This is a genomic window from Nitrospirillum viridazoti CBAmc, from assembly GCF_000730165.1.
Taxonomy (GTDB): domain Bacteria; phylum Pseudomonadota; class Alphaproteobacteria; order Azospirillales; family Azospirillaceae; genus Nitrospirillum; species Nitrospirillum viridazoti.
In genome coordinates this window covers 502517-610000 of the sequence record NZ_CP022110.1, presented here as the reverse complement: position 1 = coordinate 610000, position 107484 = coordinate 502517, and the positions used below count along the sequence as shown (strand labels likewise).

At 68.3% G+C, this 107484-nt stretch carries 78 protein-coding genes, 1 tRNA gene and 3 rRNA genes (2 of these 82 only partly in view); 42 read left to right on the top strand and 40 right to left on the bottom strand.

Annotated features, from left to right (window positions below; translation table 11 throughout):
• From Y958_RS02865 to msrP, 6 genes are all read right to left on the bottom strand, one after another.
• Positions 1–683, bottom strand: a 23S ribosomal RNA gene (locus Y958_RS02865); it reaches 2072 nt to the left of the window's first position.
• Positions 684–905: 222 nt separating this feature from the next.
• Positions 906–1021 (bottom strand): 5S ribosomal RNA (gene rrf, locus Y958_RS02860).
• Between the two features lie 122 nt (positions 1022–1143).
• A 16S ribosomal RNA gene (locus tag Y958_RS02855) occupies positions 1144–2641 on the bottom strand.
• Together the 16S, 23S and 5S rRNA genes form the textbook arrangement of a ribosomal RNA operon.
• 793 nt (positions 2642–3434) lie before the next feature.
• A complete protein-coding gene (locus tag Y958_RS02850; RefSeq protein ID WP_040849748.1) occupies positions 3435–3989 on the bottom strand; it encodes a hypothetical protein in 555 nt (184 codons plus the stop codon).
• Positions 3986–4513, bottom strand: a complete 528-nt coding sequence (locus Y958_RS02845; protein ID WP_145621909.1) for a hypothetical protein — start codon at positions 4511–4513, stop codon at positions 3986–3988. Before Y958_RS02845 ends, Y958_RS02850 begins: the two co-directional genes overlap by 4 nt.
• Positions 4514–4691: 178 nt before the next feature.
• Positions 4692–5663 (bottom strand): protein-methionine-sulfoxide reductase catalytic subunit MsrP, encoded by a 972-nt coding sequence (gene msrP, locus Y958_RS02840; RefSeq protein WP_088870832.1) that lies wholly within the window; start codon positions 5661–5663, stop codon positions 4692–4694.
• A 375-nt stretch (positions 5664–6038) separates the two neighbouring features.
• Here msrP and Y958_RS02835 point away from each other — a divergent pair, with 375 nt between their 5' ends.
• Both Y958_RS02835 and Y958_RS02830 read left to right on the top strand, forming a co-directional pair.
• Positions 6039–8075 (top strand): elongation factor G, encoded by a 2037-nt coding sequence (locus Y958_RS02835; RefSeq protein ID WP_088870831.1) that lies wholly within the window; start codon positions 6039–6041, stop codon positions 8073–8075.
• A gap of 55 nt (positions 8076–8130) precedes the next feature.
• On the top strand, positions 8131–8646 hold the full coding sequence (locus tag Y958_RS02830; protein ID WP_186291234.1) for an Mpo1 family 2-hydroxy fatty acid dioxygenase: 516 nt from the start codon (positions 8131–8133) through the stop codon (positions 8644–8646).
• 99 nt (positions 8647–8745) lie between these two features.
• Here the strand turns inward: Y958_RS02830 and Y958_RS02825 are convergent, their stop codons facing one another.
• Positions 8746–9216 carry a Dps family protein gene (locus tag Y958_RS02825; protein ID WP_088870829.1) on the bottom strand — a complete coding sequence of 157 codons (471 nt, stop codon included), beginning with the start codon at positions 9214–9216 and terminating at the stop codon, positions 8746–8748.
• A gap of 265 nt (positions 9217–9481) precedes the next feature.
• On the opposite strand from Y958_RS02825, the gene Y958_RS02820 reads away from it, so the two are divergent.
• The 4 genes from Y958_RS02820 (at position 9482) to Y958_RS02805 (ending at position 14929) form a co-directional block, all read left to right on the top strand.
• The gene (locus Y958_RS02820) at positions 9482–10189 is read left to right on the top strand and encodes a cupredoxin domain-containing protein (RefSeq protein WP_088870828.1); all 708 of its coding nucleotides are present in this window, start codon (positions 9482–9484) and stop codon (positions 10187–10189) included.
• 48 nt (positions 10190–10237) lie between these two features.
• Complete coding sequence (locus Y958_RS02815) at positions 10238–12637, top strand: putative bifunctional diguanylate cyclase/phosphodiesterase (RefSeq protein ID WP_145727931.1); 2400 nt, start codon at positions 10238–10240, stop codon at positions 12635–12637.
• Positions 12634–13908, top strand: a complete 1275-nt coding sequence (locus tag Y958_RS02810) for a hypothetical protein (RefSeq protein WP_088870826.1) — start codon at positions 12634–12636, stop codon at positions 13906–13908. Before Y958_RS02815 ends, Y958_RS02810 begins: the two co-directional genes overlap by 4 nt.
• Positions 13909–13999: 91 nt before the next feature.
• Positions 14000–14929, top strand: a complete 930-nt coding sequence (locus tag Y958_RS02805) for a bifunctional helix-turn-helix transcriptional regulator/GNAT family N-acetyltransferase (protein WP_088870825.1) — start codon at positions 14000–14002, stop codon at positions 14927–14929.
• On the opposite strand, the gene Y958_RS02800 is transcribed toward Y958_RS02805, so the two are convergent.
• The 3 genes from Y958_RS02800 to Y958_RS02790 all read right to left on the bottom strand — a co-directional run bounded on the left by Y958_RS02800 (position 14926) and on the right by Y958_RS02790 (position 18619).
• Positions 14926–15513, bottom strand: a complete 588-nt coding sequence (locus Y958_RS02800; RefSeq protein WP_088872436.1) for a DUF2239 family protein — start codon at positions 15511–15513, stop codon at positions 14926–14928. The genes Y958_RS02805 and Y958_RS02800 overlap by 4 nt on opposite strands.
• Positions 15514–15591: 78 nt before the next feature.
• Positions 15592–17826, bottom strand: coding sequence for an excinuclease ABC subunit UvrB (uvrB, locus tag Y958_RS02795; RefSeq protein ID WP_425600671.1), 2235 nt, complete (start codon positions 17824–17826; stop codon positions 15592–15594).
• A gap of 49 nt (positions 17827–17875) precedes the next feature.
• Positions 17876–18619 carry an NERD domain-containing protein gene (locus Y958_RS02790; protein WP_088870823.1) on the bottom strand — a complete coding sequence of 248 codons (744 nt, stop codon included), beginning with the start codon at positions 18617–18619 and terminating at the stop codon, positions 17876–17878.
• 180 nt (positions 18620–18799) lie between these two features.
• Between Y958_RS02790 and Y958_RS02785 the strand changes: the two genes are divergently transcribed.
• Both Y958_RS02785 and Y958_RS02780 read left to right on the top strand, forming a co-directional pair.
• A complete protein-coding gene (locus Y958_RS02785) occupies positions 18800–20002 on the top strand; it encodes a pyridoxal phosphate-dependent aminotransferase (RefSeq protein ID WP_040847017.1) in 1203 nt (400 codons plus the stop codon).
• Between the two features lie 131 nt (positions 20003–20133).
• Entirely contained in the window at positions 20134–20700 is a 567-nt protein-coding gene (locus Y958_RS02780; RefSeq protein WP_088870822.1) for an STM3941 family protein, read from the top strand.
• Positions 20701–20707: 7 nt separating this feature from the next.
• Here Y958_RS02780 and Y958_RS02775 read toward each other — a convergent pair whose 3' ends face one another.
• Positions 20708–21262: a hypothetical protein gene (locus Y958_RS02775; protein WP_088870821.1), complete on the bottom strand. Its 555-nt coding sequence runs from the start codon at positions 21260–21262 to the stop codon at positions 20708–20710.
• Between the two features lie 623 nt (positions 21263–21885).
• On the opposite strand from Y958_RS02775, the gene uvrC reads away from it, so the two are divergent.
• From uvrC to Y958_RS02750, 5 genes are all read left to right on the top strand, one after another.
• Complete coding sequence (gene uvrC, locus Y958_RS02770; RefSeq protein ID WP_211098563.1) at positions 21886–23835, top strand: excinuclease ABC subunit UvrC; 1950 nt, start codon at positions 21886–21888, stop codon at positions 23833–23835.
• Between the two features lie 73 nt (positions 23836–23908).
• Entirely contained in the window at positions 23909–24538 is a 630-nt protein-coding gene (gene pgsA, locus Y958_RS02765; protein ID WP_088870819.1) for a CDP-diacylglycerol--glycerol-3-phosphate 3-phosphatidyltransferase, read from the top strand.
• Between the two features lie 5 nt (positions 24539–24543).
• Positions 24544–24795 carry a molybdopterin converting factor subunit 1 gene (gene moaD / locus Y958_RS02760; protein WP_088870818.1) on the top strand — a complete coding sequence of 84 codons (252 nt, stop codon included), beginning with the start codon at positions 24544–24546 and terminating at the stop codon, positions 24793–24795.
• A gap of 1 nt (position 24796) precedes the next feature.
• Positions 24797–25270 carry a molybdenum cofactor biosynthesis protein MoaE gene (locus Y958_RS02755; protein ID WP_088870817.1) on the top strand — a complete coding sequence of 158 codons (474 nt, stop codon included), beginning with the start codon at positions 24797–24799 and terminating at the stop codon, positions 25268–25270.
• A 241-nt stretch (positions 25271–25511) separates the two neighbouring features.
• Positions 25512–26816, top strand: coding sequence for an ATP-binding protein (locus tag Y958_RS02750; RefSeq protein WP_088870816.1), 1305 nt, complete (start codon positions 25512–25514; stop codon positions 26814–26816).
• 2 nt (positions 26817–26818) lie between these two features.
• Here the strand turns inward: Y958_RS02750 and Y958_RS02745 are convergent, their stop codons facing one another.
• The 9 genes from Y958_RS02745 to Y958_RS02705 form a co-directional block, all read right to left on the bottom strand.
• Positions 26819–27520 carry a LuxR C-terminal-related transcriptional regulator gene (locus Y958_RS02745; RefSeq protein WP_088870815.1) on the bottom strand — a complete coding sequence of 234 codons (702 nt, stop codon included), beginning with the start codon at positions 27518–27520 and terminating at the stop codon, positions 26819–26821.
• A gap of 286 nt (positions 27521–27806) precedes the next feature.
• Positions 27807–29150, bottom strand: coding sequence for a DUF1329 domain-containing protein (locus Y958_RS02740; RefSeq protein WP_088870814.1), 1344 nt, complete (start codon positions 29148–29150; stop codon positions 27807–27809).
• Positions 29151–29383: 233 nt separating this feature from the next.
• Positions 29384–31177, bottom strand: a complete 1794-nt coding sequence (locus Y958_RS02735; protein WP_088870813.1) for an acyl-CoA dehydrogenase C-terminal domain-containing protein — start codon at positions 31175–31177, stop codon at positions 29384–29386.
• 67 nt (positions 31178–31244) lie between these two features.
• A complete protein-coding gene (locus Y958_RS02730; RefSeq protein WP_088870812.1) occupies positions 31245–33587 on the bottom strand; it encodes a 3-hydroxyacyl-CoA dehydrogenase/enoyl-CoA hydratase family protein in 2343 nt (780 codons plus the stop codon).
• Positions 33588–33613: 26 nt separating this feature from the next.
• Positions 33614–34750, bottom strand: a complete 1137-nt coding sequence (locus Y958_RS02725; RefSeq protein ID WP_004273127.1) for a thiolase family protein — start codon at positions 34748–34750, stop codon at positions 33614–33616.
• Between the two features lie 131 nt (positions 34751–34881).
• Positions 34882–35298: a MerR family transcriptional regulator gene (locus tag Y958_RS02720; RefSeq protein WP_244909343.1), complete on the bottom strand. Its 417-nt coding sequence runs from the start codon at positions 35296–35298 to the stop codon at positions 34882–34884.
• Positions 35299–35694: 396 nt separating this feature from the next.
• A complete protein-coding gene (locus Y958_RS02715) occupies positions 35695–37317 on the bottom strand; it encodes a tetratricopeptide repeat protein (RefSeq protein WP_088870811.1) in 1623 nt (540 codons plus the stop codon).
• A 165-nt stretch (positions 37318–37482) separates the two neighbouring features.
• Positions 37483–38397: a ribokinase gene (locus tag Y958_RS02710; RefSeq protein ID WP_088870810.1), complete on the bottom strand. Its 915-nt coding sequence runs from the start codon at positions 38395–38397 to the stop codon at positions 37483–37485.
• 94 nt (positions 38398–38491) lie between these two features.
• Complete coding sequence (locus Y958_RS02705; protein ID WP_088870809.1) at positions 38492–40204, bottom strand: long-chain-fatty-acid--CoA ligase; 1713 nt, start codon at positions 40202–40204, stop codon at positions 38492–38494.
• Positions 40205–40750: 546 nt separating this feature from the next.
• Here Y958_RS02705 and Y958_RS32705 point away from each other — a divergent pair.
• Complete coding sequence (locus Y958_RS32705; protein ID WP_050898646.1) at positions 40751–41284, top strand: cold-shock protein; 534 nt, start codon at positions 40751–40753, stop codon at positions 41282–41284.
• 105 nt (positions 41285–41389) lie between these two features.
• Here Y958_RS32705 and Y958_RS02695 read toward each other — a convergent pair whose 3' ends face one another.
• A complete protein-coding gene (locus tag Y958_RS02695; RefSeq protein ID WP_186291233.1) occupies positions 41390–46369 on the bottom strand; it encodes an alpha-2-macroglobulin family protein in 4980 nt (1659 codons plus the stop codon).
• Positions 46370–46724: 355 nt separating this feature from the next.
• Here Y958_RS02695 and Y958_RS02690 point away from each other — a divergent pair, with 355 nt between their 5' ends.
• Positions 46725–47369 carry a DUF1345 domain-containing protein gene (locus tag Y958_RS02690; RefSeq protein WP_088870807.1) on the top strand — a complete coding sequence of 215 codons (645 nt, stop codon included), beginning with the start codon at positions 46725–46727 and terminating at the stop codon, positions 47367–47369.
• Between the two features lie 64 nt (positions 47370–47433).
• Here Y958_RS02690 and Y958_RS02685 read toward each other — a convergent pair whose 3' ends face one another.
• Both Y958_RS02685 and Y958_RS02680 read right to left on the bottom strand, forming a co-directional pair.
• Positions 47434–50559, bottom strand: a complete 3126-nt coding sequence (locus Y958_RS02685; RefSeq protein ID WP_244909342.1) for an efflux RND transporter permease subunit — start codon at positions 50557–50559, stop codon at positions 47434–47436.
• 23 nt (positions 50560–50582) lie between these two features.
• Entirely contained in the window at positions 50583–51830 is a 1248-nt protein-coding gene (locus Y958_RS02680; RefSeq protein ID WP_088870806.1) for an efflux RND transporter periplasmic adaptor subunit, read from the bottom strand.
• A 626-nt stretch (positions 51831–52456) separates the two neighbouring features.
• Between Y958_RS02680 and Y958_RS02675 the strand changes: the two genes are divergently transcribed.
• Positions 52457–56389, top strand: a complete 3933-nt coding sequence (locus Y958_RS02675) for a Pls/PosA family non-ribosomal peptide synthetase (protein ID WP_088870805.1) — start codon at positions 52457–52459, stop codon at positions 56387–56389.
• 69 nt (positions 56390–56458) lie between these two features.
• Here the strand turns inward: Y958_RS02675 and Y958_RS02670 are convergent, their stop codons facing one another.
• Positions 56459–57073: a carbonic anhydrase gene (locus Y958_RS02670; RefSeq protein WP_088870804.1), complete on the bottom strand. Its 615-nt coding sequence runs from the start codon at positions 57071–57073 to the stop codon at positions 56459–56461.
• A gap of 287 nt (positions 57074–57360) precedes the next feature.
• Between Y958_RS02670 and Y958_RS02665 the strand changes: the two genes are divergently transcribed.
• From Y958_RS02665 to Y958_RS02640, 6 genes are all read left to right on the top strand, one after another.
• Positions 57361–57819 carry a hypothetical protein gene (locus tag Y958_RS02665; RefSeq protein WP_088870803.1) on the top strand — a complete coding sequence of 153 codons (459 nt, stop codon included), beginning with the start codon at positions 57361–57363 and terminating at the stop codon, positions 57817–57819.
• 179 nt (positions 57820–57998) lie between these two features.
• Positions 57999–59294 carry a DUF445 domain-containing protein gene (locus Y958_RS02660; RefSeq protein ID WP_186291232.1) on the top strand — a complete coding sequence of 432 codons (1296 nt, stop codon included), beginning with the start codon at positions 57999–58001 and terminating at the stop codon, positions 59292–59294.
• 226 nt (positions 59295–59520) lie between these two features.
• Positions 59521–60783, top strand: a complete 1263-nt coding sequence (locus tag Y958_RS02655) for a tetratricopeptide repeat protein (protein WP_088870801.1) — start codon at positions 59521–59523, stop codon at positions 60781–60783.
• 381 nt (positions 60784–61164) lie between these two features.
• Positions 61165–63192 (top strand): OPT family oligopeptide transporter, encoded by a 2028-nt coding sequence (locus Y958_RS02650; RefSeq protein ID WP_004271971.1) that lies wholly within the window; start codon positions 61165–61167, stop codon positions 63190–63192.
• 174 nt (positions 63193–63366) lie between these two features.
• Entirely contained in the window at positions 63367–64968 is a 1602-nt protein-coding gene (locus Y958_RS02645) for a DUF1800 domain-containing protein (protein ID WP_088870800.1), read from the top strand.
• Positions 64969–64986: 18 nt separating this feature from the next.
• The gene (locus Y958_RS02640) at positions 64987–66279 is read left to right on the top strand and encodes a DUF1501 domain-containing protein (protein WP_088870799.1); all 1293 of its coding nucleotides are present in this window, start codon (positions 64987–64989) and stop codon (positions 66277–66279) included.
• A gap of 57 nt (positions 66280–66336) precedes the next feature.
• Here Y958_RS02640 and Y958_RS02635 read toward each other — a convergent pair whose 3' ends face one another.
• From Y958_RS02635 to Y958_RS02625, 4 genes are all read right to left on the bottom strand, one after another.
• Complete coding sequence (locus Y958_RS02635; RefSeq protein ID WP_244909341.1) at positions 66337–67785, bottom strand: methyl-accepting chemotaxis protein; 1449 nt, start codon at positions 67783–67785, stop codon at positions 66337–66339.
• Positions 67786–68019: 234 nt separating this feature from the next.
• Complete coding sequence (locus tag Y958_RS02630; RefSeq protein WP_186291231.1) at positions 68020–68661, bottom strand: DUF1826 domain-containing protein; 642 nt, start codon at positions 68659–68661, stop codon at positions 68020–68022.
• Positions 68658–68933 carry a hypothetical protein gene (locus Y958_RS31820; protein ID WP_186291230.1) on the bottom strand — a complete coding sequence of 92 codons (276 nt, stop codon included), beginning with the start codon at positions 68931–68933 and terminating at the stop codon, positions 68658–68660. The genes Y958_RS02630 and Y958_RS31820 overlap by 4 nt, the downstream gene beginning before the upstream one ends.
• A gap of 54 nt (positions 68934–68987) precedes the next feature.
• On the bottom strand, positions 68988–70400 hold the full coding sequence (locus tag Y958_RS02625) for an MFS transporter (RefSeq protein WP_244909340.1): 1413 nt from the start codon (positions 70398–70400) through the stop codon (positions 68988–68990).
• Between the two features lie 170 nt (positions 70401–70570).
• Here Y958_RS02625 and Y958_RS02620 point away from each other — a divergent pair, with 170 nt between their 5' ends.
• Positions 70571–71479, top strand: coding sequence for a LysR family transcriptional regulator (locus tag Y958_RS02620; protein WP_088872432.1), 909 nt, complete (start codon positions 70571–70573; stop codon positions 71477–71479).
• Here Y958_RS02620 and Y958_RS02615 read toward each other — a convergent pair.
• A complete protein-coding gene (locus Y958_RS02615) occupies positions 71476–73428 on the bottom strand; it encodes a potassium transporter Kup (protein ID WP_198924862.1) in 1953 nt (650 codons plus the stop codon). The two genes, Y958_RS02620 and Y958_RS02615, sit on opposite strands and share 4 nt — an antisense overlap.
• Before the next feature lie 145 nt (positions 73429–73573).
• The gene (locus tag Y958_RS02610) at positions 73574–74824 is read right to left on the bottom strand and encodes an ABC transporter substrate-binding protein (protein ID WP_211098514.1); all 1251 of its coding nucleotides are present in this window, start codon (positions 74822–74824) and stop codon (positions 73574–73576) included.
• A gap of 195 nt (positions 74825–75019) precedes the next feature.
• Here Y958_RS02610 and Y958_RS02605 point away from each other — a divergent pair, with 195 nt between their 5' ends.
• Genes Y958_RS02605 through Y958_RS02590 form a run of 4 tightly spaced genes read left to right on the top strand, consistent with a single transcriptional unit; the run spans position 75020 to position 78320 of the window.
• A complete protein-coding gene (locus Y958_RS02605; RefSeq protein WP_244909339.1) occupies positions 75020–75826 on the top strand; it encodes an ABC transporter ATP-binding protein in 807 nt (268 codons plus the stop codon).
• Entirely contained in the window at positions 75819–76523 is a 705-nt protein-coding gene (locus tag Y958_RS02600) for an ABC transporter ATP-binding protein (protein WP_088870794.1), read from the top strand. The genes Y958_RS02605 and Y958_RS02600 overlap by 8 nt, the downstream gene beginning before the upstream one ends.
• Position 76524: 1 nt before the next feature.
• Entirely contained in the window at positions 76525–77394 is an 870-nt protein-coding gene (locus Y958_RS02595) for a branched-chain amino acid ABC transporter permease (RefSeq protein ID WP_088870793.1), read from the top strand.
• Positions 77394–78320 carry a branched-chain amino acid ABC transporter permease gene (locus Y958_RS02590; protein ID WP_088870792.1) on the top strand — a complete coding sequence of 309 codons (927 nt, stop codon included), beginning with the start codon at positions 77394–77396 and terminating at the stop codon, positions 78318–78320. Before Y958_RS02595 ends, Y958_RS02590 begins: the two co-directional genes overlap by 1 nt.
• Here Y958_RS02590 and Y958_RS02585 read toward each other — a convergent pair.
• Positions 78310–79101: an NAD(P)H-dependent oxidoreductase gene (locus Y958_RS02585; RefSeq protein WP_088870791.1), complete on the bottom strand. Its 792-nt coding sequence runs from the start codon at positions 79099–79101 to the stop codon at positions 78310–78312. The genes Y958_RS02590 and Y958_RS02585 overlap by 11 nt on opposite strands.
• Before the next feature lie 95 nt (positions 79102–79196).
• On the opposite strand from Y958_RS02585, the gene Y958_RS02580 reads away from it, so the two are divergent.
• Positions 79197–80114 carry a LysR family transcriptional regulator gene (locus tag Y958_RS02580; RefSeq protein ID WP_088870790.1) on the top strand — a complete coding sequence of 306 codons (918 nt, stop codon included), beginning with the start codon at positions 79197–79199 and terminating at the stop codon, positions 80112–80114.
• Here Y958_RS02580 and Y958_RS02575 read toward each other — a convergent pair.
• From Y958_RS02575 to Y958_RS02555, 5 genes are all read right to left on the bottom strand, one after another.
• Positions 80111–82129, bottom strand: a complete 2019-nt coding sequence (locus Y958_RS02575) for a beta-N-acetylhexosaminidase (RefSeq protein WP_088870789.1) — start codon at positions 82127–82129, stop codon at positions 80111–80113. The genes Y958_RS02580 and Y958_RS02575 overlap by 4 nt on opposite strands.
• A gap of 47 nt (positions 82130–82176) precedes the next feature.
• Positions 82177–83934, bottom strand: a complete 1758-nt coding sequence (nagE, locus tag Y958_RS02570; protein WP_088870788.1) for an N-acetylglucosamine-specific PTS transporter subunit IIBC — start codon at positions 83932–83934, stop codon at positions 82177–82179.
• The gene (gene ptsP, locus Y958_RS02565) at positions 83934–86525 is read right to left on the bottom strand and encodes a phosphoenolpyruvate--protein phosphotransferase (protein WP_186291229.1); all 2592 of its coding nucleotides are present in this window, start codon (positions 86523–86525) and stop codon (positions 83934–83936) included. The genes nagE and ptsP overlap by 1 nt, the downstream gene beginning before the upstream one ends.
• A 364-nt stretch (positions 86526–86889) precedes the next feature.
• Entirely contained in the window at positions 86890–89568 is a 2679-nt protein-coding gene (locus tag Y958_RS02560) for a TonB-dependent receptor (protein ID WP_088870786.1), read from the bottom strand.
• Positions 89569–89873: 305 nt separating this feature from the next.
• Positions 89874–91376: a hypothetical protein gene (locus Y958_RS02555; RefSeq protein WP_145727928.1), complete on the bottom strand. Its 1503-nt coding sequence runs from the start codon at positions 91374–91376 to the stop codon at positions 89874–89876.
• A 303-nt stretch (positions 91377–91679) separates the two neighbouring features.
• On the opposite strand from Y958_RS02555, the gene Y958_RS02550 reads away from it, so the two are divergent.
• The 11 genes from Y958_RS02550 (at position 91680) to eat (ending at position 103499) form a co-directional block, all read left to right on the top strand.
• Positions 91680–92732, top strand: coding sequence for a glycoside hydrolase family 3 N-terminal domain-containing protein (locus Y958_RS02550; RefSeq protein ID WP_088870784.1), 1053 nt, complete (start codon positions 91680–91682; stop codon positions 92730–92732).
• Between the two features lie 145 nt (positions 92733–92877).
• Complete coding sequence (locus tag Y958_RS02545; protein ID WP_244909338.1) at positions 92878–94635, top strand: ABC transporter substrate-binding protein; 1758 nt, start codon at positions 92878–92880, stop codon at positions 94633–94635.
• 76 nt (positions 94636–94711) lie between these two features.
• Positions 94712–95689 carry an ABC transporter permease gene (locus Y958_RS02540; RefSeq protein WP_088870783.1) on the top strand — a complete coding sequence of 326 codons (978 nt, stop codon included), beginning with the start codon at positions 94712–94714 and terminating at the stop codon, positions 95687–95689.
• A 5-nt stretch (positions 95690–95694) separates the two neighbouring features.
• Positions 95695–96558, top strand: a complete 864-nt coding sequence (locus Y958_RS02535) for an ABC transporter permease (RefSeq protein WP_088870782.1) — start codon at positions 95695–95697, stop codon at positions 96556–96558.
• Positions 96555–97397: an ABC transporter ATP-binding protein gene (locus tag Y958_RS02530; protein ID WP_088870781.1), complete on the top strand. Its 843-nt coding sequence runs from the start codon at positions 96555–96557 to the stop codon at positions 97395–97397. The genes Y958_RS02535 and Y958_RS02530 overlap by 4 nt, the downstream gene beginning before the upstream one ends.
• Entirely contained in the window at positions 97394–98296 is a 903-nt protein-coding gene (locus Y958_RS02525) for an ABC transporter ATP-binding protein (protein ID WP_088870780.1), read from the top strand. The genes Y958_RS02530 and Y958_RS02525 overlap by 4 nt, the downstream gene beginning before the upstream one ends.
• Before the next feature lie 296 nt (positions 98297–98592).
• Positions 98593–99486 (top strand): glucosamine kinase nucleotide-binding domain-containing protein, encoded by an 894-nt coding sequence (locus Y958_RS02520; protein ID WP_088870779.1) that lies wholly within the window; start codon positions 98593–98595, stop codon positions 99484–99486.
• Between the two features lie 79 nt (positions 99487–99565).
• Positions 99566–100576, top strand: a complete 1011-nt coding sequence (locus tag Y958_RS02515; RefSeq protein WP_244909337.1) for an SIS domain-containing protein — start codon at positions 99566–99568, stop codon at positions 100574–100576.
• Positions 100576–101718 (top strand): N-acetylglucosamine-6-phosphate deacetylase, encoded by a 1143-nt coding sequence (nagA, locus tag Y958_RS02510; RefSeq protein WP_244909336.1) that lies wholly within the window; start codon positions 100576–100578, stop codon positions 101716–101718. Before Y958_RS02515 ends, nagA begins: the two co-directional genes overlap by 1 nt.
• A 41-nt stretch (positions 101719–101759) precedes the next feature.
• Entirely contained in the window at positions 101760–102044 is a 285-nt protein-coding gene (locus Y958_RS02505) for a transposase (protein WP_088870777.1), read from the top strand.
• A gap of 78 nt (positions 102045–102122) precedes the next feature.
• Positions 102123–103499: an ethanolamine permease gene (gene eat, locus Y958_RS02500; RefSeq protein ID WP_088870776.1), complete on the top strand. Its 1377-nt coding sequence runs from the start codon at positions 102123–102125 to the stop codon at positions 103497–103499.
• Between the two features lie 67 nt (positions 103500–103566).
• Here the strand turns inward: eat and Y958_RS02495 are convergent, their stop codons facing one another.
• Positions 103567–103806, bottom strand: coding sequence for a hypothetical protein (locus Y958_RS02495; protein WP_040846647.1), 240 nt, complete (start codon positions 103804–103806; stop codon positions 103567–103569).
• Positions 103807–104102: 296 nt separating this feature from the next.
• Here Y958_RS02495 and Y958_RS02490 point away from each other — a divergent pair, with 296 nt between their 5' ends.
• Positions 104103–104732, top strand: a complete 630-nt coding sequence (locus Y958_RS02490; protein ID WP_004273000.1) for a YitT family protein — start codon at positions 104103–104105, stop codon at positions 104730–104732.
• Positions 104733–104841: 109 nt separating this feature from the next.
• On the opposite strand, the gene Y958_RS02485 is transcribed toward Y958_RS02490, so the two are convergent.
• The 3 genes from Y958_RS02485 to Y958_RS02475 all read right to left on the bottom strand — a co-directional run bounded on the left by Y958_RS02485 (position 104842) and on the right by Y958_RS02475 (position 106471).
• Complete coding sequence (locus Y958_RS02485) at positions 104842–105078, bottom strand: hypothetical protein (protein WP_004273001.1); 237 nt, start codon at positions 105076–105078, stop codon at positions 104842–104844.
• Between the two features lie 222 nt (positions 105079–105300).
• On the bottom strand, positions 105301–106239 hold the full coding sequence (locus Y958_RS02480) for a S1/P1 nuclease (protein WP_088870775.1): 939 nt from the start codon (positions 106237–106239) through the stop codon (positions 105301–105303).
• A gap of 146 nt (positions 106240–106385) precedes the next feature.
• Positions 106386–106471: transfer RNA gene (locus tag Y958_RS02475), tRNA-Leu, on the bottom strand.
• A 235-nt stretch (positions 106472–106706) separates the two neighbouring features.
• Between Y958_RS02475 and Y958_RS02470 the strand changes: the two genes are divergently transcribed.
• Complete coding sequence (locus tag Y958_RS02470; protein WP_088870774.1) at positions 106707–107315, top strand: YqaA family protein; 609 nt, start codon at positions 106707–106709, stop codon at positions 107313–107315.
• A gap of 33 nt (positions 107316–107348) precedes the next feature.
• Positions 107349–107484 carry the 5' end (the start) of a disulfide bond formation protein B gene (locus tag Y958_RS02465; protein ID WP_088870773.1) on the top strand. Its footprint extends 386 nt past the window's final position, so only the first 136 of its 522 coding nucleotides appear in the window; the start codon lies at positions 107349–107351; its stop codon lies beyond the right edge, outside the window.

Below are 107484 nucleotides of genomic sequence, written 5' to 3'. Positions count from 1 at the left end.
GGCCATGGATAGATCATCAGGTTTCGGGTCTACAGCATGCAACTAAAGCGCCCTATTCAGACTCGCTTTCGCTACGCCTCCAGCTATCGCCTTAAGCTCGCTGCATACTGTAAGTCGCTGACCCATTATACAAAAGGTACGCCGTCACGCCTCAAGGACGCTCCGACTGCTTGTAGGCATCCGGTTTCAGGAACTGTTTCACTCCCCTCGTCGGGGTGCTTTTCACCTTTCCCTCACGGTACTGGTTCACTATCGGTCACTGAGGAGTACTTAGGCTTGGAGGGTGGTCCCCCCACGTTCAGACAGGATTTCACGTGTCCCGCCCTACTCGAGGATCAACTCCGGTTTACCCGTACGGGGCTTTCACCCACTCTGGCACGCCTTTCCAGACGCTTCCGGTTATGTAAAGTTGACCACTGGCCTGGTCCGCGTTCGCTCGCCACTACTAGCGGAGTCTCGGTTGATGTCCTTTCCTCCGGGTACTTAGATGTTTCAGTTCCCCGGGTTCGCTTCTCCAACCTATGAATTCAGTTGAAGATACCCATCGCTGGGTGGGTTTCCCCATTCGGAAATTCACGGATCAATGCCTGCTCGCGGCTCCCCATGACTTATCGCAGCGTGCTACGTCCTTCATCGCCTCTCAGTGCCAAGGCATCCACCAGATGCCCTTATTTCACTTGATCGACCTCCCGGCGCCACGCGCAAGGGCAAGCCCGTGCGGTGTCGTCAGTTGGCCTGGTGCGTTCTACGATAGATCGACCGCCTGAATACTTCAGACAACCGACCCCTCGGTTTAAACTCAAGACCTCATTCACAATGTCCAAGAACCGGCCAGCTTCCCGTGAAGCTGGCTGATCTCCTGCCGGAGCTATTCTGTTCGCTTGAAAAGCGCGTGTGGTCGGTAGACCTGGCGGCGACCTACTCTCCCACGTCTTAAGACGCAGTACCATTGGCGCTGGGGGTTTTCACGGCCGAGTTCGGGATGGGATCGGGTGTATTGACCCCCGCTATGACCACCAGATCAACCGGCCACACGCACCAAACGCCAGCGTGAAGCCGGCGTTTGACCATGCGATCAGAATATTTCGAGAGGAGATACGCAGACGGCGGCGCACGCCATCCGATGCCCGGATCATTCCTTAGAAAGGAGGTGATCCAGCCGCAGGTTCCCCTACGGCTACCTTGTTACGACTTCACCCCAGTCGCTGACCGTACCGTGGTCGGCTGCCTCCTTGCGGTTAGCGCACCGGCTTCGGGTAAAGCCAACTCCCATGGTGTGACGGGCGGTGTGTACAAGGCCCGGGAACGTATTCACCGCGGCGTGCTGATCCGCGATTACTAGCGATTCCAACTTCATGCACTCGAGTTGCAGAGTACAATCCGAACTGAGATGGCTTTTGGAGATTAGCTCCCCCTCACGAGGTCGCTGCCCACTGTCACCACCATTGTAGCACGTGTGTAGCCCAGCCCATAAGGGCCATGAGGACTTGACGTCATCCCCGCCTTCCTCCGGCTTGTCACCGGCAGTTTCTCCAGAGTGCCCAACCTAATGATGGCAACTGAAGATGGGGGTTGCGCTCGTTGCGGGACTTAACCCAACATCTCACGACACGAGCTGACGACAGCCATGCAGCACCTGTCTTACCGCCACCGAAGTGGAAAGTGCGTCTCCGCACCGGTCAGTAGATGTCAAGAGCTGGTAAGGTTCTGCGCGTTGCTTCGAATTAAACCACATGCTCCACCGCTTGTGCGGGCCCCCGTCAATTCCTTTGAGTTTCAACCTTGCGGCCGTACTCCCCAGGCGGAGTGCTTAATGCGTTAGCTGCGACACCGAAGTCCTAAGGACCCCAACGTCTAGCACTCATCGTTTACGGCGTGGACTACCAGGGTATCTAATCCTGTTTGCTCCCCACGCTTTCGCGCCTCAGCGTCAGTATCGGTCCAGTGAGCCGCCTTCGCCACCGGTGTTCTTCCCAATATCTACGAATTTCACCTCTACACTGGGAATTCCACTCACCTCTCCCGAACTCAAGCCGCTCAGTCTCAAACGCAATTCCCAGGTTAAGCCCGGGGATTTCACGCCTGACTTGAACAGCCGCCTACGCGCCCTTTACGCCCAGTAATTCCGAACAACGCTAGCCCCCTTCGTATTACCGCGGCTGCTGGCACGAAGTTAGCCGGGGCTTCTTCTCACGTTACCGTCATCATCGTCACGTGCGAAAGAGCTTTACAACCCTAAGGCCTTCATCACTCACGCGGCATTGCTGGATCAGGGTTGCCCCCATTGTCCAATATTCCCCACTGCTGCCTCCCGTAGGAGTCTGGGCCGTGTCTCAGTCCCAGTGTGGCTGATCATCCTCTCAGACCAGCTACCGATCGTCGGCTTGGTGAGCCGTTACCTCACCAACTACCTAATCGGACGCGGGCCCCTCCTTCGGCGATAAATCTTTCCCGGTCAGCCTCCACGGCCAACCGGCTCATCCGGTATTAGCTCCAGTTTCCCGGAGTTATTCCGAACCAAAGGGCAGGTTCCCACGCGTTACTCACCCGTGCGCCACTAAGGCCGAAGCCTTCGTTCGACTTGCATGTGTTAGGCATGCCGCCAGCGTTCGTTCTGAGCCAGGATCAAACTCTCAGGTTCTGTGCGGTATCCCAAGCACCGTTGCCGGCGCCCAAGAACCTCGACGGAAACCAACCTCAGTCGACACCTCAAACCCAAGTCCGTTCCTGTTCCCCTCATCGCTGAAGGGACATATTCAGAGCATGTTCTTAAGATACGTGGACGAGGCTGATTGCCTTTGCTGCGATCCAGATCGCAATGTCGGCACCGCCGCCCGCGTATCCCTTCTCGAATTCCGTTCACTTGTCCAAGAGCCTGGCGCCGCTCGCGGCGCCGGACGACCAACCCGGCATCGGCCGGCGTTTCGTCGTCGTTTCATCGTGCGGCGTTCACCGCGTCGATGGCCAAACATCTAATCGCTTATCGCATCGCCGTCAAGTATCTTTTTTGTCGTCGTTCATTTTTTCAAATCAACGTCGGCATCACGGATACCAACTGAACCATCATATGGCCATTTGCGGCGAATTGGCGAACTAAAGGCGATCTATCTAGACCGTCTTCAGATCATCGTATTCGCAACAAAGCCCACGTTACTGGCTGATGCAGCGTTAGATGTTTTCACTTTTCAGAGAACCATGTCGCCTTTACTTGCGACGCCCGACCCGCTGTTCGATTGCTGGGCAACCATCCCTGGGGTCAGGGCGGCGGGTTATAGGGGAAGGTCCGGGGGCTGTAAAGCGCTTTCTTCACCCTTTTCGCTCCGCCGCCGCTGAAGGCTGCCTTGAGCGAATTCGGCATGTCGCCGGCTTGAATTAGCTGGGCGACCGCCAGGGGCGGATGCTGATCCCGCGTCGGCGCGCGATCATGGCCCGCCTCACGCGCTCTGCTTCTTGGCGCCGAAGGTCGGATTTTCCGACAGGTCGCCTTCATGCGGCACCACGTCCAGGATTTCATAGCCCTGGGCGGCGGGGAAACGGAGCTGCGCCTTGCGCCGGGCCCGCGTGAGGTCGCTGGCGAAGAAGAAGAAGTAGCGCCCCTCCTCCCACAGCTTCACCACCCGGGTGGGCTCCATGGGCAGGCCCTCGGTGCGGCGGATCAGGACGATCCAGCCGGTTTCCTGCAGGCCGCGCCGCTCATCCGTCACCAGGATGCGGCGGTCCACCGATTCCAGGCTGTTGACCTGGTCGGTCAGCCCTTTCACATGGCTGGTCAGTTCGGCCGATTCCACACCGTCAGCGGCGCTGGTCAGGCGCTGGGACAGGCTTTCCCGTGCCAGGGTACGCACCTGCTGGCTCAGCACGAAACGCCGGCGCTGCAGATCCTTGATGTTGCGGCGGGTGCGCTTGATCTGGCGCTGCGCCTTTTGAAAGGCGGGCTTCACGCCGATCAGGACGATCATCACACCCAGGACGATGCCGAACCAGTTCACGGCGCCGCCTCCAGCGTCATGGTGGCCGGGTCGGTCAGCGCCACGTCGGTGGGCAAGGATTGGGCATGGGTGATCTTGAAGCCCAAGGTCCGGGGAAAGGCGCGCTCAAACTCCGCCCGCGCCTCTTCCATGTTGGTGGCCCAGACATGGACCGGCACCGGCCGCGCCCAGCTGCTGTCGAAAAAAGCGTGCCGCTCCCCCCGTTTGACCTGATGGGAGACGGAGCTGTTCATGACCAGGAATTCGAAGGGGCGGTTGGGCAGCAGCTCATGCCCCAGGATGCGCACGAAACGGTGGGGCGACGCCTCCAGCTCCCGCACCTTTTTCTTGAGCTGGGCTTCCTGGCGCTGGGTAGAAAACAGGACGGTGGCGGCCCCGGCCGCCGTGGACTTGCGCGCCTCCACCCGCTCCGACAGCCCGCTGGCGATCCGGGCGTAGCGGGCAAGACGCTGGCGCAGGCCGCTGACGTCGGCGGTATGCTCCAGCACCATGCTATAGACATGGGCGACCAGGGACACGACCACGCTTATTCCGGCGGTGGCCAGAAAAACGAAAAGCCCGAACTCCAATATGGCGATAACGCCCTCGCCCACCCCAACGCCCCCTGGCGATGTTCTCAATCCCCAATACTGTAAATTATCCGGTGGCGGCGGCAAGCGATTATTTGAACCGGCCAATATAGTTAATGGCCGGTTCACGCAACTACATGAACAACGCTTCCTTTTCCAATCCCTTGTATAGTCCGGCCACCTGGGCACCATAGCCGTTGAATATCTGCGTAGGCACCGACTCGTTGCTGCCCAGCAAACGCTCATGCGCCTGGGACCAGCGGGGGTGGGGCACGGCCGGATTGACGTTGGCCCAGAAGCCGTATTCGTCGGCGTTCAGCAGGGCCCAGAAGGTCTTGGGCTTCTTGTCGGTGAAGCTGATTCGCACGATGGACTTCACCGACTTGAAGCCATACTTCCACGGCAGGGTGAGGCGCAGCGGCGCGCCGTTCTGACCCTGCAAGGGCTTGCCGTAAAGGCCGGTGGAGATGAAGGCCAAGTCGTTCGTCGCCTCGGCCATCGTCAGTCCCTCGACATAGGGCCAGGGATAGAAGGGCTGGCGCAGGCCGGGTGCCGCGTAGGTGTCGCGGCCGAAGGTCTGCAGTTCCACATAGGTCGCCGAGGACAGCGGCTTGGCGAAAGCCACCAGCTTGGCCAGCGGGAAGCCCATCCACGGCACGGCCATGGCCCAGGCCTCGACGCAACGGTGCCGGTAAAGGCGCTCTTCCACCGGCATGGCCTTCAGCAGGTCGTCGACGCCCAGGGTCAGGGGCTTTTCCACCATGCCGTCGATGCGCAGGGTCCAGGGACGCAGCGGCATCTTCTGCGCCGCCGTCACCACGTCCTTCGACGTGCCGAACTCATAGAAGTTGTTGTAGCTGGTGGCGGCGGCCTCCGGCGTCACCGGCCGGTCCAGCGTGTAGGCGGGATTGCGCGCCGGGGCGGCCACGGGGGCGCCCGCTGGGGCGCCCACTGGGGCATCCGCCGCCCGGGCGGCGCCCCCCAGGGCCAGGCCGCCGGCGATGGCGCCGGCACCGGCCATGAGCGCGCGACGGTTGATGTAGACCGATTCCGGCGTCGCCGCCGACTCCGGCAATTCCCAGTCACGCTTGGTCCTGATCAGCATGATGCCGTTCCCTTGTTTCCGTCGCACTGGCCGATGTCAGCCCATTCCCGGCGCCCCTTATAAAGAGGGAACGGCCGCGTCCATATCAAGGACCCAGCCGGCTATGGAATCGATAGACGGGTCCGCCGTGCCGCCGAATAGGCCCCGGACGCGCTTTTCACTCGACAGCCGGGCGGGGCGGGTGTGTCATCATGCCTCGGGAGGAAGCGGGTGCCCGGACTGGTTCCGGCCGCCGTTCCCCGGGCGCCAACAACGTTCCTGTCAGCAGCGTTTCCACCGCCAGCATCTCGTCAGCGTCCCTGCGTACCAAGGCGCCCCCGGCCCGGCACGACCGCCCAGCACCAGGCCCCGGACAACCAGATCCGGAGGCTAAGGATGAGCAACGGCACAAGAACGGCGCCGCGGTGCGCGGCCCTGGTGGGGCCCTACCTCAGCGGCAAGACCACCTTGTTGGAAAGCCTGTTGATGGCCACGGGCCAAATCGCCCGCAAGGGCAGCGTGCAGGACGGCACCAGCGCCGGCGACGCCAGCGCCGAGGCCCGGGCGCGCCATATGAGCACGGAAGTGAGCGTCCACACCTGCGCGTATCTGGGCGACCCCTGGCACATCCTGGACTGTCCGGGTTCCATTGAGCTGGCGGGCGACGCCGCCCGCGCCTTGATGGTGGCCGACGTGGCCGTGGTGGTGTGCGAGCCGGTGCCGGACAAGGCCGCCATGCTGGCCCCCCTGCTGCGCTTCCTCGATGAGAACGCCGTCCCCCACCTGCTGTTCGTGAACAAGGTGGACCAGCTGGGCGGCGGCGACGTGCGCGTGGCCGATTTGATGACGGCGCTGGAGGGCGTGTCGCAGCGGCCCCTGGTGCTGCGCCAGGTGCCCATCCGCCAGGGACGGACCGTGACCGGCTATGTCGACCTGGTGAGCGAGCGCGCCTACCGCTATTGCGCCGGCGCCAAGTCCGAGGCGGTGCCCATGCCCGACGCCGTGCTGTCGCGGGAGCGGGCCGCCCGCCAGGATTTGCTGGAGGCCCTGGCCGATTTCGACGACGCCCTGCTGGAGCAATTGCTGGACGACGTGTCGCCGCCCCCGGCCGATGTCTACCGCCAGCTGAGCCGCGACCTGGCCGACGACCTGATCGTCCCTGTCTTCCTGGGTTCCGCCCAGAACGACCACGGCGTGCGCCGCCTGTTGAAGGCCCTGCGGCATGAGGCGCCGCCGGTGGGCATGACCGCGCGGCGGCTGGGGCTGGAGGGCAACGGGGTGCTGGTGCAGCCTTTCCGCATCCATCATGCCCCGCACAGCGGCCGCCTGGCCTATTGCCGCGTCTGGCAGGGAGAGGTGACGGACGGCCAAGCCCTGGGCCCCGACCGGGTGGGCGGCATCTTCGCCCTGGGCGGCGCCACCCCCACCAAGATCACCAGCGCCGGACCGGGGGCGGTGGTGGCGCTGGCCAAGCTGGAGCATGCCCAGCCCGGTGCCCTGCTGTCCGCCAGGGGTGAGGCGGGGACGCCCCTCTCCTGGCCGGCGGCGGCGGAACCGGTGCACGCCCTGGCCGTGCGCGCGGAGCAGCGGGCCGATGAGGTGAAGCTGACCGGTGCCCTGGCCAAGCTGCTGGATGAGGATCCGGATTTGCGCCTGGCGATGGAGGACGGGGAGATGGTGCTGTCCGGCCAGGGCACGGTGCATCTGGGCATTGCGCTGGACCGGCTGCGCGGCCGTTTCGGCTTGGGCGTCGCCGGCCGGCCGCCAGCCGTGCCCTATCGCGAGAGCATCCGGCGCATGGTGGCGGAGCATGCCCGCTTCAAACGCCAGTCCGGCGGCCACGGCCAGTTCGCCGACGTGCACCTGACCGTGGCGCCCTTGGCTCGCGGCGAAGGCTTCCGCTTCGAGGACGAGGTGGTGGGCGGCGCCATCCCGCGCTCCTTCATCCCGGCGGTGGAGGATGGGGCGCGGGAGGCCCTGAGCAGTGGCCCGCTGGGCTTCCCCGTCGTGGACGTGTCCGTCACCCTGACCGGCGGCCAGTTCCACGCCGTGGACAGCAGCGAGCAGGCCTTCCGCACCGCCGGCCGCATGGCGGTGCAGGAGGCCCTGGCCAAGGCGGAACCCGTGCTGCTCGAACCCGTGCTGCTGGTCACGGTCCACACGCCCACCGAGTTCACGGCCAAGGCGCAGCGGCTGCTGAGCGGCCGGCGGGGGCAGATCCTGGGCTTCGACGTGCGGCCGGGCTGGTCCGGGTGGGATCAGGTGACCGCCTACATCCCCCAGGCGGACATGGGTGACTTTATCGTCGACCTGCGGTCCCTCACCCTAGGCCTGGGCGGTTATACCGCCCGTTTCGACCACCTGGCGGAACTGATGGGACGCCTGGCGGACCGCGTGGTGGAAGGGCACCAGGCCGGATATGCCGCGCAATGAGGAAAGAAAGGCGCTATGGTTAGCGATCGATAACATGAACAACAGGGAGGGGCCGGTGGCGGACACGTTGTTCGAGCGCCAGATGGCCATGTACACGACCTATCATCGCGACAGCCGCAACAAGGCCACCCACGCCGTGGGCATCCCGGTGATCGTCTTCTCCGTGGTGCTGGCCTGCAGCCTGGTGCGCCTGGGTGAGGTGGCGGGCCTGGGAACGGTGACCTTGGGCCTCGCCCTGTCGGCTATGGTCTGGACGCTGTGGATCGCCTTGAACCGCCCCGTGGGCCTGGCGCTGGGCCTGCTGGTGGTGCCGTCGGTGCTGCTGTCGGCCTGGCTGGTGGAACGGCTGTCCGTCGGCGCCGTGCAAGGTCTGGCCGGCGGCCTGTTCGTCGGCGGCTGGGCGCTGCAGCTGCTGGGCCATGTCTATGAGGGTCGAAAGCCGGCCCTGGTGGACAATCTGTTCCAAGCCCTCATCGGCCCCATGTTCGTGGCGACGGAGGCCCTGGTCGCCCTGGGCCTGGCCCCCGCCGGCCTGCACGAGCGCATCGAGCGCCAGGCGGCGCTTCGTTGAAGGTGCCCGCAAGCGCCGGGCGTGGTCGCGTCCCATGAAAAAGAACGAAAGGCGGCCCCGCGAGGACCGCCTTTCTCATAAGTACCGTTGATCGGCCGGTCAGCCTTCCAGCATGGCGCGCAGCATCCACGCGGTCTTCTCATGCACCTGCAGGCGCTGGGTCAGCAGGTCGCAGGTCGGCTCGTCACTGGCGCCCTCCGCCACCGGGAAGATGGAACGGGCGGTGCGGGCCACTGCCTCCTGGCCCTCGACCAGTTGCTGGATCATCTCTTCCGCCTTGGGCACGCCCCGCTCTTCCCGGATGACGGTCAGCTCGGCGAACTGGGCATAGGAACCCGGGGCCGGAAAGCCCAGGGCGCGGATGCGTTCCGCGATGTCATCCACCGCCACCGACAGCTCGGTGTACTGGGTCATGAACATGGTGTGCAGGGTGTTGAACATCGGCCCGGTAACGTTCCAATGGAAGTTATGGGTCTTCAGGTACAGCGTGTAGGTATCGGCCAGCAGGCGGCTGAGCCCCTCGGCGATGGCCTTGCGGTCCTGTTCGGAGATGCCGATGTCGATAGCCATTCTTGTTTCCTTCCATTCTCTGGTCTGCCGGTCAAGGTAACCCCTTAGGCAATGGCCGGCAAGAGAATCTAGAATTATTCTAAATTCCACCGTCGCACCGTTCCCCTTCCCGCTTCGTCTCCCGGGGGGCCGGAATGCCGAGGCGGTTTGTCACCCCCGATGGACTTTTCCGGCACCTGTGCTTAGGGAAAATGTCCACGGATCGGCGCGCGGATTGTGGCACACTTGCGCGTCGAAAAAACAACCTGCCTTCGAGGGGCGTTTTATGGGGTTCGCCGGCGGCACCGATCACGGTCGCGCGATGATGAAGACCGGCCGGCGGGTCGGCACCGCCCTGGGTTCCTGTCTGGCGGCCTGCCTGGCGCTGGCCCCCGTGGTCCGCGCGGCCGCCGCCGACCTGACGGTCACGGTGGTCGACGGCGCCGGCCATCCCGTCGCCGACGCGGTGGTCACCGCCACGCCGGACGGCCCCGCCCTGCCGCCCGCCACGCCGCCGTCGCCGCTGATCGTGGACCAGATCGACGAGACCTTCGTGCCCTATGTCATGGTGGTGCCCAAGGGCGGCACCGTCACCTTCCGCAACAGCGACCTGACCCGCCACCACGTCTATTCCTATTCCGAAGCCGCGAAGTTCGAGTTCGTGCTGTCGCCCGGGCAGATCGGCCAGCGCAAGTTCGACCAGGCCGGCATCGTGGCGCTGGGCTGCAACATCCATGACCATATGATCGCCCACCTGTACGTGACGGCCGCCCCCTTCGCCGCCGTCACGGGCAAGGACGGCAAGGCCGTGCTGGGCGGTCTGCCCGCCGCGGGTGTCACCGTGGCCGCCTGGCAGCCGCGCCTGAAGCCCGGCGGCACGCCACCGCAGCAGACCGTTGCCGCTGCGGCGCTGGGCACCCCGGTCACCCTGACCCTGCCCGCCCTGCTGCCCGACACCCGGCAGGGCGTCGACCCTGAACGCGGCGGTTACTAAGAAACGACAGGACGTGCCCCCGTGGCTCTCGGCTTTAGAAATCGACTGGTGTTGTTCCTGGTCGCCAGCCTGGCCGTCGTGCAGCTGGGCACCATGGTCATTCTGTACGGCGTGGCGCGCTCGGCCCTGATCGACACGGGCAAGCAGCAGCTGGTGACCAGCGCCCAGTCCTTCTCGCGCCATCTGGACACCCTGGCCGGCCATCTGGCGGAAGACGCCAAGATCATGTCGCTGGACTACGCCTTGCGCCAATCCATCGCCGCGCATGACAGCGGCACGGCCATCAGCGCGTTGCGCAACTTCGGCCGGCGCGTGGGCGCCAGCCGCATGCTGCTGATCGACCTGGACGGCACCATCGCCGCCGACACCGCCCGCCCGCGCGAACTGACCGGCCTGGGCCGCTTCGCCTTCCCCGACCTGCTGCCGCTGGCGGGCGAGTCCGGCCGGGCAGCGGCGTCCGGCGTGGTGGACGGCGTGCCCTACCGCCTGGTGGTGGTGCCGGTGCTGCTGCCCGATCCCATCGCCTGGATCTGCATCTTGGTGCGGGTGGACGACCGCTTCGCGGAGGAGCTGCGCGCCCTGTCCCCCCTGCGCAAGGACATCGCCCTGGCCGGCCAGACGGCGCCGGACGCGCCCTGGTCGGTGGTGGCGGCCGCCGGTGATCCCATGGAACCGCTGGCGGGGATCGCCGCGCCCGGCCAGATGGCCGCCGCCGAGCCGCAACTGCTGACCAAGCATGGCGCCGAATACCTGGTGCTGACCACACCCATCCCCACCGCGCCGGGCAGCCTGCCCATGATGGCCGTGCTGCAATACCCGCTGGACGAGGCGCTGGCCCCCTATCGCAAGATCATGCTGTATATGGGCGCGCTGATGGCCGGCGGCTTGGTGGCGGCGCTGATCGGCATCGGCCTGATCGCGCGCGGCGTCACCCGCCCGGTGACGGCCCTGGCCGCCGTGGCCCGGCGCATCGCCGATGGCGACTACACCCCCCTGCCGCCCGTGCGCACCAGCGATGAGATCGGGCAGCTGACCACGGCCCTGGACGACATGGCCCAGGCCATCGCCGACCGTGAGGAGCACATCCGCCACCAGTCGCTGCATGACGCCGTCACCGGCCTGCCCAACCGCCTGAATTTGGAGGAGCAGGTGGACCAGGCCATCGACCAAGGCCACGGCGTGGCCCTGCTGCTGGTGGGATTGGACCGCCTGCGCGAGGTGACCAACACCCTGGGCCACGACCTGGCGGACCGCGTCGCCCGTGACGCCGGCGACCGCTTGGCCCGCGCCCTGGCCGCCAACGGCGCCGGCGACGCGGTGATCGCCCGGGTGTCGGAACACGGCTTCGCCATCCTGCTGGTGGATCGCGACGCCGCCGCGGCCCAGGCGCTGGCCCCCGCCCTGGTGGCCGCCTTCGACGCGCCCTATGCCGAGGCGCCCTATGGCGAGGCGGAGGTGACCGTGGACCTGGCGGCCGGCGTGGGCATCGCCGTCTACCCCGACCCCACCCCGGGCGCGCCGCCATCCGACACGGCCAGCATCCTGCTGCGCCACGCCGACGTGGCGGTGCTGAACGCCCGCGCGGCCGAGCCTTACGTCCGCCTCTACGACCATGCCGCTGATCCGCATCGGCCGGAACGGCTGTCGCTGATGGGCGATTTGAAGATCGCCATCGAGCAGGACGCCCTGGAGCTGGCCTATCAGCCCAAGCTGGAGCCGCAGACCGGCCGCGTGGTGGGGGCGGAGGCGCTGGTGCGCTGGACCCATCCCCGCCGCGGTTTCGTCCCGCCCGACAGCTTCATCCCCCTGGCGGAAGAGACGGGCGCCATCCGCCACCTGACCCGCTGGGGCCTGCGCCGCGCCCTGCGCCAGTCCGCCGCCTGGGCGGCGGCGGGCCATGATTTGCGCATGTCGGTCAACCTGTCGGTTCGCGACCTGGGCGACGCCGCCCTGCCGGACCGCATCGACGCCCTGCTGGCGGAGACCGGCCTGACGGCGGACCGCCTGATGCTGGAGATCACGGAAAGCGCCATCATGGGCGAGCCGGAGGCGGCCATCGCGATGCTGCGCCGCCTGGCCGACCGGGGGGTGGAACTGTCCATCGATGATTTCGGCGTGGGGCAATCCTCCTTCGCCTATCTGCGCCGCCTGCCGGTGCGGGAGATCAAGATCGATCGCTCCTTCGTCAAGGCGCTGGATGAGACGGCGCAGGACCAGGCCATCGTCCGCTCCATCATCGAGCTGGGCCACAACCTGGGCTACAAGGTGACGGCCGAGGGCGTGGAGAACGCCGGCAGCCTGAACCTGCTGGCGGAGATGGGCTGCGACCTGGCCCAGGGCTATTACATCGCCCGCCCTCTGATGCCCGGCGCCTTCGCCGACTTCCTGGCCAGCCACGCCGCCGGCGAGATCCCCTGGCAGGCCACCCTGCGGGAGGCGCGCGCATGAGCCACCGCGTCAGCGTGCGGCCTTTCCTTTCGGCCGCCGGCGCGATGCTGCTGGCTGGCGGTGCCGCCTTGGCGCCCCCCGCCCAAGCGGCGGACGGCTTTCCGGATATCGAGTTCCACGGCCTGCTGGACGCGCGGGTGGTGCGGACCCCCGACGACCGCAGCACCTTCGACGGCGGCCTGGGCAAGCTGCGCACCGGCGGCGATCCGGGATCGCGCACCACCACGTTGGAAGAGGCGTCGCTGACGGCGACCGCCCACCTGATCCCTGGCCTGGACGTCTACACCCATGTGCGGGCGGAGGGGGAGCAGCGCACGGCGGTGGACATAATCGAGGCCTATGTCCGCTGGCACCCGGCCCCCACCGGGCCCCTGTCCTGGCAGGTGAAGGCCGGCGCCTTCTTCCCGCCCATCTCCCTGGAAAACGACGGCATCGCCTGGACCAGCCGCTACACCCTGACGCCCAGCGCCATCAACAGCTGGGTGGGGGAGGAGCTGCGCACCGAAGGGTCGGAGGTCACGCTCACCTGGCGGCCGGACGGACCGGGCGGCAGCCGTTTCGACCTGATCGGTGCCGTCTTCGCCGGCAACGACGGCACGGGCGAGATGTTGGACTATCGCGGCTGGGCCTTGATCGAGCGGCCGGCTGGCCTGCTGGACAAGTTGCGCCTGCCGGACGAGGTGCCCATGCACCAGCACCGCAGCCCACCCGCCAGCTTCCAGCCCTTCGCGGAGATCGACCATCAGCCGGGCTTTTACGCCGGCGGGCGCTGGACGGACCCGCTGGGGGGCGAGCTGTCCTATCTGCACTGGGACAACCGCGGCGACCCCAGCGTCACCAACGGCCGGGCCTACGCCTGGGACACCGACTTCGACAGCGTCGGCTACAGGATCACACCGGCGGCGGGCCTGACCCTGCTGGCCCAGGCCATGCGCGGGGGCACCAGCATCTACCCCAGCCCCGCCAGCGAGAGCGATGGCCACTTCCAGGCGCTGTACCTGCTGGCCAGCCAGGAATGGGGTCGGTTCCGCCTCAGCGGGCGCTTCGACGCCTTCGGCACGCACGAGGATACGCCCGTCACCACCCGCCCCCATTTCGATGAGCACGGCAAGGCCTATACCGCCGCCGTCTCCTACCGCCCGTTGGCCTGGATGCGCTGGACCCTTGAAGGCGTGCACGTCGATAGCCGGCGGCAGCAGCGCCTGAACGTCGGCCTGCCCATTGAGGCGCACGAGAACCAGGCGCAGCTGGGCGTTCGCCTGTTCTTCTGAGGCTTGCCAGTCCATCCATGGCGTCCGCCCATTTAGTTGACTTAGTCAATTATCTGGATGACGATAGCAATGATCCTTGACGGAGAAAGCCATGGACCTGGATGATGGCGTGGCCGCGAAGGTGGCGGCGGTGCGACGGTTCAGCCGTATCTACACCCGGCGTATCGGCGTGCTGCAGGATGGGCTGCTGGGGACGGACCTGTCGTTGGCGGAAGGGCGGCTTCTGTTCGAGCTGGCGCAACGGCCGGATACGGCGGCCAAGTCGCTCGCGGCGGACTTGGGGTTGGATGCCGGCTACCTCAGCCGCCTGCTGCGCGGCTTCGAACGGCGCGGCTTGATCGAACGGCGACCCGACCCGGCCGATGGCCGCCAGTCCCTGCTGATCCTGACCGCAGCCGGCCGCGACCTCTACACCGTGATCGACGACCGCTCGCGGGCGGAAGTGGCGGCCCTGCTGCACCAGTTGCCGCCCGACGGCCAGAACCGTCTGGTCCAAGCGCTGGACCAGGCCGGCGCCTTGCTGGGCGACCACCGGCCCGGCCCCGCCTACGTCCTGCGGTCCCATCGGCCGGGCGACATGGGCTGGATCATCCACCGCCAAGCCCTGCTGTATGCCGGGGAATATGGCTGGGATGAGCGGTTCGAGGGCCTGGTCGCCGGCATCTGCGCCCAGTTCATCGAAAATTTCGACCACCGGCGGGAGCGCTGCTGGGTGGCGGAGCGCAATGGCGCCATCGTCGGCTCCATCTTTCTGGTGCGCGACAGCGATGAGGTGGCGAAGCTGCGCCTGCTGTATGTCGAACCGGCGGCGCGTGGCCTGGGCCTGGGGCGCCACCTGGTGGCGGAGTGCCTGGCCTTCGCCACGGCGGCCGGCTATCGCCGCATCAGCCTGTGGACCAACAGCGTCCTGCACAGCGCCCGCCGCATTTATGAACAGGCGGGCTTCCGGCTGGTGCGGGAGGAACCCCACCAGTCCTTCGGGAAGGCGCTGGTGGGCCAGTATTGGGAGCGCGCGCTTTAGGAGGCGCCGAAAGCCGGCTCGGCCAAGCGCAGGGCGTGGACACGCACGTCGGTCGGCCAGTCCTGGCTGTGCGCCTCCAACCCCGGGCGATCGCCAGCGAACAGGGCGCGCGCCGCCTCCTCGAAGCCGGTTCGATCACCGGCCATGGTGGACATGAAGCGGTAGGCGGCCTCCTGCGCCTGGCGCACACGGTCGGCGCCTTCGTTGGCATGGCGGGCCGCGTCCACCAGTTTGCGCAGGGCGACGGAGGCCCCGCCCGGCTGGCTGTTCAGCCATTCCCAATGGCGGGGCAGCAGGGTGACCTCACGCGCCACCACGCCCAGCTTGGGCCGGCCCGGTCTAGCGGGTGCCGGCGTCAGGTCGGCGGGGAACACCGGCGCCAGGCGGCCGCGCACCGCCTCCACGGGCCCGCGCAGATCCACGTCCACCGCCCGGCCCGTCGCCTCGTTGAAGATGAAGATCAGGCCGTCGTCGCCCGCGTCCTGCGCCGCCCTGGCCGCCAGCGCCGCCTCCACCAGCGTGCCGGTGGCAAGAAAGCGGGTGCCCGCGAAAGCGGTGCAGCGCATGTCCGGATCCAGGCCCATCACGTCCTCCATTCCCATGAACGAGGTGATACCTAAGTCCGAAGGATATGAAAGTCAATAATACCCGGGTAAAATCAGTTACGGACCTTTACGCCGCCGTCCGCCGGGCTTGCTGCCGGCCGGACGACCGGCGGGGATGGGCGCCTTGATGTTGGACCTCTCGCCCACAGTGCCGGCGCGCCCTTTTTCTCCCATTGCGCTGGCGCGCCCTTTTTCTCCCATTGCGCTGGCGCGCCCTTTTTCTCCCATTGCGCTGGCGCGCAGGGGCGTCGCCCCCGGGTCCAGGCCCAGGTCGATGGCCTCCAGCCGGCGGATCTCGTCGCGGATGCGGGCGGCCTCCTCGAACTCCAGGTCGGCAGCGGCGGTGCGCATCTTCTTTTCCAGGTCGGCGATGGCGGCCTTGAGATTGTGGCCCACCAGGCTGCCCTCTTCGGCGAAGCCGGTGTTCACGTTCACCCGGTCGCCACGTTCGTAGACCGAGTTCAGTACGTCGGCGATCTGCTTCTTCACCGATTCCGGGGTGATGCCGTGGGCCTCGTTATAGGCCCGCTGCTTTTCCCGGCGGCGGCTGGTTTCCTCCAGCGCCGCGGCCATGCTGGCCGTGGTCTTGTCGGCGTACAGGATGGCGCGGCCGTCGACGTTGCGCGCCGCGCGGCCGATGGTCTGGATCAGCGAGGTGCGGGAGCGGAGATAGCCTTCCTTGTCCGCGTCCAGGATGGCGACCAGGCCGCACTCCGGGATGTCCAGGCCTTCGCGCAGCAGGTTGATGCCGATCAGCACGTCGAAGGCGCCCAGGCGCAGGTCGCGGATGATCTCGATACGCTCCAGCGTCTCGACGTCGGAATGAATGTAGCGGACCTTGATGCCGGCCTCGTGCATATAGTCGGTCAGCGCCTCCGCCATCTTCTTGGTCAGGGTGGTGACCAGGACGCGCTGGCCCTTGGCGATGCACTCGCGGCATTCCGCCATCACGTCGTCCACCTGTGTCTCGGTGGGACGGATCAGCACCGGGGGGTCGATCAGGCCGGTGGGGCGCACCACCTGTTCCACGAAGACGCCGCCCGTCCGTTCCATCTCCCACGGGCCGGGGGTGGCGGAAACGAAGACGGACTGGGGCCGCATGGCGTCCCATTCCTCGAACTTCAGGGGGCGGTTGTCGATGCAGGCCGGCAGGCGGAAGCCGTAGTCCGACAGGGTCGACTTGCGCATGTAGTCGCCCTTATACATGCCACCCACCTGGGGCACCATGACGTGGCTTTCGTCCACGATCAGCAGGGCGTCCTCCGGCAGGTACTCGAACAGGGTCGGCGGCGGCTCGCCCGGCGCGCGGCCCGACAGATAGCGCGAATAGTTCTCGATGCCGGCGCAGGAGCCGGTGGCCACCATCATCTCGATGTCGAAGGTCGTGCGCTGTTCCAGCCGCTGGGCCTCCAGCAGCTTGCCCTGGGCGTTGAACTCCTCCAGCCGCAGCTTCAGGTCGCGCTTCATCTGCTCCACCGCCTGCAGCAGGGTGGGCTTGGGCGTGACATAGTGGCTGTTGGCGTAGATGCGCACCTCCTTCAGGGTGGCGATCTTCTCGCCCGTCAGGGGGTCGATCTCCTGAATGGCCTCCAGCTCATCCCCGAACAGGGAGAAGCGCCAGGCGCGATCTTCCATATGCGCCGGGAACAGCTCGATGGTGTCGCCGCGCACGCGGAAGGAGCCGCGGCCGAAGCCGACGTCGTTGCGGCGGTACTGCAGTTCCACCAGCCGCTGCAGGAAGTGGGTGCGGTTCAGCACATGCCCCACCTTCACCGGCAGGGTCATTTCCGAATAGGTCTCGACCGAGCCGATACCGTAGATGCACGACACCGAGGCCACGATGATGCAGTCGCGCCGCTCCAGCAGCGACCGCGTGGCGGCGTGGCGCATGCGGTCGATCTGCTCGTTGATCGAGCTTTCCTTCTCGATATAGGTGTCGGTGCGCGGGACGTAGGCCTCGGGCTGGTAATAATCGTAGTAGCTGACGAAGTACTCCACCGCGTTGTCGGGGAAGAAGCTCTTCATCTCGCCATACAGCTGGGCCGCCAGTGTCTTGTTGGGCGCCAGGATCAGGGTGGGGCGCTGCAGCCGTTCGATGACGTGCGCCATGGTGAAGGTCTTGCCGGAGCCGGTCACGCCCAGCAGCACCTGATCGCGCTCCCCCGCGTGGATCCCCTCCAGCAATTCCTTGATGGCCTGCGGCTGGTCGCCGGCCGGCTGGAATTCAGACTGGATGCGCAAGGGGACGCCGTCCATGGCCGGCGGCAGGGCGCTTCCCCGCGGCATGGTCATGGGCAACGGCAGGTTGGGTTCGATCGTATGGGCATCGTGCGGCATGGCCTCAAGGTAGGCTGCGCCGCGCCACTTTTCCAGGCCGCTTGGCGGCTTTTGCGGGGGGCCGCCCTTTCGCGCCACCTTCCTCGTCGCGCCCGGCGTTGCTGGCGCTGGCCCCACTGCGCGCCAGCGCCTTGGACAGGGGCTCCCACGCCGACGCCATGGCCTCGCTCTCCGTCCCGTCCTCACGCGCCATGGACTTCAGCGTGGCCAGGAAGTCACCGGCCAGGCAGGCGGTGCTGGGCACGCCGCTAGTGAACTCCGTCCCGTCGGGGAACACCACCAGCACGCGCAGGCGCACCATGGGGAAGCGCGCCTTCATGATGTGGATCAGCGGCTGGACCTGGACCACGGGGTTCACAAAGAAGCCGACCCGGCCGCTGGCCGCCAGGTAGCGCCACTGCCCCGCCTTGGTCTGGGCGCTGATGCGGCCGCCCATGTCGGCTGGCGCGCTCATCACCATCAGCACGCTGGCCGGCAGGCGGATCAGGTGGTCGACGCGCAGCGCCTTGCCCTGCTTGTCGCGGATGTAGATGCCGTGCACCACGGAATAGCCGGCGTCGTCCAGCGCCAGCTTGCGGCGGTAGGCCTCGGCGTTGTAGCGCCGGCGCGACAGGGCCCGGGTCTTGGGCCGCAGGGCCCACATCACCACCAGCATGAGCACGATGATGACGAGCGCCACCGTGCCGATGGTGACCATCTGGCTGACGCCCATGAGCTGGGGGGCCTGATCGCTGATATCTTGCGCCATGCCGGTTGATTACCCCATCCACGTCCAGCCTGTCATCCCGGGCGCTCAGCAACGTGCGCATCTTAATGTCGCGGGTCCCACGGCGGGGCAGGCGCGGCATGCGCGGGCTGCGGTTGTGCCCATTTTTTGCCGGGCGTAAGGTCCGCCGCGGATTTTCCTTTCCCAACAAGGGTAGCCGTCATGTCGATCGTTGCCGAGCGTCTCGCCCGGATTAAACCGTCCCAGACCATCGCCGTCACCGCCAAGGCCCGCGCGCTGAAGGCCGCCGGCCGCGATATCATCGGCCTGGGCGCCGGCGAACCGGATTTCGACACGCCCGACAACATCAAGCAGGCCGCCATCCGCGCCATTCAGCAGGGGCAGACCAAGTACACCGACGTCGACGGCACGCCGGAACTGAAGCGCGCCGTCTGCCTGAAGTTCAAGCGCGAGAACGGCCTTGACTACAAGCCGGAGCAGGTGAGCGTCGGCACCGGCGGCAAGCAGGTGATCTTCAACGCCATGATGGCCACCCTGTCGCCCGGCGACGAGGTCATCATCCCCGCCCCCTACTGGGTCAGCTATCCCGACATCGTGCTGATGGCCGAGGGCACCCCGGTGTTCGTGGAGTGCGGGGCCGAGAGCGGCTTCAAGATGCGCGCCGACCAGCTGGAGCGCGCCATCACCCCGCGCACCAAGTGGGTCATGCTGAACAGCCCGTCCAACCCGTCGGGTGCCGCCTACACTTATGACGAGATGAAGGCCCTGACCGACGTGCTGGTGCGCCATCCGCACGTCTGGGTGTTCACCGACGACATGTACGAGCACCTGGTCTACGACGGCTTCACGTTCGTGACCCCGGCCCAGGTGGAGCCGGCCCTGTATGATCGCACCCTGACCGTCAACGGCGTGTCCAAGGCCTATGCCATGACCGGCTGGCGCATCGGCTACGGCGCCGGGCCCACGCAGCTGATCAAGGCCATGGCCAACGTGCAGAGCCAGTCCACCAGCAACCCCTCCTCCATCAGCCAGGCGGCGGCGGTGGAGGCCCTGGTGGGCCCGCAGGACTTCATCAAGGAGCGCGCTGAGGTCTTCCGCCAGCGCCGCGACCTGGTGGTGTCCATGCTGAACCAGGCTACCGGCATCCATTGCCCGCGGCCCGAAGGCGCCTTCTACGTCTATCCGTCCTGCGCCGGCACCCTGGGCAAGACCACGCCCGCCGGCGCCGTGCTGAAGACGGACGAGGACTTCGTGACCTACCTGCTGGAATCGGAAGGGGTGGCGGTGGTCCAGGGCAGCGCCTTCGGCCTGGCCCCGCACTTCCGCATCAGCTACGCGACCTCGACCGAAGCGCTGGAGGAAGCCTGCCGCCGCATCCAGCGCGCGACCGCCGCCCTGCGCTGAGCATCGGCTCCATAGCGAACGGCAACGGCCGCTCCAGCGATGGGGCGGCCGTTTTCGTTTGCGGGTTGAGGATCCTGTTCAGCGTTCGCAAAAATGGTATAGTCCTCACTTCACTAAAGGAAGCATTAAAAATGAATCTGCCTGAGTGCCCTGATCTGCCCGTCGAGTTCCGGGCGACCCGAGGCAGGGTGCTCTTGCTCCTTTTACTGGGCATAGGATTCGTCGCCATCGGGCTATTAATGACCCTATATCCGGGCACATTCGTGTCATCCGGCTACAGAAGCCCGACCTTCATCCAATTCATCGGCGCTATATGCGCCCTCTTTTTCGGATTTTGCGTCATCAAGGCCGTGCGTCTCCTGATCGACAATCAACCCAGTTTCACCTTTACCGCAGAAGGGATTGCCCTTCCTAACGGCGGATTGGCGCGATGGACCAATATTCGCGACGTCCAGGTGATCACGATGCACAGGCAGACGTTCGTCCGCATCCTGCTGAAGGACCTCGAAAGTTTCTACGCGTCCCTGAAGCCAGCGGCGGCCCACATGAGCCGCATCAACGCCAATCTTGCCGGCGGCGCACCCTTCGCCCTGCAGCCAAACCACGTGGGCGTCGCACCGGAGGTGCTGGTGGCCTGGGTCAAACAGAACATTCCCCAACCGGGCATGTCGGAATCCCCAGTGCCCACCAGGATGTGATGAGCCTTCAGCGCGGCGACCAACGCGGACTGTCCGGCGATTCCGCCGGGGTGCGCAGGGGCTGGGCCAGCACGACCACCCAGATGTAGGCGTCGTTGGGCCCGTTGGGCGCGGGGTTGGCCACGCGGGCCACACCCACGTCGGTCATGCCCGGGGTGGCCAGGGCGCCAACGGTAGAGCCGGTATCCTGCCAAATGGCCAGCGGCTGGCCAGGGTCGCCCGACGCCCGCGCCTCCAGCGCGATATCCTGCATGGGAACGTAGAGCGAATGGATCAGGCCCTGGCGCAGGTCCGGCGTCTGCGTCCCGCTGGCCAGCGCCATGGCCCGGGCGGCGGCGGCGTCATCCAGCACCGGCTGGCGGCTGAGCGCCGGCAGCCCGGCCTGGATGCGCGTCTTCTGCAGGAAGTCGACCAGCGTCTCCGCCGCCTGGCGGTCAGCGGCGTCCATCGTCACGGGCGTGCCGGCGGGCAAGGCCGCCACCGCCCGGTTGAACAGGCCATCCACCGCACCACCCGACGCCAGCAGGGCGGTCGTGAGCATCAGGGTCTTCAGGACGCGCATGGGGTACTCCATTCTTATTTGTCGTGTGGACGGCGCGGCCGTCGGTGGGAATACCAGCCATCGCCGATCGCGATCTAAGCCCAGCTTAGGATGTGAGTGTGGCGGAAAATCGACCATGGGTGGCAAGGCATACTTGCGTATGAGCTTGGTCCGCTTTGGTGATTCTTTCCCGGCGTTCAAGCCCACCCCAGGAAATCCAGGGGAAACGGCGTGCGCGCCGAGTTTTACACAATGGCTGGACGCGGTTCGAGCCCAACCCTGTCAATCCCTTTTTTGCCTATAATGAACTATTTGTTAGATATTGACAGAACCTGTTTCAAATAAAATCAACGCGTTAGCGTTTTATGCCTGTTTTATAGGCAAAATCCTGAAAGCCTTGCGGCGCCTGCGTCGGCACACGCTATCAAAGGCTTTTCCGCAAACTTATCCACAGCTTCCGTGGACTACCGTGGCGTTTTCCCCACCCCCTCGAACAGGGGATGATTCGTTCCCCTTTACCCCGGAAGCGATAGGGGGGACCGGACGTTTTCCAGTCAGGCCGCCGCACAACCGGAGGAGCGCGAACGCGACGCGATGGCCATTGACCCGGGGCCGCCAATGGGCAGAGTGTCCGCCCCATGGCCATGACCGACACCACCCCCGACACACCCATTGAAACGCCCGAAGCCGTCCCCGTGGAGACCGCGCCGGCCGAGGCGGTACCCAAGGTGCGCCGCCGCACCGTGGCGGACCTGAACCGGGGCGTGGAGACCATCAAGGCCTACCTGCGCACCCTGCCGGTGACGCCTGGCGTCTACCGCATGATGAACGAGGGCGGCGACGTCCTGTATGTGGGCAAGGCGCGCAACCTGAAGCGCCGGGTGGCCAACTACACCGTGCCGGCCAAACTGCCGGTGCGGCTGCAGCGCATGGTGGCCGAGACGGTGACCATGGAGTTCGTCACGACCCATACCGAGGTCGAGGCGCTGCTGCTGGAATCCAACCTGATCAAGCGTCTGATGCCGCGGTACAACGTGCTGCTGCGCGACGACAAGACCTTCCCCCACATCATGATCACCCGGGATCATGACTACCCGGCCCTGATCAAGCACCGGGGCGCGCGGGACCGGGCCGGCGACTATTTCGGGCCCTTCGCCTCGGCCGGGGCGGTCAACCGCACCATCACCGCCCTGCAGCGCGCCTTCCTGCTGCGCAACTGCACCGACAGCGTCTTTTCCACCCGCACCCGCCCCTGCCTGCAGTTCCAGATCAAGCGCTGCACCGCGCCCTGCGTCGGCCGTGTCAATCGTGCCCAGTATGGTGAGCAGGTGGACGAGGCGGCGGCCTTCCTGGCGGGCAAGAGCCGCGACATCCAGACCCGCATGGCAAGCGCCATGATGGCGGCGTCCGAGGCGCTGGACTTCGAGACCGCCGCCAAGATGCGCGACCGCATCCGGGCGCTGACCGCCATCCAGGCCCACCAGGACATCAATGTCGAGGGTATGGAGGACGCGGACATCATCGCCGCCTACCAGGACGGGGGCAGCACCTGCATCCAGGTGTTCTTCTTCCGGGGCGGGCGCAACAACGGCAACCGCGCCTATTTCCCCAGCCATGACAAGAATCAGGGCACGGCGGAGGTGCTGTCCGCCTTCATCGCCCAGTTCTACGACAACCGCGCCGCCCCCGGCCTGGTGCTGATCAGCGAGGACGCGGAGGAGCAGGAGCTGCTGGCCGAGGCCCTGACCCTGCGGGCAGGCCGCAAGGTGGAGCTGGCCGTGCCCAAGCGCGGCGACAAGAAGCGCCTGATGGACCATGCCCTGACCAACGCGCGCGAGGCCCACGGCCGCCGCCTGTCGGAAACGGGCAGCCAGGCCAAACTGTTGGCCGGCGTGGCCGAGCTGTTCGGGCTGGAGGCGCCGCCCACCCGCATCGAGATTTACGACAACAGCCACATCCAGGGCGCCCACCCCATCGGCGGCATGGTGGTGGCGGGGCCCGACGGCTTCATCAAGAATGCCTACCGCAAGTTCAACATCCGCGACCCCAAGGCCGCGGGTGACGACTTCGCCATGATGCGCGAGGTGCTGACCCGCCGCTTCGAGCGCGCGCTGAAGGAGGATCCGGAGCGCACGGGCGACACTTGGCCCGACCTGCTGCTGATCGACGGCGGCGAGGGCCAACTGGGCGTGGTGGTGGAGGTGCTGGCCGAACTGGGCCTGTCCGACATCGCCCTGGTGGGTATCGCCAAGGGTCCCGACCGCGACGCGGGGCGCGAGCGTTTCTTCATGCCGGGCCGGGCGCCCTTTGGCATGGACCCGCGCGACCCCGTGCTCTATTTCCTGCAGCGCCTGCGCGACGAGGCCCACCGCTGGGCCATCGGCAGCCACCGCCAGCGTCGGGAAAAGGCCATCAGCGCCAGCCCGCTGGACGAAGTGGCGGGCATCGGACCCAAGCGCAAGAAGGCCCTGCTGCTGCATTTCGGCTCCGCCCAAGCCGTTTCGCGCGCAGGACTGGCCGACTTGCGCGCGGTGGACGGGATATCGGACGCCGTCGCCAAAATCATCTATGACCACTTCCATCCGGACGGCTAAACTCCACCTTCAGGAGACCGCGCCAAACCGTGCCGCCTGTTATCGCCCCCGCCTGAAATCGCCGGACCGCTTCATGCTGACCAGCCTGCCCAACCTGTTGACCCTGTCGCGGATCGCGCTGATTCCCGTCATCCTGGCCCTGCTGTGGTTCCCGGCGACGTGGACGGCCTGGACCGCCGCCGGGTTGTTCGCCCTGGCCGGCATCACCGATTATTTCGACGGCTATCTGGCGCGGGCGTGGCACGAGGAATCCATCATCGGCCGCTTTCTGGACCCCATCGCCGACAAGCTGCTGGTGGCGGCGGTGCTGTTCCTGCTGGTGGCCGACCACAAGATCGTGGGCCACGCCGTTCTGCCCGCCGTCATCATCCTGCTGCGCGAGGTGGCGGTGTCGGGCCTGCGGGAATTCCTGGCCGGCCTGCGCGTGGGTGTCCCCGTGTCGCGCCTGGCGAAGTGGAAGACGGCCATTCAACTGATGGCGATCGGCTGGCTGATCGTGGGCGACCACGGGCCCGACTGGCTGTATGTCCGCCCCATCGGCGAGATCGGCCTGTGGGCCGCCGCCGTGCTGACCCTGATCACCGGCTGGGATTATCTGCGCGCCGGCCTGCGCCACATGCTGGCCCCGGCGGGAGCCCCCACCCAGGTGGAGCCGGCAGCGCCCAAGGCGCCGGCCGCCGCCCCTGTGCGCACGGGGGCCTGACCGCCATGCGCATCCTCTATTTCGCCTGGCTGCGCGCCAAGATCGGCACCGCGGAGGAAGAGGTGGCGCCTCCCGCCGGCGTGGCCACCACCGGCGATCTGATCACCTGGCTGCAGTCACGCGGCCCCAACTATGCCGACGCCTTGGCCAACCGCGCGGTGGTCAAGGTGGCGGTGAACCAGGACTATGTCAGCATGGACCATCCCGTGGCGCCGGGGGATGAGGTCGCCCTGTTCCCGCCCGTGACCGGGGGCTGACATGGCCATACGCGTCCAGGCGGAGGACTTCGACGTGGGCGCCGAACTGGCGGCCCTGAGCGACGGCAATCCGTCCATCGGCGGCGTGGCCAGCTTCGTCGGCCTGGTCCGCGATATGTCCAAAGGGGACGGAAGCGGCGACAGCGTCAGCGCCATGACCCTGGAACACTATCCCGGCATGACGGAGCGGCAGCTGGCAGCCATCGAGGCGGAGGCGCGGACCCGCTGGCCGCTGGACGGCGTGCTGATCATCCACCGCTACGGCCGCCTGCTGCCCGGCGACCGCATCGTGCTGGCCGCCTGCGCTAGCGCCCACCGCGCCGCCGCGTTCGAGGCCTGCTGGTTCCTGATGGACTGGCTGAAGACCAAGGCGCCCTTCTGGAAACAGGAGGAGACGCCGGCCGGCGCCCGCTGGGTGGCCGCCAAGGAGGAGGACGACCAGGCGGCGGAGCGTTGGTACAAACGCGCGCCGTGATACCGGTCTCACCGTCCTAAGCGCTTACAAAACCCTGAAAAAATACCGGGAAATTTTTAGGCAACGAGCCAACCGAATCGTTTATGCCCGGTTCATATGCCGAATCTAATACCTCTTGGCTAGTCTCTGACTCGTTAACTAAACCTTTGGCCAAGACTTTGCTTTTAGTACCAGCGATGCTCACGGTCCGGGACAAAGGTGCGGGAATCCTGTAAAGTGGGGGATCAGCTCTAGAGACCCCATGCCCGAACTATTCAAGACCCCGGCCAACCTCCTGGCCCAAGACCAACGTAACGCCACCGTCCTGCTGGTCGACGGCAACCAGGGATTGCTGATCTCCCTGGTCGATTTGTTGCGTCAGGGTGGATTCCGTTTCGTGCATTGCCGGCAGGATCTCCGGGATCTGTCACAGTACTGCCGTGACCTGTCCCCCGACGTGCTGGTGCTGAACCAGCCGGGCGACAGCCCCGCTGCCGTGAACGCCCTGATGGCCGCCCTGGGCCCGCTGGCCCAGATGCCGGCGGGGGAGCGTCCCATCCTGCTGCTGCGCACCGGCGTGCTGGACGCTGGCGCGCGCGAGGAAGCACGCCGGCGGGGCGTCAGCGATTTCATTGCCCACAATTGCGACCCGATGGAGGTGGTGACCCGCGTGGCCGGCGCCGCCCACCTGCAGTTCCTGAGCCGACAGGTGGCACAGCAGCAGCGGCAGGTGGACATCCAGGTCAAGGACCGAACCGCCCGCCTGCTGGAGTCGCTGGAAACGATGCAGGAGCGGGAGCGGACCCTGCTGGCGGCACTTGAGCAGACCCGTACGGAGATCCGTCAGAAGGCGGAGTTCCTGGCCCATGCCACGCACGAACTGCGCACGCCCCTGAACGCCATCCTGGGCTTCGCCGACCTGCTGCGGCGAGAGTTCCATGGACCGTTGGGCGATGCCCGTTACCTGGAATACGCCGAGGATGTGCACGCCGCCGCCAGCCACATGGCCGCCGTCGTTGATGACACGCTGGACCTCAGCCGCGCCGAATCGGGCCAGGTGACCCTGGACATCCGTGACATCGACATCGGCCGCGCTGTGCATGACAGCGCCCGCATGCTGCGCACCCTGGCGGCCGACTGCGGCGTGGACCTGACGGTGAAGGTGCCGGAGCAGCCGCTGCGCCTGCGCACCGACCCGGAAAAGGTGCGCCAGATCATCCTGAACCTGGGCTCCAACGCCCTGAAGTTCACGCCGCGCGGCGGCCGGGTGACGGTGGAGGTGCAGGCCGACGACAAGGGCGGCGCGCTGATCCTGATCGTGCGCGACACCGGCGTGGGCATGGCCCCGCACGAGCTGCCCATCGCGCTGAAGCCGTTCGGCCAGGTAAGGGGCGCGCAGCAACCGGGCGTGCGCGGCACCGGCCTGGGCCTGCCCCTGACCAAACGCTTCGTGGAGATGCTGGGCGGCAGCTTGGACATCGCCAGCGTTCCCGGCCGGGGCACCGTCGTCACCGTGCGGCTGCCTGCGCCAGAGAACGACACCGGCAGCGCCCGCGCCACCGCCTGACGTCACGCGGTCGCGGGGGGCACCTGGGTCATGAGGGCCAGGGGTCGGCCCTCGTTGTCCTTGAAAAAGGCCATCCATTCCTCCGTCCCGTCCGCATGTCGGTGGATAAGGTGCGGGGCGTTGATGAATTCCACGCCCCGCACCGTCAGGGTGGCGTGCATGGCCTGGATATCGCCGACCCGGAAATAGAGGATGGACTCGGCCGGCCCCTCCCCTTCGGACAGGAACAGGCGCAGGCCGCCGCAATCGAAGAAGGCCAGTCCGCCGAAGGAATAGAGGTGCGGCAGCCCCAGCACCTCACCATACCAGCGGCGGGCCGCGGCGATGTCCGTCACATGGCGGGCGATCTGACCCACCGGTCCCAGGCTGGCTTGCGGCTCCATGGATGACGACTCCTTGCGGGCGAGGTTGCTGTCGCGGCGAACACCCTGCCAGCGCCGCAGTTCGGCGCGGCTGGCGAAGCCCAGTTTCTGCAGGACATTGGCGACGTGGTATTTCACCGCGTCGATGCTGACACCCTGACGTCGGGCGATCTGGGGATTGGTCAGGCCGTGGCGGACGGCCTCGACCACCCGCCATTCCGCCGGCGTCAGCACGTCGGCATGGGGCGGACGACCGCGTTCCCGGTGGCCGCGCCGACGGGGCGGGACGGCCCGCGCCGGGAAAAGGTCGGTTCTGACGCCGTGGCGGGGAGGATGTGTCATGGGCGCAGCTTATCGCGTCACGGAGCCATTTTCCCTACCCGACGGCCGATCAAGATCAAGCCCCACCTACCCCTTTACGTTTAGGGAAACTTGACCGGCACCATTTCCACCGGTGAAAAAGGAAAAGCCCGCGGGAGGTGCGTCCTTCCTCCCGCGGGCTTTACGCCTCCGGCGGACCTGAACCCGGCCGGATGCGATCTCAGTGGTAGCCAGCCCGTCAGGGCCGGGTATCGGCGGCGGGGGCGCGTCCCCCGCCGCCTGTTCCTTCCAAGCTCAGCGTCAAGCCTCAGCGCACGCCGGACCGGCGCAGGCTGTCCGGCGAGAAGTCGGCCGCCGTCAGGTTGACGTTGAAGTTGTAGGGCTTCTCCTGGTTGGTGAAGCCGCTGGCGGTGTAACGGCCCGACTGCAGGTCGTACACGGCGAACAGGCCCGCCCAGAAGGTCTGGACATCGTAGAAGTTGATGCCGTGGGCCTCGGTCACGCGCCACAGCTGGTCGCGGCTGTCGTACTGGTCGGCGACCAGGATGCCCCAGCTGTCCTCGTCCACATAGAAGGTGCGGCGGGGATAGATGTGGCTGGTGCCGGACTTCAGCTTGCCCTCAACCACCCACACCCGGTGCAGCTCATAGCGGGCGTAGTCCTGGTTGATGTGCTTGGCCTTGATCAGCTGGTCGTAGGTCAGCTTGTCGCTCTGCAGCTGATAGGCGTTGTAGGGGACGTACATCTCCTTCTTGCCCACCAGCTTCCACTCGTACCGGTCGGGGGAGCCGTTGAAGACGTCCAGCTGGTCGGAGGTGCGCAGGCCGTCCGAGGCCGTGCCCGGGTTGTCGTAGGCGACGTTGGGCGCGCGGCGCACGCGGCGCTGGCCGGGGTTGTAGGTCCAGGCGTTACGCGGCTCCTTCACCTGGTCCATGGTCTCATGCACCAGCAGGATTTCGCCCGCCAGGCGGGCCGGCGCCGTCACTTCCTGCTGGAAGTACAGCGAGGTCTGCCCCTCAGGACCGGTGTCGGAGTACAGGAACTTCGACTTCTCGTTGATGTTGATCATCGTGTACGAGCCGTCGGCCTGCGGGTTGGCGGCGCCGTAGCTGCGCTCCAGCTGCTTGCCCTTCCAGCGCAGGATGTGGTTCCACACCACCTCCACGCCTGACTTGGGAACCGGGAAGGGCACGCCCACCTTGGCGCCCTCGACCCCGTTGCCGTCGTCCACCAGCTTGGCGCGGGTGGCGTTGGCCAGCGTCTCGTCATAAACGCTTTTGGGCAGGGACGCGCTGCGGTGCGTCGGATAGACGTTCATCTTGTAGTCGGGATACTGCTTCAGAAGGGCCTTCAGGCCTTCCGGCAGCTTGTCCGCATACTGGGCCATGTTCTGGCCGGTGATGGTGAACAACGGCTTGTCGCTGGCGTAGGGATCGACGTAGACGCCGCCAGCCTTGTACCCCGCCGGCGGGGCGGTGATGCCGCCCGTCCATTCCGGGATGGTGCCGTCCTTGTTGCCCGCCTTTTCGGCGCCGTTCGGCGTCAGGGTCTTGCCCAGATCAGCCGCGGACTGCGCCATGGCGACGCCCGCCATGCCACCCAGAAAGACGGCGAAGGCGCCGCCAACCAACGCGGTGTTGCTCCACTTCATCCTTTTTCCTCCCTTATGCGGCCGGCTGTCCGCCGACGCGCGCGTCTCATTAGCCGAGTGGGTCTTGGTTCAAACGCACATTCCCAAACGCCCAATTCAAGGATCCCCCCACCTCTTGGACAACTGTCCCGGGATTGGCGTTTGATCCTCTCATTTCAATAGTTTGGTCGATGCCGGGACAACGCGCAATGGCTGTCGAACCGGCATCGACGGAGAAAAAGCGGGTGTGGGCCTCAGAACAGGTCGGCCTCCAGGTCCATGACGGTCTTGGCCCCCGACATCAGGGCCTTGAAGCGGAAATCCACCTCCGGCAGCAGACGCTGGACGAAGAAGCGGGCGGTCTTGATCTTTGCCTCATAGAAGCCGGACTTGCCGTTGCCGCCCTCGGCCAGCTTGGCGTTCGCCACCTTGACCATGCGCAGCCACATCCAGCCCAGGGCCACCAGGCCGAAGATGCGCAGGTAGTCGGTGGAGGCCGCACCCGCCTCATCCGGGTTCTTCATCCCCCTCTGGGCGACGATGGCCGTGGCCTGCTGCAGCTTGCCGAAGGCCTTGGCCAGCGGGCCGGCGAATTCCAGCAGGTCGGTGTCTTCCATCGCCGACTCCAGCTCGCCCGCCAGCGGGTGGAAGAAGCGGCGCAGCAGGCGGCCCATATCCTGGCCCAGCTTGCGGCCCACCAGGTCCAGGGCCTGGATGCCGTTGGCACCCTCATAGATCATGGCGATGCGGGCATCGCGCACGAACTGCTCCATGCCCCATTCGCGGATGTAGCCGTGGCCGCCGTACATCTGCTGGGCCATGGTGGCGCACTCATAGCCCATGTCGGTGAAGTAGGCCTTCACCACCGGCGTCAGCAGGGCCACGAACTCATCCGCCTCAGCCCGGGCCTTGAGGTCCGGGTTGTGGTCGGCTTGGTCCAGCTGGATGCCCACCCAGTAGCCCAGCGCGCGGGCGCCCTCGGTGAAGGCCTTGATGGTCATCAGGTTCTTGCGCACGTCCGGATGGACGATCAGCGGGTCGGCGGCCTTCTCCGGCTCCTTGGCGCCGGTCAGCGACCGGCCTTGCAGGCGTTCCTTGGTGTAGGTCAGCGCGTTCTGGTAGGCGACCGTGGCGATGCCCAGGCCCTGCATGCCCACGCCCAGGCGGGCGGCGTTCATCATGGTGAACATGGCGCGCATGCCCTTGTGCGGCTCACCCACCAGCCAGCCCTTGGCGTCGTCGAAGTTCATGACGCAGGTGGCGTTGGCCATGATGCCCATCTTGTGCTCGATGGAGCCGCACATGACGCCGTTGCGTTGGCCGGGCTGGTTGTCTTCAGTCGGCAGGAACTTGGGCACCAGGAACAGGCTGATGCCCTTCACGCCCGAGGGCGCGTCCGGCAACTTGGCCAGCACCAAGTGGATGATGTTGCTGGTCAGGTCATGCTCACCGGCGGAGATGAAGATCTTGGTGCCGGTGATGCTGTAGCTGCCGTCGTCGTTGGGGACAGCCTTGGTCTTGATCAGGCCCAGATCGGTGCCGCAGTGCGGCTCCGTCAGGCACATGGTGCCGGACCACTCGCCCGTGGTCATCTTGGGCAGGTAGGTGTCCTTCAGCTGATCGTTGGCGTGGGTGTGGATGGCGTTCCACGCCCCCTGGGTCAGGCCCGGGTACATGGCGAAGGCCATGTTGGCGGAGATCAGCAGTTCTTCCAGCACGAAGGTGATGGCGTGGGGCAGGCCCTGGCCACCGTACTTCGGGTCCATGGACAGGCCCTGCCAGCCGCCGTCGACGTAGGCCTGGTAGGCTTCCTTGAAGCCCTTGGGCGTCCGTACCACGCCGTTCTCGTAGTGGCAGCCCTCCTCATGGCCGGGGCGGTTCAGGGGCTGCAGCTCGTTCTCGCAGAGCTTGGCCGCCTCTTCCAGGATACTGGAGACGAGGTCGCGGGTGGCGTCCTCGAAGCCCGGCAGCTTGGTCAGGTTGTCGGCCTGCAGCAGGTCGTTCAGGACGAAATCGATGTCTTCGAGCGGCGCCTTGTAGGTCGGCATCGGAGAATTCCTTAAGCGTTGGAAGACGCCGGGGCGGTTCCCCGCCCCGGCCTCCAAAGACAGGGCGTCAGTTGCGCAGCGGCTTGCCGGTGGACAGCATGTGGTCGATGCGGTCGATGGTGCCGGGCGTGCGCACCAGGCGCATGAAGGCCTCGCGCTCCAGGTCCAGCAGGTCGTCCTCGGTCAGCACCGTGGTGATGTCGGTGTCGCCACCGCTCAGCACCCAGGCCAGTTCCCCGGACACCACCACGTCGTGGTCGGTCGCCTTGCCCTGGCCGTGGAAGCCTTCCACCGCCATTTCCAGCGCCGTGCGGGCGCCGGGACCGGGCAGGCGGATCTCCAGCGGTTCCGGCGCCTTGTAGTCCTTGGCCAGTTCCAGGGCCTTGGCCTTGGCGTCGGCCAGCAGCCGGTCGCGGTTCATGGTGATGCCGTCGGTCGGACGCAGGATCAGCATCTCCTTCGCCTCGAACGCCGACTTCGCCACCTTGGCCGTGCTGATGTACTCGAAGGCCTTGGCGATGGGGGGCATGGGGCCGCCCGGGCGCTTCTTGTTGTAGGTGTGGCGGTAGAGCATTTCCTTGCAGCCGCCCCAGCCGGGGACCAGGCCCACGCCCACCTCGACTAGGCCGATATAGCTTTCGGCATGCGCCTGCACCGCGTCGCAGTGCAGCAGGATCTCGCAGCCGCCACCCAGCGCCATGCCCGAGGGCGCGCCCACCACCGGGAAGGGCGCGTACTTCAGCGCCTTGTAGGTCTGCTGGCCCTCGGCGGTCGCCTGCTCGATCTGGGGCCACAGGGCAATGTTCAGCGCGAACAGGGCCAGGCCCAGGTTGGCGCCGACGGAGAAGTTGTCACCCTCGTTATGGATGACCAGCGCCTTGTAGGGACCGGAGGTGCCATCGCCGATGATCTCGATGGCCTTGCGGTAGAGCGCCATCACCTGGTCGTCCAGGGCGTTCATCTTGCCGGTGAATTCCAGGCACAGCACACCGTCGCCGATATCCCACAGTGCGGCGGACGCCGTCTTGGCCACAGGCTTCGACGCCCGCTTGATGTCGGACAGCAGCAGCACGCCCTCGCCCCGCTCCACCACGGCGTACTCGCCCTGGGTGGTCAGGTAGTGCAGGCGGCCGTCCTCGACCTTGTAGAAGGGGCGGCCGGCGGCCAGCGTCACCAGGGCCGGCACCGGCAGGCCGGCCTCGGTCAGCTTCTCGGCGAACCAGGCCGTGCCCAGGGCGTCGATCATCTCGAACGGGCCCTGCTTCCAGTTGTAGCCCAGGCGCATCGCGGCATCGACGTCCAGGATGGTGTCGGCGATCTCCGGCACCAGGCTGGCGGCGTAGGCCAGCGCCTGGCTCAGCACCTTCCAGGCGTACTGGCCTCCCTTGTCGCTGTGGGTCACCAGGCCCTTCAGGCTGCGCTCCTTGGCCGACGCCAGCTCGGCCTTCACGGTCGGGCGGTAGGCGCCGGTCTTGAGATCAATGGTCTCGCGGATGCGCTTGCCGTCCGGCGTCTTGGTCTGGCGGTAGAAGCCGCCCTTGCCCTTACGGCCGGTGTAGCCATCGGCGATCATCTTCGCCTGCAGCGGATTCTCGCGATAGACGCGGCGGTAGTCGTCCTGCTCCGGCAGGGTAGAGAGGAGGCTCTTGGCGATGTGCGGCCCCAGGTCGATGCCGACCAAGTCCAGCAGCCCGAAGGTGCCGGTCTTGGGCAGGCCCATGGGCTTGCCGGTGACCAGGTCGGTCTCCTCCACCGTCAGGCCCAGATCCTCGGCGGCGTTCACCGCCGCCTGGAACCAGTAGGTGCCGATGCGGTTGGCGATGAAGCCGGGGGTGTCCTTGCAGTGCACGACGCCCTTGCCCAGGCGCACGTCGCACACCTTGCGGATGGTGTCGACGGCATCCTTGCGGGTCTTCGGCCCGGCCACGATCTCCAGCAGCCGCATGTAGCGCGGCGGGTTGAAGAAGTGGGTGATCATGAAGTCGGCGGCGAACTGCTCGCTGGCGCCTTCCAGCAGGATCTCCAGCGGGATGGTGGAGGTGTTGGAGCTGACGACCGAGCCCGGCTTGCGCACCGCGTCCAGGCGACGATACAGGGCGTGCTTGATGTCCTTGTTCTCGATCACCGCCTCGATGATCCAGTCGACGTCCTTCAGCTTCTCCAGGTCGTCTTCGGTGTTGCCCGGGGTCACCAGGCGGGCGGCGTCCCTGTGCATGAAGGCGGCGGGTTCGCCCTTCAGCAGCTTTTCGACCGCCCCCTTGGCGACGACGCTGCGGTCACCGCCGCTGTCCTTCACGGCCTGGGGAACGATGTCCAGCAGGAAGACGGGAATGCCCGCGTTGGCGATGTGGGCGGCGATGCCGCTGCCCATCACCCCGGCGCCGATGACGGCGGCGCTTTTGATTTCCATGGGGTCTCTCCTCAACCGGGGGCCGATCAGACCGCTTCCAGAACGGTGGCGATGCCCTGGCCGCCGCCGATGCACTGCGTGGCCAGCGCAAACTGCTTGCCTTCGCGCTTCAGCAGGCTGGCGGCCTTGCCGGTGATGCGGGCGCCGGTGGCACCCAGCGGGTGGCCCAAGGCGATGGCGCCGCCGTCCAGGTTCACCTTGGCGGGGTCGAAGCCCAGTTCGCGCGCCACGGTCATGGACTGCACGGCGAAGGCCTCGTTGCTTTCGACGATGTCGATGTCCTTGATCGTCAGGCCGGCGCGCTCCAGCGCCTTGCGCGAGGCCGGCACCGGACCGTAGCCCATGATGGTGGCGTCGCAGCCGGACACGGCGATGGAGCGGATGCGGGCCAGGATGGGCAGGCCGTGGGCCTTGGCATATTCCTCGCTGGTCACCAGCGTGGCGGAAGCGCCGTCGGTCAGCGGGCTGGAGGTGCCGGCGGTGACGGTGCCCTCCTGGTCGAAGGCCAGCTTCAGGCCAGCCAGGCCCTCAGCGGTGGTCTCCGGACGGATGCAGCCGTCCTTGTCCACCAGCTTGCCCTTCACGTCGATGCCGACGATCTCATCGGCCAGGCGGCCGGCGGCCTGCGCGGCGGCGGCCTTCTGATGCGAGGTGACGGCGTAGGCCTCCTGGTCGGCGCGGCTGAAGCCGAACTTCTTGGCCAGGTTCTCGGCCGTGATGCCCATGGCCATGTAGGCGCCCGGGTTGGCGGCGTGCAGGGCCGCGTTGGGCATGGGGTTGAAGCCGCCCATGGGGATGCGGGTCATGCTCTCGACACCGGCGGCGATGAAGGCCTTGCCGGCGCCCAGCGCGATGGCGCCCGCCGCCATGTGGATGGCCTGCATGGAGGAACCGCAGAAGCGGTTGACCGTGGTGCCCGCCACACCCTGGGGCAGGCCGGCGATCATGCCGATCAGCTTGGCGACGTTGAAGCCCTGCTCCCCTTCCGGGAAGGCGCAGCCGACGATCAGGTCTTCCAGATCGGCGGTGTTCACGCCCGTGCGCTCGACCAGCGCCTTGACCACCGTCGCGGCCAGATCGTCGGGACGGACCTTCACCAGGTCGCCCTTGTTGGCCAGCGTGAACGGGGACCGGGCGTAACCGGCGATAACGGCTTTAGTCATTGGTGTATTCCTCGCCTTGGCAAACGGGGCGGCGCCTCATTTGGCGGGCGCCGGATGGGGGATGACGCGGGAAAGGCCGGACCGGGATGCGTCCCCAGCACAGCGGAAAAGGGGGTGCAGGCCGGGCGCCGTCAGGCGTCCAGCGCGCCCTTGCGGGCCAGGTGATCGACCACCAGACCCTCGATCTCCTTCAGGTCGACCAGGGTCTGCTGCACGTCGCGCAGCTGCTGTTCCAGGGTGGCGATACGGTCGCGGGCGCTGTTCAGCAGGAAGCGCATCTGCGGCACCTGGGCGTCGCCCACCTCATAGAGATCAAGGAAGTCCTTGATGCCGGCGATGGTGAAGCCCAGGCGCTTGCCGCGCATGATCAGCTTCAGGCGCGCCCAGTCGCGGTGGGTATAGACCCGCTGCTGCCCCTCGCGGCGCGGGGTCAGCAGGCCTTCGTCCTCGTAATAGCGGATGGTGCGGGGCGTCAGCTCGAACGCCTCGGCCAGTTGACTGATGGTGTAGGTCTCTTCCACCGCCGTCACGGGCGCTCCGTCGGGCATGGGTCCTCTCCCTGGGCTGGCCGAACCCCTCTCTTTCAGCGGAGGGTCGGCGCCTTACGTTTACGTAAACGTAAAGTGAGAGGCGGCCAATGTCAATCGCCTGAATCAACTTTCAACTTCACCCGTTCGGGTTAACCATTGATTTGAAAAATCGTGCCCTCAAGCGCCGGGCGCCGGCATCCGCCGGCTTGGCTTGTCCTCGCTTTCCAGTCCGCTGCCGCTCCCCAGAAAGCTCCGGCGTCCGCAGTCGCGGGCTACAGCGGCATGAGCTTCATGCCGCTGCCATCCCCCCTCAATCAAAGGGCCGCTAGGCCGCGACTGCGGCCGCCGGAGCGAGTACCGAAGGGCGCAGCGAGGACAGCCAAAGGCCCGGATGGGCCTGCCGGCGCCTGAGGCTCAGATAAAGAAATGTATCTGCGTGCGGTCGTAGCCGGTGCCCAGCAGCATGGGCTGGCCCTGGGCCACGGGGAAATCGTGACCGAAGAAGTAGACGGCCTGCTTCCAGTGGTTGGTGCGGGCGGCGGAGCGGGAGCTGTAGACCACCTCCTCATCCATGTGCAGGTCGAACCAGAAGGCCACGCCCTGGACCAGGCCCGGCTTGGTCGCCTGGATGGTCAGGCTTTTCAGGTCACTGTCCGGCATGCTGACACGGAAGTCGAAGAACCAGGCCGGGAACGGATCGGACAGCATCTGGTGGGTGTCGGTGGCCAGGTCGATCTGCTGATAGCCGGGCGCCCGGAACTGGTCGAACCGGCTCATGTCAAATCCGCTGACACTGCGAATCGGGCTGACGTTGCGCAGGTCGTCGGCCTGGATCAGCTGGGCCCAGACGGTGGCGGCGGCGGGGATGACGCGGGCGCCGGGGCGGGCCAGGTTGCGGCGGGCGTGGTCCAGGATGGCCAGCATGTCGGGCGCCAGCATGCCGACGTTGACGATGTCGGACACCAGCACGTCGGCCGGACGCGGCAGATCCACGCCCAGCTTCAGATCCTGGGGCTTCTTCGACACGATGGTGATGCGGTCGGCGTAGCCGTTCAGGGCCACGGTCTCGCGCGCCACGGTGGCCAGGGCCGCCAGGGGTTCGGAGGCAATGACTCGGGCGGCACCGGCCCGGGCGGCCATCATGCTGACCAGGGCTGAACCTGCGCCCAGTTCCAACACCAGATCGCCCGGTCGGATGGCGCGCAGCAGTGCCGCCTCGTAGGCGTCGTTGCGCTCGTGATCGTTCAGCCGGGGGATGTGCCAGGCCGGCACCTGGGTGCTGCGCAGCAGCTGCAGGGCGTACTGCACCGCCTGGTTTTCCGGCAGGCGGGTCTGCACACCGGTCAGCAGGGCGACGGCGTCCTCCGTGCGGTCCTGGCCCTGGAACACCTGGGCCAGGCAGATCGCGGCCTCGTACCGGCTGCTGTCGGCGGCCAGCACCTGGGCGAACAGGCCACCGGCTTCCTCCAGCCGACCGGTGTAGAGCAGCAGGGTGCCGAGGTTGTACAGGGCGTCGAGATTGTCGGGCAGCAGGCCCAAGGAGTGGCGCAGGCAGAACTCCGCCTCCTCCAGGTTGCCAAGCTCCCGCAGGGTGTTGCCCAGGTTGTTGTGCGCCTCGGCATAGCGGGGGTTGATCTCCACCGCCTCGCGGAAGCGGGCCTCCGCCTCGGCCAGGCGGCCCAGGGCGCGCAAGGCGTTGCCCAGGTTGTTCTGGCTGATGGCGTCATCGGGGTTGAGGGTGACGGCCGTGCGGAAGCAGGCCTCCGCCATCTCGAACTGGCGGCAGCCGTAGAGCAGGACGCCGCGGCTGTTGTGATACTGGAAGTTCTCGCCATCTAGCGCGATGGCCCGTTCGAACAGGTCGTTGGCCTCGATCGGCCGGTTGGCCTTCAGCGCGATGACGCCCAGGAGGTGGGTGGCCTCGGCATGGACGGGCTCCGTCGCCAGCGCGGTGCGGCAGCTCATTTCCGCTTCCGCCAGAAAGCCGGCCATCAGGTGCTGGCGGGACAGGTCCACACAATCCTGGACGAAGGACATCCACTCCTCCTCGGGGGCTAGGTCGCGTCTTTGCGCGAAGAGGAGAGCAAGGGGTATGCCACTTGGGGCTGCCCCTGAAAGGCTTGGATTCCCTACACGATTGCAAGAAATTGGCGGCCCGGCGGTGGCACGGAACCGCCGCCGGGCAAAGCTTGCCGGGTAGGTTTAGACCGACAGCGCCAGCACTTCGTCGGCGGTGGGCATGGCATCGCCCGCCCCCACCCGCGTCACGGCGATGCTGGCCGCGACGTTGGCGTGGCGCATGGCCTGGGGCAGCGTATCGCCCAGGGCCAGCCGGGCGGCCGGAGAGCCCACGAAGCAATCGCCAGCGCCGGTGGTGTCCACCGCCTTGACCTTGCGGCCGGGGACGATGACCTGGTCATCCGCCGTGACCGCCAGGGCGCCGCGCACGCCCAGGGTGGCCACCACCGTCTGGCCCGGGCGCCGCATCAGGCGGCGGGCGGCCGCGGCGACGGCGTCTTCCGCAGCGTCGCCCGGCACGTCGACACCGGCGAAGTGGCCAAGCTCCGTCTCGTTCACCACCAGGATGTCGACGTCGGCCCACAGGCTGTCGGGCGCGTCATCCAGGGCCGGGGCGGCGTTCAGCACGGTGAGGCCGCCGGCGGCGCGGCCCCGGCGGAAAAAAGCGGCGATGGTGGCGCGGGGGATTTCGAACTGGCTGACCAGGATGTCGCCCGCCGCGATGGTGACAGCCTCCAGGTCGGCCGGCGACACCTCGCCGTTGGCGGCGGGGATGACAACGATGCTGTTCTCGGCACTGGCGTCGACCATGACGATGGCGGTGCCGGTGGCGATGGCGGTGCGGGCGATGCCCCTGGTGCCCACGCCGTTGGCCTGGAAGAAGGCCAGCGCCTGGTCGCCGAAGGCGTCGCGCCCCACACGGCCGATGAATTCCACCGCCACGCCCTGGCGGGCGGCGGCGATGGCCTGGTTCAGGCCCTTGCCGCCCCGGCCGAAGGCCACGGTCTCACCGCTGACCGTCTCCCCTGGGCGCGGTGCGCGCCGCATGGTGGTGAGGACATCGGTGTTGATGCTGCCGGCGACGACGACTTTGGGCATGGGAACCTTCGAGCGATACGGATGGGGGCAAAAGAAAACGGCGGCGATGCCAGGCACCGCCGCCGTGGATATTAGGCGTAAGCTGGTGCCGGCGTCAGGAGGCCTTCTTCTGCGCCTCCAGCTCATCCAGCAGGGCCTTGCGCGACAGTTTGCCGATCATGGTCTTCGGCAGCTCGGTGCGGAATTCCACCTGCTTGGGCAGTTCGATGGCCGACAGCTTGTCACGCAGGAAGTCGCACAACTCGGCCTGGGTCAGGGTGTGGCCCTCGGTCAGCTTGATGTAGGCCTTCACCGTCTGGCCGCGATAGGGATCGGGCACGCCCAGCACGATGCACTCGTTCACGGCCGGGTGCAGGTAGATCGCCTCTTCCACGTTGCGGGGATAGACGTTGTAGCCACCGGCCAGGATCATGTCCTTGATGCGGTCGACAATGTAGATGTAGCCGTCTTCATCCATGTAGCCGACGTCGCCGGTGTGCAGGCGGCCGTTGCGCAGGGTCAGCGCCGTCTCATCCGGGCGCTTCCAGTAGCCCTTCATGACCTGCGGGCCGCTGATGCAGACCTCGCCCCGCTGGCCCTGGGCCACGGGGGTCTTGCCGTCCTCCACATCGATGATCTCGATGACGGTGCCGGGCACGGGCAGGCCGATGGAGCCCACCTTGACCTTGCCGCCCACCGGGCCGTCGATGGGATTGACGGTGGCCACAGGCGACGACTCGGACAGGCCGTAGCCTTCCACCAGCTTGCAGCCGGTGTGGCCCTCGAAGGTCTGGCAGACATCCAGCGGCAGCGGCGCGCCGCCGGAGATGCTGAAGGCCAGCGAGGACAGGTCGTACTTGGCCCGGTCCTTGTAGTTGTTGATGGCGGTGTAGATGGTGGGCACCGCCGGGAACTGGGTCGGTTTCTTCTTGTCGATGGTGTCCAGCACCTGCTCGATCTCGAACCGGGGCAGCAGGATCATCTCCGCACCCAGGTAGATCGACAGGTTCATGACGCCCGTCATGGCGAAGACATGGAACAGGGGCAGCACGCCCAGCATGCGCTCCTGCCCCGGCCGCCCCTGGTAGAACCACAGCGCCGACTGCACCGTGTTGGCGGTGAGGTTGGCGTGGGTCAGCATGGCGCCCTTGGGCACGCCCGTGGTGCCGCCCGTGTACTGCAGCACGGCCACGTCCTCGACCGGGTTGATGGTCACGGGGGCATAGCGCCCGTCGTTGGCCGTCAGGGTGCGGAAGCCGAGGTTATGGCCGTCGGCCGGCGGGCGGGCGATGTCCTTCCGCTTCACCAGCGGGTACAGCAGGCTTTTCGGGAACGGCAGGATGTCGGCCATGCGGCCGGTGACGATGGTCTTCAGACAGGTCTGGCCCAGCATCAGGACCAGCTTGTCGTAGCACTGCGGCACGTCGACCGTGATCATGATCTCCACCTCGGAGTCATTGATCTGCTTGACGAGCTCGCGCTCCGCGTACAGCGGGTTGAAGTTCACCACCGTGGCGCCGGTCTTCAGGATGCCGTAGTAGCAGAAGACGGAATAGGGGGTGTTGGGCAGGAAAAGGCCCACGTTGCTGCCCCGGCCCACACCCAGCGCCTGCAGCCCCTTCGCCACCCGGTCCACCATGTCGGTGCCCTGGCGATAGGTGTAGCGTTTTCCCAGGAAATCGATGAAGGGCCGGTCGGCAAAGCGCGCGGCGGAGCTGTCGAACAGGTCCGTCAGGGGCTTCACCGGTATGGGCGCGTTCCAGTCCACGCCCGTCGGATAGCTATGTTCCCAAATGTGCGCCGCACTCACGGCCGGGTCGGCCATCATACGTTTTCTCCCCAGGGGCGGCCCTCCACTCAGGTATGGGGGTGCCACCGCTCCAATTCGTGATTTGAAGCTCAGGGTGCCGACCTGGCGACGAGGGACGCATACCCGGCGATCGTATCGGCAACCGATATGCCGGGGCATCCATCCCCGGTCTAGGGCGGTAACGTGCCTGCATCGCGGACGCTACTCAAGCGTTTCGTGCAGCGGATGGGTACCGGGCCCCGGCCGTAGGTCCCGGCAGCCGGCAACCCCAAGTTGCCGCCGGCATTTGGGCGCCGCCGTGAAACCGGCCCCGGCCGGGTGCCCAAGCCCTGTGGATGAAAGGCACGAAGCCCCTGCCGCAGCGCAACATTTCCCCACACATTACAGTAGCGGTCCCCGGGAGTTTATGTTTACCATTAAGACGGGTTAAGCTGCCGCGTTGAAGAAAACCAGGGACAGTTCCGGACGCACCGGACGCACCCGGAACGGCGGTTGTTGGGAGGTGAGATCATCGGGCCGGCGCCCGTTTGGGCGAACCCGGCGCAATCGGGAAGGTACTGCCTCGTGCCACGCTTCGGATCGTATGACGCCTTCAGCCAGGAGGAGGGTCTCCCGGCCAAGGCCCAGGTTAAATGGTTCAATACCTCGAAGGGATTCGGCTTCGTCGCCCTGGAGGATGGAACGCCTGACGCCTTCCTGCACATCTCGGTGATCAGCCGCGCCGGCCTGGCCGACATCACCGAGGGGACGGAACTGCTGTGCACCATCGGCGCGGGCCCCAAGGGCCCGCAGGTCCTGCGCATCGTGGAGGTGACGGGCACCGCGGCACCGCCGGAGCGCAGCGGCGGCCCCGCCCCCCGCACCCGCGACCGGGTTCCCACCGGGTCGGAGATCGAGATCGACGGCACCGTCAAATGGTTCAAGGCCGACAAGGGCTTCGGCTTCGTCCTGGCCGACGACGGCGGCAAGGACGTGTTCGTGCACAAGAGCGTCCTGCGCCGCTGCGGCATGGACCACCTGGACGAAGGCCAGCGGGTGCAGATGCGCATCGCCGACGCGCCCAAGGGCCGTGAAGCAGTCTGGGTGGCCCTGGCCTGAGGCCGCCCCTCCCCCGCCCCGAAACGATCACAGCCCCGGAAGCCATCACCTCCGGGGCTGTTTCTTTACACGCAATCGCGACACCGACCCTTTGGGAGATCCGGTCTAGGGCAAGATACTAATGCTACCGGCGGTGCCGATGGCCTGGTGGTTGGGGGAGGTCCATTCCTCCACCTGCGACGGCGCCAGGGAGTAGGTGCCGGGCAGGACGGCCCGCACCAGGTAGACCAGGCGGAATTCGCGACGGTCGCCGGCCAGGTCCACGGCGGCCACGTATCGGTCCTCCCGCGCCTCTACATGGGTGGCGTCGCTGAGGTCGCCCACGGCGCCGGCCAGCTCGGGCGGCAGGCCGCCCCGGGCGATGCGCACCGTCTCGATGGCGAGACCAGCGGCCACCGGGTCGCTGACCAGCACCTGGGTGGGCGCCGTGCCCTCCACCTTGCCGGACAGCACCACGGCCAGCAGGTCGTTCTGGTGGATGCGCGCCAGGTCCACCGGCCGTCCCTTCAGGTCCAGCAGGCGTCGTTCAATGGTATAGCCCTGGCCGTTCCCGGCGGGGGCCGCCGTGGCCGGGACTTCCGCCAGGGGAATGCCGGCGACGGCAACCGTTCGTTGTATCGGCGCCTGGCCTCCGTTGTGGACGACCAGGGGACGGCCGCCGATCTCCAGCCGGCGGACCAGCGGTCGGGTCTCGGCCGCCGCCTGGCCGGCCAGGCCCAGCGTCATGGAACCGGAGCGCTGCATCAGCCCACGGCTGGCCACCAGCAGCCAGGCGCGTTCCTGGCTGCTGATCAGCGCCGGCTCCCGCAGCAGGCCCTGCACTTCCTTGGCCTGGGCGGTCACGCGGTCCAGCGGGGCGTTACCCTCCGCCAGCAGCGCCAGGCTGGCCGCCCGATCCCGCAGGTCGGAACCGAAGTCGCGCATGCCCGGCAGGGTGATGCGCAGGCCATCGACGCGATTGTACGCGTCCTGGGCCTGGGGCAGGCCCACGGCGGCCAAGGCGGCCGCGACATGGGCGCGGGCCAGGCGGGTGGGCAGCTTATCCCAGAACGTTTCATAGAAATAACGGACCGGCGTGGCGTCCACCGCCTTGGCCTTGGCAACCACGGCCAGGCCATAGGCGCGGGCCGGCAGGTCCGCCGGCTCCACCCAGCTGTTGCCGATGCTGCGCACCAGCCAGTCCAGGCCCTTGCGGTAGGGCGCATCCGGCACGGCATGGCCGGCGTCGCGCGCCCGGGTCAGGAAGTCCATGACATAGGCGGACAGCCAGGGCTCCGCCGGGCCGTCGGCCGACCACAGGGCGAAGCCGCCGTCGGCCCGTTCCAGGGTCAGCAGCTTGTCGATCGCGCGGTCGATGCGTTCCCGCAAGGTGGCGTCGGTGTAGAGGCCCAAGGCCTTGCCGGCATCGCCCAGGTAGAGCAACGGCAGGGCACGGCTGGCGATCTGTTCCGACGAGCCGTAGGGGTTGCGGTCCAGGGTCATCAGCAGGCCCGGCACGTCCAGCTCCGGCAGGGGGCTGAGCGCCAAGCCCGACACCGCGGTTTCCGGGCGCAGGCCTTGAGCCGACTCGGCCGGAACCTGCACGGTCGTGGCGGGGCGGATGTCCACCGTCTGGTGCCGGGTGACCACGGGCAGGTTGCCCCGCACCGGCACGGCGAACTCGCGGGTCAGCACCACGCCCTCCGGCCCCTTGACCGTCATCAGCAGGCGCCCGGAGCCCACGGCCACCCCCTTCACCACGCGGTTCAGGGTGACCTTGCCGCCCTTGGCCAGGCCGTGGAAGACGACGACGATCTCGCGGGGTTCCGGCCGCACCACGTCCTTGCCCTTGCGCTTCTTGGCGCCCACGCCGCGGTTGGCGGTGTCGACGGGGAAGGACAGCGGGCCCTCGGCCTGCAGGGTGACGGTGTAGCTGCCGCGCGTGCCGCTGACATTGTTCAAGGTCAAGGCCAGACGGGCCGTGTCGTCCGGCGCCAGGAAGCGCGGCAGCGCCATATCGGCCTGCACCGGGTCGCGCACCGACAGCACCCGGTCGGCATGGCCCACCGCGCCGGCGGACCAGACGGTGGCCATCAGGCGCAGACGGCCCTGAAAGTCCGGCAGGGCCAGCGGCACCTGCACCTTGCCGTCATTGCCCACGGGCAGAATGCCGGAATAGAGCGCCACCACGGGGGCGCCGCGCGGCGGCACGGCATCGGAGGTGGGGGCTGGCGACGGGGGCGCGGCCACGGCGGCACCATGGGGCGCCGTCAGGCGGCCGTAGACGTCATGGATGTCCACGCCCAGCTGGCGCTGGCCGAAGAACCAAGCCTCCGGATCGGGCGTCTTGTAGCCCGTGAGGTCCAGTACGCCCTGGTCGACGGCAGCCAGCACCAGGTGCACGCCCTGGCCCGTCGCTACGCCCGGCACCTGGATGGGAATGTGCACGGTCTGGCGTGGCTTGGCCTCCACGGGGCCATCCACCTTGGGCGTCAGCGTATGGCCGGCCATGGCCACGGGCAGATAGTCCACACCCACCGCGCGGCGCGGCAGCGAGCGGCGGCCGGCCTCCACCGGGGCGAAGGCGTTGGCGATGACGTAGGCGCCGCCACCGATGTCGGCATCGACCGGGATTTCCACCAGGGCGCCCTCGGCCCCGATCTCACGGGTGAGAGTCTGGCGCACGGCGCGGTCGGCCAGGGTGATCAGCACGGTGCTGCGGTAGGGCGGGCGCACGAAGACGGCGGCCTTGCCTCCCGGCGCCAGCGGCCCGCCGCCCACGGCACCCTTCACCGTCACCTCCACCGCGTCCGGCGTCTCACCCAACCGGGCGCTGACCCAGGAACCGGCGGCGAAGCGCACGCTGCCCGCCACGCCGGTGGCCGGATCATACACCTCCAGCCGGTAGCGGCCGGAGGACACGGGCACCTCGACACCCGCCGGCGCCTTGGCGCTGGCCGCCAGCGTGCCGCCCGTCACCTTCTGGTCGTGCACCTGGGGCTTGTAGTCCCAGCTGCCGTTGGCCTCGAACCAGACGTAATCCAGGCGTTCCTCGTAGAGGTCGTAGGACAGCTGGCCCTTGTCCAAGGGCTTGCCGTCCGGCGACACGGCGATGACGTCGAAGGCGGCGGTCGCCCCCTCCGGCACGGCGTCGTCGTTGAAACGGGGACGGATGCCGATGGTGTAGGGATGGCGTTCCACCGGCACCACCAGGTCGTGGCCCGTGGTGCCGCCGCCCACGTCGAACAGGGCGGCGTGCACCACAGCCTCCAGCGGGCGGGAGCCGTCCAGCTTGCCCTTCAGCGACACGGCCACGCTGGCCACGCCATTGGCGTCGGTGGCGAAGCCGGGCAGCGTCTCCTGCCGCGGGACCGCATCTTCCTGCGCCAGGCCGTAGCGATAGCCCTGGAATTGCGGGCCCTTGAGCTCGGGGAAGGGATCCGCCGCCGGGCGCAGGGTCACCGACAGGGTGCCGGCCAGGTTGGCCGCCGGGGCGCCGCTGGGCGTGCGGCCGGTGATGTCCAGCGTCAGCGCGCCGTCCGGTCCCACACGGGACTGGTCGGCGGTCAGGTCCAGGTTCACACGCGGAGGCACGAAGTCGGCCACCTGGAAGCGCAAGGTGCCCACGGCGGGGCCGTCGGGGTCGGCGTGGGCGGTCACGGTCCAGGTGCCGGTGGCGGCATTGCCCGGCAGGTCGACGGTGGCGGCGTACCCCCCCATGCCGCGGTCGGCCAAGGTGAAGCGCTCGATCTCCAGCCCGTCGGGCCGCTGCACCTTCAGGGTCAGCGGACGGCCCGCCACCGCCAAGCCGGCGGCATCGCGCAACAGGGTGGTGACGTGCACCACCTCGCCCGGGCGATAGATGCCGCGCTCGGCAAAGACGTAGGCGTCCAGCGCCCCGGGGGAGGGCCGACCGGCGGCGCCGCGTGCGGCCAGGTCCAGGCCGGGGGCCGACAGGTCCAGGAAGCTGAAGTCGCCGTCCTTGGTGCTGGCGAACAGGGCCTGGCCCCTGGCCGCACCGGAGGCCGGGTCGAAGCGGGCGGCGCCGTCGGCGCCGGTCAGCACCTTGCCCAGTTCCTTGTTGTCGCGGGCGGCCACGCGCACCTCCACCCCCGCCAGTGGTGTCGCCGTGCGCAGGGAATGGACGTAGACCAGCAGGCCGTTACTGCCCGACAGGGTGGTCAGGCCCAGGTCGGAGACGATGAACCACTGGGTGGCGCGGCCTTCCCAGCCGGCTGTCTTGGCGCCGGCATCCTCCGCCACCGCCACGTAGACGCCCGGCTTCAGCTGGCCCAGGACGGCATCGATAGGGAAAGGCGTCACCTGCGCCTGGTTGCGCTTGGCGCCCACGGCCATCTCACCGCGCCACACCAGCTCCCCGTTCTTTTCCACCAGGGAGCCGACGTCGATGTCGTTCAGCGTCTGGTTCAAGCGGCCGTAATAAATCTGCTCCACCAAGGAGCGATCCTTGATGTGCAGCACCTGCAGGCGGGCGCGGTCCACGTTGATGGTGCGCAGCGGCAGGCCGTCGCGGCCGATGCGCGGCAGGATGTAGCCGCCGCTGCGGAAGGACAGCACCGGCCGGCGGTTCAGCACCTCGATCTCGCGCGATTGCGGGGCGGACAGGGTCTCGGTCCCGCCGGCGGCGGGCAGGCCGGCCTTCAGGGTCACGGTGTAGTGGTGGCCGTGCTCCAGCTTCTGGATGCACAGGGTGCGGTCGCGCACCACCACCGGCTTCTGCGTGGGCGTGCCAGGGTCGGCCCCGGCGGCGGGGCCGGCGTTCTTGGCCAGCACCTCGACCTTGCCGGCATAGGGATCCTGCAGGCCGGCGCGCGCCTTGGCCAGGGGGCGGTTGAAGGTGAAGCAGGCCTCGGGATCGTCCCGCTCGGCGTTCACCTCCAGCCCGGTCAGGCCGAAGGGGCCGGTATCGGCCGGCGCCTGAGTCGCCCCGGCGGGGGGCGTAACAGGAGGCGTGCCAAGGCCGGGCTTCGCCGGCTGGGCCGGGGCGGTCGGCGGCGGCACCGGCGCGCGCTCTTGGGGGGAAGCTGTGGCGGCGGCGGGCAGGAAGACAGCCAGAGCGAGGGCCGCGGCGAAGCTACGCACCATGGGCAGCGGGGCCTCCACCCCGATAGATAATAACGGCAAGAAACCAGGAGGACCGGGGCCCGTATAGATGGGCATCCGGCCAGTCAGGGCGCCAGAGGACGATGTTTTGGACGGTATTGCAACAGGCGCGTTGTCGGTACGGCCCGCCATTCGACCTTGCCCCGGTAGGCCAAAGGCCATAGCGGGCGGTGAAACGGGGTGAAACGGCGATGGGGCCTCCCCATACCGCCTTTCACCCCCGGCTTATTCCCTCGGTCGAAACGCCGGGCCGGCCTTTCCTCTTGTCCTCTTGCCCCGCACGGGCCGGCGGCTTAACGCTGGACTTCCCCTCCCCAGATCACCGGCGCCGCCGTCCATGGCCATCATCAACCCGCTGCAGTCCTTCCGCCACCACCCCAGCCTGTACATCGGCCTGGCCTTCAGCGTCGCCGTCGGCCTGGCCGCGTCGCGTGCGGTGCCGCCCGTCAGCGCCGTGCTGATCGGCTGGGGCGCCGGCATCATCCTCTATATCGCCCTGGTACTGATCCATTTCGGCCGCGCCAACCTGGACAGCATCCGCGCCCGCGCGCGGGAGCTGGAATCAGGCAAGTGGGTGATCCTGCTGGTCACCAGCACGGCGGCACTGGCGTCCTTGGTCGCCATCGTCATGGAGGTGGCGGACGCCAAGGGCACGGCACATGCGGCCGGCAGCGCCGCCCTGGGCGCCACCACCGTCTTCTGCTCGTGGAGCTTCGTCCACGTCATCTTCGCCCAGCACTACGCCCATTCCTATTGGCTGGAGGGCAAGGGCATCGACTTCCCCGGCTGCAAGCAGCCCGATTATTGGGAATTCCTGTACTTCGCCTTCACCATAGGCATGACGGCCCAGGTGTCGGACGTAACAACGCAAGGGCCCGCCATCCGCCGCGCCGTGCTGGTCCACAGCCTGCTGTCCTTCATCTTCAACACCGCCATCCTGGCCCTGGGCGTCAACCTGGGGGCGGGCCTGCTGGGCAACTGACCAAAAACAAACGGGCGGGGCCTTTCCAGGTCCCGCCCGCTTGTACTCTTGCACTCGCGCCAGCTTACTCGGCGCTTTTGATTACCGGGTGCAGAGGGACGGCCTGGGCCGGGCCGTCCTTCGGGGTGATGAAGCGGCCGAACTTGGGCGACAGCCACTTGTTGATGTCATCGACGATGGTGAACACCGCCGGCACGAACACCAGGGACAGCAAGGTCGAGGTGATCAGGCCGCCGATCACGGCCGTCGCCATCGGCTGCTGGAAGGAACTGTCGTTGCCCACGCCGATGGCGATGGGAACCATGCCCGCCACCATGGCGATGGTGGTCATGATGATGGGGCGGGCACGCTTGGCGCCAGCGTCCAGCAGGGCCTCGCGCCGGCCCATGCCCCGGTCGCGCATCGAGACGATGGCGTATTCCACCAGCAGGATGGAGTTCTTCGTCACGATGCCCATCAGCATCAGGATGCCGATGAGGGCCGGCAGGGAGAGCGACATGTGGCCGATCAGCAAGGCCGCGAAGGCGCCGCCGAAGCTGAGCGGCAGGGCGGTCATGATGGTCACCGGCTGGAAGAAGTTGCGGAACAGCAGGACCAGCACCGCCAGGATCAGCAGGAAGGCGGTGGCCAGCGCGATGGCGAAGCCGATCATCATGTTCTGCATCTCCTGCGTCTGCCCATAGGCAGGCTTGGAGATGCCGGGCGGCATGTGGGCCATGGAGGGAAGCTCATTGATCTTCTTCATGGCCTCGCCCACCTCGATGCCGCGCAGGTCGGCCTCGACCGCGATCTTGCGGGCCCGGTCGAAGCGTTCGATCTCCACGGCACCGGCGCCCATGCCGATGCTGGCGACGGCGCGCAGCGGCAGCAGGTCACCGGCGGAGGTGCGGACGCGCAGGTTCTCCACCACGTCCATGTCGGCGCGGTACTTGGGATCGATCTGCACCCGGATGGGAACCTGACGATCCCCCAGGTTGAACTTGGCCACGCTGGTGTCCAGGTCGCCCAGGGTGGCGATCTTGGCCACCTGGCCGATGGCGGCCACCGACACCCCCTGCTCCGCCGCGCGGTCGAAGAAGGGACGGATCTGGATTTCAGGACGCAGCAGGGCCGCGGTGGAGGTGACGTTGGCCAGGAAGGGTTGCTGCCGCATCTCGTCCAGCACCTGGTTGGAGAAGCGTTCCAACGCCGGGCCGTCGTTGCTGGTCAGCAGGACGCTGATGTCCTTGGCGCCCCAGCCGATGGACGAGTTGAAGCCGATGTGGGCGCCCGGCACGCGGTTCAGTTCCGGCGTCACGGCCGCCTCGAAGTCCTGCTTGCTCATGCGCTCGGACTTGGGCTTCAGGATGGCGGTGACGGCACCGTTGCGCAGCTGGTTGTTGCGGCCGGCACGGGTCCAGACGTGCAGCACCTCGGGCCGCTTGGCCAGGATGTTGCCCACCATTTGGGTGGTGGCGTCCGTCTCGGCCAGGGTGGCGCCCGGGGGCAGGATGACCTGCACCGTGGACAGGCCGTTGTCGCTGGGCGGCACGAAGCCGGAGGGCAGCATGGCGGCCATGAACAGCGACACGGCGAAGATGCCGATGCCGGCCAGCACGGTCAGCCAGCGGTGGTTCATGCTCCACCCCAGCAGCCGGCTATACTGCCGCATCCACCGGCCGCCCTCGTTATGATGGTCGGGCTGCGCCGGCTTCAGCATGTAGGCGGCCATCAAGGGTGTGATCAGACGGGCCACCAGCAGCGAGAACAGCACAGCCACGGCCACCGTCACGCCGAAGGACTTGAAGTACTGCCCGACGATGCCGGACATGAAGGACACGGGCAGGAAGACGACGACGATGGTCATGGTGGTGGCCACCACCGCCAGGCCGATCTCATCCGCCGCCTCCAGCGCCGCCTGGAACGGGCGCTTACCCATGCGGATGTGGCGGACGATGTTCTCGATTTCCACGATCGCATCGTCGACCAGGATGCCCACCACCAGCGACAGGGCCAGCAGGGTGATGAAGTTCAACGAGAAGCCCATCCACTGGATGACCAGAAAGGTGGGGATGGTGGACAGCGGCATGGCCAGCGCCGAGATGAAGGTGGCTCGGCCGTCGCGCAGGAACCACCACACCACAATCACCGCCAGGATGGAGCCCAGCAGCAATGCCTCCACCGAGCCGGCGAAGCTCTGCTTGGTGTGTTTGACTTCGTCGAAGATCAGGTTGAAGTGGACGTCGGGGTACTGCTTGCTCAGCTTCTCGATTTCCTCGTCCACGCCCTTGGCGATGGTCACTTCCGAGGAGTGGGGGGCGCGGCGGATGCTGAATCCCACCGTCGGCTGGCCGTCGTAGCGGGAGATGTAGCGCATCTCCGACGTGCCGTCGGTCACGGTGCCCAGGTCGCTGAGCCGGACCTTGGCGGCGGAGCCGGCGAAGGTGCCGAAGTAGACCGGGATCGTGATCTCGGTGTTCGCCAGTTCCTCCACCGTGCGGGCGGAGCCCAGGGTGCGGATGGACTGTTCCTTGGTCCCCACGGCGCCGCGCCCACCCGGCAGATCCACGTTCAGGGCGCGCAGCTGGGAATTGACCTCGTCGGCGGTGATGCCCCGTGCCATCAGACGGTTGGGATCGAGGTTGATGCGGATTTCACGGTCCAGGCCACCGAAGCGGTCCGTGGCGCCCACGCCGGGCACATGGGTGATGGCGCGGCTGATCTCATTGTCGATCAGCCACGACAGTTCCTCCACCGACCGGGTGTCGGAGGAAACGGCGTAGGTCAGGATTTCGTCGCCGGTGACGTCCTGCCGCTCCACCTGCGGCTCATAGATGTCGCCTGGCAGGTTGGAGCGGATGCGGGAAATGGCGTTGCGCACGTCGTTCACGGCGCGGTCGGTGTCGTAGCCGATCTTGAATTCCAGCACCGTGTTGGACAGGCCGTCGGTGATGTCGGACGACACGTGATCCAGGCCCACGATGTTGGACACCGCGTCCTCGACCAGCTTGGTCACCTGGACTTCCATCTCCGACGGCGCGGCACCCGGACGGCTGACCGTCACGGTGACCACGGGAAAATCGAGGTCCGGGCTGCCGGCGACGTCCAGCTTGAAATAAGCGATGATGCCCGCGATGATCAGGACGATGAACAGGACGATAGGCGGGATGGGATGGCGGATGGCGACCGCGGAGATGTTGCCGCTGCTCATGATTAGGGCCCCCTTTTCCCGATTTACTGCTGCACCGGCAGCGGCTTGACCGTGCCTTCCACGGCCTTGTCGACCACGGTGACCACATCGCCGTCCTTCAGGTAGCCGGCGCCGGACAGCACAACCCTCTCGCCCGCCTTCACGCCGGACACGATGGCGATGTTGCCGTCCTGCCGGGCGCCGGTGGTGACGCTGCGGCCGGCGACCTTGTTTTCCTGGTCCACCACGAACACGACCGGCCGCACCTCGCGATAGACAATGGCGGCTTCCGGCACCACCAGGCCGTCGGCTTGGCCCACGGCCACGCGGCCGGTGACGAACATGCCGGGCCGCAGGTCGGGGTTCCGTTCCAGGTCGATGCGCAGGCGGCCCAGGCGGGTCTTGTTGTCCACCGTCGGCTCCACCACGCGGATGGTGCCGACGTAATGGTGGGCCATGTTGTCGCCATCGATGGTGACGTTCACCGTCTGGCCGGCCTTGGCCACCATCATGTCGTTCTCGGGCACCTCGGCCACCAGCTCCACGCGGTTCTCGCGGATCATGCGGAACAGCTCGGTCCCGCCGGCGGACAGCACGGCGCCGATGCGGGCGGTGCGGGCGGTGATGGTGCCGTCGGCGGGTGCGCGCACCTCTGACTGCTTCAGCCGGGCGATCGACAGGTCGCGGTTGGCTTCGGCCACGCCGACGCGGGCGCGCATGCTGACGGCCAGGGCCCGGCGGTTGTCCAGGTCACGCGCGCTCATGGCGCCGGTGCGCACCAGGTCCTGGGCGCGAGCGTAGTTAGCGTCGGCCTCGACCACGTTGCCCTTGGCCTCAGTCAGCAACGCCTCCTTCTCGGCCAGGTCGGCGCGCAGCACGCTGTCGTTGAAGCGGGCCAGCAGCTGGCCCTTCTTCACGGTGTCGCCGATGTCGACCAGCACCTCGGCCAGGGCCAGGCCCGACGTTTCCGTGCCGATGGGCAGGTCATCGAAGGCGGCCAGCGAACCGGTGACCAACAAGGTGCGGGTGACGGGGGCCACGACGACCGGCGCCACCGTCACCGGCAGGGCGGACACCTTGGCTGGCGCGGCGGCCGGGGCCGCCGGCTTGGCGCCTGAACGCATGAGGACGGCGGCGGCGATGGCGCCCAGGACGACGACACCCCCGGCCAGCAACCACCAGCGATAGCGCTTGAGCCCCGACCGGCCCCGCAGGCGGCCAGGGGCCCCCGCCGGTGCATAAGCGCCCAGGTCGGTCCGGTCGGCCGGAAGTTCAGCGGAATGGATGGTCATCGTCTTGTAGCCTTTTGTCCAGCCGGCACCCAAACTGCTGCCGCGTTGGGATGTCGGGATTGGCGGTGGCACGGACGATGGAAGCAAGGGCTCGTGCGGGCACAGTCCAGCGCTTTTGGGGAAACCCAAAAGGGGCGTGCCTGCCAGCGAACCCACGGCCCCCGCGACCGTGGTGGCGGACAACGCCTGATTTACAGCGGAAGATCTGACCAAAAGCCTAATCTCCGCAGGTCCGCCTGTTTCGAGGCTGAACCTACAGAGGGTTGTGTTACGGGAAAAGCCGCTCTTTGTATCGTTTTGTAACGGAGCTTTACGTGGCGTTCCGGAAGGCCCCGGCCGCTACCTCCAGGGAAGTAGGCTTTCCCCCTCGCCCCCCTTTATTTTGTATGCGACCCTGGGTCTATAGGCCAACCGCTTGACATGGGGGGTCGATCGGCCATCTACAACGGGTGTGTGTCGGATAGGTTCGGACCGGTACCGAGGCCCCCCGCGTTCGCGCGAATTCGGGGTGCCCATCCCTACGTAGGGGATGAAAACGGTCATGGGAATGTGGACCTTTACCGGCGTATACCGGGTTCCCCCAGGCGGGCGGCTTTTCGCCCCCGGGGCTCAGGGGTGGGACGTTGATGCTCAGCGGTTCGTTGATCGCCGAACGGATGGAGGCGGAGGGGCCCGGCCAGCAGCCGGGCGGCCCGCATCACGGCCTGGCCGGCGCCCAGACGCTGGCGGCGCTGTTCCTGGCGCGCGTGGCCGCCACGCCAGCCCTGCCGGCGGTGGAAACCGGCGACGGCTTCATGCTGACCTGGGGCGACATGGGCGAACGGGCCCGCCGTGTCGCCGCCACCCTGGCCGCCCGGGGTGTGGGCCCCGGCGCGCGAATCATGCTGCGCGGTCGTGGCACCGCAGAATTATACGCCTGCCTGTTCGGCATCCTGTTGCGCCGCGCCGCCTATATTCCCATCGACGCCAGCTGGCCCGCCGCCCGCGTGGCCAGCATCGCGGAGCAGTCCGACAGCCTGCTGATGGTCGATGCCGCCGGCGACTTCGCCGTGCCCGGCGTCGCCTCGGTGGCGCCGGAGGACCTGATCGGCACCGCCCTGCTGGACGACCCCATCGTCTCGGCCCATGGCTTGCCGGACGCGGTGTTGCCGGCCACGCCCGCCGACACCTGCTACCTCATCTTCACGTCCGGCACGACCGGCCTGCCCAAGGGTGTGGTGCTGTCGCACGGCGCCGTCATGACCTATGTGCGCGGCGCCTCGCAGGTCTATCAGCTGGCCGAGACGGACCGGGTATGGCAGGGCTTCTCGCTGGCCTTCGACGCCTCGGTGGAGGAGGTGTGGCTGGCCGTGGCCGCGGGCGCCTGCCTGCTGCCGGCCTCCGGCCTGGTGATGCGCGACCCGCAGCTGCTGGCCAGCGAGTTGCGCTGCCGCCGCGCCACCTTCTTCTCCACCGTCCCCACCCTGCTGGGCCTGATCGACGAGGATCTGCCCGACGTCCGCCTGCTGGTGGTGGGGGGTGAGACCTGTTCCGCCGCCCTGGTCGACCGCTGGGCCCCGGGCCGGCGCATGCTGAACACCTACGGGCCCACCGAGGCCTCGGTGGTGGCGACGGCGGACGAGGCCCGGGCCGGCCAGCCGGTGACCATCGGCCGGGGGCTGCCGGGCTACCGCGTGCTGGTGCTGGGCCCGGACGGCCTGCCGGTGCCGGTGGGCGAGACAGGGGAGATCCATATCGGCGGCCCCGCCCTGGCCGACGGCTACCTGAACCGGCCGGAGGAAACGGCCAAGCGCTTCAAGGTGGACGCCGCCGGGCAGCGGCTCTACGCCACCGGCGACCTGGGCCGCCCTCTGATCGACGGCCGCGTCGACTTCCTGGGGCGTGTGGACAACCAGGTGAAGCTGCGCGGCTTCCGCATTGAGCTGGGCGAGATCGAGGCCATCGCCGCCGGCTGCCCCGGCGTGCAGCTGGCCGCCGCCGCCGTGCGCCCGGTGGCCGGCGTCGACAGCATCGTCATCTGGTATGTCGGTACGGCCGACCGCAACACCATCGCCGCCCATGTCGCCGCCTCCGTCCCCGCCTACATGCGCCCCAGCTTCCTGGTGAAGGTGCCGGCCATGACCCGCACCGTGGGTGGCAAGATCGACCGGCGCGAACTGCCGGAGCCCACGCCCCGCGACGTCCCGGAGGACATCGGCGATCCGCCCCAGGGCGAGGCGGAGGAAGAGGTGGCCGACGCCTTCGCCCAGGCGCTGGGCCGGCCCATCCGCGCCCGCGACGCCGACTTCTTCATGGATTTGGGCGGCCATTCGCTGGCCGCGGCCTCGGCCATCTCCCGCCTGCGCCAGCGCCACCCCGGCGCCACCGTGCGTGCCTTATACCTGAACCCCACCGTCCGGGGCCTGGCCCAGGTCCTGGCGGCGCCGCCGACGCCCAAGGTCACCAGCGAGACACGGCGCGCCAGCACCCGCCGCCACCTGGCCTTCGGCCTGGCCCAGGCGATGACCCTGCCGCTGGTGACGGCGCTGGGCGGCCTGCCCATGCTGGTCATGCTGGGCGTGCTGGTCCATCACGGCATGACCGGGCGGCTGAGCCCGTTGTCCTTCGTCATCATGGCCGGGCTGTCCATCGCCGCCCTGCCGGTGTCCTTCGCCCTGGCCATCGCCGCCAAATGGCTGTTGCTGGGCCGCGTGCGCCCGGGACGCCATCGCCTGTGGGGCCTGTGGCACTGGCGTTGGTGGATGGTCAGCCATATCGAGGCCGCCCTGCCCATGTCCTGGATCGCCGGCACGCCGCTGATGCGGCTGTACGCCCGCGCCATGGGCGGGCGTATCGGCCATGGCAGCTTCCTGGGATGCCACGGCGGCATGTTGTGGGACCTGATCACCATCGGCGACCACGCCACGGTAGGCGAGGACACGCTGCTGCTGACCCACCATGTGCGCGCCGGCCATATCGAGATCGGCACCGTGGCCATCGGCTCGAACGCCACGGTGGGCGCCGCGTCCATCGTCGGCCTGGGCAGCGCGCTGGAGGCCGGGGCCGGCCTGGACGCGCGCAGCTGCCTGATCGACGGGGCCGTGGTGCCGGCGGACGCGGTGTGGGCGGGCTCCCCCGCCGGACCGTCGTCGCGGCCGGACTGGATGGTGGGCCGGGCGGACGGGCCCTTGCGCCCCCGCGCCGGCCGCTACCTGCTGGGCCTGGCCGGGCTCAGCCTGGTGCGCTTCCTGACCCTGCTGCCCCTGGCCGTCGCCTTCGCCCTGGTGCTGGGTACCGAACTGCCCATCGCCCGTATGGGCCCGCTGCTGATCCTGGCTGGCGTGGTGGGCGGGGCGGTGTGCATGCCCTGGACCGCCCTGGTGCTGCTGGGTGCCCGCCGCCTGGTGCCGCCGGTGGTGGGGCGCGCCAGCGTACGCCTGGACAGCATGGTGGAATGCCACCGCTGGTTCGCCGACCGCGTGCACCGCATGGCGGTGGAGCAGCTGTACACCGTCTACGGCAGCCTGTTCTCCGCCACCTGGCTGCGCCTGCTGGGGGCCAAGATCGGTCATGCCTGCGAGGTGTCGACCGTGGCCCACGTGGTGCCGGAACAGCTGGAGGTGGGCGACCGTGCCTTCCTGGCCGACGCCTCGCTGGTGGGCAGCCCCGCCATCCACGGCGGCCTGGTGCGCTTCGCGCCCACCCGGGTGGGCCACGACACCTTCGTCGGCAACTCCGCCTTCCTGCCGGCCGGCGCCGATCTGCCGGACAATTGCCTGGTAGGCGTGCTGTCCACCGCCCCCTTGGACGCCAACCGCCAGACAGACTGGCTGGGCCTGCCGCCGGTGCGCCTGCCCCGGCGCCAGAAGGTGGAGGGCATCTCCGAGGCCTACACCGTCGCCCCCACGTCGCGCCTGATCGCCACCCGCGCCGTCATCGAGGCGCTGCGCATCCTGGTGCAGGGCGGCATCACCGGCACCGCCACCGTGGGCGCCCTGTGGCTGGCGGCCCATGCCCTGGCCGTCTCCAGCCTGTGGCTGGCCCTGCTGTGGCTGGGCCTGGGTCCGCTGGTCATCTGCGTCAGCGCGGCCCTGCTGCTGGCCTGTGTGAAGTGGGGGGTGATCGGCCGCTTCCGCCCCGGCATCCATCCGCTGTGGAGCACGGCCGTCTGGCGCATCGAGTTCGTGACCTCGCTGTACGACGCCCTCGCGGGCTGGGTCCTGGGGCCCTTCCTGGGCACGCCCTTCCTGCCGCTGTACATGCGCCTGCTGGGCGCGAAGGTGGGCCACCGCGTCTACCTGGAAACGGCCTACCTGTGCGAGTTGGACATGATCCACATCGGCGACGATGCCGCCATGGGCCCGGGCGTCACCCTGCAGACCCACCTGTTCGAGGACCGGGTCATGAAGCTGGGGCCCGTTACCATCGAGGCTGGCGCCCATGTCGGTGCCGGGTCCGTGGTGCTGTACGATTCCGTGCTGGGGCGGGGTTCCGAACTGGGACCCCTGTCCCTGGCCATGAAGGGTGAGCACCTGCCGGCGGGCAGCCGCTTCATAGGCTGCCCGGCGCAGCCTGTTTGAATACCCCGGACGACACAAAAAAGGGCGCCCAACATGGGGCGCCCTTTATCATTTCGACGTCAGAACAAATTAGAGGGGAATACCCTCGACGCCTTCCTGCACCGACTTGAACTGGCCCGTGGCCTGGTTCAGCAGCAGCAGGTCGGCGTCGGCCACGTCGAACAGGCAGCCGTGCAGGCGCAGGCCGCCGGCCTCCACCGCCGCCTTGATCCAGGGGAAGGTCAGCAGGTTGGTGATGGTCAGGCGGATGACCTCGCGCTCGGCCTCGGACACGTCCTGGGCCTTGCCGCGCACGCTCTTGGCGATGGACATCCAGTGGCCGATGAAGTCGCCGTCATCCTCCCCCGCCGCCATCAGGGCCTTAACACCGCCGCAATGGGTGTGGCCCATGACGATGATGTCGCCCACGCGCAGCTGGCGCACGGCGAATTCCAGGGCGGCGCTGGTGCCGTGGTAGTCGCTGTTGGGCTGATAGGGCGGGATCAGGTTGGCAACGTTGCGGACGATGAACAGGTCGCCAGGCCCCGCCGAGAAGATCATCTGCGGGTCCACCCGGCTATCACAGCAGGCGACCACGGCCGCGCGCGGATTCTGCCCGACCTCGGCCAGCCATTGGAAGCGGCGGGCATATTCGGGAAGGGCGCTGGCGCGGAAATTCAGAAATCCCTCGATGAGCTTCCGCATAAAAGATGTCTCCCGAAGTCATTGCTGGTCCGAAGCCATAGCTGGCCCGAAACCATTGCTGGAACGTCAGAGCCGTCCCGGTTGGTGACCGTCGGCCATTGGTCTACTGGCTGATGGCGGCAAAATCCAGTCCCGTCGGCGGGACGGGCCCTCGCGCTGGCGGCGTCCGGCCTGCTCCACGGCCTGGTTAACCCGGTCGGCGGGGCCCACATAAAGAGATGGCCTGGCCGAACGAAAGCCCGCAAGCTGGTCGGCCAGTAAAAGTTGCAGCCCCTGAACCCGACCGCATGAACCATCGCCAAATCCTGGACGCGGCCCTGCGCAGCCAGCCCGCCCCCCGCAGCCGCTATCTGAACCTGGTCGCCGACCGGGTGGAGCGCGATGGCCGCTTCGCCGACCGCACCCACCTGCTATACCCCGTGCTGGCGCGCGCCGCCGGGACGGTGGAACCCATGCTGGAGCCCGTGGAATTCGTCGACCTGCTGGCGGAGTTCCTGGCACACCACGGGGCGGCCATCGGCGCCGCGCTTTACGATCGCGCCTATCTCAAGGATCCGGACCGGGCGCTGGCCGGCCCCGCCAGCCTGCTGTCGGGCTGGATATCCGCCCGCATCCTGGACGGCCTGCAGTCCGGCCGCTATCGCCCGCCGGACGACCGCACCTATCGCTTCCATTCCGACAACGGCGACATGGACGGCGCGCTGCGCGGCTTCCCCTTCCATGAAGACGATGCCGCCGCCGACTGAGGGGTTGGCGGCCGATCGCCGCAACCTGCGGCTTGCAGGGAACCGGCTGGCCGGCGCCGCGGTTTCGACGTCACGGGTGGTTCCGTCCCGGTGGTTCCGCCCCGTCAGGGCCATATGGTCCGGGACAGCGCCGCCAGGCGCCGTCATCATGAGGCCCGCCACACCCCCTCGGGATGCCCATGCCTGACCATTCCCTGCCCCTGCCTTTCGACCCCGCCACCGCCGGCGACCGCGCCGCCGCCCTGCGCCGCTGGCGGCGCATCGCCGGCCTTTACCTCGCCACCGTCGCCTGCCTGTGGCTGGCGGCCCGGCTGGTGCCGCGCCTGCTGCCCGACTATATCGGCTGGCCCTGGCCCGGGTTCTGGAGCCTGCTGCGCGCCGTGGGGGAGGCGGGACTGGTGGGCGGACTGGCCGACTGGTTCGCCGTCACGGCCTTGTTCCGCCATCCGCTGGGCGTCCCGGTGCCGCACACCGCCCTGGTGCCGCAGAACCGCGACCGCATCGCCGATGGCATCGCGACCTATATCGACAGCGAATTCCTGGGTCCCGACCGGCTGCGCGGCCAGGTTCAGCGCCTGAACGCCGCCGACCAGCTGGCCCGCGCCCTGGCCGATCCGGCCAACCGCGCCCAGCTGGCGGACTTGGCGCTGGCCTCCCTTCCGCGGCTGCTGTCGCGTGGACGGGAGGCGGCCTTGCGCGAGGCGCTGGCGCGGGCGGCGATGGAGGGCCTGCGCGCCATGGACATGCGGCCCATGGTCGCCCGTCTGCTGCGCGATGCCATCAACAGCCCCCTGTTCGAAGCCCTCATCCAAGAGGTGTCGGATTACGGCGTGGTGCTGATCCACGGCAGCCGGCCGCACATCCGCGACGCGGTCGCCACCCGGTCGAAATGGTGGATGCCGCGTACCCTGGACCGCAGCCTGGCCGACCAGGTGACGGATGCCCTGGCCGGCCACCTGTTCGACCTGCGCAGCCCCTACAGCGAGGCTGGCCACGCCCTGCGGCAATGGTTGGCGGAAATCCCCGACCGCATCCTGGACGGCGATCCGCTGGGCGACCGGCTGGCGTCGGTGCTGCGCAACGCGGTGGACATCAAGACCCTGCGCTTGGCTCTGCACCACCTCATCGGCCGGTTGAAGTCGGCGGCGCTGGAGGACGCGGCCAAGCCGGACGGCGTGCTGCGCGACGCGCTGGACGCCATGTTGTTGTCGCTGGCGCAGGAGTTGGACCAACCGGCCACCCGCGCCCGGCTGGACGCGGCGGTCGAGGGCGCCTTCCTGGCCGCCATCCCGGGCTGGCGCATGTCCATCCGCAGCTTCATCACCGACACGCTGAAGGCGCAGGACGCCGCCGATTTCGCCCGCCGGCTGGAAGAGGGCGTGGGCAAGGATCTGCAGTTCATCCGCATCAACGGCACGGTGCTGGGCGCCCTGATCGGCGCCGCCCTGTACCTGCTGGACCTAACTTTCGGCTAAGCCGTCGCCGGTCGCCCCTGGCCCTTTTGCGCCGCCCCGCTTTCGACAGAAGACGGGTGTAGGGGTTGACGAGCACCCGTTCCATCCCGCAGGGTCGCCCCGCCAGGGATTAACCCTATCCTTCCGTGGCAGCGGTGTCCCCGTCGGGGAGGATCGCGGCGGCGGGGAGACGGTTGCCCGAAGTCGACCTTGGCCCCTTCGACGCGACGCCGGACCGGGCCATCACATGATTGCCATCGACGAGGACCGAATGCGCGCCAAATTCTATCCCCTCATGCTGGGTGCCCTGCTGGCTGCCGGTATCGGGACCGCCCAAGCCAAGGACAAGGACAAGGACGCCACGCCGCCGGAAAAGCAGATCAGCAAGGAACTGACCCCGTCGCTGCAGGCCGCCCAGAAGGCGCTGGACGAGAAGAACTACCAGGCCATCATCGACGCCACCGCGCAGGCCGAGGCCGCCAAGGCCGACCGTACGCCGTACGAAAACTTCTTCATCGCCGAGATGCGCGTGCAGGCCTACCTGGGCCTGAACGACACGCCGCACCTGATCGACGCGCTGGAGGCCGAGCTGGCCACCAACCAGCTGCCGGAGGCGGATGCCGCCAAGCGTGAGCGCACGCTGATGCAGCTCTACTACCAGAACAAGGATTATCCCAAGTTCATGGCGAAGTCGGACGCCGTGGTCCAGAAGGGCGGCGCCACGCCGGAGATCCTCACCCTGCGCTGCCAGGCCTCCTGGTCGCTGAAGGACTGGGCCGCGACCGACACGAACTGCAAGCAGGCCATCGACGCCGATGAAAAGGCCGGCAAGCCGGCGCAGGAGCAGGTCTACCAGATGCTGGTGGACAGCGCCGCGCAGCGTAAGGACTACAGCAACTACGTCGACTACATCGCCATGCTGCTGCAGCACTACCAGAAGCCGGACTACTGGGCCGACTACTTGGCCTTCCTGCCGCGCAAGCCCGGCTTCTCCGACCGCCTGGCCCTGGACCTGTACCGCCTGAGCGCGCGCGTCGGTGCCATCAAGGGCGGCAACGAGTACCTGGAGTACGCCGACCTGGCCAAGCAGGCCACCCTGCCGGGCGAGGCCAAGGCCGCCCTGGAGAAGGGCCAGAGCCAGCTGGCCGGCAACCCGACCGCCAAGCAGATGCTGGCCGAGATGACCAAGGCCGCCGCCGAGGACCAGAAGGGCATCGACAAGCAGGTCGCCGAAGTCTCCAAGGCCCCCACCGGCCTGCCGCTGGAGAAGCTGGGCGAGGCCTATGCCAGCTATGGCAACCAGGCCAAGGCCATCGAGCTGATCCAGAAGGGCATCGACAAGGGTGGCCTGAAGAACCCCAACGACGCCAAGCTGCACCTGGCCGTCGCCTACCTGAACGCCGGCCAGAAGGACCAGGCCCAGAAGGCCTTCCAGGAACTGACCAGCGCGCCGGAAGGTGTCGGTGAACTGGCCAAGGCCTGGCTGCTGTACCTGAACCAGCCGGCTTGATGCCATCTCCAAGGCGCCCCTAACCACGCTTCTCATGCCGACAAGGCCAGCGACCGCTGGCCCCGCAGCGAGCACCGAAGGGCGCAGTGAGGATAGCCAAGGCCACGGATGTGGCCGCCCGGCACCTGAGGGAACAAAAAAGCGCAATAAAGTGAGGAACGGGGTCGGCCCAGCGCCGGCCCCGTTTCTTTTTGGCGGGAAAGCCCCGGATTCTGGCCTGGTCCGTCTGGCTGGCCTCGACGGGGCCGGGGGCGCCCGCTAAACTCCCGGCCCATCCAGTCCGGCGCCCGCTTGAAGGGGCCCACAAAAGCGGCCGGCGCCTACACGACGACGTCGATACGACGCAGATGGGGATTCCTCACATATGACGGATTTCATCCGATGACCCGGTTCGCGCGCAGCTCGATTAGGGAACTGACCCTGCGCGGCATCATTCTGGGTGCCCTGATCACCGTGGTGTTCACCGCCGCCAACGTCTACCTGGGCCTGAAAGTAGGCCTGACCTTCGCCTCCTCCATCCCGGCGGCGGTCATCTCCATGGCGGTGCTGCGCCTGGCCAAGGACAGCACCATCCAGGAAAACAACTTCGTGCAGACGCTGGCCTCATCCGCCGGCACCCTGTCATCCGTCATCTTCGTGCTGCCCGGCCTGGTCATCGTCGGCTACTGGACCGGCTTCCCCTTCTGGCAGTCCGCCGGCATCTGCGCCGTGGGCGGCATCCTGGGCGTCATGTACACCGTGCCCCTGCGCCGGGCCATGGTGGTGCAGGGCAACCTGCCCTACCCCGAGGGCGTGGCTGCGGCGGAAGTGCTGAAGGTCGGCTCCCCCGACACGGCCGGTGAGGCCGGTGCGGACGAGGCCGCCAAGGGCGCGGGCCTGCGCGACGTGGTCGCCGGCACCCTCGTTTCCATCGGGTTCTTCCTGATGACGGCGATGCGCTTCTTCACCGAGCAGTTCCAGGGCTTCCTGCGCATCGGCAACGCCGTCACGGGCCTGGGCACCGGCCTGTCGATGGCCCTGCTGGGCGCCGGCTATCTGGTGGGTGCCACCGTGGGCTTCGCCATGTTCGTGGGCGTGGCCATCGCCTGGTTCGGCGCCGTGCCTATCCTGACCTGGCTGCACCCGCCGGTCGACGGCATGGACCTGATCAAGTATGCCAACAGCGTCGTGTGGCGCCAGCAGGTCCGCCTGATCGGCGCCGGCGCCATCGCCGCCGCCGCCATCTGGACCCTGATCGTCCTGGCCAAGCCGATGACCGACGGCATCCGCGCCTCGCTGAACGCCATGAAGACCGTGCGCGCCGGCAACGCCCACTCCGTCCCCCGGGTGGAGCAGGACATCCCCTTCCACTACGTCATGGCCATCGCCGCCGTGCTGCTGGTGCCGCTGGCGGGACTGTTCATCTCCTTCATCCTGGGCACGCCGCTGTCCACCCACTTGGTGGTGCTGGTCCTGGCCGGCGTCGTCTTCGCCGCCGTCATGGGCTTCATCGTCGCCGCCGCCTCGGGCTACATGGCGGGCCTGATCGGCAGTTCCAACAGCCCCATCTCCAGCATCGGCATCCTGGCGGCCATCGCCTCGTCCCTGCTGCTGGTCACCCTGCTGGGCAAGGACGGGGTGTCCGATCCGGTCATCCGCGGGGCCGCCGTGGCGCTGGCGCTGTTCACCACCTCGGTCGTGCTGACCATCGCCACCATCGCCAACGACAACCTGCAGGACCTGAAGACCGGCCAGCTGGTAGGGGCCACGCCCTGGCGCCAGCAGGTGGCCCTGGTGCTGGGCTGCATCGTCGGCGCCGCCGTCATCCCGCCGGTGCTGAACCTGCTGCAGCACGCCTACGGCTTCGCCGGCGCGCCGCTGGACCCGGGCATGGACCCAGCCAAGACACTGGGCGCCCCGCAGGCGACGCTGATGGCCACCCTGGCCACGGGCATCCTCAGCGGCAAGCTGGACTGGTCCATGCTGGGCATCGGCGCCGTGGTCGGCATCTGCCTGGTGGTGGTGGACGAGGTGCTGAAGGCCACCACCCGCCGCTTCCGCCTGCCGCCGCTGGCCGTGGCCCTGGGCATCTACCTGCCCATGACGGTCACCGTGCCCGTCAGCGTGGGCGCCCTGCTGGCCTACATCGTCGACCGCGTGCTGGCCCAGCGGGCCAAGGCGGCCGGTGTGCCCGTCGAGAAGTTCGCCGACGTGGCCCAGCGCCGCGCCATGCTGCTGGCCTCGGGCATGATCGTGGGCGAAAGCCTGTTCGGCGTGGCCCAGGCGGCCATCATCTCGCTGACCGGCAACCAGGAACCGCTGGCGGTCATGGGCGACGGCTTCGCCGGGGCGGCCGAATGGCTGGGCGGTATCGTCTTCCTGGTGGCCTGCCTGTGGAGCGTCCGCTGGGTGCTGGCCGAACGAAAGTAACCGGCACAGGATATCAAGTGGGGCGAAAAGCCTCATCCCGAAAGGGTTAGAAAGGGGGTCCCACCGGGGCCCCCTTTTTCTATCCATAGACCCTACCGCTACTGGCGGACGCCGGGTTATGACGGGAAATAGAGTAGCATGGGGGTCGGATCGATTGATCAAGGAGGGCCGGGAATGGTCGTCCCCACCCCAGTTGCGGCCGCTGGCGCCGCCCCGTCGCAAGAATGGATATTCCTGAACCGCTTCGCCTATGGCCCCAGGCCCGGTGACGCTCAGGCCCTGAAGCAACAGGGCATCCCGCATTGGCTGGATGAGCAGCTGCACCTGGCGGCCGCCGGCACCGGCCCGGGGCCCGAATGCCAGCAGAAGCTGGACAGCGCGGTCATGCGCATCAAGTACGACGCCGGCGAAGGCTGGGCCGCGCTGGATGAAATGCGCCCGCTGCGCACCCTGGACCAGCCGGTGGACGCGCTGTGGTCGCTGAACCAGCCGGACCGCAAGCTGCCTTATCAGGAACGGGTGCGCCCGCGTCTGGATTTGGCCGCGGCCACGGTCATCCGCGCAGTCTACGACCCCGCCCAGCTGCGCCAGGTCATGACGCTGTTCTGGCACGACCATTTCTCCGTCAACGCGGCCGACAGTTACACGGCCCCGGCGCTGCCCGCCTATGACGCCGCCTTGCGGGCCCACGCCCTGGGCAATTTCCGCGATCTGCTGGAGGCGGTGGCGACCAGCCCCGCCATGCTGATCTACCTGAACAACCGATCCTCGCGCGGCGGGGCGGCCAACGAGAACTACGCCCGTGAGCTGTTCGAACTGCACACCTTGGGCCGCGACGCCTACCTGAACACCCAGTACGACCGCTGGCGCGACGTGCCCGGCGCCCTGAAGGGCGCCCCTGAGGGCTATATCGACCAGGATGTCTATGAGGCCAGCCGCGCCTTCACCGGGTGGAGCATCCAGAGCGGCCAGGATCTGGGCGGCTACAAGGCGCCCAACGACGGCCGCTTCACCTACATCGAATCCTGGCACGACAATTACCAGAAGCGCGTGCTGGCGGCGGAATTCGACAGCTACCAGCCGCCGCAGAACGATGGGCACAAGGTGCTGGACCTGGTGGCCAACCATCCCGCCACCGCCCAGTTCATCTGCACCAAGATGGTGCGGTCCCTGCTGGGCGGGGAACCGTCGCCGGAGCTGGTCAAGGCCGCCGCCGCGACTTGGCTGGACAACCGCCAGCGCCCCGACCAGATCGCCCGGGTGGTGCGGTTGATCGCCCTGTCGCCCCAGGCCACGGCCAATTGGGGCGCCAGGCCCAAGCGGCCGCTGGAACTGGTGGCCAGCTTCGCGCGCGCCACCGGCATACCCGTCACCGCCAGCGAGCCGCTGGTGGGCACCATGGATAGCGCCGGGCAGAAGCTGTACGCCTGGCCCAGCCCCGACGGACACCCCGTGGCCGACGATTATTGGCTGGGCGCGCAGAACATGCGGGCGCGCTGGAACCTGGCGCTGGGCTTGGCGGAGGGGTGGTGGATGCCCCCCGGCCTGTCCGCCACGGCCCAGATGGGGCCGGCCGCCGCCCACAGCGGCCAGGCGGTGGCCTTTTGGTCCGACCGCCTGCTGGGCAGCCCCACGGCCATCGACGCGGCCGCGCTGCTGGGCGGCCTGTCACTGGCCGCCGACACGCCGCCCATGGTGGACAATAAAACCGGCGAATTCGCCAACCGCCGCTTGGCCGCTTACGTGGCCATGAGCCCCGCGTTCCAGCTGCGCTGAGCGGGAGGAGAGACGATCATGGCGTTCAATCGACGCGAGATATTGAAGACCCTGGCCGCCGCCGGCGCCCTCACCACCGTGCCCGGCCTGGGCCAGCTGGCCTTTGCCGCGCCCGGTGGCGCGCCCAATGGCAAAATCCTGGTCGTGCTGTTCTTCCGCGGTGGCATGGACGTGCTGAACTTCATCGGCCCGGCCAACGACGCCGTCTACATCGACGCGCGGCCGGCCGACCTGCGGCTGCTGGACAGCGGCGACAAGGCCGGCATCGCGATGGACAGCGATCTGGCGCAGGGTGTGGACTTCCGCCTGCATCCCGAGGCCGCCGCCCTGCATGAGCTCTACCGCCAGGGCGACCTGGCCATCGTCCACGCCACCGGCCTGTCCAACGCCACCCGCAGCCATTTCGAGGCGCAGGAACTGATGGAGCGTGGCTTGGCGGAGGAGCCCAAGGGCAACGGCGTCCTGGGCACGGAGGGTGGCTGGGTCGCCCGCCTGCTGCACCAGATGGGAAGCAATGGCGAGCTGGTGGCGGTCAGCACCGCCGGGGGCGTGCCCAAGCTGCTGCAAGGCTATCCCGAAGCCCTGTCCATTCCCGACCTGCGCGGCGGCTTCGGCCTGCCCGGCGGGCCAAGCACCCAGGCGGTGCTGGAGCGGCTGTACCCCGCCGCCGGCCAGCCGGCATCCTTCAACCCCAATGTCGCGCGCGGGGGCCGGGTGGCGCTGGACGCCGCGCTGCGCCTGAACGCCGCCCTGCCCAAAGGGCCGGACGGCAAGGTCCTGGCCTACCAGCCGGAGCATGGCGGCGCCTTCGAGGGCGACGTCGGTCGCTCGCTGGAGACGGTGGCCCGCCTGATCCGCATGGATGCCGGCCTGAAGGTCGCCTGCGTCGACATGGGCGGCTGGGACACGCATGAGGGCCAGGCCGGCCGGTTCAAGAGCCTGATCCACCAGCTGTCGGGCTCGCTGAGCACTTTCTGGAACGACCTGTCGGCCTATCACGATCGCATCACCCTGGTGACGGTCAGCGAGTTCGGCCGCCGCCTGCGGGCCAACCGCAGCGGCGGCACCGACCACGGCCATGGCTCGCTGATGATGGTGCTGGGCGGGGGCGTGGCGGGCGGCCGCCTGCTGGGCCGCTGGCCGGGCCTGCAGCCGCAGGACTTGGACGAGCGCGTTGACCTGGCTGTCACCACCGACTATCGCGACGTGCTGACCAGCGTGCTGAAGCATCGCATGGGCGTGGCCCAGGTGGATGCCGTCTTCCCCGGCTTCCACCCGGGCAGCGGCGATCCGGCCCTGTTCAGGGCGTAGTTCGGGCCCGCAGCGGCGTGGGGCATCTCCCCACGCCGCTGGTCCCGGGCTTCCCGCTCATCGCGCCAGCACGTGCGCGGCCCGCTTGGTGGTGGCGACGGCCTCGCCAACCTGGCCGATGGCCGCGGTGATGCTGCCGAGGTTATTGGTGACCGTCTCCACCGCCACCGCCGTGCGCTGCATGTTGGAGGACATGTCACGAGTCACGGCGCTCTGTTCCTCCACGGCGCTGGCGGTGGTGGTCACATATTCCCGCACCGTGCCGATGGACTGGCGGATGGTACTCAGGGCGCCCACCACCTCGCCGGACACGGCCTGCATGCCCTCGATCTCATCGGAGATTTGCTGGGTGGCGTTGGCGGACTGGGTGGCCAGGTTCTTCACCTCCGTCGCCACCACGGCGAAGCCCTTGCCGGCGTCGCCGGCCCGTGCCGCCTCGATGGTGGCGTTCAGGGCCAGCAGGTTGATTTGACCCGCGATGCCCCGGATGACCTCGACCACCCCTTCCATGGAGCGGGCGACCTCAGCCAACCGCTGGGTCGAGGCGTCGGCCTTGTCGGCCAGCGCGGTGGCGTTCTCGGCCGCCATCCGCGACTGCGCCATGCTTTGCGAGATTTCGCGGATGGATGCCGCCAGTTCCTCGGCGCTGGACGCCATCATCTGCACGGCACCGGAGGTTTCGCCAGCGGCGGTCAGCGCATCACCCGACTGGCGCGTGGTCTGGTCCACGGCGTGGTCGATTTCCCCGAAGTTCTTGTCGATCAGGACCTTCAGGTCGGCCAGCATCTGCACCTGGCGGGTGATGTCGGTAGCGTACTTCACCACCTTGAACGGCCGGCCGTTCAGATCGAAGATTGGGTTGTACGACGCCTCGATCCAGACCTCCTTGCCGCCCTTGCCCAGACGGCGGAACTGGGCCGCCTTATACTCGCCGCGGCGCAGCGCGTCCCAGAAGGCACGGTAATCGGCACTGTCGCGGTAGGCGGCGTCCACGAACATGGCGTGCGGCTTGCCCTGCACCTCGGCCAGCGTATAGCCCAGGGTGTTGAGGAAGCCCTCATTGGCGGTCAGCACGGTGCCGTCCATGGTGAACTCGATCACCGCCTGCGATTTGCGGATGGCGTCCATCTGGCCCCGCAGGTCGGCGTATTCCATCTTCTGCGCCGTGACGTCGGTCGCGTACTTCACCACCTTCAGCGGCCGGCCTTTGGTGTCGAGGATGGGGTTGTAGGAGGCCTCGATCCAGACCTCCTTGCCGCCCTTGCCGATACGCTTGAACTGCGCCGCCTGATATTCCCCGCGCCGCAACGCCTCCCAAAAGGCCTTGTAGGCGGTGCCGTTCCGCTCCGCCTCTTCCACGAACAGGGCATGGGTCTTGCCCTGGATCTCGGCCAGGGTATAGCCCATGGCCTTCAGGAAGTTCTTGTTCGCGGTCAGCACAGTGCCGTCCATGGCGAACTCGATCACCGCCTGGGACCGGTCCAGGGCCGCCAACGTGGCCGCCATGACCCGAAACTTCTGCAGAAAACCAGCCAGCATCATTTCAACACTCCGAAAAATCCAATATTCCAAGTCAGCCACACCGGCGAATTCACAAGATTTCGAAAAGGATCTCTCGCCGGAGCCAGGACTCGGAATATGCAGGAGGATTGGATATTTCATGGAGTATGATAAAAAACTTGCCGCCTTATTAATGTTCGTACACCGTTAACACCACCAACGGGATATATAAGCGAAAGGTTAGGTGGGCACCCAAGCCTCGGGCGACGCGGCCGAGGGTAGGTTCAGGCACAGGACCAGCCGTGCCTGGCCGGTGCCGGCGATGGGGGGCGACCGATGGACGATCCCCGCCCCAGAGGTGTCGTCACCTGTTTCGCCACAGCCCTTGAACAGCGCCACCGCATGGCGCGGCATCTCATGCAAGGGGCCCTGGTACCGCCGTTGCTCCGCCAGTGCGCGGGCGGCGTCTATCGGCGCCACCACCTGGGTGCCTGGGCCCCGATAGGTCGTGATCAGGCGCAGCCGCACATGGTCGCGGTGGAATTTCCAGCAGGCGTCGCCCTGCACCACCTCCAGCCGCAGGTCCACCCATTCCCCGCCCGCGACATCCAGGAAACGGCGGCTGAGGTCCACGATGTCGGCGGCCAAAGCCATGGGCGCGCCAGCCCCGTCCAGCAGTGGCCCCAGGGCGGTATCCACGTCACCAAGGCGTGCCAGGAAACGGCCTCGGGGCAGGCGGTCCGCCGGCAGCGCGTCCAACCAAGGGTCCAACGCCGCGCCGGGGAACCGGTCCCGGCGCCACAGCGCCAAGCCCACCGCCGGATCCGATACACGGCCCAGCACGGCAGGGCTGGCATCCTCGACAATGCCGGCGCCGGTCATTGCCGCGTCCGCCCGGCCACCAGGTCGTCCCCCTTCACATCGCCGCCGACATGGGCCGCCAGGGTGGCCAGCACATCGGCCACCCCTTCCGCCCCATAGACGGCGATCAGGCGCGGCAGCAGTTCCACCAGGCCGGCGGCCAACGCACTGTGCGCCGGGATGCCCGCTGCCTCGCATCGCGACAGCGCCCCCTGGAAGGTGAGCAGGGCCTCGGCGAAGCGGGGCGGCACCACGCCAGGGGGCAGTCCAAGGGCGGCGGTGAGGGTGGACATCGGGCTCGGGCTCCGGCAATGGAAGAGAAACCCAAGAAATGTAACGTTATAACATTACATTTCAAGCAAAGAATGCCGCCGCCCCCTGGCCGTCACCAGCAGGGCCAGGGCCACCAGGCCGCCCGCCGCCAGGAAGGTGACGCGCATGCCGGCGGCCACCGCGCCCGCCGGGGCATTGGTGATGTCGGGCACGCCGGCGGCCAGGACGAACACCGCCCCCAGGGCCGAGGCGCCGGTGATCAGGCCCAGGTTGCGCGCCAGGTTCAGGATGCCGGAGACGATACCCCGCCGGTCGGCCGGAACACCCGACATGACCGCGGTGTTGTTGGCCGCCTGGAACAGGGCGTAGCCGGCGGTCAGCACCGCGATGGACCCGACGTAACCGGCGACACCCGGGACGCCCCCTCGCGCACCCAGCCCCGCCAATGCCATCAGCACCGTCCCCGCCACCATGGCGGCCAAGCCGGCGACACTCACATGCGCCGCGCCGAAGCGATCGACCAGCCGGCCCGCCGGCACACCGGCCAGGGCGGACATCAGGGGTCCGGCCGACATCACCAGCCCCACCCCGGCGGGGCTAAGGCCCACGGCGCGGGCCAGGTAGAACGGCCCCACCACGAAGGTGGTCGCCATCACCGTCGCCACAGCGCCACTGCCCGCCAGGCCGGGCCCCACCACCGGGTCGCGCAGCAGGCCCAGGCGCACCAGGGGTGACGGCACCAGCACCTCCACCAGCGCGAACAGCCCGGCGCCCACGGCCGCCGCCGCCAGCAGCGCCAAGTTCAGCACGCCCCAGTGCCCTCGTCCCAACGTCATGGCCAGGGCGTACAGCGCCAGGGTGACGCCCAGCAGCACCGTGCCGGCGGCATCGAATCGGGGCCGGTCCGCAGATGCTGACGGCCCGTCCGCCGGTCCCCTATCCGCCGGCAGGGCCCGCCAAGCCAGCAGCAGGGCCAGACCGCCCAGCGGCAGGTTGACCAGGAAGATGGCCCGCCAGCCCCAGGCGGCGATGAGGGCGCCGCCCAGGGACGGGCCTAACGCGGTGCCCACGGCCGACATGGTGCCCATCAAGCCCATGGCGCGGCCGATGCGATCCTTGGGTACCGTTCCGCCGACGAAGGCCAGGGCCAGCGCCGTCATGGCCGACGCGCCCAGCCCCTGCGCCGCCCGGGCGGCGACCAGGACACCCAGGCCGGGCACCAAACCGCACAGGGCCGAGGCGCCGGTGAACAGGGCGAGGCCCGCCAGCAACAGGCGGCGGCGACCCATCAAGTCCCCCAGCCGCCCGACGCTGACGATCAGGGTCGTCATGGCCAGCAGATAGGCCAGCACCACCCATTGCACCTGCTGGAAAGGCGCGCCCAGGGCCCGCGCCAGGGTGGGCAGCGCCACGTTGGCCACGCTGGTACCCAGGGAAGACAGCAGCACGCACAGCGACAACGCGGCCAGGACCCACCGGGTCCCCATTGGCGCCACCGTCACTGGTTGATCCACACTCATTGAGGTCATGTCACCCTCCGCTCATTGGTTCGGGCGGACGGTAGCTGCCAGGGTGACATGGCGGAATGCGCACGGATTGCAGCATATTCGTGCATGCCACGCGCTATGTCGCGTTGCGCCGCATGTTAGGATACGTCATGGCTACCCTGCCCGACCTGAACCTGCTGATCACCCTGGACGTGCTGCTGAGCGAGGGCAGCGTGGCCAAGGCCGCGCGCCGCCTGCGGCTCAGCCCTTCAGCCATGAGCCGGGCGCTGGCCCGCCTGCGGGAGGTGACCGGCGACCCGCTGCTGGTGCGGGCGGGCCGGGGCCTGGTGCCCACGCCCCATGCCCTGGACCTGCGCGAGCGGGTGGCCCCCCTGGTGCGGGAGGCGGAGGCCGTGCTGCGCCCGGCGGAGGGGCTGGATCTGGCGCGCCTCACCCGCACCTTCACCCTGCGCACACGGGAAGGATTCGTGGAAAGCTTCGGCGTCGCGCTCGTCAACCGAGTGGCGCGGGAGGCGCCGGGCGTCCGCTTGCGCTTCGCGCCCAAGCCGGACAAGGGCAGCACGCCGCTGCGCGACGGCGCCGTGGATCTGGAAACCGGGGTGGTGGGCGACAGCATGGGGCCGGAGGTCCGCGCCCAAGCCCTGTTCCGCGACCGCTTCGTCGGCGTGGCGCGAACCGGGCACCCCCTAGGCCAAGGCACCCTCACCCCCGCCCGCTTCGCCGCCGCCCGCCACATCGCCGTGGCCCGCCGTGAGCATGATGCGGACCGCCGCCACGCCCCGGTGGACGCGGCGCTGGAACCGCTGGGCCTGATGCGTGACGTGGCCGTCATCGTGGGCGACTTTTCCGCGGCCTTGACCCTGGCCCGCGCCACCGACCTGGTGGCGACGGTGCCAGAGCGGCATACCCTGACCCTGCGTAAGGGCCTGTTCAGCTTCGCCCTGCCGGTCGATGTGCCGGAAATCACCGTGTCGTTGCTCTGGCACCCCCGCCTGGACGCCGACCCCGCCCATCGCTGGCTGCGCGGGTGCGTGCGCGAGGTCTGCGGGGAAAGTTAGACTTCCAGCCTGAACCCCACTTCCATCACCTGCTCCGGCGGCAGGTGGAAGTAGTCCGAGGCCCGCAAGCCCAGGCGCTGCATCAGGTGATAGGCGGTCCAGATGGGCCCGGACAGGGCGGGGTTCCGCTCGGCGCGGATCAGCCGTTCGTGCGAGATGTAGTAGGTCACCTCTTCCCGGCAGAAGGCCAGGCCCAGTCGGGCCAGGCCGCGCATGACCGTGGGCACGTCGGGCTTCTGCATGAAGCCGATGCGCACCGTCACCCGCCAGAAGCCGTTGCCCACCTGCTCCACCGCCAGGCGCTCACCGGCCGGCACGCGGGGCCGCTTGGTCGGGACCAGGGTCAGCAGGATGACATGCTCATGCAGCACCCGGTTGTGCGTGACGTGGTGCACCAGCATGGGCGACACCCGGTCGGCCGTGCGGGTCACGAACACCGCCGTGCCGGGCAGCCGGTGCACCACCGTCTGCTCCACCTGGCGCATGAAGTCGGCGAAGGTGGTGCCGCCCTCGCTCAGCTTGATCTGCACGATGGCGGTGCCCTTGCGCCAGGCCACCATGAGGAAGGCGATGAAGCCGCCGATGGCCAGCGGCAGCCAGCCGCCCTCCAGCAGCTTGGTGCTGTTGGCCACCAGGAAGGCCAGGTCCACGGCGGCGAAGAAGCCCATCATCAGGTTGGTGGGGATGGCCGGCCAGTTCCACAGTTCGCGCATCACCCGGCGTAGCAGGATGGTGGTGATCAGCATGGTGGCCGACACGGCGATGCCGTAAGCGGCGGCCAGCGCCTCGGAATGGCGGAAGCCCAGCACGATCATCAGGGTCGCCAGCATCAACAGCCAGTTGACCACGCCGACATAGATCTGGCCGTAGGACTTGCGCGAGGTGGGGGAAATGGACATGCGCGGCAGCAGGCGCAGGGTAATGGCCTGCCGCGTCATGGAAAACACGCCGGAGATCAGCGCCTGGCTGGCGATGACCGTGGCCATGGTTGCCAGGATGACCAGGGGCACCAGCGCCCAGTCCGGCGCCAGGCGGTAGAAGGGATTGTCCACCGCCTCCGGCTTGTCCAGCAGCAGGGCGCCCTGGCCCAGGTAATTCAGGATCAGGGCGGGGAAGACAACGACAAACCAGGCCCGGCGGATGGCGCCGGCGCCGAAGTGGCCCATGTCGGCGTACAAGGCCTCCGCCCCCGTCAGCGCCAGGAAGACGGCGCCGAACACGGCGAAGGCCACGCCCGGCGCATGCACCAGCAGATGTTCCGCCGACAGCGGGTTGAAGGCCATGAGGATGTCCGGCCGCTGCACCACATGGCTGAGGCCGGCCAGGGCCAGCACGCCGAACCACAGCGCCATGATGGGGCCGAACAGACGGCCGATGGCGCCGGTGCCGCGGTACTGGATGGCGAACAGGGCCACCAGCACCGCCACGGTCAGGGGCAGGACGAAGGCGCCCAGGTGGCTGTCGGCCACGACCAGCCCCTCCATGGCCGACAGGACGGAGATGGCGGGCGTGATGGCGCCGTCGCCGAACAGCAGGGCGGCGCCGCAGATGCCCAAGAACACCACCATGGGCACCATCTCCCTGGCGCTGGGCGGATGCACCAGGGACAGAAGCGAGAGGATGCCGCCCTCGCCATCGTTGTCGGCGCGCAGCACCAGGGCCACGTACTTCACCGCCACGATCAGAATCAGCGCCCAGATGATCAGGCTGACCACCCCCAGCACGTCGCCCTCGCTGGGCACACGGCCGTGATGGGTGACGGCGCCCAGTGCCGTCTGCATGGCATAGAGGGGCGAGGTGCCGATGTCGCCGAAGACCACCCCCAGCGCCCCCAGCATCAGCATGCCGCGGCTGCCGTGAACATGGCCATGGCCATGCTGTTCATGCAAGCCATCGGTCGCCGGGGCGGCACCGCCCTCGTCCTTCGCCATCGGTTCCGCGCTGGTCATCCGTCCGGTCCCCGCCCCAATCCCCGCAAAGAGTCGCCTACCCCAGGTGGGCCTACTAGAGATAAGCCACCCCGCCCGACCTTCTACCGCCGGTGCGGTCGGGGCGGCAATGCGGCGAATGGGGCTTCAAAAACCGGACGCCGGATCAGGAGGCCTTTTTAGTGAGGGGGCAGGCGCCCTTGTCCTGGGCCTGGTAGGCCTCCTCCCCCGGAATGGTGCGCAGCAGCTTGTAATAATCCCAGGGCTTTTTGCTCTCCTCCGGCTTCTTCACCTCGAACAGGTACATGTCGTGCACCATGGTGCCGTCCTCGCGCACCGTGCCCTTGGCGAACATGTCGTCCACCGGAAGCTCGCGCATCTTGGCCGCCACCGCCTTGGCGTCGGTGGTGCCCGCTGCCTTGATCGCCTTCAGGTAATGCAGGACCGAGGAATAGGTTCCGGCCTGGATCATGTTGGGCATGCGTTTCATCTTCTGGAAATAGCGCTCCGCCCACTGCCGGCTGGCGTCGTCGCGGTCCCAATAGAAGGCCTCGGTCAGCACCAGGCCCTGCGCCGTCTTCAGGCCCAGGGCGTGCACGTCGCTGAGGGTGAACAGCAGGCCGGCCAGCTTCTGCCCGCCCTTGGTGATGCCGAATTCCGCGGCCTGCTTGATGGCGTTGGTGGTGTCGGTGCCGGCGTTGGCCAGGCCGATGACCTGGGCCTTGGACGCCTGCGCCTGCAACAGGAAGGAAGAGAAGTCGCTGTTCTGGAAGGGTGCGTTGACCGCCCCCACCACCGTGCCGCCCTTCGCGGTCACGAAGTCGGTGGTGTCCTTTTCCAACTGGTGCCCGAAGGCATAGTCGGCGGTGATGAAGAACCAGGACTTGCCGCCCGATTCCACCAGCGCCCCGCCCGTGCCCCGCGCCAGGGCATAGGTGTCGTAGGCCCAATGGAAGCCGGTGGGCGAGCAGGCCTCATTGGTCAGCTTGGAAGTCGCCGCCCCCACCACGATGTCGATCTTGCCCTTGGCCTTGGCCAGGTCCTGCACCGCCAGGGCCACGGAAGAGGTGGTGAGCTCGCCGATCATGTCGACGGCATCGGCATCGAACCACTGACGGGCGATGGCGACGCCGGTGTCCGGCTTGTTCTGATGGTCGGCGCTGAGCAGCACGATCTTGCGCCCCAGCACGCTGCCGCCGAAGTCGTCGATGGCCATTTGCGCCGCCACGACCGAACCGCGGCCGCCGAAATCGGCATAGGTGCCGGATTGGTCGTTCAGGATGCCGATGCGCACCGGCTTTGTCGTGTCCGACTCTGGAGCCGCCCGCGCCGCCCCCAGCGCCAGCAAGCCGAGCGCCGCGGCACCCAGCGTTGCCCCGAGAACCACGCGGGCGCGCCGTGTCAGAGTTCCGCTCATCCGCTTCCTCCCGATATCGTTATGGTCGGCGCCCGACCCTGCCGATCCCGGCGCCGCTGCCCGCCACTATGCCGCATCCCGGGCGATCCGGGAATGCAACACCTTGAAATATCTTGTTGCCCTGGGCCTAATGACCGCGGGAGACCAGATGCCCGGCGGACAATGCCGGCCAGGATGCGCGACAGGGCAGGCCCGATGACCGACCCCGCAATGACGGACGCCCCAACGGTGGTTCCGATAACGGACGTGGTCCTGGAGACACGGGGGCTGACCAAGTCCTTCCGGGGCTTCACCGCCGTGCGCGACCTGGACTTCACCGTGCGCCGGGGAACCATCCATGCCCTGATCGGCCCCAATGGCGCCGGCAAGACCACCGTGTTCAACCTGCTGACCAAGTTCCTGGCGCCGACATCCGGCCATATCCTGCATGACGGCGTGGACATCACCGCCGCCAGCCCCGCCGCCATCGCCCGGCGGGGCATAGGCCGGTCCTTCCAGATATCCGCCACCTTCCCCCATCTGACGGCGCTGGAGAATGTGCGCGTGGCGCTGCAGCGGCGCACGCCCGGCCGCTTCCACTTCTGGCGGCCGGAATCCACCCTGGCCGCGCTGAACGACCGGGCATTGGCCCTGCTGGCCGAGGTCGGGCTGGAGGCGCGGGCCCAGGAACCGGCCGGCACCCTGCCCTACGGCGCCAAGAAGGCGCTGGAGATCGCCACCACCCTGGCGCTGGACCCCGACGTGCTGCTGCTGGACGAGCCGCTGGCCGGCATGGGGCGGGAGGATGTGGCGCGCACCGCCGCCCTGATCCGCCGCACGGCGCAAAAGGAAAACGGCCGGCGGACGGTGGTGATGGTGGAGCACAACCTGGGCGTGGTCGCCGACCTGTCGGACCGAATCACCGTGCTGCAGCGGGGGGAAATCCTGGCCGAGGGCAGCTACGCCGATATCGCCGCCGACCGCGCGGTGCGCGAGGCCTACATGGGGACCGGGCATGCCTGAGACGGTGCTGTCGGTCACCGGCCTGGACGGCCATTACGGCGAGAGCCACGTGCTGCACGGCGTGGACTTCAGCATCCGGGCGGGCGAGGTCGTGACCCTGGTGGGCCGCAATGGCGCGGGCAAGACCAGCACCTTGCGCGCCATCATGGGCATGCTGCCCCGCCGCAGCGGCTCCATCGAATTGAGAGGCCGGCAGTTGATCAGCCTGCCGCCGCACCGCATCGCCCGCGCGGGCATCGGCTACGTCCCCGACGACCGGGGCATCTTCGCCAGCCTGTCGGTGGCGGAGAACCTGGCCCTGCCGCCGCGCGCGCGGGCGGGCGCCTTGAGCGATGGTGAGATCGACGCGCTGTTCCCGCGCCTGAAGGAACGCCGCGCCAGCCCCGGCACCAAGCTGTCGGGCGGGGAGCAGCAAATGCTGGCCATCGCCCGCGCCCTTCGCACCGGTGCCGGCCTGCTGTTGCTGGACGAACCGACGGAGGGCCTGGCCCCCGTCATCGTGCGGCAGATCGGCGCGATCCTTCGCGACCTGAAGGGCCGGGGCCACACCGTGCTGCTGGTGGAGCAGAACGTGCATTTCGCCGCCACGGTGGCCGACCGCCACATCGTCATGGAGAACGGCCGGGTGGTAGACACGCTGGACAACGCCGAGCTGGCTGCCGACCCCGGCCGGCTGGACCGCTTCCTGGGGGTGTGAGATGTCCGTTCAGGTCCTGTCGGGACAGTTGCTGCTGGGCCTTATCAACGGCGCCTTCTACGCCCTGCTGAGCCTGGGCCTGGCCGTCATCTTCGGCGTGCTGGGCATTATCAATTTCGCCCACGGCGCCTTCTACATGGTGGGGGCTTTCGCCGCCTGGGGATTGGCCACGTATCTCGACATCGGCTATTGGCCGGCCCTGGTGCTGGTGCCCCTGGCCTTGGGCCTGGCGGGCATGGGGGTGGAGCGGCTGATGCTGAAGCGCCTGGCAGGCCTGGACCCGCTGTACGGCCTGCTGGCCACCTTCGGCCTGGCCCTGGTGCTGGAAGGCACCTTCCGGCAGGTCTACGGCTCCTCCGGCCAGCCCTATCCGGTGCCGGAGGCGCTGCAGGGCGGGGTGAATTTGGGTTTCATGTTCCTGCCGCTCTATCGCGGCTGGGTGGTCGCGGCCTCCATCGTCGTCTGCCTGGCCACCTGGCTGGCCATCGAACGCACCGCCCTGGGCGCCCGCCTGCGCGCGGCGACGGAACGGCCGGACATGGCCCAGGCCCTAGGCCTCAATGTGCCCCTGCTGGTCACCGTCACCTTCGGTGTAGCGGTGGCACTGGCGGCCTTCGCCGGGGTCATGGCCGCCCCCGTCTACCAGGCCAACCCCCTGATGGGCAGCAATCTGATCATCGTCGTCTTCGCCGTGGTGGTCATCGGCGGCATGGGGTCCCTGTCCGGCGCCATCCTCAGCGGCTATGGCCTGGGCTTGGCCGAAGGCCTGACCAAGGTGTTCTATCCCCCCGCCGCCAACATCGTGGTGTTCGTCATCATGGCGCTGGTGCTGCTGGTACGCCCCGCCGGGCTGTTTGGGCGGGTGAACTGATGCGCCTCTCTCCCCTGACCTCGCTGACCCTGGTCGCCCTGGCCCTGCTGTTGGCCGCCCCCTGGGTGGTCTACCCCGCCTTCCTGATGAAGGCCCTGTGCTTCGCCCTGTTCGCCGCCGCCTTCAACCTGCTGCTGGGCTACGCCGGCCTGCTGTCCTTCGGCCATGCCGCGTTCTTCGGCGGGGCGGCTTATGTCACCGCCCATGCCGCCAAGGTCTGGGGCTGGCCGCCGGAACTGGCCATCCTAGGCGGCACGCTGGCCGCCGCGGCGCTTGGCCTGGCCATGGGCGCGCTGGCCATCCGTCGGCAGGGCATCTATTTCGCCATGACCACGCTGGCGCTGGCGCAGATGCTGTTCTTCCTGTTCCTGCAGGCTCCCTTCACCGGCGGTGAGGACGGCATCCAGGGGGTACCCCAGGGCCGCTTGTTGGGTCTGATCGACCTTGGCCAGCCCACCGACGCCTATTACGCCGTGCTGGCCATCGCGGCCCTGGGGCACCTTGCGCTTTACCGCATCGTCCATTCGCCCTTCGGCCAAGTGCTGAAGGCGGTGCGCGACAACGAGGCCCGCGCCCGGTCGCTGGGCTATGAGGTCGACCGCTACAAGCTGACCGCCTTCGTGCTGTCGGCCACGCTGGCGGGCCTGGCCGGCGGCACCAAGGCCCTGGTCTTCCAGATCGCTACCCTGACCGACGTGCAGTGGCAGATGTCGGGCGAGGTGGTGCTGATGACCCTGCTGGGTGGCATCGGCACCGTGGCCGGCCCGGCGGTGGGCGCCTTCCTGTCCGTGGGCCTGGAAAGTGCGCTCGCCACCAGCGGCCTGCCCGTCCCCGCCGTCATCGGCGCCGTCTTCATCGCCTGCGTCCTGGTCTTCCGCCGGGGCCTGGTGGGGGAGATCGGGGCGCGACTGAAGATCAGGCTTTGACCCCCTCTCGCAGATGTAACGCGAAGCCGGTGGCGCCGCCGCCCAATGACTCCCGCAGTTCCATGCTGGGGATCCGGTAGTCCCCGCCATTCTGCTGCCGATAGGGAATGGGGGCCGTCTGCTCCAAGGTGCGCAGGCATTCCCGCAAACGCTCGGCCTCGCGCTCGAAGCCCGCCGCGTCCAGCCGATCCGCCTGGTACAGGACGAAGGGCGGCAGGACGGCGTAGCCCGGGTAGTAGAGGATGCCGTGGTGGATGGGGAACAGCAGGTCGTCGATGGGGCCATTGATGCCGCGCGGGCCATAGTGCGGCGCCCAGCCGCCGGCGGTGGTGATGACCATGGCGCGCTTGCCCTGGAAGACGCCCTCGCCATAGCGGTCGCCCCAGCGCCTGTCGCTATGTTCGCCCACGCCATAGGCGAATCCATAGGCAAACACGCGATCAACCCAGCCCTTCAGGATGGCCGGCATGGTGAACCACCAGAGTGGGAACTGCAGGATCAGCATGTCGGCCCAGCGCAGCTTTTCCTGTTCCGCCAGCACGTCGGCCGTCAACCGGCTGGCGGCGTAGCCGTCGCGCGACGCCAGCACCGGCACCAGGCGATCCTCAGGCTTAAGGTCGGGGAAGTCGGCGTGGTCGACCACGGCCTTCCAGCCCATGGCGTGGAGGTCGGACACCTGGACGGTGTGGCCCTGGGCCTGAAGCTCGGCGACGGCGACATCGCGCAACGCGCCATTCAACGACCGGGGATCGGGATGGGCAAAGACGAGAAGAACGTTCATGGGGTTGGTGCTCCAGATTAGCGAACCGACCCCTCAGGTAGACCTGATCCCATCCATGCGCTACAGGTGGGCAATGCATAAGATCATGCCGAATTATGGATAAGTCCGACGTCACGCTAGAGCGCATGCGTACCTTCGTCCGCGTGGCGGAGCGGGGCAATTTGTCCGCCGTGGCGCGGGAGCTGGCGGTGGGCCAGTCCACCGTCACCCGCCAGCTGCGCGAGTTGGAAGAGGCGGTGGGCGTGCCCCTCTTGAGCCGCACTACCCGCCGCGTCACACCGACGGAGGAAGGCGCGCGCTATCACGCCCAGTGCGTCCAGATCCTGCGGCTGGTGGATCAGGCGTCGGATGAGGCGCGTGGTGGCCGGCAGGGCGCGGCGGGCACCATCCGCCTATCCTGCACGGCGGCCCTGGGCGTACGCCATATCAGCCGCCTGCTGTTCGCCTTCCAGGATCGTCACCCGGACATCGGCATCGATTTGAGCCTGACGGATGAGCGTGTGGACCTGGTGCGAGAGGGCGTGGACATCGCTCTACGCCTGGGCCCCCTGACCGACAGCACCCTGAAGCTGAAGCCCCTGGGCCGTTCACGCCGATCGCTGATGGCCTCACCGGATTATCTGGCGCGGCGGGGCCGGCCCGCCCGGCCGCAGGATCTGGCAGACCACGACATCATCCGCATGTCCAACGTGGCCGGCAGCGACACGCTGGTGTTGCACGGACCCGATAACGATCAGGTGGAAGTGCCGGCCGGCGGGCGCTTCCGCGTCGACCATGGCCTGGGCGCGCGCGAGGCGCTGGCGGCCGGCCGGGGCATCGGACCCACCCACCATTGGCTGATGGATGACTTGCTGGCCGACGGGCGGGTGGAAATCGTCTTGCCCGGCCATAGTCCGCCGCCCGTGCCCTTCAACATGTTGATCGTGCCGGAACGGGCGGGCATCGCCCGCGTCCGCCTGCTGATCGACTTCCTGGCGGACGCCGTGCCAGGCATTCCGGGGATGGGACCTTAAGGCGCCGCCTTCACCAGCCTGGTCACCGCCGGCAGGATGGCGAACTCCAGCTCAGCACCTGGCTCCACCGCCTCCGCCAGCGCCTTTTTCGCCGCGGCGCGGTCGGCCAGGGGCTTGCCCGTGGCCACGGCATCGGCGGCGGCCAGCCCCGCCTCGGCCAAGCGGGTCAGCTTGGCCGCCGGCCCGGCCAGTTCCGCCAGCAACGGCGTGGCCTGGCGGTAGGGGGCCAGCAATGTCTCCGCCGTCTGCCACCGTTCCAGCAGGCTCCGCACCTGCGTCCGGGCGGCGGTGTCGCCAGGCTGGGCGATGAGACGGTCCACGGCCAGGCCGAATTCCCGCGCCACGGCGCTTTCCGCCGGGATCGCGTCCACCAGGCGGTTCAGGGGCGTGGACTGCACGGCGTCCGGCCGCTGGGTCGAGCGGTTATAGTCCTTCAGCGGTTCCACCGCCTGGGCCAGGGACCAGACGGCGCCAACCCCCGCCGGCCCCGCCACCCGGGCCAGCATGGCCTCATTCGCCGCCCTGTGCCTCGAACCGGCAAAGGCCAAGTCATCGGCCACACTGTCCAGACGCGCGTACATGGCCGGGATGTCGGCCGTCATATCCTTGGGCGACCACAGCTTTTCCGCCACCACGGCGGCGCGGGGCCATAGGCGGATATCCAGGTTCTCCGGCGACAGCCGCTCGCTCCAGGCGCAGGCTTCGCCGCCCAGGATCAGGCCCTCCAACCCCGCCGGCAGGTTTTCCGGCATGGGGTCGGCGGCGTAGTGGCGACCGGCCGGCCAGCTCAAATCCAGATAATAGGGGGCGGACAGGATGCCGGCATGGCCGGCCAGGGCCGCCTTCTTCAGCGATTCCGTGTCCCGCCAGGACTGCACCACCACGTCCTTGGGCATGTCGCCGTCCATGATCTCATCCCAGCCGATGGCATGCTTGCCGTGGCGGGCGACGATGGCCTGCACCCTGGTGGTGAACAGGGCCTGCAAGGCGGCGGTGTCCTTCAGACCATGGGCCTTCATATAGGCCTGGACGGCGGGGCTGGCCTTCCACTGTTCGCCGTTCACCTCATCCCCACCGATGTGGAAATAGGGGTCGGGGAACAGCGCAGTCATTTCGCTAACGAGACGGTCCAGGAATTGGTATGTGCTGTCGCGCGTCGGGTCCAGCGCCGGGTCGAAGACGCCCCAGTGCCGCTCGATGGTGTAGGGGCCGGGCGCGCTGGCCAGTTCCGGATAACCCACCAGCCAGGCGGTGGTGTGGCCGGGCATGTCGAATTCCGGCACCACGCGGATGCCCCGGTCGGCGGCGTAGCGGATGACTTGGCGCACCTGGTCCTGGGTGTAGAAGTCGCCATCCGACCCCAACTGGTGCAGCTTGGGGAAGACCTTGCTTTCCACGCGGAAGCCCTGGTTGTCGGCGAGGTGCCAATGCAGCACGTTCAGCTTCACCGCCTGCATCAGGTCGATGGTGCGTTCCACCGAGGCGATGGGCATGAAGTGGCGCGACACATCCAACAGCAGGCCACGCCAGGGGAAACGCGGCTGGTCGTGGATGGTTACCGCCGGCACGGCCCAGCCCTGGGGGCCGTTGGTCACCAGTTGGGCGAAGGTGGCGATGCCCCGGTTGATACCGACTGATGTCGCGGCCGTGATGCTGGCGCCCTTTGGCGTCACCGTCAGGGTGTAGGCCTCATCCTCCTGGGGCGCCGGCACGGCGGCGCTGACGCCCGTGACGGTCAGCGTCAGGGTGGCGCCTTTCGCCACCGGCGCGCCGGCCAGGAACTGCCCGGTCTTGGCCGACAGGCGCTGGATCAGGGTGTGGGCCGCCACGGTCAAGTGCGGGTCGGCGGGCCCCGCCAGCGCCACGGTGAAGCCGCCATCCACCAACAACTGCCCCGTGCCCGCGCTCATGGCCGCCGGCAGGGGCATGAGCGCCGCCTGCTGGGCGTAGGCGGCGGAACCGACGCTGGCGGCCATCAGGGTCACGCCGGAGACAAGCAAGGCCTTCAATCGCATGGGTAAGTGCCCCTGAGGAAAGCGGAACCGTGGATGGGGTTGGGCCGTCAGCCCCTGGCCATGGCGTGGGTCAGGGCATCAGCCAGCGGGGCGGCGGGGCCCCCCAGCAGCAGGTGCAGGCGGCCGGAGCCGACCCGGGCCACACCGCGCAGGCCCAGGGACAGCAAGCGCCCCTCGTCCACGCCGGCGGCATCGGCGACACCCAGCAACAGGCGGGTGGCGCGAGCCTCCACCGTCTGGACGTTGCCCGTGCCGCCCAGGGCCGCCAGCACGGTGGCGACATCCGGCAAGGGGGCCGGAGCGGTGGCCGGCGCCGGCTCCTCCACCGCAACGGCGACGGCAACCGCGCCGCCCGCCGGCAGATGGGTCAGGGCCTTGCGGATCTCGCCCGCCACCTGGTCGGCCACGGGGCCCAGCACCACCTGCAGGGCGGTGGCGTTGGGGCGGACCACACCGCGGGAACCCAGGGCCGTCAGCGCCGTCTCATCCACCGCGCGGTTGTCGGCCAGCACCAGGCGCAGGCGGGTGGTGCAGGCGTCCACGGTGCGAATGTTGCCGGCCCCGCCCAAGGCGACGACGAAGCCCCCGCCCCGACCCTGCTCGGCCAGCGCTTGGGTGGATACGACCGCCACCGGCGCGTCCTCCCGCCCCAGGGTCTTCAGGTTGAAGCGGCGGATGACGAAGGCGAAGGCGGCGTAATAGACGGCGAAGTAGGCGGCACCCACCGGCAGCAGCAGCAGGGGCCGCGTCGCCTTGCCGAAATTGACGATGTAGTCGACCAGCCCGGCGGAGAAGGTGAAGCCCAGCTTCACCCCCAGCACGTCCATCACCACCATGGCCAGGCCCGTCAGCACGGCGTGCAAGGCGTAGAGGGGCGGGGCCACGAACATGAAGGTGAACTCGATGGGCTCGGTCACGCCAGTCAGGAAGGCGGTCAGCGCCATGGACAGCAACATGCCGCCGATGGCCGCCCGCCGTTCCGGCTTGGCCGCGCGATACATGGCCAGGCAGGCCGCCGGCAGGCCGAACATCATGACGGGGAAATAGCCGGCCATGAAACCGCCTGCCGTGGGGTCGCCCGCGAAGAAGCGCTTCAGATCGCCCGTGGCCCCGTGATAGTCGCCCAGGATGAACCAGGCGACATTGTTCAGGATGTGGTGCAGACCGGTGATGATCAGCACCCGGTTCAGCAGGCCGTAGAGGAACAGGCCGACGTCGCCGGCCGACAGCACGGCGCGGCTGAGCCCGTCCAGCCCGGCCTCAAGCACCGGCCAGCCGAAGCCGAAGATGAGCGCCAGGCCCAGCCCGGCGAAGCCGGTGGCGATGGGCACGAAGCGCCGGCCGCCGAAGAAGGACAGGAACTCCGGCAGCTTCAATTCGCTGTAGCGGTTGTAGAGGCCCCCGGCCAGCAGGCCGGACAGGATGCCGGCCGGCACGCCGATCTTGGCCACCGCCTTGATCTTGTAGCTGGTGGCGGCGGCGTCCAGCGCCGTTCCGGTGAGGCCGGCCACCACCTCCGGCGGCACGCGCACCAGGGCCTGCGCCCCCTGTGTCGCCACCAGGAAGCCCACCACGCCGGCCAGGCCGGCGGCACCGTTGTTCTCCCGCGCCAGGCCCACCGCCACGCCGATGGCGAAGACCAGGCCCAGGTTGGTGAAGATGGCCTCGCCGGCGGCGGCGATGAAGGGGATGCCCAGCAGATCGGGCTGCCCCAGACGCAGCAGCAGGCCGGCCACCGGCAACACGGCGATGGGCAGCATGAGGGCGCGGCCCAGCTGCTGTATCAGGGCGAAGCGGTCGCGCATCAGGCGGCTCCCTCGGTGATGGCGACGGCGAGACCGGCGCGGGCCAGCAGGCTGCGCACGGCGGCGGCGGACTCCTGCGCCAGCGCCTCGGTGGCGAGCGCAACGCAGGCGGCCCTGTCCAGCGGGCGCAGGGCCGCCTTGATGTCCGGGATGGTGGGCGGGGTGGCCGACAGCTCCGTCACGCCCAGGCCCACCAGCAAGGGGGCGGCGGCGGGGTCGGAAGCCAGGGCGCCGCATACGCCCACCCAGCGGCCGTGCTTGGCCGCCCCCTCCGCCGTCTGGCGGATAAGGCGCAGCACGGCGGGGTGCAGGGCGTCCAGGCGGGCGGCCAGGTCAGGGTTACCCCGGTCCATGGCCAGCACGTACTGCGTCAGGTCGTTGGTGCCGATGGACAGGAAATCGGCCTCGGTGGCCAGCTGGTCGGCGGTCACCGCCGCCGCCGGCGTTTCCACCATGACGCCCAGCTGCACCGGCGGGGCATGGCCCAGGGCCTCGCGCTCATGGTCCAGCATGTCGCGCACGGCCCGCACCTCATCCAGGGTGGCGACCATGGGCACCATGATGCGGCACTGGCCCACCGGACGGACGCGCAGGATGGCGCGCAACTGGGTGCGCAGAATCTCCGGCCGGCGCAGGCCGATGCGCACGCCGCGCAGGCCCAGGATGGGGTTCTCCTCCCGCGGCAGCGGCAGGTAGGGCAAGGGCTTGTCCCCGCCCACGTCCAGGGTGCGGATGATCAGCGGTCGGCCGGCCAAGGCCGTCGCCACCGCCTGGTATTGGGCCGCCTGTTCATCCTCATCGGGTGCCGTCTGCCGGTCCAGGAACAGGAATTCGGTGCGCAGCAGGCCGCAGCCCTCCGCCCCCTTGGCCACGCCCTTCACCGCGTCGGCCACCTTGCCGACATTGGTGTAGACCTCGATGCGGGTGCCGTCGGCCATGACGCAGTCGGCCGCCGCCGCCTTCAGGTTGGCCTCGGCCAGCACCTTGCGCCGCGCGGTCTCGCGCTCCAGCTTGGCCAGGTCATCGGCCGGCGGCTGAACATGCAGCAGGCCGCGATCGGCGTCCAGGATCAGCGGGGCGTCATCGGGGATGCGCAGCACGGCGGCCCCGCCCGCCACCAGGGCCGGCACGCCCATGGAGGCCGCCAGGATGGCCACATGACTGGTGGGGCCGCCGCGCGCGGTGCAGAAGCCGGCCAGGCGGCCGGCGTCCAGGTTGCTGAGCTGGCTGGGCATCAGCTCTTCCGCCACCAGGATGGCGCCCTGGGGCAGGATCACCGGCTGCGGCTCCCGCCCGGCCAGGGCCAGCATGACCTGGCGGCGCAGGTCGATCAGGTCGGCCGCGCGCTCCGCCATGCGGGGGTTGCCCAGGGCGCGGAGGGCGGCGGCGGACCGGTCGGTGGCGCCGCGCCAGGCGCTCCCCGCGGATTCGCCACCGGCAATGGCAGCCTGCGCCTCGTCGAACAGGTCGGGATCGTCCAGGATGGCCAGGTGCGCCTGGAAGATGTCGCGACGCTGGGTCTGGCGCGTCTCTTCCGCGTGGGCCACGGCGGCGGCCAGACGGGCGCGCACGCGATCCAGGGCGTTGGCAAGGGCCTGCCGCTCGGCATCGGCGTCCAGGCCGCTGGCAGGCACCTCCACTTCCTCTTCCTGCAAGCGGAAGGCGCGGCCCAGCGCCAGGCCCGGGGCGGCGGTGACGGCGCGGATGACGGCCGTCTCACCCGGGGCGAAGGGCGGCTGGGCCTCCAGCACCGGCGGTTCGTCGTGCGGCGGCACGGCGGCGCTGGGCAGCGAGGGCACGGGCAGCGCTTCGGCAAGGGGAACCGGTGCCTCGCCCAGGCCGGCGGATATCGCGGCGGCGACGGCGGCGACGGCGGCGGCGGCGTCCTCCCCCTCCGCCAGCACGGTCAGGGCGTCGCCATGGCGCAGGCCCAGCGACATGGCGGCCACGGCACTCTTGGCATTGGCGCGGCGGCCTTGCGCCGCCAGGAAGACGGCGGCGGCGTAAGACTTGGCGGCGGCGGCCAACACGGCGGAGGGCCGGGCGTGCAGGCCATGCACCAGGGGCAGCACCACTGATTGTTCCGCACTCTGGGTGCGTTCCCCGGTAGCAGCACTGGCGGCGGCGTCGCCCTGCACCAGCAGGGTCAGCAGCACCTCGCCCGCGCGCACCGGCGCGCCGGTCCTGACCTCCACCACCGTGGCGGCCGGGCCGCCGGCGACGATCAGCGGGGTCAGCAGGCTTTTGGCTTCCCTGGCCAGCAGGTCCATGTCGAAGTCGATCAGGGCATCGCCGGCCCGCACCAGCGCGCCCTCGGCCACATGGACGGTGAAGCCCCGGCCGCCCAGGGCCACGGTCTCCAGCCCCACATGCATCAGGATTTCCACGCCGCAGTCGGCGCGCAAGGTCACGGCGTGGCGCGCGCGGTGGACGGTCAACACCACGCCGTCGCACGGGGCCCGCAGGGTGCCGCCCGTCGGGTCCAGCGCCAGCCCTTCCCCCATCATGCGCTGGGCGAAGACGGGATCGGGCACCTCGTCCAGCGGGGTCGCCCATCCGTCCAGCGGGGCCAGCAAGGTGAGCCGCGTCACGTTTGCCGTTCCCGGCGTCGCACCGGCTGGCGCCCCATTTCCCACCATCGAACCGCCCACGCCTCTTCCTCATTTCCCGGCACCCTGGGGCACCGTTTCGGCATTCAACCCGACTAAAGCACGCCGCCCCCGGTAGCGGGCAAGCGGCGGGACGCCTCATCCCGCGAAACTCCAACCCCGGGAAAAAGGGCCCGGACGAACGCCCGGGCCTTTCCAAGTTCGGGGAGATCGAGAGCACAATCCAAAGAAAGTACGCCCTCACGGAAACAACCCGCCGTCCGTGACGAACCAGCCGACGGGGCACTGGCGGCGGCCGGGGATCAGGGGAACGTCCCCTGGGCCGGCCACCACACACTCATGAACCTCAGTACTTGAAGTGGGCGCCGAAGTAGTACTGACGGCCGTTGTCGTAGATGGCACGCGGCTGGTCAGTGTTGTTGGCGTAGTACTTCATCAGCTCATCCGTGATGTTCAGGGCCGAGAAGGTCAGGCTGAGGTAGTCATTGACCGGTATGTTGACCGACGCGTCCAGGGTGCCGAAGTCATCCTGGTTTTCCAGGGTGCTGCGATCCAAGCCCACCACGAAGTGCGAGCGGAAGGTGTAGGACAGGTGGGCGCTGATCCAGTCGTTCTCGTAATAACCCGTCAGATTGTAGGTGTGACGGGAGTTGCCGATCATCGGCGCGCCACTTTCCTCGGTGCCGTAGGCGTAGGTGTAGTTGGCCTGGACGCCGAAGCCGCCGTAGATCGGCTGCTGGATCGCCAGTTCAAAGCCGCGGTTCTTGGCCGAGGTGTTGAACGGGTGGGTCACCTGGTAGGTGTGGTTGGCCTTGTAGAAGTCGGAATAGAAGGTCTGCGGCGTGACGCCGTAGGTCACGTACGAGTTCATGTCGTTGTAGAACACGGCGAACGACAGCAGGGACTGCGGGCCGTAGTACCATTCCAGCGAGGCGTCGTAGTTGGTGGACTCGATGGGCTTCAGGTCGGGGTTGCCACCCGAGCCGGAGGAGGCCACGTCGTTCAGGCTGACCGAACCGCCCAGCGCGCTGTAGTCGGGCCGCGCCATGGTCTTGGCCACCGCCAGGTGGGCCACCACATCGTCGGTCACCTCCAGCTTCAGGTTGGCGCTGGGCAGCACGTTGACGTAGTCGTGGCTGATGTTGGTCGGCACATAGGGGCCGAAGGCGGAGGTGTTGATGGCGCCCGGCGCCCCGGCGGTGGAGGCGAAGTACACCAGGCTGGTCAGGTTGGTATCGACGAAGCGGACGCCGAAGTTGCCCGACCAGCCGGCGCCGCCGACATTGGCCATGACATAGGCGGCGCTGTCGGTCTCCGACACCTTGAACGAACCCGGCCAGTAGTAGCGTGAGGTGCCATCGGCACCATTGATGGGGTCGGCGTTGCCGATGCCGTAGGAATTGAAGAAGGCGGCGACCTGGTCGTTCGACAGGTTCCAGATGTTGCTGAGGACGGGACCACCCAGGTTGGAACCGAAGCCGGCGGGATAGGTGCCGCTGGACGAGGGCGTGGCCACGCCCCAGCCGCCGTTGGCGCAGCAGCCGCCATCGACCTTGAACTGGGTATTGCGCTGGTGGGCGCTGACGCGCACGCCGGCCTTCACCGAGTCCCAGATGCCGGACTTGACGTCGTACTTGGCGTCCAGCTGGCCGTAATACTCCTGGTCCACGGCCGTCAGCACGTCGGTCCAAGCCCAGCCGGTGGCGTAATTGCCGTTCTGGGTGCCGGTGGGGATGCCGAAATTGACAGTGGCGGGGGCCGACAGGCCGTTCAGCGCGTAGCTGGCGGACGAGGCGGCCACCGCCTCATAGGCCGGCTCGCTAGGCGTGTCGCCCAGGCCGTAGGTGTAGCCGACCTTGCCGGTGAAGCTCAGGCGGTCGGTCGCCTGGTAGGTCACGTCGGCGTCGATGTAGGACGTCTCGGCCGAGGCGCCGGGGCGCGAGATCAGGTCATAGACGATGGCGTTGGTCACCGACGGCGTGGTGGCCGAGGTCAGGGTGTGGTTCTTGACGGTGTAGGCGGTGGGCACCGCCTGCTGCGTCGAGAAGATGCTGGAACCCCAGTACATGAAGTTGCGGTTGGAATTGTCGGCGTCCATGTGCGAATAGAAGCCGTTGATGTCCACCGTCAGCTTGTCGGTCGGCGTGAACTCGACGTCGATGTCGCCGCCCATACGCTTGCGCTTCTGCTGGAACAGGGCGGAACCGATCAGGGTGGGGTAATAGACGCCATTCAGTTCCGGGTGTGCCTTGACGGCAGCGTCGGTGGCGGCGAACTGCGAATAGCCCAGGACTTCCTGGCCCTCGCGCTGGACGTCGCGTTCTTCATAGAAGGCCTGCGCCAGGACGCCGAAGGTGTTGGACTTGTTCTTCCACGACACCAGGCCGTTGAACTGCGGCGACACCTTCTCGGCCATGTCGCCGTAGACGCCCTCGATATCGGCGGCGGCGGTGAAGTTGTCCTTAAAGTCCAGGGGCTTGCGGGTGAGGATGTCGATGGAGCCGGCGACGCCGCCCTCGACCAGGTCGGCCTGCTGGCTCTTGTACACCAGGGTCTTGTCGACGATTTCGGACGGCAGCAGCGAGAAGCTGACCGAGCGGCCGACGGTGGAATACTGGTCCAGCAGGAACCAGTCGCCGGTGGCCACACCATGGCCGTTGATGGTGGTGTTGGTCAGCGAGGGGCTGGAGCCGCGAATGCTGACACGGTCGGCTTCGTCGAAGCCGCCTTCGCCGGAGGCGGCGGATTGGATCATGACGCCGGGCACGCGCTGCAACGCGTCGGCCACGTTCTTGTCGGGCAGCTTGCCGATGTCTTCCGCGCTGACCACGTCGACCACGGCGGTCTTGTCGCGCTTCACATCGATACTGTCCTGGATCGACTTGCGGAAGCCCGTGACCACGATTTCGTCGAGGCTGGAGTCCGCCGCCGGGGCGGGCGCGTCGGCCGCATAGGCCGTGGCCGACATGGCCAGCACCGCTACCACGCTGGCGGAACCGCGCAGCATCTTTCTCCCAAAACCCATCAAACCCTCCTCTGGCCCATCTTTTGTGTTTACCGGCGCGGCCAACCATCGGACCCAACCGACGGCGCCACGCCTGGAACCAGACACCGCCAACCCCCTCTTGCCCGATTGGGGAGCCCACCGGGGCAACCCGGGGTGACCGTGCGTTCCGGCATATCAGGCATGAGAGGGGGGCGGGGGCGAAAGGCTGGTTCCGGCAGAATGTCGAAAATGACGGCAAAACCGGGGATTTTGACTGCCGCGGCCGGTGAAACCTGTAACATTACAATGTATTACTTATGGACTGGGCGGCGGATTGGGCGGCGCTATATGCGCTCGGCATGCCGCAGGTGCTGTTTCAGCCGGCCCAGGGCCTCGCGCACCCCCTCCCGCTCCACACCCGCGTCGGGGCAATGCCGCAGCACGAATTCCGCCGTGCGCACCACATCGCGCCAGCGGGGGTTGCGAGGCAATGTTTCCACCAGCAGGTATTTATCCAGCGTGCGGGTCTGCAGCGAACTGCGATCCATATAGACGCGCCACAGCCCGCTTTCCTCCGCCAGCTCGATCTTCCCCTTGCGCTTGGCGTGGTGCCAGAAGTCCAGCGCCAGGGTCATGACGTCGACGATGCAGCGGCGGAACTCCTCATTGGCGTCCAGGTCGTTGGCAGGCTCGACCTCCAGCACCGGGGCGGGGGCCGGCATTGCCGCCTCCAGCACCGGTTCGGGGACCGGCGTGACGGCGGCGATCACCGGCGGCGGGGTGACGGGGGCTGGCACCATGACGGGCGGCGTCACGGGAACCGGCACCTGAGCCACCACAGGGGCCTTGGGCGCGGCGTGGCGGGACTGGCGCCAGGTCCAGCCGCCGGCGGCGGCGCTCACCAGGGTCAGACCCCAGGTCCACCAGCCCAGCCAGCCCGACAGGGCCCAGCCGCTGGACAGCACCTGGAACTGCCACGGCGATCCGGGCACGCCGTACACACCATAAGGAGACAGGCCACGGGCCGACGCCGGCTGGTCCGCCGGGTGCCCGCCGGCATCGATCAGCGTAAAGCCGACACCCTGGCGCGCCAGGGTGCCCAGGCGGCGGTCTACCGTGGCCAGCGGCAGGCGGAAGGCCACGACACCCTCCACCGAGCCATGGCGCACCACCGGCCGGGCCACCAGCATGCCTATTCCCTCCGGCCCGTCGCTGGCGGTGGCGCCATCCAGATCCTTGGGCGGAGTGACCACCAGCACCTGGGTGGGGTCGTCCACCTTCTGCAGCCGGGCCATGATCTCGCGGAACACCTCGCCCAGCGGGGTGTCGCGGGCGTGGGCGTCGTTCAGGTCCTGGCCGAACGCGCCATCCTTGCGCAGGCTGTAGACCACGCGGCCCAGGCGATCGATGAGGTAGAGGTCGCTGAAAACGGATGAGCCGATCATGTCCACGAAGCTGGCGTGGAAGCGGTCGTGCACAGCCATATAGGGGGCGAGCGCGGAAGAGGCGCCCTGCTGCTGCGCGTCGCCCGCCGCGAAGGCGGTACGCAGCAGGGCAGCGGCCCGCTCGGGATTGGGGGAAATCTGCGCGAAGGCGGAGGCGAAGCCGTAATAACGGCCCACGCTGTAGCCGATGAAGCTGGTGCTGGAGAAGGCGGCACTCTGGTCGCGCGCGGATTCGTACAGGATGCCGAGATCATGGGCGGCCATGTCGCGGGCGGTGGCCACGGCCGTGTCGGTGCGATCCATGACGGCGTACAGCGCCGTCATCAGCGACAGGCAGAGCAGCACCGCAAGCGTGACGAGGCTGGCCGGCGCCTTGATAGCCCACCTCTCAAACCCGACCACCCCGATCACCCCCTGTTTTTTGATGGGGACAGGAATACATCCAAATCCACCGACATCACTGTTTTTAAATCGGCTTTACCGGCGCACGGCTGCGAGCATACCGTCAATTTCGTCAATCCGCAAAGCGGGCCTTGATCGCCAGGGCCTGCCCGGGCTCCCCTGCCGGGGACCGCGACCGGCCCGCCGAGGCGCGGATTTCCTCGATATTCCGCCCCCCCACCGCTTCCGGCGCCCCGCCCGCGCCGCGGGCCCGGCCGCGCCCGCGCCCAGCATCAGAACCAGCATCAGAAAAGGTGACGCCCCATGACCGTAAGCACCCGCCAACCGCCGCTCGCCGTCGTCTTCGGGGTGCCGGGGCTGGAGATGACGGCCGACCAGAAGGCCTTCTTCCGCGACGCCGACCCGCTGGGCCTGATCCTGTTCAAGCGCAACTGCGGTACACCCGATCAGCTGCGCCGCCTGTGCGACGATTTCCGCGATGCCGTGGGCCGTGCCGACGCCCCCATCCTGATCGACCATGAGGGGGGACAGCACCAGCGCATGGACCCGCCGGTGTGGCCGGCCTTCCCCCCGCCCGCCCGTATCGGCGCCCTGTATCGCCGCGACCGCGCGGCCGGGCTGGCGGCGGCCCATCTGGACGGCGCGGCCATCGGCAGCCTGTTGCGCCAGCACGGCATTTCCGTTGACTGCGCCCCCCTGGCCGACGTGCCGGTGCCGGGCAGCCACGAGGTCATCGGCGACCGCGCCTTCAGCGACCAGCCGGACGAGGTGGCGGAACTGGCCGGCGCCTTCATGGCCGGCATGATCGCCGCCGGCGTCACGCCCATCATCAAGCACATCCCCGGCCACGGCCGCGCCATGGTGGACAGCCATGAGCGCCTGCCGGTGGTGGATACCGACCTGGACACCCTGGCCGACAGCGACTTCCTGCCCTTCCGCCGCCTGGCCCAAGGGGCGATACAGGGTCCGGGCCCATGGGCCATGGTGGCGCACATCGTGTTCAGCGCGGTGGACACCGCCCGCCCCGCCTCCATCTCCCCTTTGGTGGTGGAGCAAGTGATCCGCGGCCGCATCGGCTTCGGCGGCGTGCTGATTTCCGACTGCATCTATATGGAGGCGCTGGCCGGCACCCTGGCCCAGCGCTGCGCCGCCGTGCTGGCCTCGGGCATCGACATCTGCCTGTCCAGCCATGGTGATGTGGATGAGTGGCGGCCCATCGCGGCCGCCGCCCGCCCCCTGACGCCCGACAGCCTGGCGCGCCTGACCCGCACGGCCGTGCCCGCCCATGGTACCCCCGGCGGGCTGATCGACGACGTGGCCGCGGCCGCCCGCGACCTGACAGCCCAGCTGGCGTAAACGGCGCTCTGACGAAACTGACGAGTTTGCGCCCTGGCCTGGGGCGGCCCGGGCGGCGACAGTGAAAGGCGGGACGGGGCGCCAGAGACCGATTAGAGTCCAGCGGCGCTCCAGTCCGGGAGCTTCAGTACCTTTGGGGACGGCCTTGATCCGACGTTTCGTTTCCATCACGGGTGTTGCCCTGGCCCTGGCCGCCACGGCGCTGGCGGCCCCGACAGCGACCGCGCCCATCGCGGCGCCCACTGCGCCGCCCGACAGCCAGCCGGCCCCAGCGACGCTGACCGTGCTGGCCGCCATGTCCAGCGGCTGGGTCCGCAACTTCAACCCGTTCAACGAGACCAGCCGCCTGCCCAGCGTGCGGGAGTTCATCTATGAGCCGCTGGTGGTCTTCAATTCCATGTACGGCGGGCGCCCCGAATACCGCCTGGCCACGGACTACGCCTTCTCCCCCGACCTGTTGAAGCTGACCTTCAAGCTGCGCGACGGGGTGCAGTGGTCGGACGGCCAGCCCTTCACCGCCGCCGATGTCGCCTACACCTTCGACCTGCTGCGCCGGTTCCGCGCGCTGGACACGCTGGACATGGGCAACCGCGTCGCAGCGGTGGAGGCGGTCGACGCCCACACCGTGGTCTTCACCCTGAAGAAGGTGAACACCAGCATCGTGTTCGAGATCGTGCGCGTGCCGGTGGTGCCCCGCCATATCTGGTCCAAGGTCGCGGATCCCGTGACCTTCACCAACGACGCCCCCGTCGGCACCGGCCCGATGACGGAGGTGAAGCGCTTCACCCCTCAGGTCTACGTGCAGTGCCGCAACCCCAACTACTGGGACGGCGCCGACCTGAAGGTCGACTGCATGAGCTTCCCCCAAGTGCGCAACAACGAGCAGCTGCTGACCGCCGCCGCCGAGGGGCGGCTGGACTGGTTCGGCGCCTTCCTGCCGGATATCGAGCGCACCTACGTGGCGGCCGATCCCAAGCACCACCGCTATTGGTTCCCGCCGGGCGGCACGGTCGCCATCGACATCAACCTGAACAGCCCCAGCCGGGGCAACCGCGCCGCCTTCCGCAACGTCAATTTCCGCCGCGCCGTCAGCATGGCGGTGGACCGGCGCGCCATCGTGGACATCGCCGGCTACGGCTATCCCGAGGTCAACGAGTACGCCAGCGGCATCGGCCGCACCTATCAGGACTGGGTGAACCCGGAAGCCGAGCGCCAGTACGGCCGCTACGCCCATTTCGACAAGAACGGCGCCCAGGCCCTGCTGGCGGAGAGCGGCTTTCGCGACGTCAACGGCGACGGCTACATCGACAATGCCGATGGCAGCCCTATCGCCTTCGACATCCTGGTGCCTACCGGCTGGACCGACTGGGTCAATTCCACCCAGCTGGTGGCGGAAAGCCTGAACGCCCTGGGCCTGAACGTGCGCGTCTCCACCGTGGAGCCGGCGTCCTGGGCGCAGAAGCTGATCAGCGGCGACTACGACATGGCCATCAACGGCCTGTTCCCGGGGGAGACGCCCTACCGCAGCTTCGACACCGGCTTCCATTCCCGCTACAGCGGCAAGACGCGCTTCGCCCCCACCCGCTTCACCGATCCGGACCTGGACAGCGCGCTGGACGCCTTCGTGGCCACCATCGACCCGACGGAGCAGCGCCGCGCCATGGACAAGGTGCAGATGATCGTGGCGGCCAACAGCCCCTACGTGCCGCTGTTCAGCAACCCCACCTGGTACGAATACAACACCCGCCGCTTCAAGGGCTGGTTCAACGCCGACAACCCTGTGGCCCGACCCGACGTCTTCGACGGCACACCCGAACGCCTGCTGCACCTGCTGGCGCTGGAACCGGTGAAGGGCCAGGCCGCAGCGGCGGCACCGCCAATCCCCTCCGCCGGCGGCGGGTGATCCCGCCGCCCCTCGTCAGATGACTGGACGCTTTCGGGCGATCCCTCAGACACCTAAAGGCCAAGGCTGATATCCTATGTCCTTCCTGCTTCGCCGGGCCGGGTTCTACGTCGTCGCCTTCGTCGTGGCCGCGATCTTCAACTTCCTGCTGCCGAGGCTGATGCCCGGCAACCCGGTCGACATCATGTTCGCCCAGGCGGGCACCGTGCTGCCGCCGGAAAGCCTGGAAGCGCTGAAGGCCACCTTCGGCTTCGTCGACGGGCCCTGGCCAGTGCAGTTCGGCCGGTATCTGGCCAGCGTCTTCACCTTCGACCTGGGCCTGTCGGTGCGCTTCCACCCGCTGACGGTCAACGCCGTGCTGATGCAGGCCCTGCCCTGGACCCTGCTGCTGGTCCTGACCTCCTCCCTCATCGCCTTCCTGCTGGGGTCGGCGCTGGGCATCCGCGCCGCCTGGCGCCGGGGCGGGGCCTTCGACAGCTTCGGCGCGCCGGCGGCCTTGATGATCCAGGCGGTGCCGCCGCTGGTGACCTCGCTGGTCGCCCTGTTCGTGCTGAGCATCCGGCTGAAGTGGCTGCCCACCGGCTACGCCTGGGCGCCGGAGCTGGACCCCGGCTTCACCCCGGCCTTCATCGGCAGCGTGCTGGTGCATGCGGCCTTGCCCATCCTGACCCTGGTGGTGGCGCAGATCGGCGGCTACCTGGTCACCATGCGCAACAGCATGATCAACCTGCTGGGCGAGGACTACATCACCCTGGCCACGGCCAAGGGCCTGTCGGACGGGCGCGTGCGCTACGCCTATGCCGCGCGCAACGCCCTGCTGCCCACCGTCACCAGTTTCGCCATGACCCTGGGCGCCACCTTCGGTGGGGCGCTGATCACCGAAATCGTCTTCAACTATCCGGGCCTGGGCTACACCCTGTACCAGGGCATCACCGCCCGCGACTATCCCCTGATCCAGGGTCAGCTCATGCTCATGACGCTGGCCATGCTGACGGCGAACTTCGCGGCGGACCTGCTGTGCCTGGCCCTGGATCCCCGCCTGCGGAGGGCCTGAGCGCCATGCGCGCCTTCTTCACCTCGCTTCTCGCCAACCGCAAGGCCAGCATCGGCGCCGGCATCGTGGCGTTTTTCCTGGCGCTGGCGGTGTTCGGGCCCCTGGTGGCGCCCGCCGGCCCCAACCAGCGCGTGGGCCGCCCGCATGAGGCGCCCAGCGCCACGCACCTCATGGGCACCACCCGCATGGGCCGCGACGTGCTGGCCCAGACCATCCATGGCACCCGCACCTCGCTGCTGGTGGGCCTGTCGGCCGGCCTGATGATCACCGCCATCGGCACCGTCGTGGGGGTCACCGCCGGGTACCTGGGCGGCCGGGTGGATGAGGCCCTGAACCTGATCACCAATGTGGTGCTGGTCATCCCCAACCTGCCCTTGATGCTGGTGCTGGCCGCCTTCATCGGGGCCGCCAGCCCGGCCACCATCGCCCTGATCATCGCCGGCACCGCCTGGGGCTGGGGGGCGCGCGTCACCCGCGCCCAGACGCAATCCTTGCGCAACCGCGACTACATCCACGCCGCCGAGCTGCTGGGCGAGCCCACCTGGCGCATCCTGGCCTGCGAGCTGCTGCCCAACCTGGTGTCCATCATCGGTTTCAACTTCATCGGCAGCGTGCTGTACGCCGTGGTGACGGAGGCGACCCTGGAGTTCCTGGGCCTGGGGGACGCACTGAAGGTGTCCTGGGGCACCATGCTGTACAACGCCCAGACCACGTCGGCCCTGCAGGTGGGTGCCTGGTGGGAGGTCGCCTGCCCCTGTCTGGCCCTGGTGCTGTTCGGCAGCGGCCTGTCGCTGATCAACTTCGCCATGGATGAGGTTGCCAACCCCCGCCTGCGCACCCTGCGCCTGAAGCTGAGGGCGATGGCATGACCGCGCCCCTGCTTCAGGTTCGCGGCCTGACGGTCGATTACGCGACACCGCAAGGCGCCACCCGCGCCGTGGACGGCGTATCCTTCGACCTGGGCGCCGGCGAGGTCATGGGCCTGGCCGGCGAGTCCGGATCGGGCAAGAGCACCCTGGCCTTCGCCATCGCCCGCCTGCACCGCCCGCCGGCCCACGTCACCGGCGGGCAGGTCACCCTGGCCGGCACCAACGTGCTGGCCCTCGGGCCCAAAGACCTGCGCCAATGGCGCTGGCGCGAGGTCAGCGTGGTGCTCCAAAGCGCCATGAACGCCCTGAACCCAGTGCTGCGCGTGTCCGACCAGTTCCGCGACATGTTCCGGACCCACGGCATCACCAACAGGGCCGAGGTGGCGGAGCGCAGCGCCGGCCTGTTGCGCCTGGTGGGCATTTCACCCGACCGGCTGTGCGATCATCCCCACCAGTTCTCCGGCGGCATGCGCCAGCGCCTGGTGATCGCCCTGGCCCTGGCGCTGAAGCCCAAGCTGGTCATCATGGATGAGCCGACGACCGCCCTGGACGTAGTGGTGCAGCGGGAGATCCTGGAACAGGTGGCCGACCTGCGCCGCCGCCTGGGCTTCTCCGTCCTGTTCATCACCCATGACCTGGCGCTGATAAGCCAGTTCTGCGACCGGGTGGGCGTGATGCTGCAGGGTCGGCTGGTGGAACTGACCACGCCCGCCGCCATCGCGGCCGGAGAAGGGAAAGGGGGTGCGAACCATCCCTATACCCGCAGCCTGTGGAACAGCATTCCGCCGCTGCACCCGGCCGAACCCGTCCGCGCCCAGCCCGACCTGGTGATGCCATGACCACGCCCGTGCTTCAGACCGAAAAGCTCTCCATGGTTTTCCCGAATGGGAACAAGGCCCTGGACGCCGTGGACCTGTCCCTGCACCCTGGCCGCGCGCTGGCGCTGGTGGGCGAATCCGGGTCGGGCAAGAGCACCTGCGCCAAGCTGCTGACCCACATGCTGCGGCCCACGTCCGGCCGCATCCTGTTCCAGGGCCGTGACATCACCGGCCTGTCCGGCCGGCGGGAGCTGCTGGAATACCGCCGCGTCGTGCAGATGGTGTTCCAGGACCCCTTCGCCGCCCTGAACCCCGCCCACACCGTGGCCCATCATTTGGCCCGCCCCCTGGCCCTGCACCGGCCGGACCTAGACCGTGCCGGCCGGGGCGCCGAGGTTCGCGCCCTGCTGACCCAGGTGGAGCTGGACGCGGACTCCCTGCTGCACCGCTTCCCGCATGAGCTGTCCGGCGGGCAGCGCCAGCGGGTGAGCCTGGCCCGTGCCCTGGCGGTGAACCCGGCCGTGATCATCGCCGACGAGCCCACCAGCATGCTGGACGTCTCGATCCGCCTCAGCGTGCTGGACACCTTGCAGCGCCTGAAGGCCGAACGGGACATCGCCCTGCTGTACATCACCCACGACATCGCCACCGCCCGCTATGTGGCGGAGGAGACGGCGGTGCTGTTCCGGGGCCGTGTCGTGGAATCCGGCCCCACCGCCGCGGTGATCGACGGCCCCCGGCATCCTTACACCCGGCTGCTGCTGTCGGCCGTGCCCGATGCCGGCCGGCCGTTCGACGCGGGAGGGTCGCTGATCAGCCGCGCCGACGCCGTGCGCCGTCTGAGCGAAGGGCCGGGAGACCTGGTTTATGTGGGACCGGGGCACAAGGCCCGGACCGTGGATGAAAGGGTTGCCGCATGAGTGCCGGGGCCATCCTGACGCAATCCGGCGGCGGCTGCGACTGGCCCCTTTCGGCAGCGCCATCCCGATGTGGTCTTTTCCTGGCCTTATACAGCCGAGTCTCGCGGCTCGACGAATGGCCATCGGGACGATCTGCGTTAGTGCATTGTTTCTTATGATATCAGTACGCCATTTTTGACGGTTTCAGCGTTATTTTGCGGATGAGATCAGGCAGCGGAACGTGAATATCGAAAGCTCGACCTTCTGATCTGGTCCACATCTGGTATCATACCATCACCGAACGAACGGGTCTGGGCATGGGCGACTTTCTCTACATGGGCGTGGATGGCGGCGGCACCGGTTGCCGCGCACGGCTGACCAATGCCGCCGGCGACCGGCTGGGCGAGGGCCGGGGCGGCCCCGCCAACATCCGGTTGGGCCTGGACGTCAGCTGGGCCGCCATCCTGGCCGCGTGCGACCAGGCGCTGGCCCAGGCCGGCCTGGACCGTGATGCCCTGTCCCGCACCCATGTCGGCCTGGGCCTGGCCGGCATCTGCCGGGCGGAGGATGAGCGCGCGGTTGAGGCTGGCGCCCCCGTCCGCTGCGCCGGCGTGGCCGCCCGCAACGATGCCCACACCGCCTGCCTGGGCGCCTTCGACGGAGCGGACGGCGCCATCCTGATCGCCGGCACCGGCAGCATCGGCTACGCCCTGGTGGGCGGCATCGGCCGGCCGGTGGGCGGCTGGGGCTTTGAGGTGTCGGATGAGGGCAGCGGCGCCCATCTGGGGCGGGAGGCGGCGCGCGCCGCCCTGCGCGGACATGACGGCCTGGCCCCCCACACGCCCTTCACCCTGCATGTGCTGACGCGGTTGGGAGGTGATCCCGCCGCCGTGGTCGCCTGGGCCGGCACGGCCAAGCCCGCCGACTACGGCACCCTGGCGCCCCTGACCCTGGATTTCGCCGCCGCCAGCGATCCCGTGGCCACTCAACTGGTGGAGGTCGCCGCCGGCCAGTTGACCGCCCACGTCCGCCGCCTGGTGGACCTGGGCGCCCCCAAGGTCTGCCTGATGGGCGGCCTGGCTCCGGTGATCGAGCCGTGGATGGCCCCCTGGGCCCGGCGCCTGCTGGTGCCGGCGCGGGGCGACGCCCTGGATGGCGGCCTGCATCTGGCCCGCGCCGCCGCCCGGCACCCGGCGGAGCGCGCCGCATGACGACACACACCGATATCGCCACACAGGAACCATCATGACCGCCGCCGCCAAACCCCCTAAACACCCAATGGCCCCATTGATGGCCATCGAGGCCGCCGAGTCCGGTGCCGCCAGCGCCCGCCAGATCGCGCGCGCCGCCCCCCTGTTCCGCGACCTGGGCGCCCGCCTGCGCGCGCTGAAGCCCAAGGTGGTCATCACCTGCGCCCGGGGCAGCAGCGACCACGCCGCCGCCTACGGCAAGTACCTGATCGAAACCCGGGTGGGCGTGCCGGTCGCCTCCGTCGGGCCGTCCGTCATCTCGCTCTACAACGCGCCGCTGCAGATGGAGGGTGCGCTGTTCGTTGCGGTGTCGCAGTCCGGCCGCAGCCCCGACCTGCTGCGCCTGGCGGAGGCGGCGAAGGCCGGCGGCGCCCTGGTGGTGGGTTTCGTCAATGACGAGACTTCCCCCCTGGCCGAGTTGGCCGACGTCTTCATCCCGCTGTGCGCCGGGCCGGAGAAGAGCGTCGCCGCCACCAAATCCTACCTGACCGCCTGCGTCGCCTTCCTGCAGCTGGTGGCCCATTGGCGGGAGGATGCCGGCCTGCTGGATACGGTGGCCAGGGTCCCCGGCTGGCTGGACGCCGCGGTGGCCCTGGACTGGTATCCGGCCTTGCGCCGGCTCGAGCTCGCCACGGGCCTGTATGTCCTGGGCCGGGGCATCGGCAGCGGTGCGGCGGCCGAAATCGCGCTGAAGTGCAAGGAGACCTCGCGCCTGCATGCCGAGGCCTTCAGCGCCGCCGAGGTGGTGCACGGCCCCTTCGCCCTGGTGGGGCCCGGCTTCCCCATCCTGGCGCTGACCCAGGACGACGTGACGGCGGAGGTGACGCGCGGCACCCTGGCCAAGGCGGCGGGCCTGGGCGCCCCCATCCTGGCCACCGAGACCGACATCGACGGTGTCGAGGCCTTGCCCGTGGTGCCGGGCCTGCCGGCCGAGGTCGGCCCCTTGGCGGCGGTCGCCAGCTTCTACATGGCCATCCACAAGGTGGCGCGCGCCCGGGGCCTGGACCCCGACGTGCCGCCCAACCTGCGCAAGGTGACGGAGACGGTGTGATGCGGACTTTCTTCCACGGGTGCCCGGTTTTCACCGGCGATCAGACACTGGATGGCATCGGCGTCCTGGTGGAGGACGGACGTGTGCTGGATCTGCTGCCCCTGCCCCCGGCATCCGTGGAAGAGGTGGCCCTGGAGCCCGACAGCCTGCTGGCGCCCGGCTTCGTCGACACCCAGGTGAACGGCGGCGGTGGCGTGCTGTTCAATGAGACGCCGACGGCCGAGGCCGCCCTGGCCATCGCCAGCGCCCACCGCCGCTTCGGCACCACGTCGCTGCTGCCCACCTTCATCACGGATGCCGCCGGCAAGTGGCGCCTGGCGGTGGATGCGGCCGCCGAGGCAGCACAAGTGGCGGGTGGCGGCGTGGTCGGCATCCACCTGGAAGGCCCCTTCCTGAACATGGAACGCCGGGGCGTGCACGAGGCCGCCTATGTCCGCGCGCCCACCGACGAGGACATCGATTTCCTGCTGGGCCTGCCGGCGCGCTTCCCCCAGGGCCGCGTGCTGCTGACCCTGGCCCCCGAGGTGGTCAGCGACGGGACCCTGGCACAGCTGGCGGAAGCCGGCCTCATCCTGGCCGGCGGCCATTCCGCCGCCACCTACGCCCGCACCGACAGCGCGCTGGACCACGGCCTGACCGGCTTCACCCATCTGTTCAACGCCATGCCCCCTCTGATGAATCGGGAACCGGGCATCGCCGGGGCGGCCCTGTCCAGCCCGCGCGGCTGGTGCGGCATCATCGCCGATGGCGTGCACGTCCACGGCGCCGTGCTGCGCCTGGCCTTGGCGGCCAAGGGACCCGACCGGCTGTTCCTGGTGACCGACGCCATGCCGCCCACCGGCACCGATGTCGACAGCTTCGAACTCTACGGCCACACCATCTACCGCCGCGACGGCCGCCTGGTGACGGCGGACGGCGTGCTGGCTGGGGCCGACATCGACATGGCGGCGGCCGTGCGGGGGGCCGTGCGCCTGATGGGTGTTGCGCCGGAGACGGCGCTGGCCATGGCGGCGCGCGTGCCGGCCACCTTCCTGGGGCTGGACGATGTGGGCTGCATCAGGCCGGGCGGACGGGCGGACTTCGTGGAGCTGTCGCAGGCCCTGACCGTGCGGCGGGTGTGGAGCGCCGGCACGGAACGATAGCGCTTGAGAGGACGGACAGGGCCAAGAGCGGGAGAGGGGCAATGAAACGGAATCATTCCGCCGAGGAGATCGCACAGTGCCTGGCCAAGGCCGATGGCCTGCTGGAGCAGGGCGTGAAGGTGGTGGACGTGGCGCGCATCCTGGGCGTCAGCCGCATGACCTATTATCGCTGGCGGCGCGACCAAGCCGGCGCGCCCGATGAATCCGACCTGCGCCGCCGCCTGACGCGGCTGGAGGAAGAGAACGCGGCCCTGCGGCGGCAGCTGGCGCAACTGACGGCGGGCACCACCGACGCCCAATCATTGGGCCTTCTCACCTTCGCCTAAAACAAGGGCAAATCCCCCTCCCCCACACCGAGGTTTCCTGGGCATACTGGTCCGGAAAACGAAACGGGGGCGTGGGGCATGGCGACGGATGGGGCCGGGCTGAGCAAGAGCCTGGGCGGGTGGCATCTCTGGGGCATCGCCGTCGGGCTGGTGATCTCCGGCGAGTATTTTGGCTGGAGCTATGGCTGGGCCCAAGCCGGCACGCTGGGGTTCCTCGCCACCACCATCCTGGTGGCGGTGCTGTACACCACCTTCATCTTCAGCTTCACCGAGCTGACCACCGCCATCCCGCACGCCGGCGGCCCCTTCGCCTACAGCCACCGCGCCTTCGGCCCGCTGGGCGGCTTCATCGCCGGCTACGCCACGCTGATCGAGTTCGTCTTCGCCCCGCCGGCCATCGCGCTGGCCATCGGCGCCTACCTCAATGTCCAGTTCCCCGGCCTGAGCCCCAAGCTGGCGGCCGTGGGCGCCTATGGCGTCTTCGCCGCGCTGAACATCGCCGGCGTCACCATCGCCGCCACGTTCGAGTTGTGCGTCACCCTGCTGGCCATCGCCGAACTGCTGGTGTTCATGGGTGTGGTGTCGCCGGGCTTCACCTGGGGCAACTTCGCCGCCCACGGCTGGTCGGGTGAGGCCGGCCCCCTTTCGGCTCCGGCCCTGGGCGGCATCTTCGCCGCCATCCCCTTCGCCATCTGGTTCTTCCTGGCCATCGAAGGGGCGGCCATGGCGGCGGAAGAAGCCAAGGACCCCGCCCGCACCATCCCCCGCGCCTATATCGCCGGCATCCTGACCCTGGTGGCCCTGGCCTTCGGCACCATGGTGCTGGCCGGCGGGGTGGGCGACTGGCGCGACCTGGCCAACATCAACGATCCCCTGCCCCAGGCCATGAAGGCGGTGGTGGGCGCGGACAGCGGCTGGCTGCACATGCTGGTGTGGATCGGCCTGTTCGGCCTGGTGGCCAGCTTCCACGGCATCATCATGGGCTATTCCCGCCAGATCTTCGCGCTGGCCCGGGCGGGTTTCCTGCCGGCGGGCCTGAGCCGCCTGCACCCCACGCGGCGCACGCCGCACTGGGCCATCCTCGCGGGCGCCTTGGTGGGCATCGCCGCCATCTTTTCCGACGAGGTGCTGGCCTTCGGCGGCCAGCCGCTGACGGCCAACATCGTCACCCTGTCGGTGTTCGGCGCCATCGTCATGTACATCATCAGCATGGCCAGCCTGTTCCGCCTGCGCCGTACCGCAGCGGACATGCAGCGCCCCTTCCGGGCACCGGGATATCCCCTGGTGCCGGCCGTGGCGCTGGGCCTGGCCTGCCTGTGCCTGGCGGCCATGATCTATTACAACCTGCTGCTGTTCGGGGTGTTCGTGGCCCTGCTGGCCTTGGGCTGGCTGTACTGCCGCCTGACGGTCTTGCGCCGCCCGGCCGGCGGGGTGCTGCCGGAGGCGGGACTGTAGGAAGGCGAACGGCCCGGGCGAAGGTGTCCGGGCCGCTTCCTCTTGCCAGATGGCACACTGACCGCCGTCAGCGCGCCAGCATGCTGTTGGTGATGCCCGGGGTGGGCACCTCCAGGTCCGGGCGGCCCAGGCGACCCGCCATTTCGGCGCGCACCACCTTCAGCCGTTCCAGATATTCCTCGGCCTCGTCACCGGCGGTGTCGGTCAGGATCAGGCTGTCGCTGCTCCACCGTTCGATCAGGGGATCCAGGTCGGCGATGCGCTCCTGCAGGATGCGGGCGTACGCGGCGCTCTGGTTCGTGCTCATGGCTTTCCTCCTGCTGTGATGCGTCCCTCAAGCCTTTCAAACGCCGGGGAGATCGGCAACGGGGCAATGGTTCAAGGCCCCTACGCCGAAAGCCCGTAACCTCCCCCAGCCCCTATGCGGTCCGACTAGGTGCGGCCGGCTACGTCCGGCGGACGACCTTGGCCAGGGGAGCAATGACCTATGGCGGACGTCGCGAGGGCCGTCCCGGGGGATGACCTGCCGTGTGAACATTGAAGATCACGTCGCGTTACATTTCAATATAAGATGACATGATAATAGTATTCGTTGGCTGATAAATGATGAATCCAGTCAATCAACAGCACCATAAATCTTATGAGGACCTGGCAGCGCTGGGCATCGGCACGCTGCTCGTCTCGCTGGGCACGGTGCTATATGCCAAGGCGACATTGCTGGTGGGCAGCATCGCCGGCCTGGCCCTGCTGTTGCACTATGTGACCGACCAGGGATTCTGGCTGTTCTTCTTCGTGCTGAACCTGCCCTTCTATGTCCTGGCCTGGCGGCGCATGGGCTGGCGCTTCACGGCGCGCACCTTCGCCGCCGTCTGCCTGGTCACGGTGGAAACGCGGCTGACGCCCGGCTGGGTGGATTTCGCCGTACTGAACCCGGTCTACGCGGCGCTGGCCGGCGGCGGGCTGATCGGCACCGGCCTGCTGATCCTGTTCCGCCACCGCATCGGGCTGGGCGGCATCAACATCCTGGCGCTGTACCTGCAGGAACGGTTCGGCATCCGCGCCGGCTATGTCCAACTGGGCCTGGACGCGGCCATCCTGACGGCCGCCTGCTTCGTGCTGACGCCGCAGCGCCTGGCCCTGTCGGTCATGGGCGCGGTTGTCGCCAACATGATCGTGGCCATGAACCACCGGGCCGACCGCTACCTGGGCCTGACCGCCGACCCGGCGCGCTGACGACCGGATATCGGGCGGGCATCGGGCACAAAGCCCACCCGGCCCCGCGTCCGTCACCAGGACTGGCCAGGGGACGGACGCGGGGGGATGGGGAACTCCGGGACCGCCGCTAACGCACCGTCATGCCGTCGGCGACCTGGGGGGTCATGCGACCCTCCAGATCCGGCCGCGCGATGCGGCTGGCCAGTTCGGCCCGCAGATCCTTGAGGCGATCCACGAATTCCTCGGCCTCGTCATGGGCGGCGCCGGTCAGCCGGAAATGCCCGCTGGTCCACCGGTCGATGAGGGGGTCGAGATCCGCTATGTGCTCCCTCAAGACGAGGGAATAGGTGCTGTACTGGGTCATGGGACACCTCCACCTTTGTGCCTCCATGAAAATCCCGCGCCGGCTCCTTCGCAACTGTTCTCTCGTATTGGTCCCCCTATTTGACGCACATCAAGTAATCGGTGCGAATATTATCTGATAAAGCAGATCGATCGCCAAACCATGGCCTCAGCCGCCGGCGTCGATCACCGTGGGCCGCCGCGCCGAATCTTCGCTTCCGTCAGGTGCGGATGGACCGTGGGTTCAGTACCCCACCGCCCGGTTCACCACCCAGGCCAGGCGCACGCCGGCCATTTCCAGGCGCATGCGGACCAGCGGCCAGGCGGCGGTCTCGTAACCCTGGGCCAGGCGCTCGACCCCATCGGATTCCGGCGCCTGCAGCAGGCCGTAGACCACGTCGCGGGCCAGGCCATGGCTTTCCTCGCCCCAGGCCTGCACCGCCTTGTCCAAGCCGGCACCCTTGAAGGGGGGCTTGGTGGGCGGCGTCTTCGGCGTCCAGGCCTTGGCGTCATAGGTGGTGATGCCGGGTTCCAGCGTGGCCGCCGCCGCTTTGGCCTTGGCCAGATCGATGGAGTAGTCCTTGTTCACCGACAGGCCCAGCTCGCGGTCGACGATGGAGCCATCCCAGACCGAATGCAGGTTCAGGTGGCCGTTCCGATCCTCATCGAAATAGCGGACCTTGACGTCGTTGCCGCCCTTGTCGTGGTTGCGCTCGGCGGCATGCAGGGGCTGGTGCAGGTCGCCCACCAGGTGGACCACCCATTTCAGCGCCGCCAGCCGCGCCTCGGGCGCCGCCTTGGTGTCGGCCAGGATGCGGACCTGCTCCGGCAGTCGGGCGAGGACACAGTTGTCGTCGGCGCAGTCGCGGGCAGGGTCGTAGGCCGGCTGGTCGGTGGGCACGTCGACATAATGCCACGGCAGCGTGTCGGGCAGGCCGCCCTTGTCCTTGGGCAGGTGGCCCACGGTGTCCGGCCAGCTCGCCACCTCATCCAGGGTGTGATGCCCCTCCAGCGACAGCAGCTGATCCACCACCGCCTTGGCTTTGGGCGTCAGCCGATCCTGCGCGATGTCGCCGACGATGGCATGCCCGTTCGGCCCCCAGGCCAGGGCCGGGCCGGCGGTGAGGGCAAGGGTGGCGGTGGAGACGAAGGCGGCGGCGCACAGGCGGCGAAAGGCGGTCATGGGGGTCCCGATCTGGAGAAGGCTGCCAAATTAACCGCTTAACATTGCGCTGTCATGTCGGGTGCGACAGCGAGGCACGGGACGCGGAACAAAAAATGGCCCGGGGAGGGCCATCTTTGACAGTCAGCGATTTCAAAGGATGGAAGTGGTGCCCCCGGTCGGACTCGAACCAACACGACCTTGCGGCCAACAGATTTTGAGTCTGCCGCGTCTACCATTTCGCCACGGAGGCACCGGGCGCTTTCAAGCGTGCGGCGGATCATAGCGATAGAAAGCCGGTGGTCAAGCGCCGCATGAGGCCGGCGGATCGCAGGGGCGCCATAGGGGGGCGCCACGGGGTTGACACGCGGCGGGGCGGGGGCGGCGGTTGCGGGCGCGGGGCGCACCTGATAGACGGGTAGCGCCCGGCCCCACCGCCCTTTGGCCTGTCGCCATGAGGGATGGGGCCCCGCTGTCGGAGATGCCCGTTGCTGCGTAGCCTTTATGACCGCACCCTCGCCCTCGCCGGCCACCGCCATGCCGTCTGGGCCCTGGCGGGTATTTCCTTCATCGAAAGCTCGGTCTTTCCCATCCCGCCGGATCTGCTGCTGATCCCGCTGATCCTGGCCGACCGGCGCCGCGCCTTCTTCCTGGCCACGGTCTGCACCGTCGCCTCCGTCCTGGGCGGCTTCCTGGGCTACGCCATCGGCCACTTCTTCATGGACACCATTGGGCAGCGGATACTGGAGGCGTTGCATCTTATGGCAGCCTTCAACGGGCTGAAGGATGGCTACAACGATGCAGGATGGCTTGGCATTTCCAACGGATTCTGGATCATCGTCGGCAAAGGAATGACGATTATCCCCTTCAAGCTAGTGACCATTGCCAGCGGCGCTTTTAATTTCAACCTGCTCAGCTTCGTCGTCGCCTCGCTGATTTCCCGCAGTTTGCGCTTTTTCCTGGTCGCCGCCCTGCTCTGGAAATTCGGCGAGCCCATCCGCACTTTTATCGAGAAGCGCCTGACGCTGGTCACCACCCTGTTCTTAGTGCTGCTGGTTGGCGGCTTCGTGCTTCTCAAATATGTGCATCTGCATTGAGCCTTTGACCTCCCCGATCTTCGGACCACCGCCATGACCGCCTACGCGCCCAGCCCGACCGCCGCCCCGTCCCCGCTGGCCCATCCCCGCCTGCCGCAGGCGGCGCTGGTGCTGGCATCGGTCGGGGCCCTGGGCACGGCGCTGCTGTCGCAGTATGTCGGCGGCCTGC

Excerpts from the sequence above, each read along its gene's own strand:
- Y958_RS02585 (WP_088870791.1), bottom strand. The coding sequence starts at position 79,101 with ATGAACGTTCTTCTCGTCTTTGCCCATCCCGATCCCCGGTCGTTGAAT.
- Y958_RS02480 (WP_088870775.1), bottom strand. The coding sequence starts at position 106,239 with ATGACCGCCTTTCGCCGCCTGTGCGCCGCCGCCTTCGTCTCCACCGCC.
- moaD (WP_088870818.1), top strand. The coding sequence starts at position 24,544 with ATGCGCATCCTCTATTTCGCCTGGCTGCGCGCCAAGATCGGCACCGCG.
- msrP (WP_088870832.1), bottom strand. The coding sequence starts at position 5,663 with ATGCTGATCAGGACCAAGCGTGACTGGGAATTGCCGGAGTCGGCGGCG.
- Y958_RS02485 (WP_004273001.1), bottom strand. The coding sequence starts at position 105,078 with ATGACCCAGTACAGCACCTATTCCCTCGTCTTGAGGGAGCACATAGCG.
- nagA (WP_244909336.1), top strand. The coding sequence starts at position 100,576 with ATGCGGACTTTCTTCCACGGGTGCCCGGTTTTCACCGGCGATCAGACA.
- Y958_RS02750 (WP_088870816.1), top strand. The coding sequence starts at position 25,512 with ATGCCCGAACTATTCAAGACCCCGGCCAACCTCCTGGCCCAAGACCAA.
- uvrC (WP_211098563.1), top strand. The coding sequence starts at position 21,886 with ATGACCGACACCACCCCCGACACACCCATTGAAACGCCCGAAGCCGTC.
- Y958_RS02520 (WP_088870779.1), top strand. The coding sequence starts at position 98,593 with ATGGGCGACTTTCTCTACATGGGCGTGGATGGCGGCGGCACCGGTTGC.
- Y958_RS02705 (WP_088870809.1), bottom strand. The coding sequence starts at position 40,204 with ATGATGGCCGACCCGGCCGTGAGTGCGGCGCACATTTGGGAACATAGC.
- Y958_RS02550 (WP_088870784.1), top strand. The coding sequence starts at position 91,680 with ATGACCGTAAGCACCCGCCAACCGCCGCTCGCCGTCGTCTTCGGGGTG.
- Y958_RS02575 (WP_088870789.1), bottom strand. The coding sequence starts at position 82,129 with ATGCGATTGAAGGCCTTGCTTGTCTCCGGCGTGACCCTGATGGCCGCC.
- Y958_RS02685 (WP_244909342.1), bottom strand. The coding sequence starts at position 50,559 with ATGAGCAGCGGCAACATCTCCGCGGTCGCCATCCGCCATCCCATCCCG.
- Y958_RS02820 (WP_088870828.1), top strand. The coding sequence starts at position 9,482 with ATGGGGTTCGCCGGCGGCACCGATCACGGTCGCGCGATGATGAAGACC.
- uvrB (WP_425600671.1), bottom strand. The coding sequence starts at position 17,826 with ATGACCATGCCGCGGGGAAGCGCCCTGCCGCCGGCCATGGACGGCGTC.
- Y958_RS02635 (WP_244909341.1), bottom strand. The coding sequence starts at position 67,785 with ATGGCGGCCACGTTGGCGGCCCTGGACCGGTCCCAGGCGGTGATCGAG.
- Y958_RS02665 (WP_088870803.1), top strand. The coding sequence starts at position 57,361 with ATGAACCATCGCCAAATCCTGGACGCGGCCCTGCGCAGCCAGCCCGCC.
- Y958_RS31820 (WP_186291230.1), bottom strand. The coding sequence starts at position 68,933 with ATGTCCACCCTCACCGCCGCCCTTGGACTGCCCCCTGGCGTGGTGCCG.
- nagE (WP_088870788.1), bottom strand. The coding sequence starts at position 83,934 with ATGCGCGACCGCTTCGCCCTGATACAGCAGCTGGGCCGCGCCCTCATG.
- Y958_RS02675 (WP_088870805.1), top strand. The coding sequence starts at position 52,457 with ATGCTCAGCGGTTCGTTGATCGCCGAACGGATGGAGGCGGAGGGGCCC.
- Y958_RS02560 (WP_088870786.1), bottom strand. The coding sequence starts at position 89,568 with ATGGGTTTTGGGAGAAAGATGCTGCGCGGTTCCGCCAGCGTGGTAGCG.
- Y958_RS02525 (WP_088870780.1), top strand. The coding sequence starts at position 97,394 with ATGACCACGCCCGTGCTTCAGACCGAAAAGCTCTCCATGGTTTTCCCG.
- Y958_RS02660 (WP_186291232.1), top strand. The coding sequence starts at position 57,999 with ATGCCTGACCATTCCCTGCCCCTGCCTTTCGACCCCGCCACCGCCGGC.
- Y958_RS02805 (WP_088870825.1), top strand. The coding sequence starts at position 14,000 with ATGGACCTGGATGATGGCGTGGCCGCGAAGGTGGCGGCGGTGCGACGG.
- Y958_RS02725 (WP_004273127.1), bottom strand. The coding sequence starts at position 34,750 with ATGACTAAAGCCGTTATCGCCGGTTACGCCCGGTCCCCGTTCACGCTG.
- Y958_RS02620 (WP_088872432.1), top strand. The coding sequence starts at position 70,571 with ATGGCTACCCTGCCCGACCTGAACCTGCTGATCACCCTGGACGTGCTG.
- Y958_RS02670 (WP_088870804.1), bottom strand. The coding sequence starts at position 57,073 with ATGCGGAAGCTCATCGAGGGATTTCTGAATTTCCGCGCCAGCGCCCTT.
- Y958_RS02595 (WP_088870793.1), top strand. The coding sequence starts at position 76,525 with ATGTCCGTTCAGGTCCTGTCGGGACAGTTGCTGCTGGGCCTTATCAAC.
- Y958_RS02605 (WP_244909339.1), top strand. The coding sequence starts at position 75,020 with ATGACCGACCCCGCAATGACGGACGCCCCAACGGTGGTTCCGATAACG.
- Y958_RS02490 (WP_004273000.1), top strand. The coding sequence starts at position 104,103 with ATGATGAATCCAGTCAATCAACAGCACCATAAATCTTATGAGGACCTG.
- Y958_RS02755 (WP_088870817.1), top strand. The coding sequence starts at position 24,797 with ATGGCCATACGCGTCCAGGCGGAGGACTTCGACGTGGGCGCCGAACTG.
- Y958_RS02540 (WP_088870783.1), top strand. The coding sequence starts at position 94,712 with ATGTCCTTCCTGCTTCGCCGGGCCGGGTTCTACGTCGTCGCCTTCGTC.
- Y958_RS02615 (WP_198924862.1), bottom strand. The coding sequence starts at position 73,428 with ATGACCAGCGCGGAACCGATGGCGAAGGACGAGGGCGGTGCCGCCCCG.
- Y958_RS02610 (WP_211098514.1), bottom strand. The coding sequence starts at position 74,824 with ATGAGCGGAACTCTGACACGGCGCGCCCGCGTGGTTCTCGGGGCAACG.
- Y958_RS02645 (WP_088870800.1), top strand. The coding sequence starts at position 63,367 with ATGGTCGTCCCCACCCCAGTTGCGGCCGCTGGCGCCGCCCCGTCGCAA.
- pgsA (WP_088870819.1), top strand. The coding sequence starts at position 23,909 with ATGCTGACCAGCCTGCCCAACCTGTTGACCCTGTCGCGGATCGCGCTG.
- Y958_RS02780 (WP_088870822.1), top strand. The coding sequence starts at position 20,134 with ATGAATCTGCCTGAGTGCCCTGATCTGCCCGTCGAGTTCCGGGCGACC.
- Y958_RS02515 (WP_244909337.1), top strand. The coding sequence starts at position 99,566 with ATGGCCATCGAGGCCGCCGAGTCCGGTGCCGCCAGCGCCCGCCAGATC.
- Y958_RS02600 (WP_088870794.1), top strand. The coding sequence starts at position 75,819 with ATGCCTGAGACGGTGCTGTCGGTCACCGGCCTGGACGGCCATTACGGC.
- Y958_RS02825 (WP_088870829.1), bottom strand. The coding sequence starts at position 9,216 with ATGGCTATCGACATCGGCATCTCCGAACAGGACCGCAAGGCCATCGCC.
- Y958_RS02740 (WP_088870814.1), bottom strand. The coding sequence starts at position 29,150 with ATGAAGTGGAGCAACACCGCGTTGGTTGGCGGCGCCTTCGCCGTCTTT.
- Y958_RS02810 (WP_088870826.1), top strand. The coding sequence starts at position 12,634 with ATGAGCCACCGCGTCAGCGTGCGGCCTTTCCTTTCGGCCGCCGGCGCG.
- Y958_RS02775 (WP_088870821.1), bottom strand. The coding sequence starts at position 21,262 with ATGCGCGTCCTGAAGACCCTGATGCTCACGACCGCCCTGCTGGCGTCG.
- Y958_RS02715 (WP_088870811.1), bottom strand. The coding sequence starts at position 37,317 with ATGTCCTTCGTCCAGGATTGTGTGGACCTGTCCCGCCAGCACCTGATG.
- Y958_RS02785 (WP_040847017.1), top strand. The coding sequence starts at position 18,800 with ATGTCGATCGTTGCCGAGCGTCTCGCCCGGATTAAACCGTCCCAGACC.
- Y958_RS02505 (WP_088870777.1), top strand. The coding sequence starts at position 101,760 with ATGAAACGGAATCATTCCGCCGAGGAGATCGCACAGTGCCTGGCCAAG.
- Y958_RS02710 (WP_088870810.1), bottom strand. The coding sequence starts at position 38,397 with ATGCCCAAAGTCGTCGTCGCCGGCAGCATCAACACCGATGTCCTCACC.
- Y958_RS02735 (WP_088870813.1), bottom strand. The coding sequence starts at position 31,177 with ATGCCGACCTACAAGGCGCCGCTCGAAGACATCGATTTCGTCCTGAAC.
- Y958_RS02720 (WP_244909343.1), bottom strand. The coding sequence starts at position 35,298 with ATGCCCGACGGAGCGCCCGTGACGGCGGTGGAAGAGACCTACACCATC.
- Y958_RS02590 (WP_088870792.1), top strand. The coding sequence starts at position 77,394 with ATGCGCCTCTCTCCCCTGACCTCGCTGACCCTGGTCGCCCTGGCCCTG.
- Y958_RS02535 (WP_088870782.1), top strand. The coding sequence starts at position 95,695 with ATGCGCGCCTTCTTCACCTCGCTTCTCGCCAACCGCAAGGCCAGCATC.
- Y958_RS02655 (WP_088870801.1), top strand. The coding sequence starts at position 59,521 with ATGATTGCCATCGACGAGGACCGAATGCGCGCCAAATTCTATCCCCTC.
- eat (WP_088870776.1), top strand. The coding sequence starts at position 102,123 with ATGGCGACGGATGGGGCCGGGCTGAGCAAGAGCCTGGGCGGGTGGCAT.
- Y958_RS02625 (WP_244909340.1), bottom strand. The coding sequence starts at position 70,400 with ATGGGGACCCGGTGGGTCCTGGCCGCGTTGTCGCTGTGCGTGCTGCTG.
- Y958_RS02800 (WP_088872436.1), bottom strand. The coding sequence starts at position 15,513 with ATGGGCCTGGATCCGGACATGCGCTGCACCGCTTTCGCGGGCACCCGC.
- Y958_RS02640 (WP_088870799.1), top strand. The coding sequence starts at position 64,987 with ATGGCGTTCAATCGACGCGAGATATTGAAGACCCTGGCCGCCGCCGGC.
- Y958_RS02530 (WP_088870781.1), top strand. The coding sequence starts at position 96,555 with ATGACCGCGCCCCTGCTTCAGGTTCGCGGCCTGACGGTCGATTACGCG.
- Y958_RS02835 (WP_088870831.1), top strand. The coding sequence starts at position 6,039 with ATGAGCAACGGCACAAGAACGGCGCCGCGGTGCGCGGCCCTGGTGGGG.
- Y958_RS02790 (WP_088870823.1), bottom strand. The coding sequence starts at position 18,619 with ATGGCGCAAGATATCAGCGATCAGGCCCCCCAGCTCATGGGCGTCAGC.
- Y958_RS02495 (WP_040846647.1), bottom strand. The coding sequence starts at position 103,806 with ATGAGCACGAACCAGAGCGCCGCGTACGCCCGCATCCTGCAGGAGCGC.
- Y958_RS02630 (WP_186291231.1), bottom strand. The coding sequence starts at position 68,661 with ATGACCGGCGCCGGCATTGTCGAGGATGCCAGCCCTGCCGTGCTGGGC.
- Y958_RS02680 (WP_088870806.1), bottom strand. The coding sequence starts at position 51,830 with ATGACCATCCATTCCGCTGAACTTCCGGCCGACCGGACCGACCTGGGC.
- Y958_RS02730 (WP_088870812.1), bottom strand. The coding sequence starts at position 33,587 with ATGGAAATCAAAAGCGCCGCCGTCATCGGCGCCGGGGTGATGGGCAGC.
- Y958_RS02580 (WP_088870790.1), top strand. The coding sequence starts at position 79,197 with ATGGATAAGTCCGACGTCACGCTAGAGCGCATGCGTACCTTCGTCCGC.
- Y958_RS02650 (WP_004271971.1), top strand. The coding sequence starts at position 61,165 with ATGACCCGGTTCGCGCGCAGCTCGATTAGGGAACTGACCCTGCGCGGC.
- Y958_RS02695 (WP_186291233.1), bottom strand. The coding sequence starts at position 46,369 with ATGGTGCGTAGCTTCGCCGCGGCCCTCGCTCTGGCTGTCTTCCTGCCC.
- Y958_RS02745 (WP_088870815.1), bottom strand. The coding sequence starts at position 27,520 with ATGACACATCCTCCCCGCCACGGCGTCAGAACCGACCTTTTCCCGGCG.
- Y958_RS02690 (WP_088870807.1), top strand. The coding sequence starts at position 46,725 with ATGGCCATCATCAACCCGCTGCAGTCCTTCCGCCACCACCCCAGCCTG.